Here is a 115,343-nt window from a genome sequence, read left to right as displayed (position 1 = left end):
GCTGATCAGCGACAAAATCAGCCTGGGCTTTGTCGCCGCCACCGAAGATCAGGTGGTCAAACACCTCGATGAACACCTGCAGCAGATCCCGCTGGAAGACCAGAAATCCCGCGCGATTCTTGAACAGATGCGCGCCGATGAAGAACAGCATGCCTGCAACGCTCTAGATGCCGGCGGCCTGCGCTTCCCAGCACCGGTGAAATTCGGTATGAGCCTGCTGGCCAAGGTAATGACCAGCACCACCTACCGCGTATAGAACTGAATCGCAGGCACAGAAAAGGGCACCGAGGTGCCCTTTTTCATGTCACGAGATCTGCAGCGCTTTACTCGCCCAGCTCGATAATCTCGTAATCGTGGGTAATTTCGACACCGCCACGGCCCAGCATGATGGAGGCGGAGCAGTACTTCTCGGCTGACAGCTCGACCGCACGTTTGACCTGCGCCTCCTTCAAACCGCGGCCCTTGACCACGAAATGCAGGTGAATCTTGGTAAATACCTTGGGCTCTTCCGTGGCGCGCTCAGCCTCCAGAAAGGCTTCACAGCTTTCTACCGCCTGGCGGGACTTTTTCAGAATGCTGACCACATCGAAGTTGCTGCAACCGCCCAGACCAATCAGCACCATCTCCATCGGGCGCACACCCAGGTTGCGTCCACCGCTCTCTGGCGGGCCATCCATCACCACCGCGTGGCCGCTGCCCGACTCCCCAATAAACAGGGCTTCGCCGGCCCACTGAATACGCGCTTTCATTACTCGGGCTCCGCTGTTAAAAAGGAAGGCAGCTTAGCACAGCACTTTTACTTGCCGACCCGTTGCTCAGTGAGTAAAAAGTTCCATGCTGAGTGTTAGCCAGGTCGCAAAACCGGACCTCGCCATGGAGGCCTGGTTAAGCTGATGCCGAATTACTGGCACACTTGTACGGATAACTATTATTAGAACTTCAGCCGCACAACGGCTTACCTTTATAAATTCGGGATTCAGGCATGGTAGCTATTACCCTCACACCTAAAATAAAAAATCTCGACAAGCTTCTCGCGCATTGCCACCGCCGCCGCTACACCGCCAAGAGCACCATTATCTATGCGGGCGATCGCTGCGAAACGCTGTTCTTCATCGTCAAAGGCTCGGTCACTATCCTGATCGAAGACGATGATGGTCGTGAAATGATCATTGCTTACCTCAACTCCGGCGACTTCTTCGGAGAAATGGGCCTGTTCGAAAAGGACGGCACCGAGAAAGAACGCAGCGCCTGGGTGCGCGCCAAGACCGAGTGCGAAGTGGCGGAGCTGAGCTATGCCAAGTTCCGCGAACTCACCCAACAGGACCCGGACATCCTCTACGCCCTGGGCAGCCAGATGGCCGAGCGTCTGCGCAACACCACGCGCAAAGTCGGCGACCTGGCCTTCCTCGATGTCACTGGCCGTGTTGCCCGCACTCTGCTCGACCTGTGCAAGCAACCCGACGCCATGACTCACCCGGACGGCATGCAGATCAAGATCACTCGCCAGGAAATCGGCCGCATCGTCGGTTGCTCGCGCGAGATGGTCGGTCGCGTGCTCAAGGCCTTGGAAGAACAAGGCCTGGTCAACGTCAAAGGCAAGACCATGGTGGTCTTCGGCACGCGCTAAACAGCATGCTTGAGACATAAAAAAGCCGACGCATGCGTCGGCTTTTTTATGTCTTGGTGGTTTCAGTCCACATCAGGCGAAGCGATCACCCGCTTACGCTCGGGGAAGAACAAGCGCTCCAACTCAGCCCCAGGATTGTCGGCGCGCATAAACGCCTCGCCGACCAGGAAGGCATACACCTCGCTGATTTCCATCAGTTCAACATCGGCACGGTTGAGGATGCCGCTCTCGGTCACCACCAGGCGATCACGCGGAATCCGTGGCAGCAGGTCGAGGGTGGTTTCCAGGCTGAGTTCAAAGGTATGCAGGTTGCGGTTGTTGATCCCAACCAGCGGTGTATCCAGGGTTTTCAGCGCACGCTCCAGCTCATCACCATCGTGCACTTCCACCAGCACGTCGAGACCGACCGCCTTGGCAGTTGCCGCCAATTCAGCCATCTGTCCATCATCCAGAGCCGAAACGATCAGCAGCACGCAGTCGGCACCCAGGGCACGGGCCTCAATGATCTGATAGGGGTCGATCATAAAATCCTTGCGGATCACCGGCAGCGAGCAGGCCGCACGGGCCTCCTGCAGGTAGCGATCCGCGCCCTGGAAGAAGTCGATATCGGTCAGTACCGATAGGCAAGTGGCCCCACCGTTCTGGTAGCTCAGGGCGATCTCGGCCGGCACAAAGTGATCGCGCAGCACGCCCTTGCTCGGCGAAGCCCTCTTGATCTCGGCGATTACCGCTGGCTGTTTGCGTTTGGCCTGGGCCAGCAGTGCCTGAGCGAAGCCGCGCGCTGGGTCGGCGCTGCGGGCTTGCTGTTCGACCTCAGCCAGACTGACGATGGCGCGACGGGCCGCCACTTCTTCAGCCTTACGTGCGAGGATTTTTTCCAGAACGGTTGGAATACTCACCCAGCATTCTCCTCTTTGAATACGGCGGTAAAGGACACCAACTCCTGCAACTTCTCCCATGCCAGCCCCGTGTGCAAGGCATCATGGGCCAGCTGCACACCCTCTTTGAGGCTAGCAGCCAAATCCGCCGCATACAGCGCAGCACCAGCATTCAGCACGATCATATCTGCAGCCTTTTGCCCGGCTTCGGTCTTGCGCTTGCTCAAGGCATCACGGATCAACGCGAGCGAGGCTTCTGGGCTTTCTACCGCCAGGCCAATCAGGCTCTGACTCTTCAGCCCGAGGTCTTCCGGCAGTACTTCGTACTCGGTGATCTGCCCATCCTTCAGCTCGGCCACATGGGTCGCAGCCGCCAGGCTGAACTCATCCAGGCCATCGCGCGAATGCACCACCAGAATGTGTTGGCTGCCGAGGCGCTTGAGTACCTCGGCCAGCGGCCGGCACAGTGCCTGGCTGAACACACCGACCACCTGATGCTTGACCCCGGCCGGGTTGGTCAGCGGGCCGAGCATATTGAAGATGGTGCGCAGACCCAGCTCACGACGTGGCACGGCGGCATACTTCATCGCCGAATGATGCACCTGGGCAAACATAAAGCCGACGCCGACGTTCTCAATGCAGCGCGCCACCTGCTCTGGCGTCAGGCTCAGGTAAATACCGGCAGCTTCAAGCAGATCGGCACTGCCGCTCTTGCCCGACACCGCGCGATTGCCATGCTTGGCCACCTTGCCGCCTGCGGCTGCGACAACAAAGCTTGCCGCCGTCGACACGTTGAAGATATTCGCGCCATCGCCGCCAGTGCCGACGACATCGACCACATGGGCGAGGGTCTGCAGATGTACGTGGCTAGCCAACTCACGCATCACCGAAACCGCGCCGACGATTTCGTCGATGGTCTCGCTTTTCATGCGCATGCCCATCAGGAAAGCGCCGATCTGCGCGTCCGTGCATTGGCCGGTCATGATTTCGCGCATCACGTCCTGCATTTCTTCGGTCGACAGATCGAGCTGGCTGACCACCCGATTGAGGGCTTCCTTGATATTCATCAGCGCAGGCCTCCTTGTTGTTTGAGGAAGTTGGCAAACAGCTCATGGCCCTGCTCGGTGAGGATCGACTCAGGGTGGAACTGCACGCCCTCGATATGCAGGGTCTTGTGGCGCAGGCCCATAATTTCGTCCACTTCGCCGTCCTCATGCTGAGTCCAGGCGGTGATTTCCAGGCAGTCTGGCAAGGTTTCACGCTTGACCACCAAAGAATGGTAGCGGGTTACGGTCAGCGGGTTGTTCAGGCCGGCAAATACGCCCAGGTCCTTGTGGAACACCGGGCTGGTTTTGCCATGCATCACCTGGCGCGCACGCACCACATCACCACCGAAGGCCTGACCGATGCTCTGGTGGCCCAGGCAGACGCCGAGAATCGGCAGCTTGCCGGCAAAATGCAGAATGGTCTCGATGGACACCCCGGCCTCGGTTGGCGTGCAGGGGCCGGGCGACACCACAATACGTTCGGGCTGCAACGCCTCAATCTCGGCAATCGACAGTTCGTCATTGCGGATCACGTGAACATCGGCACCCAGCTCGCCCAGGTACTGCACCACGTTGTAGGTAAAGGAGTCGTAATTATCGATCATCAAAAGCATGGCGCAACCCCTTATTCGGCAGTCTGTTCGGCGAGGGCGACGGCGCGGAACATGGCGCGACGCTTGTTCAGGGTTTCTTCCCACTCCAGGGCCGGCACCGAATCGGCGACGATGCCGGCACCGGCCTGCACATGCAGTTCGCCATCTTTGATCACCGCGGTACGGATGGCGATGGCGGTGTCCATATTGCCGTTCCAGGCCAGATAACCCACGGCGCCGCCGTAGACGCCACGCTTGACCGGCTCCAGCTCGTCGATAATTTCCATGGCGCGAATCTTCGGCGCACCAGACAGGGTGCCTGCCGGCAGAATGGCGCGCAGGGCGTCCATCGCCGTCAGGCCTTGCTTGAGCTGGCCGGTGACGTTGGAGACGATATGCATCACGTTGGAATAGCGCTCGATCACCATCTTCTCGGTGAGCTTGACGCTGCCGGTGCTGGCCACCCGGCCAACATCGTTGCGGCCCAGGTCGATCAGCATCAGGTGCTCAGCCACTTCCTTGGCATCCGACAGCAGGTCTTCTTCCAGGGCCAGGTCGGCCTCTTCGCTGGCGCCGCGCGGGCGGGTGCCGGCAATTGGCCGCACCGTGACCAGACCATCTTCCAGGCGCACCAGCACTTCTGGCGAACTGCCGACCACATGGAAGTCGCCGAAGTTGAAGAAGTACATATAGGGCGTCGGGTTGATGCAACGCAGCGCACGATACAGATCAATCGGCGCGGCCTTGAACGGGATCGACATGCGCTGGGAGATCACCACCTGCATGCAGTCGCCAGCGAGGATGTACTCCTTGATCGCCTTGACCGCATTTTCGTAGTCATCGCGTTTAAAGCTGGAAATGAAATCCGGCTCGGCACCCGCCGGCGCAGCCAGATCTACACCCAGGCGCGGGGTAATCGGCTGACGCAGCTTGTGCAGGATCTCCTGCAGGCGCGCCTGACCCTGTTCCAGCGCATCGGCCTGGGCCGGATCGGCAAGGACGATGGCGTGCATCTTGCCAGCCAGGTTGTCGAACACCACCACCGCATCGGAGACAATCAGCAGGATATCCGGCGTACCCAGGGCATCGGGGTTCACACCCTTGGCCAGCTTGGGCTCGACATAACGCACGCTGTCATAGCCGAAGTAGCCCACCAGGCCGCCGTTAAAGCGCGGCAGACCTGCCAGAGTCGGCACCTTGTAACGCGCCTGAAACTGCTCGACAAAAGCCAGCGGGTCTTCACACTGGTGGCGCTCGACCTCGACACCGTCGACGCTGATGATCACCTCATGGCCATAGGCACGCAGCACCGTGCGGGCCGGCAGACCGATGATGGAGTAACGCCCCCACTTCTCGCCGCCCTGGACGGATTCGAGCAGATAGGTATTGGCCTCGTCGGCCAGCTTCAGGTAGATCGACAACGGGGTGTCGAAATCCACCAGGGTTTCGCAGGCAACAGGAATGCGGTTATAGCCGGCAGCGGCTAAACGCAGGAATTCTTCGCGGGTCATGATCAGCCTCGTGGCTTGAGGTAATTCGGTCGAGTGCAAACGCGCCGCCTAGGCGGCCAAGATCAGATCAGGGGCGCCAGCGCCAACGGGCCAGGGCCTTGATGATTTTCATGTCGGTGCTTGCCGACCAGCGCGTGCAGGTAACCACCACGAAGCTCTCTTATTTCAGGCGGGATTGAAGTTCGGCCACACTAGCGCAGGGCCGAAAGCGAATCAACCCGCAAACCCCGGCAAAATCGGGGGCTCAGCCGGGCGTAGCAAGCCGCTCAGGCAATCCAGCACATGCGCAGGATTCTCCTCGGCAATCGGCCGACCGTGGTTATAGCCATAGCTCAGCGCCACACAGGGCACGCCGGCGGCCTTAGCGGCCAGTACGTCATTGCGCGAATCGCCAACAAACAGCGCGTGCGCAGCGTCTACTCGGGCCAGTTGCAGCACATGCAGCAGCGCTGCGGGGTCGGGTTTCTGCTGAGGCAGGGTGTCGCCGCCGACAATCCAGCGAAAATAGCCGCCCAGGCCCTTTTCATCCAATAAGGGCGCAACAAAGCGCTCGGGTTTGTTGGTGACAATCGCCAGCTCAACCCGCTGCTCACGCAGCCAATCCAGAGTGGCTTGCACGCCTGGGTAGACTTGGGTCAGCGCGTGGCTTTCGGCATAGTGCTGCATAAACAGCTCCAACGCCTGCTCGGTCCGGCCCTCATCTATATGCTCATGCTCCAGCCCGCCCGCCAACGCACGGCGCACCAGCACCCGCGCGCCATTGCCGACCCAATCGCGCACCTGCTCGATGCCCGTCGCCGGCAGGCCGAGCAGCAGCAAGGTCTTGTCGATGGCGGCGGCCAGATCTGGCACCGAATCCACCAGGGTGCCGTCCAGGTCAAACATCACCAGGCGCGGCAACTCGCCTTGGAACAACTCGCGTAGCAGACTCACCCGCGTGCCTGAGCCAGCTCGGCGCGCATGGCATCGATCACGCTCTTGTAATCCGGCTGATTAAAGATCGCCGAGCCGGCGACAAAGGTGTCAGCGCCCGCCGCAGCGATTTCGCGGATGTTCTGCACGTTTACTCCGCCATCGATTTCCAGACGTATTTCACGGCCGGACGCGTCGATCAGCGCGCGCGCCTCTTTGAGTTTTTCCAGGGTATGGGGGATAAACTTCTGCCCGCCGAAGCCCGGGTTAACGCTCATCAGCAAAATCATGTCGACCTTGTCCATGACGTGCTTGAGCACCTCAAGCGGAGTGGCCGGGTTGAACACCAGACCGGCCTTGCAGCCGCCATCGCGGATCAGCTGCAGGGAGCGATCGATATGCTCGCTGGCTTCCGGGTGGAAGGTGATATAGCTGGCGCCCGCTTCGATAAAGTCGCCGATGATGCGATCCACTGGCTTGACCATCAGGTGTGCATCAATCGGCGCGGTGATGCCGTACTTACGCAGCGCCGCACAGACCATCGGGCCAATCGTCAGGTTGGGCACATAGTGGTTGTCCATTACATCGAAGTGCACGATGTCAGCGCCGGCGGCGAGCACCTTGTCCACTTCCTCACCCAGGCGAGCGAAGTCAGCGGAAAGAATCGACGGAGCAATGGCGAAGGGTTGCATAGCGCACCTCGGTGGCATTCACGGAAGGCGCGCATTGTACCAGCCCGATCCAAGGCCTGGCGCGCGTGAGCGACACCTGACAAAGCCGAGCGGAAAAGGCTAGGCTGCTGAGACACGATGTTCGCTGGAGATCCCCATGTTTTCGCGCCCCGCCGCCCTTGCCCTGAGCCTGCTGCTATCGATCAGCCCACTGCAGGCGGAAGAACAAACACCCGCAGAAGAAGCCCCTGCCGCGACGGACAGCGCAACCGAACCCGAGGAAGAAGTCCGTGTGCCCTTAGCGGAGCGCAGCGAAGTGGAAGCCACTGCGCTGGAGCAGCGGCTGGAGCAAAAGGAACAGCAACAACTGCAGGCGGGCGATGAAAGCTTTCTTGCCCTCTGGCTGCCTGCCAATGTCGCCGAGCCCAGCGGCGCGGTGATCATTCTGCCGGGCGATGATGAAACTGCCGATTGGCCACAAAGCGTCGGGCCCTTGCGCAGCAAGCTGCCCAACGGCGGGTGGCACAGCCTCAGCCTGACCCTGCCCGACCCCAACAGTGACGCGCCGCCACTGCGCAGCGCCGAACCACCCACGACAGCCCCAACGGAAGAGGCTGCTGCCGACACCACGGCGGCACCGGCAGAGGAAAGCGCCGAGGATAGCCCAGCTACAGATGAAGCAGCGGCGGAAACCAGCAATAGCCCGCTCGACAGCGCCGAAACCGCAGCGAGCAAAGTGAAGAACATTGAGGAGCAGCAGAAAGCCCACGCCGAACGCGTATTGGCGCGCATCGAGTCGGCCATCGGTTTTGCCGAGCAACAGCAAGCCAAGACCATCGTGCTGCTCGGCCATGGCAGCGGCGCCTACTGGGCCGCGCGCTACCTAGCTGAACGCAAGCCGGCCAATATTCAGAATCTGCTACTGGTCGCCGCACAGTTGCCTGCTGGCTATACCCCGCCACTGGATGAGCTGATCCCGCAACTGCTGCTGGCCACCGGTGACTTTTATTACAAGGACCTCACCGCTGACCGGCAGGCCGCGCTTAAACGCTCGCAAGCCAGCAAACGGCAGAAGCACCCCAGCTATATACAGATCGCCATGAAGGCCCTGCCAGGTAACCGCGAAGCCGAACAGGAACAACTCTACCGCCGCATTCGTGGCTGGCTGACGCTGAAGCTAGAGGCCAAATAGCACATAGCAGGCCGTTGAAAAACGTTAGCGAGGCAGCCAGCGCAAGGCGCTACACCAGCAACAGCCTCCGGGTGGTCAAAACGGCGAGGAAGAGAACTGGGCTCGCACGCGAGTGTATGAGCTGTACATGAGCATTACTCGTTTCACTCGCCCTTCGGGTCGCGCTAAAGCGCGTTAGCCGCAAGCGGCTTCCGACCGGGCTGGCGCACCAGCCTGTTTTTAACGCCGCGATGGCCACGCAGATAGTTTTTCAACAGCCTGCTAGCGAAAGCCGTGGCGCTGACGAATCAGGTCATAAGCCTGATGCAACTCACGGGTGCGTTCAGTTGCCTCGCGCACCCGTTCTGGCGTGGCGCCACTGCCCGCCAACTTGTCCGGATGATGACGACTGAGCAAACGTCGGTAGGCCTGCTTGATCTGCGCCGGCTCGGCATCGGCATTTACCTTCAACAGATTCAGGGCACGCTGATAGGCATTGCTGGCCGTCGACACCAGCGGGCCCTGCTGCGGCGCGTAGGCGTCACTCAACTGGGCCTGAGTCGCCGAAGAGACCTGCAGCCATTTACCCCAGAGCATAATCAGCTCTCGCTCCGCCTGAGCGACCTGACCATCCGCCCAGGCCATGCGCCAGCATGCGCGCAGCAACGTTTCGCTGCGCTCACGCTGGCGGCGTAGCGGTGCGCGCAAACTGTCGCGCCCGACCTTTCCCTGGGCAAACGCGGCTATCGCCTGACGCTGCCCCTCAGCATCCAGCCCCAATCGCTGCATTTCCGCCTGCGCCTGCTGGATATGCGCCGGCAGCACGCGACCGCCGCTCTTGGCCAACCGTCCCAAAAGTACGAACAGAAGCCACTCATCACGCACCTCCACGCGACCGCCTAGGCGCTCACGCAAAGCAGCCCAGGACTGTATACGTAAGCGCCGGTCTAGCACCTGACCGAGCAAACCGCCAAGTATGGCACCCGGGATACTGGCCACGGCCAGCCCGATCACCGCCCCCAGCGCAGTCGCAGGCCAGATCATCCTAGCCGCGCGCCTCAAGCAAACGCTCGACCTGAGCAAGCCGCTCATGGGTGCCAACATCCACCCAGCAACCGTCGAAACGCTCACCCGTCACCTGCCCAGTCGCCATGGCCGCGCGCAACAACGGCGCAAGCGAGAAGACCCCAGCTTCACAGTCGGCGAACAGCGCAGGTGATAATATCGCCATCCCGCTGTAGGTCAGACTGTCCTGCCCCGCTTGTGCATCTGTGACCTGCCCACCGCGCAAACAGAAGTCGCCCTTAACGTGGTGGCCAGGATTCTCGATCAGCACCAGATGGGCCAGGCTGGATAGCGGACGACGCAGCTCGGCAAAGGGGTAGTCGGTGAAGATATCGCCATTGATCAGCACAAACGGCTGATCACCCAGCAAAGGCAGCGCCTGAAAAATCCCGCCGCCGGTTTCCAGCGGCTCACCTTCGGCGGAATAGGCAATGCTGACGCCGAAACGCAATCCATCACCCAGGTAATCCTCAATCTGCTGCCCCAGCCAGGCATGATTGATCACCAATTCGGTAAACCCGGCCGCCGCCAATGAGCGCACGTGGTATTCGATCAAGGGCACGCCGGCCGCACGCACCAATGGTTTGGGCGTATGCAGGGTCAGCGGCCGCAGCCGCTCACCTTTGCCGGCAGCCAAAATCATCGCTTTCATACAGGCTCCCGCTGCAGGCTGCCGAGTAATTCAGCCAGCTCGGCCAGCTCCGGCCGACGCGCCAGTACCGCTTCTATATAAGAGAAGAACCGCGGTACATCACCCAGGTACTTGGGCTTGCCATCGCGATGGCAAATGCGTGCGAAGATGCCAATTACCTTGAGGTGGCGTTGCACACCCATCAAGTCGCTGGCTCGCAGAAAATCATCCAGCACCGGCTGAACCGGCACACCCGCCTCACGCGCCTGCTGCCAATACTGCTCCAACCAACTGCGTACGCGCGCCTCAGGCCAACTGAGGAAAGCATCCTTAAACAGACTAGTAACGTCATAGGTAACCGGACCGTAGACCGCATCCTGAAAATCCAGCACGCCGGGGTTCGGCTCACTGAGCATCAGGTTGCGCGGCATAAAGTCGCGATGCACCAGCACCTTGGGCTGCGCCAGGGCACTGTCGATCAGCAGCTGACTCGCGCGCAGCCACATGCCCAGCTGCTGCTCACTGAACTCGACGCCCAGATGACGCTGTACATACCACTCAGGGAAAAGCTGCAGCTCGCGACGCAACAGCGCGTCATCGTAGCTGGGTAGAGGCGTAGTCATCGGCAGCTGCTGAAATGCCAGCAGGGCCTGCAAAGCATCTGCAAAAAGCTGATCGGCATTGCCTTCGTTAATCACATCCAGATAGGTCTGCCGCCCCAAATCGTTGAGCAGTAAAAAGCCTCGTTCAAGGTCAGCGGCAAGAATCTGCGGCACGTTGAGGCGCACCTCGGCCAGCAAATGCGCCATTTTGACAAATGGCGCGCAGTCTTCCTGCGGCGGCGGTGCATCCATCACGATCAGGCTGCGCCCAGCACCTTGCCAGCGGAAATACCGGCGAAAACTGGCATCACTACTGGCAGAGGTAAGCGTGGCAGCCGGTACGGCACCCCAACCCTGCTCGGCAAAAAGCCCTGACAGCAGCTGATCCAGCCAATTTTCGAGGAGTTTTAAGCGTACATCTTCATCAGGCATTACAAGGTCTCCGACGGCGCTAGCCGTTGCGCGGGTCATGCTTTATTATCCAGCATCTTTTCAAGCCCATCGAGAGGCGTGTGGCCTCAGGGCCAATGACGCGCAGGAAGCCCGGAAAAATAAGATGGCAGTAAAATACCCCGCGTTCCGTAGAAAATTTCCTTTATTGGTCACTGGCAGCCTTCTGGCACTACAGCCTTTAGCCGTTCCTTTTGCTATCGCTGCCGAGCAGTACGATTGCCAGGTTTCCGCCACGGGCGGCTGGGCTTGCGCCCCGAAAGCCAGCAGTGCTGCACTGCCAGCACGGCCAGTACAACGTGACTCGGTCGCCAGCACTGCTGACGGCAGCGTTGAGCCTGGGCAGAGCAAAGCAGCGCAAACGACCTTGGTTACCCAAAGTCGTGGCAAAGGCCTAACTTCGCGCAGCGCCGATTTCAGCCACCTAGACTGGGTGCCGCGAGAAAATCTCAGCGCCGCTCAGCTGGCTGAAGCCGGCCCTTACTGCACAGGCGCGTATATAGAGCCGACACGTCCAGGCATGGATGACCAGACGCCAATGTCTGAAGCGCCAATGTTTGTATCGGCCAAAGCTTCGCGCTATGAGCAGGAAGAGCAAGTCGCCACCCTCGCCGGTGATGTAGTCCTGCGCCAGGCCGGCATGCAGGTCGAAGCGGACGAAGCCAATCTGCGTCAGGCGGAAAACCGCGGCGAATTGATCGGCAATGTACGCCTGCGTGATCAGGGCATTCTGGTGGTGGGTGACCGTGCAGAGCTGCAACTGGACAATGGCGAGGCCAAAGTCGATAACGCTGAATATGTGCTGCACAAGAGCCATATTCGCGGTAACGCGCTCTACGCCAAACGTGAAGAGAGTGCGATTATTCGCCTGAAAGACGGCACCTATACCAGCTGCGAGCCAGGCAGCAACGCGTGGCACCTGAAGGGCAACAACATCACCCTGAACCCGGCCACCGGTTTCGGCACCGCAACCAACGTCACCCTGCGGGTGAAGAATATTCCGGTGTTTTACACCCCCTATATTTATTTCCCGATTGATGATCGTCGCCAGTCTGGCTTCCTGCCGCCAAGCCTCGGCAGCTCGGGTGATAACGGCTTGACCCTACAGACGCCGTATTACTTCAACCTGGCGCCGAATTACGACGCCACGTTGTATCCAACCTACATGAGCGATCGCGGCTTGCTGATGGAAGGTGAATTCCGCTATCTCACCAAGAACAGCGAAGGCCAGTTTGGCGCGGCGTACCTGGACGACAGCAATGACGACCGCAAACTGCAGTCGGAATATGAAGATCAGCGCTGGATGTACAGCTGGAAACACACAACGGGCCTGACCTCGCGCCTGATGGCTGAGGTCGACTACACCGACATCAGTGACCCGTACTACTTCCAAGATCTAACTACAGACCAAGGCCTTGGTTCCGACAGCTACATGGATCAGCGCGGCACCCTGACCTATCGTGGCGAAGGCTATACCGCACGCCTGAATGCGCACGCATACGAACTGGCCAATATCACCGACGTCACTCCATACAACCGTCTGCCGCAGCTGACCTTGGACGGCGTACTGCCGTTTGAGCCGGCAGGATTGAACTTCAGCTATGGCACAGAATATGTGCGCTTCGACCGGGACCTACGCAACGGCCAGTTCTCGGACGAAAATGGCTTACTGGAAGACTGGTATGACGAGCGCCTGCAAGGCCTGGCACGCGCCAACGGCGAGCGTATACATGTCGAACCTGCGGTGAGCTTGCCGTTGGATTGGAGCTGGGGTTATATCAAGCCGCAGGTCAAATATCTGCAGACTAATTACGATCTAAGTCTGGACCAGCAGGGCAAAGACTCTTTGCTGGACGAGCAGGAATACAAAAGCAGCCAAAGCCGCGGCATAGGGATGTTCAGCCTGGACAGCGGTCTGTATTTCGACCGTGACACCCAGTGGTTCGGCAAGAATTACCGCCAGACACTGGAGCCACGCCTGTTCTACCTCTATACAGCAGAGGAAGACCAGACCGACATCCCGATCTTCGATACGAGCGAAAGCGACTTTAGCTATTCCTCGCTGTGGCGTGAGAACCGCTTCTCCGGCAAAGACCGCATCGGCGATGAGAACAAGCTTTCGCTCGGTTTAACCAACCGGTGGGTAGAGTCAAATGGCTTCGAGCGTCAACGATTCAGCATTGGCCAAGCCTTCTACTTTGAAGACCGCAAAGTGCAGATGCCGGGCATCGACTATCGCACTCGCAGCGACTCGACGTCATCGACCTCACCTTATGCACTTGAATACCTGTATCGCTTTAATCGCGATTGGCGCTTCTCCTCGGACTTTAACTGGGATCCAGACTCCGGCAGCACCCGCTCCGGCAGCGCGATGTTCCACTACCAGCCTGAAGACAACCCGAACAAGGTGATCAACGCCGGCTACCGCTACCGCAATGACTCAGTGCGCTATGACGAAGCAAGCGGTGACTGGGTAGTAGGCGGTGGCGACTATGGCACCCCGGACTCCCCGGAGTACATCAAGGACTACTACAAGATCAGCCAACACGACTTCTCGGTTATCTGGCCGATAGTCCCGCAGTGGAGCGTAATCTCCCGCTGGCAGTACGACTACGGTCGTGACCGCACGCTGGAAGCCTTCGGCGGCTTCGAGTACGACAGCTGCTGCTGGAAGCTGCGCCTGATCAATCGCTATTGGATCGACTACGACGAAGTCAGCCTGAACCCGTCACGCAACGATCAGGCGGACCGCGGCATCTTCCTGCAGGTCGTATTCAAGGGCCTGGGCGGTGTAATCGGCAATACAGTTGAATCTTTCCTCGACCAAGGCATTCAAGGTTACCGTGAACGTGAAGATCAAGCTTTCTGATTGCGTGCGCCCCCTGCTGTTGGGCGCGCTGTTTCTGGGTACTGCGGCAAACGCTGAGGTACAACCACTCAACCGCGTTGTAGCGATTGTCGATAACGATGTCGTCATGCAAAGCCAGCTCGATTCGCGCTTGCGTGAAGTGCAGCAGACCATCGCCCAGCGCGGTGCTGCCCTTCCGCCTGAGCACGTGCTCAGCCAGCAGGTGTTGGAGCGCCTGATCATCGAGAACATCCAACTGCAGATTGGTGAGCGTTCGGGCATTCGGATTACCGACGAAGAACTGAACCAGGCCATTGGCACCATTGCCCAGCGCAACGGCATGAGCATCGAGCAATTCCGCGCTGCCCTAGCAGCGGACGGCCTGTCATACACCGACGCGCGCGACCAAGTACGCCGCGAGATGATCATCAGCCGCGTGCGCCAACGTCGTGTGGCAGAGCGTATTCAGGTGACCGATCAGGAAGTGCAGAACTTCCTCGCTTCGGACATGGGCAAGATGCAGCTTTCGGAAGAATTCCGCCTGGCCAACATCCTGATTCCAGTACCCGAAGGCGCTTCCCCAGAAGACATCCAGGCCGCTGACCGTCAGGCTCGCGACCTGTATCAGCAGTTGCAGCAAGGCGCTGACTTCGCCCAGCTGGCGATTGCCCGCTCGGCCAGTGAAACCGCACTGGAAGGCGGCGAAATGGGCTGGCGCAAAGCCGGGCAGCTGCCACCACCTTTCGACACCATGCTTAGCGCCTTGTCGGTTGGCCAGGTGACTGAGCCGATGCGTACTCCCGGCGGTTTTATCATGCTCAAGCTGCTGGAAAAGCGCGGCGGCGACAGCCAGGTACGTGACGAAGTGAATGTTCGCCACATCCTGATCAAGCCCAGCGAAATCCGCAGTGAAGCTGAAACCAAACGCTTGGTTGAACGTCTGCATCAGCGCATCCTGGCCGGGGAAGATTTCGCCGAGCTGGCGAAGAACTTCTCCGAAGACCCAGGTTCTGCGCTGAACGGCGGCACCCTGAGCTGGATCGACCCGAACGTGCTGGTTCCTGAGTTCCGTGAAGTAATGAACAGCACGCCGGCTGGCGAGCTGTCCAAACCGTTCAAGAGCCCTTACGGCTGGCATGTGCTGGAAGTCATGGGCCGTCGTGCCACTGATAGCAGCGCCCAGTTCCGCGAGCAGCAGGCCATGACTGTACTGCGCAACCGTAAGTACGACGAAGAGCTGCAAGCCTGGCTGCGCCAGATCCGCGACGAAGCCTACGTCGAGACCAAGCTCTGATAGGCACCTCGCACTAGGCGAGATAACAAAAAAGCCCGGTTTATGCACACGCAAAACCGGGCTTTTTTGTGGCCATCCCGCCTGGCGGCTGCTCGCTGGCCCGACGCATAATGGCCCTACCACTCTGTTCAACCGCCCTGTTGACGTATAGCGAGAGCCTACCGATGAGCAACGCCCGCCTTTTTGCCCTGACCCCAGGTGAACCCGCAGGCATAGGCCCCGACCTCTGCCTGCTGCTGGCCCGCGAAGCACAACCGCACGCCTTGATCGCTATTGCTAGCCGCGACTTGCTGGCCGAGCGCGCACGGTTGCTAGGGCTAAGCATTCAACTGGTCAGCGTCACTCCTGATTGCTGGCCAAGCCAGGCCGCACCTGCCGGCAGCCTGTATGTCTGGGACACGCAACTGGCCGCGCCTGTAAAACCTGGCCAACTGAACGCAAGCAACGCGCCCTATGTGCTGCAGACGTTGACCCGCGCCGGCCAGGGCTGCCTCGACGGGCATTTCGCCGGGATGATCACCGCCCCCGTGCACAAGGGCGTGATCAACGAAGGCGGGATTGCCTTCTCCGGGCACACCGAATTTCTCGCCGAGCTGACCCACACTGAGCAGGTGGTGATGATGCTCGCCACTCACGGCCTACGCGTGGCGCTGGTAACCACGCACCTGCCACTCAAGGAGGTGGCCGAAGCCATAACCACTGAGCGCCTCAGCCGGGTCACGCGCGTCCTCGACCATGACCTGCGCACGAAATTCGGCATCGCCCAACCGCGTATTCTGGTTTGCGGCCTCAACCCGCACGCTGGCGAAGGCGGCCATCTGGGCCGGGAAGAGATCGAAGTAATCGAACCCGCTCTGCAGCAGCTGCGCAGCGAAGGTATCGACCTGATCGGCCCGCTTCCGGCCGACACCCTGTTCACCCCCAAGCACCTTGAGCATTGCGATGCAGTGCTGGCGATGTACCACGACCAAGGTTTGCCAGTGCTCAAGTACAAAGGCTTCGGCGCGGCGGTAAACATCACCCTTGGCCTGCCAATCATCCGCACCTCGGTCGACCACGGCACCGCACTGGATTTGGCCGGCAGTGGCAAAATCGACAGCGGCAGCCTGCAAGTCGCGCTGCAAACGGCGTATGAAATGGCGACCAGCCAAGTGAAAAGCGCCTGACTGCCGCGCCCAGCACGGGGCGTACGCCGCCAATGCTGTTAAACTGCCGGGCTTTCTACCTGCGTTGAATTCGCTTCAAGCCGATGCTTTGAAGCCTGGAGCTGCTGCATGTCCGAATACCAACACCGCGCGCGCAAGCGTTTCGGCCAGAACTTCCTGCATGACGCCGGGGTGATTCACCGCATTCTGCGCGCCATCCACGCCCGCGAAGGCGAGCACATGCTGGAGATCGGCCCGGGCCAGGGCGCACTGACCGAAGGCCTGCTGAACAGCGGGGCGCAGCTCGACGTGATTGAACTCGACCGCGACTTGGTGCCAATCCTGCAACACCAGTTCGGCAGCAACCCGCGCTTTCGCCTGAACCAGGGCGACGCCCTCAAGTTCGATTTCAATCAGCTGCAAGCCGCACCACATAGCCTGCGCGTGGTTGGCAACCTGCCTTACAACATCTCCACGCCGCTGATCTTTCACCTGCTGAGCAACGCCGCGCTGATTCGCGACATGCACTTTATGCTGCAGAAGGAAGTGGTCGAGCGGCTTGCCGCCGAACCGGGTGGTGGTGACTGGGGCCGACTCTCGATCATGGTGCAGTACCACTGCCGTGTGGAACATCTGTTCAACGTCGGCCCCGGCGCGTTCAATCCGCCGCCCAAAGTCGACTCGGCGATCGTCCGCCTGGTGCCGCACGAAGTGCTGCCGCATCCGGCCAAAGACCATCACTTGCTTGAGCGCGTGGTGCGTGAAGCGTTCAATCAACGGCGCAAAACACTGCGCAACACCTTGAAAAACTTACTGCCCGCAGCGGCAATCGAAGCCGCCGGGGTCGATGGCAGCTTACGCCCCGAACAACTGGACCTGGCTGCATTTGTACGCCTGGCGGACAAACTGGCCGAACAGCCCAACGCCGACTGACAGCGGCTAGACTGGGTTTCTGCCTACTGAGTTAATTACGCATGAGCGATTCGCGCTACAACATCGACGTCAGTGTCGTCACCCGCTACCTGCCGGAGCAATCGCAGCCGGAGCAGGACCGCTTTGCCTTCGCCTACACCGTCACGGTGAGCAACAACGGTGAACTGCCGGCCAAACTGCTCTCGCGCCACTGGGTGATTACTGATGGTGATGGCCGCGTACAGGAAGTGCGCGGCGCTGGCGTGGTCGGCCAGCAACCACTGATTGAGGCCGGAGCCAGCCACACTTACAGCAGCGGTACAGTGATGACCACCCGCGTCGGCATCATGCAGGGCAGCTATCAGATGCTCGCGGAAGACGGCAAACGCTTTGACGCTCTGATCGCCCCCTTCCGTCTTGCGGTACCGGGCTCGCTGCACTGATGGCCACCTATGCCGTCGGCGATCTACAGGGTTGCCTGAAACCCCTGCAATGTCTGCTTGAGCGTGTGGCCTTTAACCCAGCACGGGACCAGCTGTGGTTGGTTGGTGACCTGGTCAATCGCGGCCCCGAGTCCCTGGCGACACTGCGCTTTCTCTACAGCATCCGTCATGCGCTGACCTGCGTGCTGGGTAACCACGACCTGCACCTGCTAGCCGTGGCACACAATATCGAGCGGCTGAAAAAGGGCGACACCCTGCGCGAGATTATCGAAGCGCCAGATGCCGCCGACCTGCTCGACTGGCTACGTCGGCAGAAACTCCTGCATTACGATGAAACCCGCGATACTGCCCTGGTGCACGCCGGCATCCCGCCGCAGTGGAGCATGGACAAAGCGCTAAAACGCGCCGCCGAAGTAGAAGCAGCCATGCGTGACGACGCACTTATGCCGCTGTTTCTCGACGGCATGTATGGCAACGAGCCGGCCAAGTGGGACGGCGATCTGCACGGCGTAACCCGCCTGCGGGTGATCACCAACTACTTCACCCGCATGCGTTTTTGCAAAGCCGACGGCACCCTTGACCTGAAAAGCAAGGAAGGCGTCGGCAGCGCACCAGCGGGCTACGCGCCCTGGTTCAGCTACAAGCAACGTAAAACCCGCGGCCAACGAATTATTTTTGGCCACTGGGCAGCACTCGAAGGGCTATCCCCAGAGCCAGACGTGGTAGCCCTGGATACCGGCTGCGTATGGGGCGCAAGCATGACTTTGATGAATATCGATAGCGGCGAGAAATACAGCTGCGACTGTAAGGAGCAAGCATGAGCGAATTCAAACGCATCCCCCCAGAGCAGGCCCAGACCTTACGCCAGCAAGGTGCTGTGGTGGTCGACATCCGCGATCCGCAGAGTTTCGCCGCCGGCCATATCAACGGTTCGCAACACCTCGACAACCACTCACTACACGCCTTTATCACCCAGGCCGATCTCGATGCGCCGTTGATCGTCACCTGCTATCACGGCAACTCCAGTCAGAGCGCGGCGGCCTACCTAGTCGGTCAGGGCTTCAGCGATGTCTACAGCCTTGATGGCGGTTTTGAGCTGTGGCGCGCCACCTACCCTGACGAAACTGCACACGCACCAGAAGAATAATTTTTTTCAGTACCCAGGCCGCACCAGCAGCGGCCTGCCGGCCCATCCCGACCAACGGTAATATCCAGTTATCGTTCCGCGCCCCTTGACCCCGCTGATTCCGAACTATCCTTTAGCTCAGGCCATCCAAAACAAGGTAGAGCCGGCCAAACGGCATCGGGCCATCGGTAAGAACCAGTTCAAGGTCTCGCGACGCGCAGCAGACGTTGGACAAGTTCTAAGATTATTAGGTGTTCTGGGGGTTTATCCCGGCTGCATCCGCACCGGAGCTACCAAGCACCTGACCGATCCCGCACCGACTCTGCGCAGAGCGAGGAGAAGTCATGAGCATTTTCAGCCACTTCCAACAACGTTTCGAAGCGACTCGCCAGGAGGAGTTTTCCCTGCAGGAGTACCTCGAATTGTGCAAACAGGATCGCAGCGCCTACGCCTCGGCAGCCGAGCGCCTGTTACTAGCGATTGGCGAGCCTGAACTGCTCGACACCTCAACCGACCCACGGCTGTCGCGGATCTTCTCCAATAAGGTGATCCGCCGTTATCCGGCCTTTGCCGACTTCCACGGCATGGAAGAGTGCATCGACCAGATCGTCTCCTACTTCCGTCATGCCGCTCAGGGCCTGGAAGAGAAGAAGCAGATCCTTTACCTGCTCGGCCCGGTAGGCGGCGGTAAATCGTCCCTGGCGGAAAAACTCAAGCACCTGATCGAGAAAGTGCCGTTCTACGCCATTAAGGGCTCGCCCGTATTCGAGTCACCACTGGGGCTGTTCAGCGATGCCGAGGACGGCGCCATCCTTGAGGAGGATTACGGTATTCCACGGCGTTACCTCAACAGCATCATGTCGCCCTGGGCGACCAAGCGCTTGCAGGAGTTCGGTGGCGACATCAGCCAGTTCCGCGTGGTCAAACTCTATCCTTCGATCCTCAACCAGATCGCCGTGGCCAAGACCGAGCCGGGCGACGAGAACAACCAGGACATCTCCGCACTGGTCGGTAAGGTGGATATCCGCAAGCTGGAGGAATATCCGCAGAACGATGCCGATGCCTACAGCTACTCCGGTGCCTTGTGCCGGGCCAACCAAGGCCTGATGGAGTTCGTCGAAATGTTCAAGGCACCCATCAAGGTGCTGCACCCACTGCTCACTGCCACCCAGGAGGGCAATTACAACAGCACCGAAGGCCTCGGCGCGATTCCCTACAGCGGCATTCTGCTGGCGCACTCCAACGAGTCTGAATGGCACAGCTTCCGCAACAACAAGAACAACGAGGCCTTCATCGACCGCATCTATATCGTCAAGGTGCCGTACTGCCTGCGCGTGACTGACGAGATCAAGATCTACGACAAACTGCTGTTCAACAGCTCCCTGGCCAAGGCCCACTGCGCGCCGGACACCCTGAAGATGCTCGCGCAGTTCTCCACGCTCAGCCGCCTGAAAGAGCCGGAGAACTCCAACGTCTACTCGAAGATGCGCGTCTACGACGGCGAAAACCTCAAAGACACCGACCCCAAGGCCAAGTCAATTCAGGAGTACCGCGACAGCGCTGGCGTGGATGAAGGCATGAACGGCCTATCGACCCGCTTTGCCTTCAAGATCCTCTCCAAGGTATTCAACTTCGACCCACACGAAGTCGCCGCCAACCCAGTGCACCTGCTCTATGTGCTGGAACAGCAGATCGAACAGGAGCAGTTCCCCGCCGAAGTACGCGAGCGCTACCTGCGCTTTATCAAGGAATACCTGGCGCCGCGCTACATCGAATTCATCGGCAAGGAAATCCAGACCGCCTACCTAGAGTCTTACAGCGAGTACGGGCAGAACATCTTCGACCGCTACGTGCTGTACGCCGATTTCTGGATTCAGGATCAGGAATACCGCGACCCGGAAACCGGCGAAATTCTCAACCGCGTGGCACTCAACGAGGAACTGGAGAAGATCGAAAAGCCGGCCGGCATCAGCAATCCGAAGGATTTCCGCAACGAGATCGTCAACTTCGTGCTGCGCGCCCGTGCCAATAATAATGGCAAAAACCCGACATGGCTCAGCTACGAAAAACTGCGCGTAGTGATCGAGAAAAAGATGTTCTCCAACACAGAAGACCTGCTGCCGGTCATCAGCTTCAACGCCAAAGCGAGCAAGGAGGATCAACAAAAACACAACGACTTCGTCACTCGCATGGTCGAGCGCGGATACACCGACAAGCAGGTGCGCCTGCTGTCCGAATGGTATCTACGGGTTCGTAAATCGCAATAAAGCGGCCTGACGCGACAGGCCGCAAGGCAGCGCAGAGCGCTTTGCCAGCTTTTGCGCCTGATGTCTGAGTGCACGGAGGGCAGTTATGAGCCATGTGATCGACCGACGCCTGAACGGCAAGAACAAGAGCACGGTAAACCGCCAGCGCTTCCTGCGGCGTTACCGCGACCACATCAAGAAGGCTGTGGAAGAGGCGGTCAGCCGCCGCTCCATCACCGACATGGAGCACGGTGAGCAGATCAGCATCCCCGGCCGCGATATCGACGAGCCGGTGCTGCACCACGGCCGTGGTGGTCGCCAGACCACCGTACACCCAGGCAACCGCGAGTTCACCACGGGCGAGAAGATTGCCCGCCCGCAAGGCGGTGGCAGCGGGCAAGGTGCCGGCAAAGCGAGCAACTCCGGGGAAGGCATGGATGAGTTCGTCTTTCAGATCACCCAGGAAGAGTTCCTCGACTTCATGTTCGAGGATCTCGAGCTACCCAACCTGATCAAACGCCACCTGACCGGCAGCGACACCTTCAAGAGCGTGCGCGCCGGCATCAGCAATGAAGGCAACCCGTCACGCATCAATATCGTCCGCACCCTGCGCTCGGCCCATGCCCGGCGCATTGCCCTGTCCGGCAGCAGCCGCAACAAGCTCAAAAGTGCCCAGGCAGAGCTAGAGCGCCTGAAGCTGGAACAGCCGGATAACCTCGGAGATATCCACGCATTGGAAGAGGAAGTGAGCAAGCTACGCGCGCGGATCAGGCGTGTACCCTTCCTCGACACCTTCGACCTCAAGTACAACCTGCTGGTCAAACAACCCAACCCCAGCTCCAAGGCAGTGATGTTCTGCCTGATGGACGTGTCCGGGTCGATGACTCAGTCGACCAAGGACATCGCCAAGCGTTTCTTTATTCTCTTGTACCTGTTCCTCAAACGGAACTACGACAAGATCGACGTGGTGTTTATCCGCCACCACACCAGCGCCAAAGAAGTCGACGAAGAGGAGTTTTTCTATTCGCGGGAAACGGGCGGCACCATCGTCTCCAGTGCACTCAAATTGATGCACGAGGTTATGACTGAGCGCTACCCGATCAACGAATGGAATATCTACGCCGCCCAGGCGTCGGATGGCGACAACTGGAATGACGACTCACCCGTATGCCGGGATCTGTTGATCAATCAGATCATGCCGTTCGTTCAGTACTTCACCTACGTCGAGATCACCCCGCGCGAGCACCAGGCGCTGTGGTTCGAATACGAGCAAGTGAGTGAGGCATTCGCCGACACCTTTGCCCAGCAGCAGCTGGTCTCGGCCGGCGACATCTACCCGGTATTCCGCGACCTGTTCCAGCGGAGGCTAGCCACATGAGCACGAGCAAAGACAAACGCCGCCAACCGATCTCCACCGGTTCGGAATGGACCTTCGAGTTGATTCGCCAGTACGACCGGGAAATCAGCCGTATCGCCGAACGCTATGCGCTGGACACCTATCCCAATCAGATCGAGGTGATCACCGCCGAGCAGATGATGGACGCCTACGCCTCGGTCGGCATGCCGCTGGGCTACCACCACTGGTCGTATGGCAAACACTTTCTCAGCACAGAGAAGGGCTATAAGCGTGGGCAGATGGGTCTTGCCTACGAGATCGTGATCAATTCAGACCCGTGCATCGCCTACCTGATGGAAGAAAACACCATCTGCATGCAGGCCCTGGTTATTGCCCATGCCTGCTACGGCCACAACAGTTTCTTCAAAGGTAACTACCTGTTCCGCACCTGGACCGACGCCAGCTCGATCATCGATTACCTGGTGTTCGCCAAGCAGTACATCATGCAGTGCGAGGAGCGCCACGGCATCGACGCGGTGGAGGACCTACTCGACTCCTGCCACGCGCTGATGAACTACGGCGTCGACCGCTACAAACGCCCCTACCCGATTTCCGCCGAGGAAGAACGGCGGCGCATGAAGGACCGCGAAGAGCACCTGCAGAAGCAGATCAACGACCTCTGGCGCACCATCCCGAAAAACGCCAGCAAAGGCGGCGACAAGGATAACAAGCGCTTCCCCGCCGAACCGCAGGAAAACATTCTGTACTTCCTGGAGAAACACGCCCCGCTGCTGGAACCCTGGCAGCGCGAGATCATTCGCATCGTGCGCAAGATCGCCCAGTACTTCTACCCGCAGCGCCAGACCCAAGTGATGAACGAAGGCTGGGCCACCTTCTGGCACTACACCCTGATGAATGACCTGTATGACGAAGGCCTGGTGACCGAAGGTTTTATGATGGAGTTCCTGCAGTCGCATACCAGCGTGGTTTATCAGCCGCCATTCGACAGCCCCTACTACAGCGGCATCAACCCCTATACCTTGGGCTTTGCCATGTACCGCGATATCCGCCGCATCTGCGAAGAGCCGACCGAGGAAGATCGCCGCTGGTTCCCGGAGATCGCCGGCAGTGACTGGCTGAGCACGCTGAAATTCGCCATGAACAGCTTCAAGGACGAGAGCTTTATCCTGCAGTACCTGTCGCCCAAGGTGATCCGCGACCTCAAACTATTCAGCATTCTCGATGACGACCAGAAAGACGAACTGTACGTTCCGGCGATCCACGACGAGCCCGGCTACCAGCAGATTCGTGAAACCCTGGCCGCGCAATACAACCTGGGCAATCGCGAGCCCAACGTGCAAATCTGGAGTATCGACCGCCGCGGCGACCGCTCGCTGACCCTGCGCCACCAGCAGCATGATCGCAAACCGCTGGGCAACTCCACCGAAGAAGTGCTGAAACACCTGCACCGCCTGTGGGGTTTCAATATCCACTTGGAGATGTACCAGGGCGAACAGCTGATCGGCACTCAACATGTGCCACCCAAGCATGAAACCGAACATGACAGCGACTACCCGCGCCTCGACCTGATGACCCCGCCCATTTGATCGGTTGCGCCCCATGATGCCAGGCACCAGCATGCGCAGCAGACCAACCGGAAATCTGCCGATGCGCCTGTTTATCGTATTACTGCTGTGCCTGGCACTGGCCACCTGCAGTAGCCAGCTGCCCCGCGTCCAGATACTGACCCCTGCCAGTGCCGAACTGACCGGCAAACACAGCTTCAGCCTGATCGCCGTTGAACAGGCTGTGGAAGGCGACGTGCCATTTGCCGAGCGCTATGCACAGCTTGAGCAATTGCTACGCGAAGGCTTGAGCACCCGTGGTTACCAAGCGAGCCCACAGGCGCAGATTGAGGTGTATTACTGGCTGGCGGTGCAGGACAGCCCCCTGGACTTCAAGGTCGACACCGCTCCGCCAACGCCACTCGGCCCCTATCAGGCGATTCACCGTTTGCGCGATGAGACCGGCACCCTGCGTATCCGCTTGACCACTCCGGAACAGAAAATCCTCTGGGAGGGTTTGATTCGCACTGGGCTGAGCCCGGCCAAGGACAGCGCCGAACTGCTCGAACGGGCAACTCAGGCGCTTTTGCAGCAAATTCCCATGGCTACTCCATAGCCTGGATGCACGCCGGTTCATGTTGAAAACTCTTTAGAGCTGCATCCGAGCTACCCCTCGCCAACGACCAGCCGCTATCCTCCGCACTTAGTGGAGGAACCATGATGCAGATTTACAAAGTCGGCGGCGCAGTACGCGATCGCCTATTGGGCCGCGAGGTCAGCGAGATCGATTGGGTAGTAGTTGGCGCCAGCGCCGAGCAGATGCTCGAACAGGGTTACCGCCCGGTGGGCGCGGACTTCCCGGTGTTCCTGCACCCACAGAGCGGCGAGGAATACGCCCTGGCCCGCACCGAGCGCAAAAGCGGGCGCGGCTATGGCGGTTTTACTTTCTTCGCCAGCCCGGACGTGACCCTGGAAGAAGACCTGATCCGCCGTGACCTGACCGTCAACGCCATGGCCGAAGACGATCATGGCACGCTCATCGATCCCTACGGCGGCCAGCGCGACCTCCAAGCCAAGCTGCTGCGCCATGTATCTCCAGCCTTCGCCGAAGACCCGTTGCGCGTGCTGCGCGTCGCCCGCTTTGCCGCCCGTTACGCGCCGCTGGGCTTCAGCGTCGCACCTGAAACCATGGCGCTGATGCGTGAGCTGAGTGAGTCTGGCGAGCTAAGCGCGTTAATGCCGGAACGCAGCTGGAAGGAAATCTCCCGTGCGCTGATGGAACCGCGCCCTGATGTGTTTATCCAGGTGCTGCGCGACTGTGGCGCCCTGCGCGAGTTGCTACCCGAGGTCGACGCACTGTTCGGCGTGCCGCAACCGGCCGCCCATCACCCGGAAATCGACACCGGCGAGCATGTGCTTAGCGTGCTGCGTCAATGCGCCGAACACCAGCAACCGCTAACCGTGCGCTGGGCTTGTCTGCTGCATGATGTTGGTAAAGGCCTGACGCCGGAGGCCGAATGGCCCCGGCATATCGCCCACGAGCACACCGGGCTGAAGCTGATCCGCGCAATCAACCAGCGTTGCAAGGTGCCCAAAGATTGCCAGGAGCTAGCCCTGCAGGTCGGCGAATTCCACACCCACGGCCATCGTGCCTTGGAGCTAAAGGCTTCGACCCTACTCAAACTGCTGCAAGGCTTCGACGTGTTCCGCCGTCCGCAGCGCTTCGAAGAATTTATCGCCGCCTGTGAAATGGACGCCCGCGGCCGCCTCGGCCTGGAACAGCGCGCCTACCCACAAGCCGACTATCTGCGAGGCGCCATGCACGTCGCCCGCGCAGTGGCCGTGCAACCGCTGCTGGCACAGGGTTTCCAAGGTGCGGAACTGGGTGAGGCGTTGAACCGTGAACGGCTACAAGCCCTCACGGCATACAAAGCAAGCGCGGCAGCGCAGTCGGACTAAGAAGCGGGATGCGCCTGAATCAACTCTGCTGGCGTCAGCTGCTGCTCGCGCCAACTAAACGCCACCGGCCATAGCTGCTGGTCAATCTGCGCCGCCTGCCAGAGCTCGGCAAAGCGGCGCTGCTCGCCCGGATGTATTGCGTCCGGCACCAGCAACGACAACGGCCAAAGCACAAAGGCGTTCTTGAGGATTTCTGCACGCGGCAGAATCAGGCCGTCGAAGTTGCCGACCAGATCGCCGTAAAGCAACACGTCGATATCCAGCGGCAGGCCCTTGCGCTCAGGCGCGTAGCGGCCGTTGTCGGCTTCGATAAATTTCAGCCGGCGATCCAGCTCCCCCAGCGGCAGCTCGCTGTGGCCGGCCACCACCAGATTGAAGAACGGCCCGCTCTTGATGCCCACGGCCTGGCTTTCGAACACCGGCGAGCAGCGCATTTGACTCAGCAGGCCGGCGAGCGCATCAAGGCCAGCGCACAGGTGCGCTTCGCGGCCGATATTGCTGCCCAGGCCAAGTAGAACGGGAGTTAGCGACATCCGCGCTCGATCTCCACGCCCACCCCACCGCTGGCCGCCGGCACCGCGCCGGGCTTGGTCAGCTTGAGCCGCACCCAGGGAACCTGGAACTCAGCCATGAGCAACTCGACCAGCCGCTCGGCAAAGGTTTCCACCAGAATAAACTGCGACTCGCTGGCGAAAGCCTGGATACGTTGCGAGACTTTGGCGTAATCCAGCGCCTTGTCCAGCTCATCGCCGGCGGCAGCCGGACGGTTATCCCAACCCAGGTACAAGTCCAGACGCAAACACTGGCGAATGGTGCGTTCCCAGTCGTAGGCACCGATCACCGTATCGACTTCCAGCCCCTCGATAAAAACTGTGTCCAAGCACGCTCTCCGTGGCACGACAAGGCTGCCGCACCTAGTTAGAATCAGGGCTCCCTTGCCCCGGAATGGATAACCATGTTTTGGCTGTTGGCGATCCTCGCCTACCTGCTCGGCTCGTTGTCCTTCGCCATTCTGCTCAGCCGCCTAAACGGCGGACCGGACCCGCGCGCCAGTGGCTCGGGCAATCCCGGGGCCACCAACATGTTCCGGGTCGCCGGCAAACGCCTGGCCATCCTCACATTGATCGGCGACCTACTCAAAGGCCTGCTGCCGGTACTGATAGCCAGCCTGCTCGACTTCAGCCTGCAGCAGCAAGCCTGGGTCGGTCTGGCAGCCGTTATCGGCCATCTGTATCCGCTGTACTTCAACTTCCGTGGCGGCAAAGGTGTCGCCACCGCCGCTGGCATGCTCCTGGGCCTGTACCCGCCCGCCGCATTACTGGCGGTTGCCGCCTGGTTACTGACGTTTATCCTGACTCGCACCAGCTCAACGGCCGCGTTGATTGCCACACCGCTAACCCTGCCACTGCTGGCCTGGCAACAACCCGACGCCCTGCTTCCCGTCTGCGTACTGACCGGGCTGATCGTCTGGCGCCATCGCGGCAATTTACGCGATCTATTCGCCGGTAGTGAGCGGCATTTCTAAATTGACCAGATGAATCCGGCTCATCCCGCAGCTATTTAAAGCGCTGGCAGTTGCTCCATCGGCCAGCGCGCCTGCACCTTGATGCTCAAATCCTCATGCTGCCCCGCCAGTAAGCGCTGGCAGCCAGCATAGGCAATCATCGCGCCGTTATCTGTGCAGAACGCCGGGCGGGCGTAGAACACCTCGCCCTTCAACTCAGCGAGCATCTTCTCCAGCGACTGGCGCAGTGCCTGGTTGGCACTCACTCCGCCAGCGATGACCAGGTTATTCAAGCCTGTTTGCTTAAGCGCACGCTTACATTTGATGGTGAGCGTATCGACTACGGCCTGCTGGAACGCAAGAGCGATGTCGCAACGCGTCTGCTCCGAGGTATCTCCAGCAGCCTGACACTGCTGCCAGGTGTTCAACGTGAAGGTCTTCAGGCCGCTGAAACTGAACTCCAGCCCAGGTCGATCCGTCATCGGCCGCGGGAACTTGAAGCGCCCAGGCGTGCCGCTCAGTGCCAGACGGGCGATCTCCGGCCCACCCGGGTATTGCAAACCCATCAACTTGGCGGTCTTGTCGAACGCCTCGCCTGCGGCATCATCCAGAGACTCGCCGAGCAGCTGGTACTGACCGATACCATCGACGCGAACCAACTGGGTATGCCCACCCGACACCAACAAAGCGACGAACGGAAAGGCCGGTGGTTGCTCCTCCAACATCGGTGCCAGCAAGTGGCCTTCCATATGGTGCACACCTAGCGCCGGAATATCCCAGGCAAAGGCCAGCGCCTGCGCACAGGACGCCCCCACCAACAGCGCGCCGACCAAGCCAGGCCCTGCTGTGTAAGCGATGGAGTCGATGTCAGTCGCAACGCAGCCCGCCTCGCTCAACACCTGGCGGATCAACGGCAGCATGCGTTTGACGTGATCGCGCGAGGCCAGCTCCGGCACTACACCGCCATACACACGGTGCAAATCAATCTGGCTGAACAGCGCATCGGCCAACAGGCCACGCTCGCTGTCGTAGAGCGCGACACCGGTTTCGTCGCAGGAGGTTTCCAATCCCAGAACCAGCATGGGCAGTGCCTTGTAGTAGTGTGTGCAACTTCGAAGGCGCGCATGATAATGGCCGCTGGCGCGAGCCGGCCAGCGCTTTTCGATCAGAGGCTTTGCATTCCTCGCGATGAGGCGGTAACATCCGCAACCCTTAAAAACCTACGTTCTCCAGCGCCATTTGCCAGGAGCAACGTTACCCCCCGGTAATAAAGAAGGTACGCCCTGGATGCCAGCCGTCAAAGTTAAAGAGAATGAACCCTTCGACGTAGCTCTGCGTCGTTTCAAGCGCTCCTGCGAAAAAGCCGGTGTTCTGGCTGAAGTTCGCAGCCGTGAATTCTACGAAAAGCCGACTTCCGAGCGTAAGCGTAAAGCAGCAGCCGCTGTTAAGCGTCACGCCAAGAAAGTGCAGCGCGAGCAGCGCCGCAGCGTTCGCCTATACTAAGCGTCGCGGCTTCTGCCCGCACGATTAGCTACAAGCAGCGCCTGATACCCGGCCTCGGCCGGGTTTCGCTTTTAGACTCCGCGCCACCTTCGGGTGACGATCGGAGTCTTTTAGTTTTTGCCCCGACCTGTTCTGCCCCAACGCATGACAGTATCCTGAGTGCCTATGGCCGGCCTGATCCCACAGTCTTTTATCGATGATCTGCTCAACCGCACCGACATCGTCGACGTGGTCGCCTCACGCATCCAGCTGAAAAAGGCCGGCAAAAACTACACCGCCTGCTGCCCCTTCCATAAAGAAAAAACCCCTTCATTCAGCGTCAGTCCAGACAAACAGTTCTATTACTGCTTTGGCTGCGGCGCCGGCGGCAACGCCTTGGGTTTTGTCATGGACCACGACCAACTGGATTTCCCCCAGGCAATCGAGGACCTGGCCAAGCGGGCCGGCATGGAAGTGCCGCGCGAGGAAGGCGGACGCAACAACAAGCCACGCCAGCCCACTGACTCACCGCTTTACCCACTGCTGACTGCCGCCGCCGAGTTCTACAAGCAGGCACTGAAAAGCCATCCGCAACGCAAAGCCGCCGTCGACTACCTTAAGGGCCGCGGCCTGTCTGGGGAGATCGCCCGCGACTTCGGCATGGGCTTCGCCCCGCCCGGCTGGGACAACCTGCACAAGCACCTGGCCAGCGACAGCCTGCAGCAAAAAGCCATGATCGACGCAGGCCTACTGATCGAAAACGCCGAAAGCGGCAAGCGCTACGACCGCTTTCGCGACCGCATCATGTTCCCGATCCGCGACAGCCGTGGCCGGGTGATAGCCTTCGGCGGCCGTGTACTGGGCGACGAGAAGCCTAAATACCTGAACTCCCCGGAAACCCCGGTGTTCCACAAAGGCCAGGAGCTTTACGGGCTGTTCGAGGCGCGCAAGCACAACCGCGATCTCGACGAGATCATGGTGGTCGAAGGCTATATGGATGTAATAGCGCTGGCCCAGCAAGGCCTGCGCAACGCCGTCGCCACCCTCGGCACCGCCACCAGCGAAGAACACCTAAAACGCCTGTTTCGCGTCGTGCCCAGCGTGCTGTTCTGCTTCGATGGCGACGCCGCCGGGCGTAACGCCGCCTGGCGCGCCCTGGAAGCCACGCTATCGAGCCTGCAGGATGGCCGCCGCGCGCGCTTTCTGTTCCTGCCCGACGGTGAAGACCCGGACACCCTGGTGCGCAGCGAAGGCACCGACGCCTTCCGCGCACGGATCAACCAGCACGCCCAGCCCCTGGCCGACTACTTCTTCCAGCAACTCAGCGAAGAAGCCGACCCGCGCTCCCTGGAAGGTAAGGCGCACCTGATGACTCTGGCCGCGCCGCTGATCGACAAGATACCCGGCAACAACCTACGCGCCCTGATGCGCCAGCGCCTCAGCGAAATCACCGGCCTATCCGGCGAAGCACTGCAGCAGATGGCACCAACCGCGCGCAGCAGCCAGCCAAGCCATAGCAGCCCACCGCCCAGCGACTATCCGGATTACCCCGAAATTCCCGACAGCGCTTATTACGATGTCGAACCGAACCGAAACGAATATGAAAACCCCAGCCCGGTGCCGGAATTTGAACGCAATAAAGGCAAAGGCAACTGGAAGAAAGACGGCGGCAAGTGGAACAAAAAGGGCCAGGGCGAGTTCGCCCCACGTGCACCACGCACCGCAGTCAGCGTCGAATCGCCGCACCTGAGCGCGCTGCGCACCCTACTGCACCACCCGCAACTGGCGCAGAAGGTCGAAGATGTCAGCCATTTCGCCGCCGAAGACGACACCTATGCCCAGCTGCTGGTCGCCTTGCTTGGCGCCCTGCAGAAGAGTCCCAACCTGCGCTCACTGCAACTGATCGCGCGCTGGCATGGCACCGAGCAGGGCCGTCTATTGCGCGCCTTGGCCGAAAAGGAATGGCTGATTTCAGCCGACAACCTTGAACAACAGTTTTTCGACACTATAACTAGTCTAGTAGCCCGCCAACGCGAGCGCAGCCTGGAACATTTGCTGCGCAAAGCCCGTCAAAGTGAGTTGAACGCAGAAGAGAAAGATCAGCTGCGCAGCTTGCTGAGTCGTAATGCATCACCGGTAATCCCGAGTCCAACTGGCGCTTAGGGGTGTTACTCGGGTATAATCCGCGGCTTGTTTTTTGCCCGCCAAGACCTTCAGTGGATAGGGTGTTATGTCCGGAAAAGCGCAACAGCAGTCTCGTATCAAAGAGTTGATCACCCTGGGTCGTGAGCAGAAGTATCTGACTTACGCAGAGGTCAACGACCACCTACCGGAAGATATTTCTGATCCGGAGCAGGTGGAAGACATCATCCGCATGATTAACGACATGGGGATCCCCGTACACGAGAGTGCTCCGGATGCGGACGCCCTTATGTTGGCCGACGCCGATACCGACGAGGCAGCCGCTGAAGAAGCAGCTGCAGCGCTGGCAGCGGTGGAGACCGATATCGGCCGCACGACGGACCCTGTGCGCATGTATATGCGTGAAATGGGCACCGTGGAATTGCTGACCCGCGAAGGCGAGATCGAAATCGCCAAACGCATCGAGGAAGGCATCCGTGAAGTCATGGGCGCTATCGCCCATTTCCCCGGCACTGTCGACAGCATTCTGGCCGAGTACACCCGTGTCACCACCGATGGTGGTCGCCTGGTTGAAGTCCTCAGCGGCTATATCGATCCGGATGACGGCATCGTTCCCGCCGAAGCAGCTGCGCCTGTTCCAGTTAAAGACGGCGATGCCGCCGAAGAAACTGACGACGACGACGCCGACTCCAGCGATGACGAGGAAGAAGAAGGCGACGGCGGTCCGGATCCTGAAGAGGCCCTGCGCCGCTTCACCGCGATTGGCGACGCTCTTGACCTCGCCAAGAAAGCCCTGAAAAAGCATGGCCGCGGCAGTAAGCAAGGCATTGCCGCGCTGAAAGAAATGGCCGAGCTGTTCATGCCGATCAAGCTCGTGCCTAAACAGTACGATGCCCTGGTTGTGCGTGTACGCAGCTCCCTAGAGCGCCTGCGCGCCCAGGAACGCGCCATCATGCAGCTCTGTGTACGTGATGCCCGCATGCCGCGCGCCGATTTCCTCAAGCTGTTCCCCGGCAATGAAATCGATGTCGAATGGTCCGCAGGCCTGGCCAAAGGCAAGGCTAAGTACGCCGAAGCCATCGGCAACCTGCAAGGCGATATTCAGCGCTGCCAGCAAAAGCTGTCTGCCCTGGAAGCCGAGTGCGAGCTGACTCTGGCTGAAATCAAGGACATCAACCGTCGCATGTCGATCGGCGAAGCCAAGGCTCGTCGCGCGAAGAAAGAGATGGTTGAAGCGAACTTGCGTCTGGTGATCTCGATTGCCAAGAAGTACACCAACCGCGGTCTGCAGTTCCTCGATCTGATTCAGGAAGGCAACATCGGCCTGATGAAGGCGGTGGACAAGTTCGAATACCGTCGCGGCTACAAGTTCTCGACCTACGCCACCTGGTGGATCCGTCAGGCGATCACTCGCTCGATCGCCGACCAGGCGCGTACCATCCGTATTCCGGTGCACATGATCGAGACCATCAACAAGCTCAACCGTATTTCCCGGCAGATGTTGCAGGAAATGGGTCGCGAACCGACCCCGGAAGAGCTGGGTGAACGCATGGAAATGCCTGAGGACAAGATCCGCAAGGTATTGAAGATCGCCAAAGAGCCGATCTCCATGGAAACCCCGATCGGTGATGACGAAGACTCTCATCTGGGTGACTTCATCGAAGACTCGACCATGCAGTCGCCAATCGATGTCGCCACCGTTGAGAGCCTCAAAGAAGCGACACGCGAAGTCCTCTCCGGTCTCACTGCCCGTGAAGCCAAGGTACTGCGCATGCGTTTCGGCATCGACATGAATACCGACCACACCCTTGAGGAAGTTGGTAAACAGTTTGATGTAACCCGCGAGCGGATTCGTCAGATCGAAGCCAAGGCGCTACGCAAGCTGCGCCACCCGACGAGAAGCGAGCATCTGCGCTCCTTCCTCGACGAGTAACACCAAAACCCCCGGCCCTGCCGGGGGTTTTGCATTCTGGGCAACTACCAAGGCCCGCCAGGCGGGTCTACACTTTTCCTAATTGCCCAGCGAACGAGCCACAGCCCATGCCGCGTTTTGCAGCCACCCTTCTGCTGTGTTTGGCGTGCTGGACCGTGCCCGCGCTCAGTCTCGAACTGACGCCCGCCGAACAGACCTGGCTGGCCGAACACCCGCAGCTTAGCCTGGGCGTTGACCGCGACTGGCACCCTTACGAATTTATTGATGACGACGGCCTCTATCAGGGCCTGGCCGCCGACTATGTACGGCTGATTGAGGAGCGCCTGTCGATCAGCCTGCGTCCGGCACCCGCACAAAACTGGAGCCGAGTGCTGGCCGACGCCAGAACCGGCAAGCTGCACCTGCTGCCCAGCCTGATGGCCACTCCTGAACGCGAGCAGTACCTGACGTTCACCCGCCCTTACCTCGATTTTCCGATTGTCATCCTGAGCCAGGAACAAGGCCCGCAACCGAGCAGATTGCGTGAGCTGCAAGGTCTGCGGGTCGCCGTGGTCGACAGTTACGCCACCCACGAATTGCTGCGCGACAAACATCCTGAGCTGCGCCTCTGGCCACGCCCTAGCGTGGCCGCGGCCTTGCAAGCACTGGCCTCCGGGCAAGCCGATGCAATGGTCGGCGATCTCGCGTCCAGCGTCTGGCACCTACGCCAGCTCAAGCTCGACGGCATCATCATCAGCGGCCAAACCCCATACCGCTACCAGCTGGCCATGGCCGTGCCCAAGGATCAAGCGATCCTGGCCGGCATTCTCGACAAGCTGCTGGGCGAACTCACCCCTAGCGAAATTGCCGACATCCAGCAACGCTGGGTGGGTGAGCCGATTGACCAGCGCTCGTTCTGGCGTAGCCTGCTACTGTTTGGCCTGCCCGGCCTGCTCGCGGCTCTGCTGATCATCGTCAGCATCCTGCGCATCAATCACCGCCTGCGCAGTGAAATGCACAACCGCGCCCTGCTGGAAGGTGAGCTGCGCAACAGCGAGCAGCATTATCGCGGCCTGGTGGAAAGCCTCAACGCCGTCGCCTGGCAGATGGACCCCAGCGATTTTCGCTACATCTACGTCGCACCCCAGGCAGAACGGCTGCTCGGCTATCCGGTTAAGGAATGGCTGCAGCCCGGTTTTCTCGAGCGCATCCTGCATCCCGACGACGCGTGCCGCACCCTCGACTACTGCCGCACTGAAACCCAGGCCGGTCGCGACCACAGCCTGGACTACCGCATGCTCGCCGCCGACGGCCGCGAAGTCTGGGTACGCGACATCGTCACGCTGTCACCGCAAAATGGCAGTCAGATGCTGCGCGGCCTGCTGATCGACATCACCGAAACCAAACGCACCGAACAAGCACTGGCCCTGTCGGAGCAGAAATTCGCCTCGGTGTTCCACAGCTGCCCAGACATCATCGCCCTGCTCAACCTGCACGATGGCCGCCTGTTGGCAGTCAACAACACTTTCGAGCAACAGTTCGGCATCAGCGCTGCCGAAGCCATCGGCCACACCAGCTCGGAGCTGGACCTGTGGATCGAACAAGGCATCGGCCCACGCATTCTGGAAATGCTGCGCAAAGGCAATGCGCACAACATCGAGGGCACCTTCCGCCGGCGCGACGGCAGCCAGTTCACTGCGCTGATTTCCGCGCAAAAGGTCACCCTGGATGACAGTAGCACCCTAGTCGTGGCAGTTCGCGACATCAGCGAACTGAAGGACACTCAACAGCGCCTCAAACTCTCCGAAGACAAATTCGCCAAGGCCTTCCATGCCTCCCCCGATGGTTTGCTGATCACCCGCCTGAGCGATGGCCAACTGCTGGACGTCAACGAAGGCTTCAGCCGTATAACCGGCTACAGCATCGACGAGGCAACCGACAGCTCGACCCTGCAACTGGGTATCTGGGCCGACCCGGACGACCGCATTCGCATGTTCGAGCACGTGCAACAGCACGGCTCAGTGCGCGACTTCCGCGCCCTGATTCGCACCCGCAGTGGCTCGTTGCGCACCTGCGAGATGTCGGTACAGCCGATCCCCATCGAAGGCGACACCTGCATGCTGACCATCGCGCGCGACATCACCGAGCGCGAACAGATGCAGGAAAACCTTAAGCAGGCCGCCACCGTTTTCGAGAGCACCGCAGAAGGCGTGATGATCACCGACCTGCAGCAGCGCATCACCGCGGTCAACCGCGCCTTCACCAGCATCACCGGTTACAGCGAGGCCGAAGCCCTCGGCCAGTCGCCGCGACTGCTCGCCTCCGGCAACCACGACAGCGCGTTCTACGCCGCCATGTGGCACAACCTCAGCGCCGCCGGACACTGGCAAGGCGAGATCTGGAACAAACGCAAAAACGGCGAGCTCTACCCGGAATGGCTGACCATCAGCGCCGTGCGCGACAGCGATCAGCAGATCACCCACTTTGTTGGCGTATTCGCCGATATCAGCTCGCTCAAACACGCCCAGGCCAGCCTGGATCACCAGGCCCATCACGACCCGCTCACCGGCCTGCCCAACCGCATGCTGTTCGAGGCTCGCCTGCGCGCCGCCCTCGAAGACGCGCACATCGACAAACGCATGGGCGCCGTACTGTTTATCGACCTGGACCGTTTCAAACACATCAACGACAGCCTCGGTCACCCGGTCGGCGACCAACTGCTGAAAAGCATTGCCGAACGCCTGAAGTCCAACCTGCGCGATATCGACACCGTGGCCCGTCTCGGCGGTGATGAATTCATCATCTTGCTACCCGGCCTGCAGCACGATGGCGATGCCGAACTGATCGCGCACAAATTGCTCGATTGCTTCAGCCTGCCCTTCCAATTCGACGAGCAAGAGCTGTTTATCAGCGCCAGTATCGGCATCAGCCGCTACCCGGATGATGGCGACGATGTTGCTACCCTGGTGAAAAATGCCGACGCCGCCATGTACCGCTCCAAGGCGCGTGGGCGCAATCGCGTTGAGCTGTACACCCGTGACCTGACCTTCCAGGCCACCGAACGCATGGCCCTTGAGCGCGAACTGCGCCGCGCCATCGAGCTGGAACAGCTGCAGCTCTACTACCAACCCAAACGCAGCCTGAGCAGCAACCGCCTGATCGGCGCCGAGGCCCTGGTGCGCTGGCATCACCCGGTGTTCGGCGAAATCCCGCCGGATCGTTTTATTCCCCTGGCTGAAGAAACCGGCCTGATCATCGCCCTTGGTGACTGGGTGCTGCGTCAGTCCTGTTGGCAAATGCAGCAATGGCAACAACAGCACGCCCCATTCGGTCCGCTGTCGGTCAACCTGACCGGCGTGCAACTGCGCCAGCCGCACTTGCTGGTACGCATCTCTAGCCTGCTGGAAGACCACAACCTGGCCCCAGAACTGCTGCAACTGGAGATTACCGAAAGCTTCATCATGAACCAGGCCGAAGAAGCGCTGAGCCTGCTGCATCAGCTGAAAGGCCTGGGTATTCAACTGGCCATCGACGACTTCGGCACCGGCTACTCCTCGCTCAGCTACCTCAAGCGCCTGCCGGTCGACACCCTGAAAATCGACCAATCCTTCGTCCGCGGCCTGCCCAACGACAGCAACGACGTCGCCATCGTGCGCGCCATCATCGCCCTGGGTCGCAGCATGCAACTGACCGTGATTGCTGAAGGCGTGGAAACCAAAGCCCAAGAACTGTTTCTCGCCGCCGAAGGGTGCGAGCAGATCCAGGGCTTCGTCATCAGCCGCGCCATTCATGCGGACGCCTTCGCACAAAACTTCCTCACCCCGCGCCATTCGGTTGGCGCTGCCGAGAAGGCACCGGTATAATCCGCCCGCCTCTGAGGGCCCATAGCTCAGTTGGTTAGAGCAGAGGACTCATAATCCTTTGGTCCACGGTTCGAGTCCGTGTGGGCCCACCAACTCCAAAGCCGCGCACTGCGCGGCTTTTTCATGCCTGCAGAAAAGCACAGCTGCTCAATCTTCGTGCGGCCCGGCCTTCGTTCTCTGCCGTTCAATGCCCGCGCATGGCTCGTTTACGCCCTTCATAAACTGTCGGTGGCCTCGCACTACGTGTGTGCCGCTTAAGTTCTTCACAAGTTCAGTCGCAGCTACGTCATTCATGTTCGGTCGGCACCTAGAACCGCTCCGCGAAGAGCATTCCGGTTCCGACGTCACGAGCAATCAAGGAATGATTATGACGAGGCTCATGGAGATCGACGCACGCGTGGCTCAGCGCGTAACCCAGGCTGCCATTTGGAGATTCTTGATGGCCAACGAAACGATCATGAAGCGGCGCTGCCAGCAGGTTATTCGCAGCCCGCATGACGCTGAAGATGCACTTAGCGAGCTAAGACTGCGCTTGTTTCACCTACTAGAGAAAGAGCCTGAGCGTCTCAGCAACATCCATAACGTACCGGCGTGGCTACGCCGAGTAACGCACAATCACTGCATCGATCGATTACGCCAAACCTTACCCACCTGCAACATCGACTGGATCGACAACGCCCTGTTTGACGAAACCCAACTGCACCCTGCGCAGGACGGCCCAGAACATACTGCTTGTCTGCACGAAGCTCTGGAAGCGCTAAGCGCGGCCATACAGCGGCTGCCCGTGCCACTGAGCGAAGCACTGGAGCAGCGCTGCATCGGCGGAGTTGAGTATGGCGACATGGCGGTGGTACTCGAGATCAGCGAACCCAACGCCCGTAAGCGTGTACAGCTCGCACGACAACAGTTGCGTGGCTGGCTGTGCTCGTTCGATATGCATGGAGGTGACCTATGACATCCCAGACAACCACCATGCTGAAGCACTGCGAGGTCGGCCTACTCGAGGTTTCTTGGCGCTGGCTGCGTAGCGATGACGGGCCCCGTCTAGAAGGCTACGTCAACGCCGAGGACGATGGTTTAGGCTTTAGTCTTAGCCAAAGCAATGCACAAGCAGGCTTTCTATTAAAGGTACCGAGCGGCACTCAGTCGCTGGCCTTAAGTCTGCTGCAACAAGGTTCTAAGGAGTGGCTGTTCAGTGCGAGCTATGTCGCGGCTGATGCTTTTATACAAAGCGGCTGGGGGCCACTACTAACCTTGTCGGGCAACCAAATGGTGCCTCCGCGTAGCGGCGAGTTGCAAGTACCCACACCGTGGCAAGGTAAGTGGTCTCTCTGGCGGCACGGTAGCGCCTCGCCTGTCATTGACATCGCACTGACAGCGCCGGGCATGCGGTTGGATACGGCCAGTTTAGGCGGAAGCAGCACCGAATGGGCGACGAATCTTCCCGCCCCTTTCAGCCGTTCTGAGTGTGCTTACCGGCTCGATATCGGCCGCGACGGCGCTTACCATTGCTCGGCCAATCTGCCGCTCTTACCCGGCAGTTTTATCACACAGCAGCTGGACAGCTGGCCACCGACCACACCCCCAACGCCCACACCCACGCCGCCTGCAGAGGCAATGCAGCAGCCTGTTGAAAGTCAGGTGAGTGGCTTAGCACCATTTCGGCAGCTGGGCTTTCTCACGCTATTGGTACCGCCTGCGGCTGACACTCGAGCCCCCGCACTACGGCGATTACTCGCGCTGGCCAACACCTCGAGCTTTTATCAACAGCTACTCAGTACCGCCGATGAACATTCACTGGAACCCTTACAACAATTAGCCAATGCCTTTTTCACCAACCAGGCGCCGTGGGAAGGCCAGTTCGTCGCAGATTTAGACACCTTGCCAACACCTTTCACATGCCTGTCCAGCCCTGAAGCCGATGCCGTACTGGCGCAACCACTGAGCAATCGTGATGCGCTGATCGCCGCCTTGACCCAGCTGTTCGGCATGCCGCCAGACGATGTGCTCAACCAACCCGCTTTCGCCATACAGTGGCAGCGCTTGGCCAACAGTTATCTGAGCCTGCTGGTACTGGACTACAGCCAGTCCCCCGCACTCAATGACCTGCTACGCGGTTTGCGTGTATTGGCACTGGTGCAAGGCTTAACCACAGCACCGCAGGCCTTGCTTACTGGTGCGCAGATTAGCGCGGCCCAACACGCGCAAGCCCAACTGCCCACACCTGTGTTCCCACTCCCCCAAGGCCAAACAATGCAAGCCCCACCAGGATTGCTGCTGGGGGCAGGGCAGCTGTACCAATTCGCCGAACGCGTCTGCGGCTATGCCTTGGGCTCCATTGCCGAGGCGATCAACCTGTTGCCGGGGGAGCAGCTCGGTAAACGCGTCAGCCGCCAAACCAGCCTGAGCGAACGGCAGCACGACGCCACGCAAGTGCACACCGAACAACAGCAGCACAGCACTACCCAGCAACAGCTCTTGGATCAGCCGCAACTGGTCACCCGCACTCAATTTAATGACCTAGCCGAGCAATACGGTGCTGATGGGCTCAGCGTAACCGTCAACGGTAACTATCTGGTCGCTCCCGGCACACTCGATGGCGCTGATTTTCAACCGGTACAGCAGGCGCGTACTGAGGTTCAGCAGCTGTTCGAGCGCGCGCTCAGCCAAACCCAACACACGCTGCGCACGCGGCGCGAACTGCTGTTACGCAGCGCGTGGAAAAGTAGCAGCTGGCAGCGACTAAATAATCTAGGCGAGCAGGCCCGACGGGGCTTTTATCATTGGCTTGTAGAACAGCGTGACGCGCGCTTGCGCGATCTTGGGCCACGCCTGCTGTTCCACTGGACACTAGATAACCCAGGCCAAGTATTGCTCACGGCCCTCAACGCCCAGTACGGGCAGCGCCAAACCATTCCTGTACCGCCCTGGGTGACAACAGATACTGTGCCGGGCGTGAGCAGCCCCGCCGAGCTGAACCAGCAGAACTACCTGGCGCTGGCGCAGCGCTACAATTTGCAGCGCCTACTCACCGCCCCTCAGAAAACCCTGCGCATCAGCCAGGACTTGAGCAGCACACCACCGAAGACCTGCGGCACCTTAACTATTCCACCGGGCTATCAGTCCAACAGCCTGCAGTTTGCCGCCGCCAGCGGTAGCAGTGGCAGCCTATTGATTGCCGGCAAGGCGCTGACGCTGGACACACCCCAGCCGGTCGAGCTAATCGGTTTGAGTGGCGAGGTTCCCTTCACCCTGGTCACAGCCAGCGACGCGCTAGCCATCAGCCTGCAACTCACCTGCAGCGCGCAGCATTACGCGGTACAACGGGCGGACTGGCAAACGCAGGCCTATAACCAACTACTCGAAGCCTACCAAGAGGCGCTGGTCGAACTGGCCACCACCTTGCAACGCTTCTGCGCCGAGCAACCCGGCGGCGTTGCTGGCTGCCTGGTTAACCGGCTACAAGGGACGATTCTGCAGGCAGTACAGAGCCATTACCCGAACAGCCACGACCTGAACCTGCGCCGCGCGCAACAACTGCAGCCTTGGCTGTGCCGCGCCCTGCCGTGGCAGCAGGCCATATTGGCTTACGCCAGCGCGACACAACCGGCGGACTGGCTGCCATTGCACAGCGAGCTGAATCGTCCGCAGGCCAGTATTGCGCTGCTGCAGGCGGCGCAATTGCGCATGACCTTAGCGCTCGACAACACCAGCGCCGCACGGTTGTTCTACCTACTGCGCAGCGGCGGCCGGCTATGGCTGGGCGACGACACGCAGGTGCCGGTGTTTGCCGAGGACGCTGCCCTCTACAACCTCTGGCAAGACCTGCACACGCAGCTACCGGCGCAAGATCAATGCTGGCGCTTCAACGTGGAAACCTGTCATCGCTATCTCGCCGAACAGTTGGAGCTGCAATCATCATGCTCAGCACCTTAACGCCCGGCCCCGCCTCGTGGGTGCCACCCAGCACACTGCCGGTCGGCAGCGTGATCAGTTATGCCGCACCAACGGGCTTAGACCAGCCCACCAATGCCACTTATCCGCCACCCGCACTGGCGGCATACGCATTGCACCTAGCCCGACTCGGTTGGCTGCTCTGCGACGGCAGGCGTGTTGCGGTGGCGCGTTACCCACGACTATTTCGCGCAATTGGTTATCTCTACGGCCAGGCGCTGGACCAACAAGGGCAGGTGCAAGCCGGCTTCTTTCTGCTACCGGACTACCGTGGCCGAGTGCTACGTGGTGTCAACGGCGCAGCCACCGACCCCATTGGCCCGAACGGTGACGAACAACAGCGTGACCCCGATGCTGACAAGCGCTCCGCGCAAGAAGCCGGCGGCTGGGCAGGCAACGCGGTAGGTTCAGTGCAATACGACGCCCTGCAAACGCACGTACACACCTATCAAAAGGCCGGTTCGGCGCTGCAAGTTGCCCAGCAAGGCGGCCAAGGCTCAAGCCAAAACCAAACACAGGACAGTTCAGCGCCACAGAGCCCCACCGGCGAGCCCGCGCTTGTGCGCCTAAGCGAGGAAAGTCGTGGCAAAAATCAATACGTGCACTTTCTCATCCGCGCAATTTAAGCGCCGTCACTGTCCGCATTCAGCCTTTCACTCGCCGCCTATTACGCCCCCGCCCTTAAGCCGTACACACCTGGTGCTCACCGCCCTCTACCGAGGGCCCCTCATTACGCCCTCGCCACACACGACACCCACAAATAAGGGCGCACTACACCGCCAAGTAACATCTTGTGGCAGAAGTGCGCCCTACAAAGCCTTCTACAACTCAATAAAGGCCACTAAAACATCGCAATCGGGTAAGCCGAGTTAACCACCCACTGACCGCCGATGAGATTCAAGTAACCACCCACCGTAAAAGGCTGCCCGCCCGCCCCCGTGCAATAGCCTGGCGCGCCTAGGCTGGGTGCTGAAGGACCGCTAAACGGATTATTCGGCCCCGCAGGGGCAGCGCTATACGGGTGCATATAGGCATAGCGAATCGACGCCACTACCTCCCGCTGGCTACAGCTGTCCGGGTAGAAGGTCGAGGGACCTGCTTTAAGCACCCAAGCATTAGTGGCCACATTGAATACCCGCACGCCATTGCCAACATAACGATACGGTGCGGGATGATTGTTGCCCGGTGGCACGATAAAACGCTGCCCCGCGGTAATTTGCGCAGCGGCTGGCGAGCCTGGTCGTGTGCCCAACAGAGCATCGTGGCCGTTTGGCCGGGAGTGGTAGCCAACGGCATTGCCGCCAGCATTGATCTCGCCACAAAAGATGTGTCGTTGATTCAGTTGTGGGTTGATCCGGCTGTTGGCTATCGGCGCGTTGCCGACTTGGATCGGCACAGGGTTAACCCCAGGCGCACCAGCGGAGCAATTAATTTGCGCCGCAGCTGACACGCTGAACATTACTGCGGCCACGCCGAGGGGGAAGGTAGGAAACATGTGCATGGTTAGACTCCTTTCTGATGTAAGGGACGGCTGTCCCTTTCTCCAGACGGAGTACCGCAAGCTTTGTGAATGCCCCTGCAAAGCACCAAGCACCAAGCACCAAGCACCAAGCACCAAGCACCAAACGTATGGTTCACCAGCAACATGCGATATGCGTGCATTGCCTAGGGGCTCCGGCCCCTTAAGCGTAAAAACGCTACACAAGAATCAAACGGTCAAAACCGTGCAGGGCGGCTTAGCGCCTACCCTGCACACTATCTCTACATTTGCGGATAAGCGGTGTTCACAATCCAGTTGCCGTCAATCAAATTGAGATAACCCTGCACCTGCAATAGAGAACCGTCGCTACCGGTGCAGTAAAGCGGCGAGCCCGCATTGGGCGCAGAGGGCCCATGAAACGGCGCGCTAGCGACTTGCGAGTCTTGGCTGTAGGCATAACCGATCGAGGCCACCACCTGCGCCTGGGTGCAATGATCGGGAAAAAACGTCGAGACATCCGGCTGTTTGTCAACCCAAGGGCCGTCCACCTGACGCACCTGAATGCCTACGCCTTGATACACATCAGGATAGTCAGTGGATTGCGTAACGGCTCCGGTCACTCGCGCAGCGAGCACCGCCGGAGCCAATATTGGGTCATGACCATCAGGCCGTGAGTGATACCCCATTGCGGTGTCGTCGTCCCTCAGCCCTCCACAAAATACGTGACGCTGGTTGATGTAGGGGTTGAGATTAGTGTTAGCGGCACCGGGGTTGAGCAGCACATTGGGCACAGCAGCAGAACCACCGGCACAGTCGATCTGCGCAAACGCAGACACACTGAACAGCAACGCCAGCAGACCGGCAGGGAATAGCTTGAGCTTGCGATTGTTCATGATGAGCATCCTTTCTGGTAAGCGGGGATTAGCCCCCGCAGGCCAGACGGCACTCATCACCTTCCTGTGAAGTGCATGGCGTTTTTCACAAGCGCCGCTCTACCTCGTCAATGCAGCAAGCCACGGCAGTTCAGCTGTGGCTGCAATCGGAACAAAAGGAGATTGACCATGACCGTATTCAACGTGAACTTCGCTGTCGACGATATGGAAGGTAAGACTGTATTGGTCTTCCTCAAGCCTCAGCGGCCACAGCGGGATTACCAAATTCATGCATGGCAGGTATTAACGGGTTCGGCCGGTGCAACCGAGTCGTTCGACTATCAAGCAGTGATTGAAACCGATGTCACCACGCTCGGGGACAAACCCGGCAATACCATTGTCTCGGGGCGCCGCGGTATTTCTCCCGGGGAGTTAATCCAGGCAGTTAGCCCAAGCGGCTTGTCGCCGTTTCTCGAAGCTGCGCCAACCTCACTGGCGCAGGACAAACTAACCCCGCAGCAATGCGGGGTGATCAACAAGACCAATCCGTTCATCCAGCTCGACAGCAATTGGTATGTTAATGGCCGGCCCGTAGTCACCATGCCCAAGGTAGATGCACGCATGACGGTCAGCTTCGAGTACCTGCCTCACTTCTACTTCATGGTCGCAACACCGCCCATGGTCGGAGAGACCTACATCGTGCAGAACTTCTCTGACATGACGCAGTACATCGCGCCCATCACCGCCACCGAAGTGGATGTAACCCTGACCCGCAACAACGGCCTGTGGAACTTCGACTTCCTCGCCAGCTAAACCCAAGCACGCGACGGCACTGACACTGCCGTCGCGTGTGCTGATTATTCCTCGCATCAATAGGCGCTCGCGCGAGCGCTGCTGACCAGCCCCTTCATGTTTTCCCCCGCCGCTGAACTCAAGTAATGCACCGCAACAGTGGCGCTTAACGCCCCTAGAGAACGCGCAAGGCGTCACCTTTAAGGTTGCAGGGCTTATATGCAGAAGACCCGCGCACACTGGCGGCGTGTTTAATCAACCGCCCATACTGGAGCCGTGACACCACGCTCAGTTCAAGGCACGCAGCATGAGCACAGCAGGAGAAACGCGTAGGATCTACACCTACGAAAACAAGGAGGTTTCACATGAGCGGAAAACCGGCGGCTCGCCAAACTGATCCAACCTCTTGCCCATTACCTGGCCATGGCACCAACCCCATCGCCAAGGGCTCACCCAACGTCCTTTTTGACAACTTACCAGCCGCGCGGCTGACCGATACGTCGGTGTGTGGCAGCCCCATCGTGGGTGCAGTTGTTAACACAGTGCTGATCAATGGCCTACCAGCGGCGACATTGGGCAGTACGGGTGGCCACGGCAGCGTGGTCGTTGGCGGCTCAGGCAGCGTGATCATCGGTAACTCCGCAGTCGCTGCACCCTTTACCGCGCCAACGCCATTATCCATAGCTGCTGTCGCAGCGCCGGCAGCAGCAAAAGCGTCCGAGAACCAACCGCCGGCCACGGCTCCCGCTGCGCAACCTGCCCAGCAAGCGGCAGCCACAACCGCAGCCGCGTCAGCTATAGCGCAACCGGCTCAGACGACGGATCGAGTTGCAGCGGCCAAGGAGATCGTGGACACCTTTGAGTGCTCGGCTTCTCAAAGTCGTGTTTTCAACGACCGCGATCATCCAATGGGCACGGCAAGTGATCCATTTGAGAAAAGCAAAGTCATAGAACAGCTGCGAGTACGCGTCGCAAGGTCCCAAGGCCAGCACGTTTCGACCAAGGAAAGAATCACTCCATTTCCCAACCAACAAGAGACAAGCCTTTGCGGGCCAGCTGTTTTCTTCTACGCACTGCTGGTGGATCGCCCCGACCTGTACACCCAGGCGATCATCGACCTGTGGGAAACAGGTGAAACGACCATAGGCCAGCTGCATATCAAGCCAAGTTACGATTGCCGCAACCCAAAGAAATTCAGCCATACGGCGGCAGGTGATCGTATATCGGCGATTGACTGGATTTCCTTGGCCAGCCTGCGTGACAGCGAGAACGACCTCTTCGATTACGACTCGCCCGGTGATCAGATCCCCGGAATTACCCTGCCTGGGAAAGTGAAAGCCTGGTTCACCAGAGCCGGCGCCACCGTGGTGTTCGACAACATCCAGTTCCTCGGGCATATCAATCAGGAGGAACTCGTGGAGCTGTTGAGCTATGCGGGCAGCCAGCATCATGTCACTTCGCTGATCTCCGCCTCGATGGTGGAAGGCGGCGCAGGGGTCGGGAAAAATCATTGGATCGCCTGGGAAAAGTCCCCGCACACTCAAGGCGGCCCAGTCGACCAAACCACCTTGCCGGTAGAAGTTATCGTCGACTCCAAACTGTTCTCCTGGGGCCAATCCATGCATCAGGTAACGCGGGGCTACACACTCAAACAGCTTCTCAAGGATGTATTCGGCGGCATCGTATTCAGTCGAATCCCATGACCAGGAAGGAACCTCATATGCTGAAAAAACTACTTTTTGCCCTCTGCTTAACGCTACCGCTTGCTGGCTGCGAAGCAGGCATCTTTGGCAATGCGCTGGCGGGCTGTGCCATGCAGCCCCAACCCACGCTACTCCCCGAAAGCCTACCCGCAGCTGTAGTGGGCAAGCCCTATAGCGTGCGGCTCGAAGTGACCAACACCTCGACGCCCGTTCATGGCATCTATGTGAATGATGCCTACCCCCTACCTGAAGGGCTTTGGCTCGAGCACCAAGATCGCGACTCGCACGGACTCATCACCGGTACGCCGCTTAAAGCGGGCACTTATGAAGTACACATGTCCGCAGGTACGTATGGCACGCAATGCACGGGGCGTAGAGCAAGCCGCGTCTACAGCCTTGAGGTCACCGAGTAACAGGCGACACGCCGATTAGTGAGCAGACAGGCTCGCTAATCGCCTTTTCATAAAATTCCCCGCTGGAGCAGATACCCGCCACCAACTAGCACCCAATCAGCGGGATGCCCAATAGCCACCCGCACGCTTAAACAGCAAATTCTCTGAACCTTTTCTACCCTCGGCCGGTCGGCTTAATGACAGGTCGCGCCTTCCCTGCGACGCCAGTAGAGAATGCGTGACATGCCGAACCGTGCCCCCAGCAACGACACGTCTCTGGTAAACCTCGAACACCTTCGCCAACGCTATCACCGCGTACGCCACGCCACCGAGCGCCTGTGCGAGCCGCTGGAGCGTGAGGACTATGTGATCCAGAGCATGCCGGACGTCAGCCCGCCGAAGTGGCACCTGGCCCACGTGACCTGGTTCTTCGAGGCCTTCATCCTGCAGCCTTTCCTGCGCGGCTACCGCCCGCTGGAAGCGCGATACGACCACCTGTTCAACTCCTATTACCAGACCCACGGCACGCCCTTCGAGCGTTCGCGCCGGGGTTTGCTGTCGCGGCCGACCGTGGCCGAGGTGTATGCCTACCGCAGCTATGTCGACCTGGCCATGGAGCAATTGCTCAGCCACCTAGACAGCGATATCGCCGCCGAAGTGCTGCCGCGTGTCGAGCTGGGCCTGGAGCATGAGCAGCAGCACCAGGAGCTGCTGCTGATGGACATCAAACACATCCTCGCGCAAAACCCGCTGCGCCCGGCCTATCGCCAGGACCTCAAGCCCGGCGACAGCAAGGCGGCCCCTTTGCATTGGCAAACCTATCCCGCCGGCTTACGGCATGTTGGCCATGCCGGCGAGGACTTTGCCTTCGACTGCGAGCGCCCACGGCATCGGGTTTTCATCGACGAATTCCAGCTGGCCAGCCGGCCAGTGACCAATGCCGAATACCTCGACTTTATCCATGACGGCGGCTACCGCAGCAGCGCCTTGTGGCTAGCTGATGGCTGGGACCATATCCGCCGCGCCAACTGGCAAGCGCCGCTGTACTGGGAACGGGATGGCGACGACTGGCTGGAGCTGACCCTGGGCGGCCCGCGCGAACTGGACCGCGAGGCGCCGGTCTGCCACCTCAGTTACTTCGAGGCCGATGCCTTTGCCACCTGGGCGCAAGCACGGCTGCCCCGCGAAGAAGAATGGGAAGTCGCCGCCCAGGACCAATCGCCCTGGGGCAACTTCGTCGAAAACGACCACCTGCACCCGGTGGCCGCCAGCGCCGGCGAAGGTCCGCAGCAGCTCTACGGCGATGTATGGGAGTGGACCGCCAGCGCCTTTCGCCCCTACCCGCGCTTCCAACCACTGACCGGCAGCCTTGGTGAATACAACGGCAAATTTATGTCCGGGCAGATGGTGCTGCGCGGCGGCAGCTGCGTAACCCCCGAAGACCACATACGCCCGACCTATCGCAACTTCTTCTACCCCACCATGCGCTGGCAGTTCTCCGGCCTGCGCCTGGCCAAGGAGCTCTGACCATGGCATTGGCAAACCGCGTTCAGCAACAGGCCCTAGACCCCGAGCAAGCAGCACTGCGTGAAGAGGCCCTGGCGGGCTTCGCCGCCAATCCCAAAAGCATATCGCCCAAGTTCTTTTACGATCACCCAGGCTCGCAACTGTTCGAGCTGATCTGCCGGCAACCCGAGTACTACCCCACCCGCACCGAGGAAACCATCCTGCGCCTGGCCGCGCATGACATTGCCGCGCTGGCCGGGCGCAACGCCAGCCTGGTGGAACTGGGCAGCGGCGCCAGCCGCAAGGTTCGCCTGCTGCTCGAAGCCCTGCGCCCAGCGCGCTACCTGGGCGTGGATATCTCCCGCGAGTTCCTCCACGCCAGCACCCGGCGCCTGGCAACCGACTACCGCTGGCTGGACGTACACGCCCTGTGCGCCGACTTCAGCCAACCGATGAAGCTACCGGCCGAAGCGCTGGGCGAGCGCCCGCTGGCTTTCTTCCCCGGTTCCAGCATCGGCAACTTCGACCCCCAGCAGGCCCGCGCCTTTTTGCGCAACCTGCATCAAGCCTTGCCGAGCGGCAGCGGCCTGCTTATCGGGGTAGATCTGGTCAAGCCGCGTGAGGTGCTCGAACGGGCCTACAACGACGAGGCCGGGGTAACCGCCCTGTTCAACCTCAACCTGCTGGAGCGCATCCGCCGCGAACTGGACAGCGACATTGATTCACGCCGCTTCCAGCACCGGGCCTTCTATAACGAAGCCGAATCGCGCATCGAGATGCACCTGGTCAGCCCGCAGGCGCAGCAGGTGCGCATCGAGGATCACGTGTTCGACTTCGCCGCCGGCGAAACCCTGCACACGGAAAACTCCTACAAATACACCCCGGCCAGCTTTCGTCAGCTGGCCGCCGACTGCGGCTTTGCCTCGGTGGCGATGTGGCGCGACCCGGCGGAGCTGTTTAGCGTGCACTTCCTGCGCAGCGAGTAACCGCCCCGCCGTCACCGGGCAGACGCTCGGTGGCGATATAAGCCGAATCGCCAGCAGCAGCGGCTTATGCCGTGAGCCGAATAAGCGCGCTAATCGGCTCACGGATCCACCAGCCCATCCCTGCGCGCTGCTCTGCCCTCTAGCCCAGCGCAAACACCCTCGGCACCCGCCCCGCCGCAGAGCCGCTGCGAGCCGCCATTCCCAGCGCGCATTGCGCTAAGCCAGGCACGCCAAGCGATCAATTGTTGGACATTAGTCGCTAGCCCCTTGAGCCTTTGAAAGCAATTGGCCATTATCCGGTGCAGTGTCATGCATCTGGAGTTCCGACACGCCTGCTCGCTCGGCTTACGGGCGCCACTCAAGCGGCATTGCTCAAGGAAGAAGGCATGGACCCCAGCGTTATCCTGCGGCCACTTATCGATGCGCTGGCCTGGTTGATTCCCGCCCTGCTGCTGATAAGCCTGCTCAAATCGCCCTGGGCCAAGGGCCATATTGGCGAACTGCTGGTGCGCTTATTCGCCCATTGGCAGCTGGACAAGCAAACCTACCGCCGCCTGCATAACGTCACCCTCAACACGCCCGACGGCACCACGCAGATCGACCACGTATTCCTCTCGCCCTACGGCATCTTTGTGCTGGAAACGAAGAATATGAGCGGCTGGATTTTCGGCAGCGAAAACCAAGCGCAGTGGACGCAAAAGCTCTACAAACGCACCTTCAAATTCCAGAACCCACTGCGGCAGAACTACAAACACCTCAAAGCCCTGGAAGCCACCCTTGGCGTAAACAGGCCGCTGGAAAGCGTAGGCGAGGCAGGCAAAGCAAGGCAAAAACAGGCGAGGAAGCGGAGTTTACGTGCTGTAAATGAGCATTCCGAGCCTGTTTTTAACGCAGTTTTGCCAACGCAGGTAGCTTTGCAGCGGCCTGTTGACCCGGAGCACCTGCACTCGGTCATCACCTTTGTCGGCGGCAGCACCTTTAAAACCGCAGTGCCGGCCAACGTTACCCAGGGCATCGGCTTTATCCGCTATATCCAATCATTCCAGCAGCCGGTGTTTAGCACAGCTGAAGTTGACGCCATGCTCCACGCCCTGCAAACCGGCCGCCGCGCGCCGACCCGCGCCACCCAGCGCGAGCATGTGCAAAACCTTAAACGTAGAAGTGATCCGACAGCTGAGCGGCAATGCCCGAAATGTGGCAGCGCTCTGGTTATTCGTACCGTAAAATCAGGCCCTAAAGCAGGACAGCAATTTTGGGGCTGCTCGACCTTCCCCAAATGCCAAATCATGCAGAGCATCTTTGGGGCTAGATAAAACTGGAAATCGCTACCTGGCTATTACCTGACAAAAAAATGATAAGTTTCAAAAACTCAAAATTAATCGCAAGCACCAGTAGTAATTAAAATGAAAAACAACAAGCCAACGGCAATAGATTTATTCTGCGGAGCTGGTGGGCTCACGACAGGACTCAAGAAGGCTGGCTTCTCCGTTCTTGCCGGATTCGAAATAGATGAAACAGCAGCAGAAAGCTATAAATTAAACCATCGCAGATCAAAGCTTTTCTTAGGCGACATATCTAAGTTAAACCCAAATACTATCATGACAGAACTTGGGCTTGAGACAGGCGAACTTGATTTATTAGCGGGCTGCCCACCTTGCCAAGGATTCTCCTCACACAAAACACGCAACCGTGCAGCATCTGTAGATGACAGTAGGAATGATTTAATTTTCAGCGTATTAGATTTTATAAAAGTAATGCTCCCCAAGACAATAATGATCGAGAATGTCCCCGGCCTTGCCAAAGACAATCGTATTGAAATATTCAAAGAAAGCATAAAACTGCTTGGGTACATTATTAATGACGACACAGTAAAAGTCTTAGACGCAGCAGATTACGGAGTTCCACAGAGAAGAAAAAGAATGATTCTTCAGGCATCTCGCTTTGGAATAATCACTCTGCCACAAAAGCTGAAATATAGAAAAACTGTAAAAGAAACAATAAATTTTCTCCCGCCCCCTGGTGACTCTGGAGACATCCTGCACGACTTACCAGTTACGCGCAGCGAAAAAGTGAACAGAATAATAAGAAGCATTCCAAAAGATGGAGGCTCCCGCGCAGACTTACCTTTAGAACTATGGCTACCATGTCATATAAAGCGCCCAGGTTCTTATACAGACGTGTATGGCCGGATGGCGTGGAACGATGTATCACCAACAATAACTGGTGGCTGTTCAAGTCCATCAAAGGGCAGATTTATTCATCCAGAGCAAGATCGAGCAATTACCCTTCGCGAAGCTGCTTTATTACAAACCTTCCCGCCAAAATATAAATTTTCATTGCGCAAGGGAAAGGACTTTACAGCTTTAATGATTGGAAACGCTCTCCCCCCTCAACTCATCAGCATACATGCGAAGCAATACAAGCAACATTTAGAGCAGATCAACGCAGGGAGTGCAGCATGTCAAAATTAGTTATGAAATTTGACCCAAGAACAATTGAGCATCTTGGCGTAAGAATGTATTCCACACTTCCTCCCGCTCTAGCAGAGCTTGTTTCCAATGCATATGATGCGGACGCAGAACAAGTAAAAGTAAAACTATCAGAAAGCCCTACAGGCCCAATATCAATTAGCGTCAGTGATGATGGGCATGGAATGAGCAGCGGAGACATCCAGACTAAGTTTCTCGTTATCGGTCGAAATAGGCGCAAACAGGAAGGCGACAAACCAACAACACGATTTCAAAGGTTAGCCACAGGAAAAAAAGGTCTGGGCAAGCTCGCTCTTTTTGGACTGTCAAAGCACATCACTATAGACACTATAAAAGACGGCTTACGAAATCGTTTCAGTTTGAACTGGGACAGCCTAATGACCTCCGAGGGTGAATACTCACCAAACATAGAAATAGACAACGAACACACCGATAAGCCCAACGGCACCACCATCAAACTTTCTAAACTAAAACGACAATCTGCTTTCGACATTGAAGGCCTTACAGACAGCCTATCAAAAATATTTATTGTCGACGAAACTTTTAAGATATCGATTCAAAATGGCGATCAGCAGACCGTAATAGACAAGGAAAGAAGATATAAAAACTTCAACAAAGAATTCGAATGGGACATACGCGACTTTATCCCTGCGGATTCAATTTACAAAGATATAGCAGGAAATTTATACACAGCTGAAACACCTATCAGACCAAACTCTGGGCTTCGCGGGATATCCATTTTCTCAAGAGGGAAACTTGTGAACGCCCCGGAGTTTTTCTCAAGCAGTACATCTAGCCATTTCTATCAGTACCTTACTGGTTGGATAAAAGCTGATTTTATTGACACGCTTGAAGAGGACGTAATCTCCACTAATCGCCAATCGATTAATTGGGATAACGAGGAAATGGCCGAATTTCGAAACTTTCTATCCGAAATAATCTCAAAAGTTAATACAAGCTGGCGCGACAAGAGAAAGGAGAAAAAAGGAACAACATTAAAAATAGAAACCGGCATAGACACCGACAAATGGATGTCAACCATGCCGGCAGATGTAAAGTCTCAAACAGAGAGGATTCTTGAAGCCCTATCCAATGAGGACTCAATAACAAAATACACCCCCATCATCGAAGCACTTCACGAGTTAATACCAGAGTACCCACACTTACACTGGCGCCACCTTAATGAAGCACTCCGGGAGCGAATTCGCATATATTATGAAAATCAGCAGTATGGAGAGGCAGCAGATCAGGGCATAAAAATATATTGTGAATCCATTAGAAAAGCGGCCAATTTGACACTTGATGGAACAGATTTAACGGGAAAAGCATTTGGTGGGTCCACCCCGGTAATCATGGTTGCTGATACCAGCACAGATACGGGGAAAAATTTACAACTTGGGCAAGACCAGCTTTCCAGAGGTCTAATTGCAGGATTTAGAAACCCAATTAATCATGCACCCATAGACTCTGTAATCCCAAAAATCTTTAGCGAGAAAGACTGCTTAGACATATTGAGCTTGACTTCGTACCTCTTAAATAGGGTGCAGAAGCATAGAATCACATAAGACGTGCTACTTAGTAATAGAGGACAGGCCACGATTTTCACCGAGAATTGATCGTGGCTGTTCAAGCCTGCTCTACTAATTGAATTCTGATAAGTCCCAAAAAGGGACCTATCGTTCCCTTTTTGGGGCTGATTGCGCGACAACATCTTGCATAACCAATCACTCCGACCGGCTTATCCGCCATACCGTATTAGCCAAATCATCAGCAACAATCAGCGCGCCGCGCGGGTCGACGGTTACGCCTACTGGTCGACCGCGGGTTTTGCCTGCTTCGGTGCGAAAGCCGGTGGCGAAGTCGACCGGTGGCCCTGAGGGTTGGCCGTCGCGGAAGGGTACAAAGATCACTTTGTAGCCGACCGGTGTTTTGCGGTTCCAGCTGCCGTGCTCGCCGATAAATACGCCTTCGCTAAAGTTGTCGCCCATGGCGGGGATGGAGAAGTCCAGGCCGAGGGCGGCGACGTGTGAGCCCAGGGCGTAATCCGGGGTTATCGCGCTGGCGACCTTTTCCGGCTTTTGCGGGCGCACGCGCGAGTCAACGTTTTGCCCCCAGTAGCTGTAGGGCCAGCCGTAGAAGCCACCTTCGCGTACCGAGGTGAGGTAGTCCGGCACCAGGTCTGCGCCCAGTTCGTCGCGCTCATTGACCACTGTCCACAACTGCCCGGTGTCTGGCTGAATCGCCAGCGCCGTGGGGTTGCGCAGGCCGGTTGCGTAGGGTTTGTAGGCGCCTGTTTCGGCATTGATCTGCCAGATCATGGCGCGGTCGACTTCGGCTTCCATGCCGCGCTCGGTGATATTGCTGTTGGAGCCGATGCCGACATACAGAAAGCGCCCGTCGGGACTGATCGTCAGCGCCTTGGTCCAGTGGTGGTTGATCTCGGACGGCAGGTCGGTGACCTTGGTTGGCGGGCCGCTGGCCTCGGTCTGGCCGTCCTGATAATCGAAACGCACCAATGCATCCTGATTGGCGACGTACAGATTGCCCTCGTAAAAGGCCAGGCCGTAAGGCGCGTTGAGGTTGTCGGCGAACACCTGCTGCAATTCATAACGGCCGTCGCCATCGGCGTCGCGCAACAGGGTCAGGCGATCGCCGCCTTTGACCGGGGTGTTGCCCTTGGCTTTGATGTAGCCGGCAATCACATCTTTGGGTTTGAGCTTCGCGGCATTGCCGCCTCGGCCTTCCGCCACCAGGATGTCGCCGTTGGGCAGCACGAGGGTTTGCCGGGGGATTTTCAGGTCGGTGGCGATGGCCGTGACGCTGAAGTTTGCCGGCACGCTTGGCACCTGATCACCCCACTTCTGCGGTTCGGCGATCTTCATGCTGGGTAGCAGGCCCCGCTGCGGTTCGGGCAGTTTGGGCTCGGCTCCGTAGTGTTGCGCGGTGTTCTGCTGCTCGCTATCACATGCGCTGAGGAACAACGCCAGCGTCAGCGTTAAGGCTGTGCGGGTGCGGTTCATGCGGCATCTCCTGTACGCAGGTTGCTGAGGCCGATCCAGGTCGCCACGCAGGCCAGCAACGTGACGATCACCGATAGCACCAGGCCGGCCGGCATGGTGGCCCAGGCGTCTTTGGCATGCTCAAGGGCATTGATAAACCCCAGTATCCAGGTCGCCAGCAGCAGCAAAAAGTACACCAGCGGCCGCCCGGAGCGAGGCCGCGCGCGCAGCAGATTGACGAGGGCGAACAGCAGCGCGAAACCGCAAAACACCAGCGCACCGGCTATTAGCCAGGAGGAGAAGTTGCTCCACTGGATCTGATAGCTGCGGAAGTAGGCGATATCACTCAGCAGGGCGCCGAGAAACAGCGGAACGGTCCCGGCCAGCAGGGTGGCGTGCAGCGGGCCTGGCCTGCTTCGGTAGGTAGGGTGCGTGGTTGCATTCACGGTCGGTCCTCATCGCTGGGCGTACCTGGCCGGTGATTGCTGCGGGCGGCAGACCCGCCAGGCTCGCGTTGGCTGTGTATAAAAGGTGAGCGCAGCACGGCCGGATAGTTCAGGTTTACGGGCAAACGGTACGCGCGCTGACAGGTCAATTGCGCGGGTATGTAACGCGCAGCGCCAGCGCCGCCGCACTGCGCAACCCTCGTGCTTATCGCGTTGGCGCTTGCCCAACCCGCGCGGTTGAGCAGCACTGACACCTGCATTTCAGCCTAGGTGTGGATAAAGCTGCTGACGGCATCCGCGCTGATGTGCGGCGATTCGATGGCGTGAATAAGGCCGGACAAGATGGCCTGCTCCGGGTCGACAATACGGGGCGCGGCGGTCAGGTACTTTTCCGTTTCCAGTAGTTCGCTGGCATGCGCCGTTCGCTCGGCGACGATGCGCGCGTAGAGCTGCAAGTCGTAATCCAGGCTCATGGCGTATTCCGACATGCGCGAATGATCGACTGCGCCCTGCAAGTGCCAGTGGAAGGGATGGAAGAGAAATTTGCTGTGCGGGCAGGCCGTTCGTTGCTCGCCGGCCAAGAACACGATATTGCCCATGGATTCGACCGTACCTAAATTGTGCGTGTGCACCGGGATCGGTAAGGCCATCAGGTAGTTGTACATGGTGAAGCCATAACTGCACTCGCCGCCCATAGTCGCGATATTCAGAACCAAGCCTGTCGCCTCGCGCTGAACAGCCACCGAGGCTTTTTCTATCAGCTGGCTGCAGGTGGACGCATTGATCGGGCCAGTGAAGGTGATGACGTGTAAGGACATAAGGCACCTCGGCAAACACTCAAGGTGGGCGCGACCCGCCATGACGTTAACAGCGTTACCACCGTCCTTGGGCATAGCTTTTAGTGGCCGGGCTTAGCCTAAGTAGCTTTGAATTACTTAATAGCCAATTATTTAATAAGTAATGATGGCGAGGCTGCCGACGGTAAATGAAGTAGTAACCCATTAAAGCACCACTTTTACCGTCACAGCCTCTCACAACATCACTCTACGTCCAGACGTTGGAAGCATGGCCAGCTCGCTACAACTAACCGGCTTTCTCACAGATTGCCGGCATGTGCGGCGCGCTGGCTTTACCTTCAGCATATTCGGCGCCCTCTTTATGTTCGCAACAGCCCTGAACATAAACACGGGGATCGCTAGCAGCTGTTTTCCGGTTCGTCATCAACATCGCTTCAGGTTGTATCTCTACAACACTGACGTGTTGTATTTCGCCTCGGTTGAACTCAGGTGCCGCACGCATTGGGGCTTCCTCATTCTGGATTTAAGCGCGTCGGTAATGCTGCAGAAATGGGGCTTAAGTCTGGCGTCCGCCACCCTGATTCTGCTGCCCGCCTTTGCGCCCTGACTCCGGGGCTTTTTGCCGGTCATTGGCAACGTTACCACCTGATGATTGGCCGCCTTTTTTGCCCGCTTCAGAGGCTTTCTGGCGATCGTTGGCGAAGTTACCTGGGTTGTTATTACCTTTAGTCATGACAGTTCTCCTGTATGTGTATAACTACCGTTTCGCTAGTTTTCCCATGCTTATTGCACTGGGTATTTATTCCGATAACGGCAACCAGGGAAACGTTTGAAGAATTTTTTCAACGGCCGATGAACGGTTACATAGCAATATGAGATTGTACAAACCAAGACTATTTAACGCCGCTTCGTATAACTGCCTAATTGCCAGTTAAATGCCAGTAAGTTGATGGCACATAAACCGCTTCGCTTAATGTCGCTTTATACCCAGGCCGCTTGTATAGGGTGGATGAGTGGCGCGGGGCGGGTTATGGGCAGCAGCGCGCAATTCGGGCGCCGGTGATCGCGGGCATGGCCCGCTCCTACAAAGCAGCGCGAGCGACAGGCAAGCGGTTTATGCATCGATCAGCGACTAGAGCGCGTGCAACCGCCTAGCCATTCTGCCGTTCGACAAACGCCGTAAAGCCGGCCAGCGGCAGTGGTTTGCTGAACAAGTAGCCCTGAAACTGCTTACAGCCGTTGCTCAGTAAAAACGCTTGCTGCGCCTGGGTTTCCACCCCTTCGGCAATTACCGTCATGCCCATGCTTTGCGCCATGGCGATAACGGTGCGCACGATGGCCTGGCTGCTGGCATCGGTGAGCACATCGCTGACAAACGAGCGGTCAATTTTCAGGGTGTTGAGGGGCAAGCGTTTGAGGTGGCTGAGGGAGGAGAAGCCGGTGCCGAAATCATCCAGGGAGAAGCGCACGCCACGCTCGATCAGCACAGCCATCTTGGCCATCAGGTCGTCGATGTCGTGAACGATCAGGGTCTCGGTCAGCTCCAGTTCAAGCCGCCGCGCGTCGATGGCGTAGGTCTCGATCAGCCCGAGCATGTCCGCAACAAAGCTGGCCTGGCGAAACTGCTTCTGGCTGATGTTTACCGCCAGGCTGATGTCGCGGTAGAGCGGGTCGTCCTTCCAGGCGTGGAGCTGGGTAAAGGCTTGCTCCAGCACCCACTGGCCCATGGGGATAATCAGCCCGGTTTTTTCGGCATGGTCGATAAACTCGGCGGGCGGCAGCAGCCCGCGTTGTGGGTGTTGCCAGCGGATCAGCACTTCGGCGCCGGTCACCTTGCCGATGCTGTTCAACTGCGGCTGGTAGTGCAGCACAAACTGTTGCTCATGCAGCGCCGCGTGCAGGTCGCGGTCAAGCACCGAGCGCTCGGCGGCATCGCTCTGCAGGATATGCAGCAGGGCGAACAGCATCAGCATGGCCGCCACGCCCTGCACCCAGGAGCCCGTGACCCGCACATCATCCGGCAGGTGGTAGGTGCTGACGGGGCTCCAGGATGAGGACGCCAGCACGGTAAACAAACCGAGGCACAGTGCGGCAACGCCGTAGCGCAGCCATAGGCGCTCATCGCGAAACGCCATTAGCGCGGCAACCGCAATTGGCAGCAGGTACAGGTGAGTGGCCCGTGGGGCCGCTGCAGTGTGAGGGTCCATCAGCAAGGTGGTGCCGAGGATGATCAGGATGATCACGCCGAACAGCAGCAGATTGGCCAAACGGACGTGGTTGCGCAGGGTCAGAATAAAAATCCCAAGACCGCAGAGAATCATCAGCAGATCCATGACGACGATGCCCCACGCGCCGCGCAGGCTAAAGAAGATGCCCCATAGGCTGCCGACCAGCAGCAGTACCAGGCTGGCGAGCATGCGCATGCGCCGCTCGCGGCGCTGGCTGATCAGGGCCAGGTCGGGGGAATGCCAAAGCTTGAGAACCTGCTTGAGAAAGGCGGTAAGTACGGTCATGGAAAGTCCCTGTGTGACCAATAACTTCGCCAAGGTGGTCGCCCGAGGGCACGCCAACGCAGCGCTTTATCGATAAGCCGAGTTGAGTGTAGACGGCGCGACAGGGGCGTTACGGGCGGCGCAGGCAGTGCTTAGCCGCCGTTGGGTTTATCGATTGAACGGTCACGACCCACCAGGCGGTTGCGGCCCAGTTCCTTGCCGCGATACAGGCGCTGATCGGCGCAGCGGTAAAGCTGATCGGCAGTGCGGCCATCGACGGGCCATTCGGCCAGGCCGAAGGTGGCGGAGAGCGCAATGTCCTGCTCGCCGTAGCGCATCGGCTGGCTGCAGAGCTGCTCGCGCAGGGTTTCCACCAGCGGCTCGGCGCCCTGGCCATCGGTATTGCGCAGCAGCAGGCCGAACTCCTCGCCACCCAGCCGGCCGAGGGTGTCGGTGGCGCGCAGGCGTTGGTTGAGGCTGTTGCAGATATGCCGCAGGGCCTGGTCGCCGGCATCGTGGCCGTACTGGTCATTCACCGCTTTAAAGTGATCGATATCCAGCACCACCAGCACCAGTTTGGCCTGGCTGCGCTGCGCCTCGAGGATGCTCTGCTCCAGGCTCTGCTGAAAACTGCCCCGACTGGCCGCGCCGGTCAGCGCATCGGTGCGCGCCATATGCTGCAACTGCTGGTAGGCAGCGGCGCGGCGGGCTTCGTAGAGGTAGACGAAGACCAGAATCATCACCCCGCAGAACACCGCATTGCCGAGATCGATCAGGCTTTCGGCATCCATCTGCACCGGGTAGTTGTACAGGTACAGCAGGCAGGCACCGATGACGAAGGGCAGCGCCAGCACGCTGCCGCGTGTACGCCCGAGCAGCAAATAGGACAGCACCGGAATGCTATAGACCCAGACGAAGGCGGTTTTCGAGGCGTTGGGGATGACGATGATGTACAGCAGAAAGCTGAAGGTCGGCAGCAGGTAGAGGTAGATCCAGGGCAGCAGGTTGCGCACCCTGACGATGCGCCAGGCGCCCCACAGCAAAACCCCGGTGGCCACCAGCTCGAAGCTGGCAAACAGGTAATTGCCGGCCATAAATTGCAGCGCGCAGAACACCCCAAGGGTCAGCCCGGTGGTGGCAAAGATCATGCGGATCAACGAGCGCTGGCCGACGTACTGTAGGTCGTCGACAGCGGCGCTGCTGTCACTGCCCGTTTTGGTTCGCGGTCGAAAAAACATGGCCGGCGCTGCATAGGTGGCGGTTTGATGGCTCACTGTGCCTCAACTCTCACACCTTGGCCAGACGGGCAATACAACTAAAGTCTGACCACCTGGCGCAATCATCCCGGTTCTATCGAGGCAGGGCAGCATCTGCTTACCTGCGCCATGCCAATGGCCTTTGCCGGGCAAGCCGAGACGACTGAGTGCGATGTAACGATCCAGATAGGCGGCGCAGCGGCGAATCGGAACCGGCCACAACAACCGCGGTCAACTTATCGGTGGTGCACCGTGCCTACCACCCTGTCTGCGGAAGCAGCGCTGTGTCCGCGCCATAACGATTCGGCCCACGCCGAAAAGGAACCGATATGCGCCCAGCCTGCCCCGCCCCGAGCCGCCTGTATGGCCCACTGTTCGCCGCGTCCCTGTGCATCGTGCCCGTTGCGGCAAACGCCAGCGACTTTCGCGTTACCACCACCAGCGATCAGTACGACGGCACGTGTGACGCCCTCTGCTCATTGCGCGACGCGGTGGCGGCCGCCAACCGCCAAGGCGGTTCGAACCGCATCCTGCTGCCCGCCGGGACCTATTTCCTGACCTTACCGCCACAGACCGGCGAGGACGGCGAAATCCTCGATGAGGACGAAAACCGTAATGGCGATCTGGATATACAGGGCAACCTGACAGTACTTGGCGCAGCAACGGAGCAGACCATCATTAACGCCTCGGGGCTGGATCGGCACTTTGAAACCCTGCCTGGCGCGCAGCTGCAGCTCGACCGCCTGACCTTGCGCAACGGCAGGGCCAGCTTTTTCGGCGGCGCCATCGAGAATCACGGCACCACCACCGTGCGCCGTGCGCGTATCGAGAACAATCGCTCCGCCGGCATGTTCCAACCGGGTACGGGCGGCGCCATCGCCAACTTCGGGGTTTTCAACCTGCATTACTCAGTCGTGCACGCCAATCTCTCGAATGCCGGCGAGGCCTTTCTGGGTAAGGGCGGCGGCATCTTCAACGCTGGCACCCTGTTGATCCGGGACAGCACGATAAGCGGCAATAGCGCCAGCGACGACGATGATTCCGGCATGGGCGGCGGCCTGTATAACCAAGGTATCGCCGACGTTGCCCGCAGCACCTTCACCGGCAATCTGGCCAGCGGCAGCGGTTCGGCCATCAGCAACCTCGGCTCGATCAAACTGAGCAACAGCACCCTAAGCGGCAACGACGACTTCCACTCCCGGATGGGCGGTGTCTTCAGTAACGGCCAATCCTACCCCCCCTTCAGCGGCACGCCGCAGGCGACGCTGATCCATGTGACCATCGCCGATAATCTGGGGCCGGGCCTGTACAACTTCGCCAAACTGCGGCTGCGCAACAGCCTGATCGCCGGCAATATCGCGGTGATGGACGATAGCCAGTGGAGCAATTGCAACAACCAGGGCGACAGAGCCAGTTACCACGCCAGCGGCATGCTGCTGGGCACTGGCCCGGGCAACTGCACGGCCGAGCGCTATATCGAGAACCAGCAAACCCTCACCACCCTGCTCGAACCGCTGGCCGACAACGGCGGCGCCACCCGCACTCACGCTCTGCGCCCGGCCAGCCCAGCACTGGATGGGGGAATCGGCTCCTGCAGCAGCCATGACCAACGCAGCCAAGCGCGCCCGCAAGATGGCGATGGTGACGGCGTCGCTGTGTGTGACCTGGGCGCTTATGAGCGCAGCGCCCCTTGATCCGCAAGACGCTCACACGTCGGGGCAAAAGCGCAGCTAGCGCTTGGACAGGAGCAACGATTTAACCTTGGCCGCGCGACTGTGGATGCACGCTGCGTAGGCCTGGAGAGCGCGGCAGCTCAACGCTTGGCGATGATATACACCGCATGCACGATGCCGGGGATGTAGCCAAGCAGAGTCAGCAGAATGTTGAGCCAGAAGGCGCCGGCAAAGCCGACTTGCAGAAACACGCCGAGCGGCGGCAAGAGGATGGCGATCAGAACACGAACTAGGTCCACGGGGGTTCTCCTTTGAGATGGGTATAGAAGATCGACCGTGCATACGCACCAGCGGTTCCTTGCCGCTTTCGCGCGGGGCCACCCATAATCGGCCGCACCTGATTCTGGATGTACTGCGCACATGGCCATTGCCCGCGACGACCTCGACCAACACGGCCTGATCATCGGTGTTTCGCCCGAGCGTTTTCGCGCCGTGGCCATGCCGCTGCTGTTCGACCATCTGAATGCGCAATGCGAGGGCACCATCGCGGTCAATCGCCAGGCACGCATCGTCTGGATCAACGACAAGTACGCCGAGAAGGTCGGCATCAGCGACCCACGCAGCGTGCTCGGTAAAGAAATCGAAGAAGTGCTGCCGGCCAGCCGCCTGCGCGAGGTGGTGGAAAGCGGCCAGCCGAGCATGCTCGACCTGATGGCCTTCGGCAGCGAGCATTTTGTAGTCACGCGCATTCCGCTGCGCGATGAGGACGGCACCCTGGTCGGCGCGCTGGGCTTTGTATTGTTCGACCGCGCTCGCCATCTCAAGCCGCTGATGGCCAAGTTCAACGTACTGCAAAGCCAACTGGTCGCCACCCAACACGAACTGGCCAAAGCGCGCCGCGCGCGTTACACCATCGCCGGGTTTATCGGCGCCAGCACGGCGGCCAGCGAGGTCAAACGCCAGGCCCGCCGCGCCGCGCAACTAGACGCCACGGTGCTGCTGCGCGGCGAAACCGGCACCGGCAAGGAGCTGCTGGCCCAGGGCATCCACAACCTGTCGCCACGGGCCAACGGGCCATTTGTCGCGGTCAACGTTGCGGCCATTCCGGAAACCCTGGTCGAGGCCGAGCTGTTCGGCACCGCGCCCGGCGCTTTTACCGGCGCGGATCGCAAGGCGCGTATCGGCAAGTTCGAGGTGGCTAACGGCGGCACGCTGTTTCTCGATGAAATCGGCGACCTGCCGCTACCGCTGCAAGCCAAGCTGCTGCGCGTATTGCAGGAGCAGGAGGTCGAGCCGCTCGGCTCCAACCAGGTCAAACCGCTGAATGTGCGGGTGATTGCCGCCACGCATATCGACCTGGAAGCCAAGGTCGCTGCCGGGCAGTTCCGTGACGATCTCTACTACCGCCTCAACGTCCTGGCCCTGCGCGTGCCGCCGCTACGCGAGCGCCGTGAAGATATTCCGGCGCTGCTGGAGCACCTGCTCGACGACATCGCCAATCGCTCCGCTCAGGCCCCGCTCGAAGTGAGCGACGACGCCCTCGTCCTGCTGAGCGCACAGCCCTGGCGCGGCAACGTGCGCGAACTGCGCAACCTGCTGGAACGCGCGCAACTGGATGTCGACGGTCGCCTGGATGCGCAGACGGTGCGGGCGTTGCTGGTTGATCCGGTGACACCCGCAGTGCACAACCTTGTATCGCAACCAGCCGCCAACGTGACGCAAACCCTGACCGAACAGCTGGCGCAGGCCGAACGCCAGGCACTGATCGAAGCCCTGCACGCCACTGCAGGCAACCGCCAACAGGCGGCACAACGCTTAGGCATTTCCCGCGCCGGGCTGTATGCCAAGTTGGCCCTGCATGGGTTGGGTAAGCACGACTAAGCCAGGCTCACTGTCGCCGAAAGCAAACGCAATTCCCTGTAGGAGCGGGCCATGCCCGCGATGCTTTTGAACCCGCCAGAGATCGCGGGCATGGTCCGCTCCTACAAAAGCTAGGCCAACCACACACAACCTGTGGCCGTAGGGTGGATCACGCTTTATTGATCCACCATAGGTTGTCCCAGTGAATGCAACGGTGGAAATTAACAGCGATTTCCACCCTACGGCGCTGTTATCACGGCTAAAGCGGAATGCCGCCCAACCCTCCCACGGATGTAGCTACCTGTAGGAGCGGCGGGGGTGCCTAACCCATGCCCGCGGTGTTAGTAAGTCCACCAGATCGCGGGCATGGCCCGCTCCTACGAGAACCACCAATCCAGATTTCTGGAATTACGCGACCCTGCACATCCAGATTTCTGGATTAATTCCAAAAATAAAGACACATCACCTTCCGCGAACAAACCTGCAAAATCGCCTGAAAACCCACGCAACCCTTCAATCACAAGCCTTTCACCCACCTAGACCAAAGTCGTAGCCCCGTCTGGCACAGCTTTCGCTCTAGTCTGCTTAACCCTTGCTCTCGGCTGCCTAGTTAAACGAGCACGCTTATCAGCGTCGCCAGAGAGCGGTGCTTAAAACAACAACAAAAGGAACCAGCCATGGGTACCCTCGGTATTCTGATTTCCCTCGCATTGTTGATGTACCTCGCCTACCGCGGTATCAACGTGTTGATCCTCGCCCCACTGCTCGCGCTGCTGGCGCTGCTGTTTGCCGGCGATATCGGCCTGCTGCTGCCCACCTACACCCAGGTATTTATGAAGGCCATGGGTGGCTATGTGATGCAGTTTTTTCCGCTGTTTCTACTCGGCGCACTATTCGGCAAGTTGATGGATGACTCGGGCTCAGCCCGCGCCATCGCCCACGGCATCGTTGCCAAGGTCGGCAGCGAGCGGGCGATTCTGGCCATCGTGCTGGCGTGCGGCATCCTCACCTACGGTGGCGTGTCGCTGTTTGTGGTGGCCTTTGCGGTGTACCCGATTGGCGCGGCGCTGTTCCGCGAGGCGGGCATTCCAAAACGGCTGATTCCCGGCGCCATCGCCCTCGGCTCGTTCACCTTCACCATGACTGCCCTGCCCGGCACGCCGGCGATTCAGAACGCCATCCCCAACCCGTTTTTCGGCACCGACGCCTTTGCCGCGCCGGGCCTTGGGGTGATCGCCGGGCTGATCATGTTCGGCCTCGGTACCTGGTGGCTTACCGCGCAGTCGCGCAAGCTGATGGCTGCCGGTGAAGGCTACGGCGAGCACCGCGATGACCCAATCGTCGAGGACAGCCGCACTACTCCCGGCTTCTGGCTGGCGCTGCTGCCGATCTTTGTAGTGATCGGCTTGAACTTCCTGATGGCCAAGCAGATTCTGCCGAACCTCGACACCAGCTACCTGGCCAAGCCGGAGTTCGGTGGCCTGCAGGACGCCAAGTCGCTGATCGGTATCTGGGCGATTATCGTCGCCCTCAGTGCGGCCATCCTGCTGCTGATTGCCATGCACTGGAAGCGCTGGATGGACCTGAAGAAGAGCGTCAACGACGGTGCCTTCGGCTCCATGCTGCCGATCCTCAACACCGCTGCCGAAGTGGGTTACGGCACGGTGATCGCCTCCCTGGCGGGCTTTGTGATCATTCGCGACCTGGTGCTCGGCGTCTCCGATAACCCGCTGATCTCCGAAGCGGTGGCGGTGAATATCCTCGCCGGCATCACCGGTTCGGCCTCCGGCGGTATGTCGATTGCGCTGAAAACCCTCGGCGAGCAGTACCTGACCCTGGCCAACGCCGCCGGCATCAGCCCTGAGCTACTGCACCGCGTCGCCGCGATGGCCTCCGGCTGCATGGACACCCTGCCGCACAACGGCGCGGTGATCTCGCTGCTAGCGATCTGCAAACTGACCCACCGCGAGTCGTACAAATTTATCTTCGTCAACACCGTGGCCTTCCCGATGGTGGCGCTGGTAGTGGTGATTACCCTCGGCACCATGTTCGGCAGCTTCTGATCCGATGCATCCGTAGGAGCGGCGGGGACGCCTAGTTCCATGCCCGCGAACCGCTATCGCGGGCATGGCCCGCTCCTACAGGGTCACGCCGTTTCCCCATCCCGTTTTTCGAGTAAGCACCATGAGCAAGATCATGACCGCCGCCGCCGCTGTGGCGCGCATCCCGGACAACGCCAACCTGGCCACCGGCGGCTTTGTCGGCATCGGTTTCGCCGAGGAAATCGCCATTGCCCTAGAGCAGCGCTTTCTCGCTGAACAAGCGCCGCGCGGCCTGACCCTGGTGTATGCCGCCGGCCAAGGCGATGGCAAGGGTCGCGGCCTCAACCACCTGGCTCATGAAGGCCTGGTGCGACGGGTGATCGGCGGTCATTGGGGCTTGGTGCCAGGGCTGCAGAAGCTGGCGGTAGACAACCGCATCGAGGCCTACAACCTACCGCAAGGGGTGATTTCCCAGCTGTTTCGCGATATCGCCGCCGGCAAGCCGGGGCAGCTGTCGCGCGTTGGTTTGGGCACCTATGTCGACCCGCGCCACGGCGGCGGCAAGCTCAATGCGTGCACCACCACCGAGCTGGTGCGACTGATGCCGATCGACGGTGAGGACTACCTGTTCTACCCGACCTTCCCGATCCACGTGGCGGTGGTGCGTGCCACCAGCGCTGATCCGGATGGCAACCTGAGTTTCGAGCGCGAGGCGCTGACCATCGAGAGCCTGGCCATCGCCATGGCCGCGCGCAACTCGGGCGGGCTGGTAATCGCTCAGGTCGAGCGCATCGTCGAACGCGGTTCGCTGAATGCCCGCGAGGTGAAGATTCCCGGAATTCTGGTGGACTGCGTGGTGCTGGCCGAGCCGGCCAACCACCAGCAAACCTTTGCCACCGCCTACAACCCGGCCTTCGCCGGGGAAACCCGCGTGCCGATGGACAGCCTGAAAGCCATGCCACTGGATGTGCGCAAACTGATAGCTCGACGCGCGGCGCTGGAGCTGCAAGCCGGTGCGGTAGTCAACCTCGGCATCGGCATGCCAGAAGGCGTGGCCGGGGTTGCGGCCGAGGAAGGGGTGATCGAGCGTCTGACCCTGACCGCCGAACCTGGCGTAATCGGCGGCATTCCCGCCTCGGGGCTGGATTTTGGCGCGGCGAGCAATCACAGCGCACTGCTCGACCAGCCTTATCAATTCGACTTCTACGACGGCGGCGGCCTGGATATCGCCTTTCTCGGCCTGGCTCAGGCCGATGCGGCGGGCAACCTCAACGTGTCCAAATTCGGCTCACGCTTGGCCGGTGCTGGCGGTTTTATCAATATCAGCCAGAACGCCAAGCAGGTGGTGTTCCTCGGCACCTTCAGCGCCGGGCCGCAGGACATCCGCATCGAGGACGGCCAGCTGCGCATCATCAAGGACGGCGAGCTGCGCAAGTTTGTCGCCGAGGTGGAACACCGCACCTTCGCCGGCCACCAGGCTGCCGAGCGCGGCCAGCCGGTGCTCTACGTCACCGAACGCTGCGTACTGCGCCTGACCCTGGACGGCCTGGAACTGATCGAGGTAGCACCGGGCGTGGATATCCAGCGCGACATCCTCGAGCGCATGGACTTCAGCCCCATCGTGCACCAACCGAAGTTGATGGATGCGCGGCTGTTTCTGCCGCCACCGATTGGCCTGTGCAAGCAGCTGAATGCTGACTAGACGTAGGGTGGACCACGCTTCACCGGCCCACCATGGGCAGCCGCGCCGACACCAATGATGGAAATAAACAGCGACTTCCACCCTAGGTATTTCCCCCTCAACGCTCGCCCAACTTATGCCGCGCCGCATACAAACACACCAGCTCCATCGCCACGGCGGCGCCGGCCAGGGCGGTGACTTCTGCGTGGTCGTAGGGCGGCGAGACTTCCACCACATCCATACCAACCAGGTTGATCCCACGCAGGCCGCGCAGAATCTCCAGTGCCTGATGGCTACTCAGGCCGCCGCACACCGGCGTACCGGTGCCCGGCGCGAACGCTGGGTCCAGACAATCGATATCGAAGGTCAGGTACACCGGGTTATCGCCGACCCGCGCGCGGATTTGCGCGGCGATCTGCTCCGGCGTGCTGCGGTGCACCTGCCGCGCATCCAGCACCTGAAAGCCCATCACGTCGTCATTGGTGGTGCGTAGGCCGATCTGCACCGAACGCGACGGATCGACCAGGCCGTGCTTGGCCGCGTAATAGAACATGGTGCCGTGGTTGATGCCCTGCTCCGTCTCATCGGTATCCGGCCAGGTATCGCTGTGCGCATCGAAATGCACCAGCGACAACGCGCCATATTTCTGCGCATGGGCCTTGAGTAACGGGTAACTGATGAAGTGATCGCCGCCCAGGGTAAGCATGCCGCAGCCAGCCTGAACGATATGCGCGGCATGCGCCTCGATCACCGCAGGGGTGTTCTGCGGCTGGCTGTGGTCGAAGTTGCAGTCGCCGTAATCGATCACCGCCAGGTGGTCGAAGGGGTCGAACTCCCAGGGGTAATGCCGCTCCCAGGCGCTGGTGATCGATGCCGCGCGAATCGCTCGCGGGCCGAAGCGGGTGCCGGGGCGGTTGGTGGTGGCGGTGTCAAAGGGCACGCCGCTGACCACCAAGTCCACGCCCTGCAAATCGCGGCTGTAACGTCGGCGCATAAAGCTGGTAACGCCGGCATAGGTCGGCTCGGAGAAGGTGCCGTATAGGCTGTCGCGGGTAAAGGCCAGGTCGTTGCCGTTAAATGCTTCCATTGCCTTGTCCTCAATACTGACTGCGGAAAGTGGTCCAGATGCGCGTGCGCTCACGCTGTTGGCGCAGCGGCATCAATTGCTCGGCAAACAGCCGCGCGCGCACCGCTTCACCGGGATAAATATCGGCATCGCCGCTGATCGCCGGGTCGACCAGGGCTGTGGCGGCGCTGTTGGCGTTGGCAAAGAACACGCTGTTGGTCAGCTCGGCGATGGCCTCGGGGCGCAGCATGTAATCGATAAAGGCGTGGGCGGCCTTGGGGTGCGGCGCATCGGCGGGAATCGCCATGGTGTCGAACCACAGCAGCGTGCCCTCACGCGGTATGCGGTACTGCACCTCGAACGGCTGCTTGGCCTCAGCCGCGTTAGCCGCGGCCATATAGGCGTCGCCGTTGTAGGTCAGCGCCAGGCAGATTTCGCCCTTGGCCAGGTCATTGATATGCCGCCCGGCCCCGACGTAACGCAGGTTCGGTTGCAGCTGGGTGAGCAGCTGCGCCACCGCATCGAGGTCGGTGCGCTCGCTGCTGTAGGGGTCTTTGCCGAGGTAGTTGAGAACGATGCTGATCACTTCCTGCGGCGAGTCGATCACCGCGATGCCGCAGTCCTTGAGCTTGCTGGCGTACTCGGGCTTGAACAGCAGATCCAGGCTATTCAGTGGCACGCCGGGCAGACGCTGCTCCAGCGCCTGGCGGTTGAACCCAACCCCAACCGTGCCCCAGGTGTACGGCAGGCCGTACTGATTGCCCGGGTCGGCACTGGCGAGTTTGCTCAGCAGCGCCGGGTCGAGATTCTCTAGATGCGGCAGCTGATTGCGGTCCAACGGCTGCACAGCCTTGGCCTGAATCGCCCGGGCCAGGCCGCTGGAGGCAGGGAAGACGACGTCATAGCCGCTGGCGCCGGTGAGCAATTTGCTGTCCAGGGCTTCGGCGCTGTCGAAGATGTCGTATTTGACCGTGATCCCGGTTTCGTCCTTGAAGCGCTGCAGGGCCTGCTCCGGCAGGTAGGCGGACCAGCTGTAAAGGTTGAGGGCTTTCTCTTCAGCCTGGGTGGCAAAGGCGCAACACAGCAGTAGCGGAACAAGGGCCTGACGCATGGGGATGACCTCGATGACGGGATGAGCTGGGCACATCCTGCCTGCCGGTTTGCTTAGCTTAAATATGAAGTGTTCTACTCTGGCATCGATGCTGATCAATGTTAGGAGCCACCATGCTCAGCCAGTTACGCGACCTCGATCTGCAGTTGCTGCGTCTGTTTGTCACCGTGGTGGAGTGCGGTGGCTTTAGCGCCGCCCAAGGCGAGTTGGGGATTGGCCAGTCGACCATCAGCACGCAGATGGCCAAGCTGGAAACCCGCTTGGGCTTTCGCCTGTGCGAGCGCGGCAAAGGCGGTTTTCGTCTGACGCCCAAGGGTGAGCAGGTGCTGAGCGCCACGCGCAAACTGTTCAGCGCCATCGAAACCTTCAAGGGCGAAGCGCAGGGCATGGCCGACAAGCTGCTGGGTGAGCTGCGCATTGGTTTGTCAGAAGGTCTGGCAGCCAGCGTGCTGGAACAGGTCGCCGAGGCCATTGGCCGCTTTCGCGGGCGTAACCAGGCGGTGCAGATCGAGCTGCTGACCGCCATGCCGGCCGAGCTGGAACGCCGCCTGCTGCAAGGCCAGCTGCACCTGGCCATCGGCTATTTCTCTGGCAACCAGAGCGCGCTGGATTATCAGCCGCTGTTTCGTGAGCGCCAGGTGCTGTTTTGCGCAAAGGGCCATGCGCTGTTCAAGCGCCGGCAGATCAGCCGGGAAGACCTGCAGCAGGCCGACCGGGTGCAGCACCCTTACCGTTTTGTGCAGGTGCACGAACCGTTTCAAAGCTCACCCAGCTCGGCGCAGACCGAACAGCTCGACGGCGCGCTGGCGTTTATTCTCTCCGGCCGGCATATCGGTTACCTGCCCGAACATATCGCCGCGCCCTGGCTGGCCAACGGTCGCCTGCGCGCACTGCTGGCCGAAGAGCTGGGTTTTGCGGTGCAGTTTCACCTGGCCAGCCATCGCGGCCAGCACCCCAGTGATGCCCAGCGCGCGTTTGCCGAGGATTTGCTCGCGGCCTTCGTCATTTGACGCAGAACGGCACTGGGCTGGTGGCGGTCTATAGTTTCCAGTCTCGTCGCCCACCCCTAAAAGGAGTCGTCATGAGTAAGACCTACAGCGTCGCCGTGCTGGTCGGTAGCCTGCGCAAGGCTTCGATCAACCGCAAACTGGCACTGGCCCTGAGCGAACTCGCGCCACCCTTGCTGCAACTGAAGATCATCGAAATCGGCGAGCTGCCGCTGTACAACGAAGACATTGACCAGGACAACCCGCCCGCCGCCTATAACGATTTCCGCAGCCAGGTGCAGGCTGCCGATGCCCTGTTGTTTGTCACCCCGGAGTACAACCGCTCGGTGCCCGCACCGATGAAGAATGCCATCGATGTCGGCTCGCGGCCCTACGGCAAAAGTGCCTTCAGCGGTAAACCCGGCGCCGTGCTGAGCGCCTCGCCAGGCGCCATCGGTGGCTTCGCGGCAAACCATCACCTGCGCCAGTCCATGGTGTTTCTCGACGTCCATATGATGCAGCAGCCGGAGGCCTATCTCGGCGGTGCCGGCAGCTTCTTCAATGAAGCCGGCAAGCTCGAAGATGGCATCAAGCCGTTTCTGCAGAAATTTATCGACGCCTATGCCGCCTGGGTAGCGCGACATCTGTAGCAGGCCGTGAGCTACGGGGCCGGCGGCTGGCGCAACTGCCCAGCCAGCCGGTCAATAGCGGCAATGGTCTGGACAATCTCAGCATGGATATCCGGCGTTCCCAGGCAGATGCTGCCAGGGTACGCCCGGTATTCACGGGTTTCCGCTTCCAGCTGCAGGCGTGGATCGAACAGCCCTTGGGTAAGGGGTTGGAAAATAGTCACAGGATGCTCCTTGCCGGGTACGCGCCGGCGTGACGATTGAGGTCAGGAGGCAGTAGCAAGGGGCACAAGGCCGTACAGCATTTCTTATGGCTAGACGCGTCTCAGATTGCACAGGCCGGATGGGCAAACGCGGCCCGCCGACGCGCTTAACAGTCCGCCGATTGCCGCGACGGGTCAAGCCATCGGCCGCCGAACGGTTAGCCCTGGCTCAGCAATGGCGGCATCGGGCAGTCGAGAATATCCGCCACCGCACGCATCAACTCGGCCTCCTCGGCGCTGATCCGACCGTCATGCTCGATGCAACGCGCCATGGCTTTAAGCAGCTGCGGTTTCTGCAACGGCCAGAGCAGACTCAGGCGCCGCAGTGCTGGTTCAAGCGCCGCTAAATTACTGGCGCTGGCCGGCAGCAATTGTTCGAGCGGAAACGCCAGCTCGCTACCGGCATGCTCGAAGGCTGACTGCGCGGCAGGCTCATCCACCCCGCCGGCGCGGGCCAGCAGCGATAGCACCACGCGGGTTTCAGCGGCCAGTTCCCGCAGCTGATAGCGACTGGTTTGCGCCCGCACGCCTTCGACATTGCGCTCGACGATGCGTAGCAGCGTCCATTCCAGCAGCGCGACCCGGCCATCGGCGCGAATCAGCAGAGCCAAATTGGCCTTGAGCGCGGCAAACTGATCGGTCGCCAATTGCTTGAGGGCCGGCATGGCCAGATCCAAAAGAGACAAGCGCATCCCAGGCGCCAACTGGCGCAGCGGCTCGCGCAACAGTGCGAGCTGCGCGGCAACCTCGGCAGCGATACGTGGTTGCAGCAGCTGTAATTGCTGCGCGGCCTGCGTCTCGACGGGGTCAAGCAACAAGCCGTAGAGCAGCGCCTGAGCGCCACTGCAGCAGTGCGCCGCCTCGCTCAGGGCAATATCCAGATGCGCCAGAGTGCTGCGTGCGGCCAGCAAATGTGGCGCCTGCGGATCGCCAATGGCGTCAATTGCCTCACTCGCTGAGGCGGGGCTCAAGCCTGGGACAAACGCGCTCAGGTCATACAGGTTAACGGCCGAATCGCTGGCTGCTGCAGCAGGCGTTGCCACGCTAAGCTCCGCCACATTCGGGTAACTGCCATCCCAGCTTGGGGTGATGCGGCGAATGCGTTGGTCCAATGGCGGGTGGGTAGCCAGCATGCCGTCCAGCGCCTGACGGACGCCGGCAGCAAAGTACATATGGCTGAACTCGGCGGCATGCCCGGCCTGCAGTTGTGAGCCATACAGGTTGCCGCCGATCTTCTTCAAGGCGCCAGCAATGCTCTCCGGATTACGCGTGTACTGCACCGCCGAAGCGTCGGCGAGAAACTCGCGCTGTCGGCTTACGGCAGCCTTGATCAGGTTGCCGAAAAAAGTCCCGGCATAGCCCAGCACCCACAGCGTAACGCCGATGGCGAGCACAATCGCCACCGAGTTGTCGCGACTGGAACGGCTACCGCGCCCGCTGCTGCGCAGCAAAAAGCCGCCAATCAGCCCCAGCAGCAGAATGCCGTGCAGCACCGAGACCAGGCGCGTATTGAGGCGCATATCGCCGTGGAAGATATGGCTGAACTCATGGGCGATCACGCCCTGCAACTCATCGCGGCTGAGCTGGCAGATCGCCCCACGGGTAATCCCGATCACCGCATCCTGTGGCGTCAGGCCGGCGGCAAAGGCGTTGATCCCGGCATCATCGAGCACATACACCGGCGGCACCGAGGTGCCCGAGGCCAAAGCCATTTCCTCCACCACATTGAGCAGCCGGCGCTCTTCGAGGTTCTGTGGCGACAGGTTGATCAAGCGCCCACCCAAACGCTCGGCAATCGCCTGACCACCACGGCTCAGCTGCAGCTGTTTGTACAGGCTGCCCAACAGCACCACGCCGATCACCGCCAGCGCCACACAACCTACCAGTGGCCAACTGGGCAATACGCTGTTCGGCGCCTCACTGGCCACCCACATCGACGCGTGGCTCTGGCCAAAGAGCTGCCAGACCAACCCCAGCACCAGACTGGTCAGGGTGATCAGACTAAACACCGCCAGCACCATCAGAATCAGCAAACGCCCGCTATTACGCCGGGCGCGATCCTGTTGCTCGAAGAAATTCATCGTGCCGAGCCCTTAACTTAGAACGACACCTTCGGCGCTTCCTGAATCGCTGCGCTGTCGGCGAACTCCAGCAGGCTGGCATTCTGAGCGTGGCCGAAACTAGCGGCCAGCAATACTGGCGGGAACGCCTGTTTGTAGGTGTTGTAGGCCATCACCGCATCGTTGAAGGCCTGACGAGCAAACGCCACCTTATTCTCGGTGCTGCTTAACTCTTCACTGACCTGCTGCATATTCGCCGAGGCCTTGAGGTCCGGGTAGGCCTCAAGCGTGACGTTCAGACGACCCAATGCGCTGTTCAGCAACCCTTCCGCCCCACCCAACTGCGCCATGCTCTGGGCATTGCCAGGCTGCGCCGCAGCGGCTTTGAGCCCAGTGACCGCGTTGTTACGCGCGGCAATCACCGCCTCCAGGGTTTCGCGCTCATGAGCCATATAGCCCTTGGCGGTTTCCACCAGATTGGGGATCAGGTCATAGCGGCGTTTGAGCTGCACCTCGATCTGCGCAAAGGCGTTCTGAAAGCGGTTACGCAGGGTGACCAGCTGGTTGTAGATACTAATCACGTAAAAGATCAGCGCGGCGACAACCGCCAGGAAAATCAGCGTGGAGATGGACATGGGGAAATCCTTATCGCATGCGAAAGAGAAGCAGATGGTAGCGGAAAAGCGTGCGGCAAGAATTACCCCGCCGTCACAAGCCCTGTAACAGCGTCAGAATGGCCTGCGGCCGCTGGTTGGCCTGCGCCAGCATAGCCGTTGCGGCCTGCTGCAGAATTTGTCTGCGCACCAACTCCGAAACCTCAGCGGCGTAGTCGGTATCTCTGATACGGCTTCGTGCTGCACTGAGGTTCTCAGCGCTATTCTCCAGGCTAGCGATGGTGTATTCGAGACGATTCTGTATTGCCCCCAGCTCAGCGCGAGCACCATCGATCAGGCTCAGCGCTCCGTCGATCACACCTATTGCCAGCTGTGCATCGATATCGCTGAGCAAGTCGATATCATTCACGCTCTCCAGAAGGCTGAAGTTTCGCGCCGTACTACCATCGACAGTGACGCCGTCCACCTCGGTACTGAACGCGTTATTGCTGCTCATGCGCACCACGCCAATGGCCCTGGCGGATGAATCATCATCAAGCGTCGCCACAGCACTCGTCAGCTCATCCTCACCGCTGTAATCGAACGCCTGGATCACTGCGGTGCCATTTTCCTCCGACAGAAAATCCTCAAGAACAATGTCGTCGCCCGCCTCACTGACCAACCACAACTTGCCATCTTCAATGCGCGCACTGATGCCTGTTGTGCCTTTTTCAGCATTGATGGCTTCAGCGAGTAAACCCAGATCGCCGTTTTCCAGCTTGCCGCGAATACTTACAGCCTCGGTGTTAGAACCGTATAGTTCAAAACTGTAGGTGTCGTCCTCACTGAAACTCAACTGCACAAGCGTGCGGGCGTCCGCTGTAACGCCGGTGGTTTCGGAACGTTTGTTGATACTGCTGGCTACCGACTTGGCCGACCCCTCGACCGCAAAGCGGGTTGTGGCACGACCATAAACAGTTAATTCGCCACTCACGTCGTTATCAGGAATCGCGCCGTTTTGCGCCAGCAGCCCACCCAACTGATCAGCCGCCAGCACGCCGGTGGTGCCATTGACCAGATCGCGCGAGTTAACCCCAATACGCTTGACTCCAAAATTGCCGAGGCTGACAGCAATCGTTTCAAACGCATTGGCCCCGACCTGTAATGCGCTTGAGCCATAGCTGCCATCCAGCAACTTGCGCCCGGCAAAGCTCGTAGTTTCGGCAATCCGACCCAGCTCCTGCTGCAACTGCAAAACTTCCTGCTGCAGCGCACTGCGCTCATTAATCGAGTTGGAGCCGTTGGCGGCCTGCAGTGCCAAATCGCGCATGCGCTGCAGAATAAGAGTGGATTGTTGCAAAGCCCCCTCGGCGGTCTGGGCCAGGGAGATACCATCATTAGCGTTGCGAACAGCGATCCGCATTCCGCTGATCTCGCTACTCATGCGATTGGCAATCTGCATACCAGCAGCATCATCCTTGGCACTGTTGATGCGATAGCCGGTGGAGAGGCGCTGCATCGACGTTTCCAACGCACGCGTAGTCTCATTCAGGCTGCGCTGAATGCTAAGCGATGAAACGTTGGTGTTAAGCGTCAGCGCCATTTATGGACCCTTTGGCGAATGCAACTCCCTTACCGCCCCCTGCTGGGATTGACGGCCATCTCAACTTAGCGGCGGCGCTGGCGCTTTCTTGAGAGGAGCAACCAAAGTTTTTGTCCGCTTATCGATAATCCTTCATCAACAATTCGAATAGCGGCACAAACTGCTTGGCAAAATAGACCGACCGGTCTATATATTTGCTCATGAAAAAGATCTCGACCCGCGACAAACTGATTCACGCCATGGCCGATGCCTTGCAACGCAAGGGGCTGCATGGCGTTGGCCTGAGTGAGCTGCTGGAAATTGCCGGCGCGCCCAAGGGCAGCCTCTATCACCACTTCCCTGGCGGTAAGAGCGAGCTAGCGGTGGCAGCTATCGACCATATCAGCCAGCATATCGACAGCCTGTTCAGCCAGCTTTTTGCCCAGCAGTCGGACCCGCTCAAGGCGCTGCACAACTGGTTGCAAGGCGCACTGCAACAGTTGGAGAACAGTCAGTTCGAACGTGGCTGCCCGCTAGCCACCGTCGCCTTGGAAAGTGGCCCGGAAGATCTGGAAATTCGCGCCGCCTTGCAGCGCAGTTTTACTGCCGTGCGCCAGGCGCTAAGCGCACAACTGCATGCCTACGGTTACCCCAGCGAGCAGGCGGATAACCTCGCCGCACTGTTTGTCGCGCTGTATGAAGGCGGGCTGCTGCAAGCCCGCGTGGCCGGCAGCAGCGAGCCGCTCAAGCGCGCAGCCACTGCCCTGTTCAACCTGACCCGCGAACAGTTTCCGGGAGGAGTCCGCCCATGAACACCCCAGCCATCCTTAGCGAAAGCGTGCAGCTGCCGGCACTCGACGGTTATCCGCTCACCGCCACGCTGTACCACGCGCCGGAGCCGATCGCGCAGCTAGTGATTGCCGGCGCCACCGGCGTGCCGCAGGGCTTCTATCGACGTTTTGCCGAATACGCCGCGCAACGCGGCTACAGCACCCTGACCCTGGACTACCGCGGTATCGGCCAATCGAAACCCGCCAGCCTGCGCGGCTTTGCCATGGACTATCTGGACTGGGCACACCTCGACCTGGCGGCTGCCGTCGACCAGCACCGTCACCCGCAGCGGCCGCTGTATATGGTCGGCCATTCCTTTGGCGGGCATGCCTTCGGTCTGCTGCCAAACCATGATCAGGTCCAGGGTTTTTACACATTCGGCACTGGTGCCGGCTGGCACGGCTGGATGCCCAAGGCCGAGCAACTGCGCGTGCTGACCATGTGGCGGTTGATCGGCCCACTGCTGACCCGCTACAAGGGCTACCTGGCATGGAGCAAGCTGGGCATGGGCGAGGACCTGCCACTGGGCGTGTACAAACAGTGGAAGCGCTGGTGCAGCTACCCGCGCTACTTCTTCGAAGACCCGCAAATGCCGGAATTGGCGGAGCGCTTTGCTCAGGTCAGCACGCCGATTATCGCCGCCAACGCCCTTGACGATCTGTGGGCCCCGCCTGCCTCGCGCGATGCCTTTATGGCCGCCTACAGCGCCGCGCCTTATCAAGCGCGCACCATTGACTCAACCGCCAGCATCGGCGCCATCGGTCATATGGGCTACTTCCGCCCGGCTGCGCAGTCGCTTTGGGATGAAACGCTGAACTGGTTTGCTGAATTACAGGCGCAGCGCCAGGCCGCCTGAACATCCGATAACAAAGGAGGCTTTGCTGATGAGCATGATTCCCGCAGGCTTTACCCCGCTGTTTAGAAGCAGCCCCTTTCTTGATCTGCTGGGGCCGATCTACAACCAGCGCACAGAGACGGGCCTGGTGATTGGCCTACGTGCCGAGGAAAAACACTGCAATGCCCGCGGCCTGGTGCATGGCGGCGTACTGAGCAGCCTGGCCGACGTCGCCCTGGGTTATAACAGTGCCTTCGCCCACGAGCCGCCCACGCCAATAGTCACCAGCAGCCTGACCATCGACTACGCGGGCACCGCCAAACTCGGCGACTGGATCAGCATTGAAAGCGATGTACAAAAGGTCGGCAAAAGCCTGGCGTTTGCCAATTGCTACTTCATGGTCGAATCCGTACGCATCGCCCGTGCCAGCGCGGTATTTAGCGTAATCACGCGATAGCGTTCGGCACGTCGAGATGGTTGAGCGGTTTGGCGAACGCAAGCCAGAAAAGGTCAGAAGCGCTTTTGCCTGAAAGCCCCAGAGGGGTAAAGCGCATGGAGGCGCTGAGCATAAAAAATCATCTGGAATGATTTTCAACATCGCGCAGCGATGGCCGAAGGGTGGCGGCCATGGATGGCAGCCCACAAAAACGTCGGGAACGTTTTTGCGCGCAAGCCCCAAGGGGTAAAGCGCATGGAGGCGCTGAGCATAAAAAAGAAAACCCCGCGATTGCGGGGTTTTTGCAGACTATTTGCTGACATCCTTGATCTGCTTGCCATCCTGGCAGCTGTCCCACGTATCCTTGTTGCTAAAGTGCGCTTCCTGCGCGACGTCCACGGGCAGCAGATTAGCCATCGCCCGCTAACCGGCATAGTGGCAATCTGCATCACACCGTGTAAGCCATCGCCTACACAACGTCTTTTCGGGTAAAACCGAGCAACCGCTCGGCTTTATTTTGTGACGTAGGTCTTGTTAGACTCGATCCTGTCTTACAAAAACAACAAGCGCCGACAACGGCGGTCATTGGGGCTACGCATGCGCTCACTGCTTTTCGCCATCGGCTGTCTGACAGCTAGCATCAGCCTACCCACATTGGCCAACGGACAGAACCAACTTTCCGATCCCAAAGCCGCCGTCCAATTGTTCTGGAGCCAGCTTTACGGCCAGGGCGGCAGCACGCTGTATTGCGGCAAAGACTTCACCGAAGAGAGCGGCCAGCTCAAAGCCAGCGCGATCTACAGCACTAGACAGCTGAAAAGCGCCCTGCGCTGCGTCACCGACCGTCAGTGCGGAATCATGAACCCGCGTTATGTCTACATGACCTCCGACCTGCACAACCTCTACCCGGCAATGACCCGCGTCGAGCTAGTGCGGCGTAATGCGCAGTTCGGCGAGCTGGACGACAGCGTGCCAAGCAAATTCGCTGACATCGACTGCGAGATGAAAACCAGCTTCCAATTGGTCGAGCCGCGCGACGAGGCCAAAGGCAACGTGGCCCGGGCGATTTTCTATATGCATGTTGAGTACGACCTGCCCATTGTCGGCCAGGTGCAGATGTACAAAACATGGCACCAGATGGACCCGCCGGATGCCGAGGAAAAGGCGCGCAACGACAAGATTGCCAGCCTGCAAGGCACCCGCAACCGCTTTATCGACAACCCCGAACTGGTCGAGCAGCAGATCAACAACTGATTGGCTTTAACGGCGTGGTTTGTGCGATGAGCGAAGCTTATAGCGATCGCCCGGATGGATCAGTCGGGCGTAGCTGATCAGATGCTCATCCGACCAGGTCCGGCGAATCACACTCAGGCACGGCGCGGCCACTTCGATAGCCAGCCAGTCGGCCACCTGCTGATCCACCAACACCGCCTCGACCACATGCTCGACATCGGAGATCGGGCAGCTGCTGACCAGCACCTCGTTGGGCGTCTGCCGGGAAAAATCACTGTCCAGGTAATGCGGCACCCAGCGCGGGTTGACGAAGCGGTCTTCCAGCTGGATCGGCACGCCATCCTCGCGGTGCACCAGAATGCTGTGAAACACCTCCGCGCCCAGACGCAGGCCAAGGCGCAGCGCCACCTCATCATCGGCCGCCAGCGCTTCACAGCGAATGATGTCGTTACTGTAGGCGTGCCCACGACCGCGCACTTCATTGGCAATATTCAGCACTTCATGCAGCGATGATTCGGCCTTGCGGTCGGTGACAAAGGTACCCAGGCCAGCCTGGCGCAGCAGATAGCCCTTCTGCACCAGATCGCGAATGGCCTTGTTGGCGGTCATCCGGCTGACTCCGAAATCCCGCGCCAGCTGCTCTTCCGGCGGAATCTGATGATTGACCGGGTAAGCGCCGCTATGGATGCGCTCCAGCAGAAACGCTTCAATCGCTTTGTAGCGCGGGGTTGTACTGCTCACAGCGGCTCCTTGGGGTGTCCCGATGCGCGGATAATAACGCGTCAACAAGCCGCAACGTAGGGTGGGCAACGCTTTGCTTGCCCACCGTTGCAACACGCTAAGCCCAGTGGGCAAGCCTCGTGTTGTCCACCCTACCCACGGGCCCGACTACGTTAGTGACGGCAGCATCCCGGTCGGCAACAGTGGGGTCAGCACGCGCTCGGCGAGCAGGGCATTGGCTGCCTCGATATCCGGGGCGAAGAAGCGGTCTTCAACGTAGTACGGCACCTGCGCGCGCAGCGCCTGACGCGCCTGTTCCAGCAGCGGCGAGCTTTTCAGCCCTTCGCGAAAATCCAGGCCCTGGCACGCGCCCAGCCATTCGATGGCCAGTACGCCACGGGTATTGGCGGCCATTTCCCACAGGCGTTTGCCAGCAGCAGGGGCCATGGACACGTGGTCTTCCTGGTTGGCCGAGGTCGGCAGGCTGTCGACGCTGTGCGGATGAGCCAGCGCCTTGTTCTCGCTGGCCAATGCGGCAGCGGTAACCTGGGCGATCATAAAGCCGGAGTTGACCCCGCCATTGGCCACCAGAAACGGCGGCAGTTGCGACATATGCTTGTCCATCATCAGCGAGGTGCGCCGCTCGCTCAGGGCGCCGATCTCGGCGATGGCCAGGGCCAGGTTGTCGGCGGCCATGGCCACGGGTTCGGCGTGGAAGTTGCCACCGGAAATCACATCGCCCTCGGCGGCGAACACCAGTGGGTTATCCGATACCGCATTGGCTTCCACCGCCAACACCTCGGCGGCCTGGCGCAGCTGGGTCAGGCAGGCGCCCATAACCTGGGGCTGGCAGCGCAGCGAATAGGGGTCCTGCACCTTGTCGCAAGCCTCATGAGAGCGGCCGACTTCACTGCTGTCGCCGAGCAGATGGCGATAGACAGTTGCGGCATCAATCTGCCCACGCTGGCCGCGGGCGGCGTGGATGCGCGCATCGAAAGGTGCCCGCGAGCCCAGCGCCGCCTCGACGGTCAGGCCGCCGCAGACGGTCGCCGCGGCGAACAGATCCTCGGCCTCGAACAGACCGCGCAGCGCATAGGCGGTGGACACCTGGGTGCCGTTGAGCAAAGCCAGACCTTCCTTGGCCGCCAGGGTCATGGGTTCGAGGCCGGCAATCGCCAGGGCTTCGCTCGCCGGCAGCCACTGGCCTTTATGGCGCGCCTGACTTTCGCCGAGCAGCACCAGCGACATATGCGCCAGGGGCGCCAGGTCGCCGGATGCACCCACTGAGCCTTTCAATGGAATGTGCGGATAGACCTCGGCGTTGATCAAGGCGATCAGCGCCTCGATAACTTTCAGGCGGATGCCCGAGAAACCACGCGCCAAGCTGTTGACCTTGAGCAGCATGATCAGCCGCACCATGGCGTCTTCCAGCGGCTCGCCGATGCCGGCAGCATGCGACAGCACCAGCGAGCGCTGGAGTTTTTCCAGGTCCTCGTTGGCGATGCGGGTCGAGGCCAACAGACCGAAACCGGTGTTGATGCCGTAAGCGGTACGGCCTTCGGCAATGATGCCGTTGACGCAGGCAACACTGGCTTCGATGGCCGGATAGGCCGACTCTGCCAACGTCAGATGCAGCGGTGCCTGGAAGGCGGCGCGCAGCTGGGCCAGGGTCAGTTGGCCAGGGGTGAGGGTGTACAGGCTCATGCTTGGGTTCCTTGGGTCGCGGCGATCATCGGCAGGTCGAGACCCTGCTCTTCGGCGCAGTCGATGGCAATTTCATAACCGGCATCGGCGTGGCGCATCACTCCGGTGCCCGGATCGTTGCGCAGCACGCGGCCGAGTCGGGCGCGGGCTTCCGGCGTGCCGTCGGCCACTATGACCACCCCGGAATGCTGCGAATAGCCCATACCGACGCCGCCACCGTGGTGCAGCGACACCCAGGTCGCGCCGCCTGCGGTATTGAGCAGCGCGTTGAGCAGCGGCCAGTCGGAGACGGCATCGGAGCCGTCCTGCATGGCCTCGGTCTCACGGTTGGGGCTGGCTACCGAACCCGAGTCGAGGTGGTCGCGACCGATAACGATCGGCGCTTTCAGCTCGCCACTGGCGACCATGTCGTTGAAGGCCTGAGCCAGGCGCGCGCGGTCCTTCAGACCGACCCAGCAGATCCGCGCGGGCAGGCCCTGGAAGCTGATGCGCTCGCGGGCCATGTCCAGCCAGTTGTGCAGGTGAGCGTCGTCCGGGATCAGCTCCTTGACCTTGGCGTCGGTCTTGTAGATGTCCTCGGGGTCGCCGGACAGCGCCACCCAGCGGAACGGGCCGATGCCTTGGCAGAACAGCGGACGGATATAAGCAGGGACGAAACCAGGGAAATCGAAGGCGTTATCGACGCCCTCCTGCAGGGCCATCTGGCGGATATTGTTGCCGTAATCGAAGGTCGGCACGCCCATCTGCTGGAAGGCCAGCATGGCGCGCACATGCACGGCCATGGACTGCTTGGCGGCCTTGACCACCACGGCCTCCTCGGTTTTGCCGCGGGCCACGTATTCGTCCCAGCTCCAGCCGGCCGGCAGGTAGCCGTGGCGCGGGTCGTGGGCGCTGGTCTGGTCGGTGACCATGTCCGGGCGCACGCCACGCTTGACCAGCTCCGGGAGGATCTCCGCTGCGTTGCCGCAAAGGGCGATGGACACTGCCTTGCCTTCGCTGCAGTAGTTGTCGATACGCGCCAGGGCGTCATCGAGATCGCTGGCCTGCTCGTCGACATAACGGGTCTTCAGGCGGAAATCGATACGGCTCTGCTGACACTCGATATTCAGCGAGCAGGCGCCGGCCAGGGTCGCTGCCAGTGGCTGCGCGCCGCCCATGCCGCCCAGGCCTGCGGTGAGTACCCAGCGGCCCTTGAGGTTGCCGCCGTAGTGCTGGCGACCGGCTTCGACGAAGGTTTCATAGGTGCCCTGGACGATGCCCTGACTGCCAATATAGATCCAGCTGCCAGCGGTCATCTGGCCGTACATGGCCAGCCCCTTGGCATCCAGTTCGTTGAAGTGCTCCCAGGTGGCCCAGTGCGGCACCAGGTTGGAGTTGGCCAGCAGCACGCGCGGCGCGTCTTTGTGCGTCTCGAACACGCCAACCGGCTTGCCGGATTGAATCAGCAGAGTCTGGTTGTCTTCCAAGCGGGTCAGCACTTCGACGATCTTGTCGTAGCACTCCCAGTTGCGCGCGGCGCGGCCGATGCCGCCATACACCACCAGCTCCTTGGGGTTCTCGGCCACTTCCGGGTCGAGGTTGTTCATCAGCATGCGCAGCGGCGCTTCGGTCAGCCAGCTCTTGGCGGTCAGCGTGGTGCCACGGGCGGCGCGGATTTCGGTGTCACGGAAAAGGCTCATAGCAAGCTCCTTATCAACAAATCGTCAGGTGCGGGCGGCTTACAGCCAGCCCATGTAGAGCGCCAGGTAGCCCAGCGGAATGCTGAACAATAGGCTTAAGAACGTGCGCTGCAGCCAGACCAGCAACAGGTCGCGCAGACGCAGGGGAATACGGGTGGCCAGCACACAGGGAATCGAGGCAGAGAGAAACAGCACGCTGCTCACCGAAACGATGGCGGTGACGAACTTGACCAGCACGTCGGCGTCTTTCAGCAACATGGCCGGCAGGAACATCTCCGCCAGACCTGAGGAAATGGCGCGGGCCACCTGCATCGGCTCATTCAGGCCAAACAGCCAGGTCAGCGGGTAGAACAGCACGCCGAGGGCATCGAACAGCGGCGTGTATTTGGCGGCGAGCAAGCCGAGCAGGCCGACAGCAAGAATGCTCGGCAGGATCGCGGCGGTCATGCGCAGGCCATCGACAAAGGTCTCGCGCAACGCGCTAAGCAGCGAAGGCGCACTGGCAGCCTGGCTGAGCCCGGCACGCCAGGCGCTGCCGATACGGCTTTCGCCCGCTTGCAGCTGCGGCTCGGGACGGCTTTCAGTAGGTAAACGTGACAGCGGGTAGATACGTGCGCTGACCGCAGTGACGCTGAAGGTCACCAGCATCGCGCTCCAGAAATACAGGTTCCAGATTTCCATCAGGCCAAGGGTCTTGGCGATGATCACCATAAAAGGCGCGGATACCGTGGAGAAGCCGGTGGCGATAATCGCCGCCTCGCGCACGCTGTAATAGCCCTGCTGGTACATGCGGTCGGTGATCAGCAGGCCCACCGAGTAGCTGCCGACGAACGAGGCCACGGCATCAATTGCCGACTTGCCCGGCGTGCGCCAGATCGGCCGCATCACTGGCTGCATCAGCACGCCGACCAGCTCGAGCAGACCGAAGCCGATCAGAAACACCAGGGCCAGCGCACCCAGCGGCACGATCAGCGCCAGGCTGAGCACCAGCTTGTCGAACAGAAACGGCAGCATGCCCGGCTGGTACAGCGCTTCAGGCCCGACACGCAGCAGATAGGCTACGCCGATCAGCAGACCGAACACCTTGAGCACGCTGAACACGGTACGGGTCAGGTCGCCGCGCCAGCTGCCGCTGAGCCAGGGCTGCAGCGCGCCGTAGAGCATAAACAGCATGGCAATAGTGATCACCAGCGGCCGTGCATGGGTTTGCAGAGCCGTGGCGGCATGGTCGAGGAGGATGGTTGAACGGCCGCCGATTTCGAAGGGTACGAAAAACAGCAGCAGGCCGATCAGGCTATAACCGAGCAACCGGGCCAGGGCGCGACCCTTGGACACGCTGGCGAGCGCCGTAAGTTGTTCAGACATGACGGCTCTCCGCGCGCAACAAACCGGGTGCCGGGCTGCCGCCGTGGCGGTGCTGGGTGAAGGGTGTCATCTGTGCATTCCTCTGTATTTATTGTTGTCAGGGAAGTGGCCAAGTAGCGCTTAGCCGGTCAGGGTCAACAGGTGGATCAGCCGCGCCGCGACCTTGGCGGTGCGGCTGTCGATATCGTGTTCGGGGTTGAGTTCGGCCAGATCCATCAGGCGCAACTTGCCGCTGTCGCGCACGGTTTCCAGCAGCGGTTCAAGCAGCGCCAGCGGCACGCCACGCGCTGCCGGGGCGCTGACGCCCGGGGCCTCGCAGGCTGGCAGCACGTCGATATCGATGGTCAGGTAGATGGCGTCGCAGCCGGCGATAAAGGTCGACAGTTCGGCGCTGATGGCCGCCAGGCTGGCCTCGCGAATCTCGCGATCCTCGCGTACCAGCACCTCCAGTTCGGCGGCACGCTGGAACAAGGCGCGGGTGTTGCTGGCGCGGCTAACACCCAGGCAGGCATAGGCGAACGGCCAGCCGCGTGCGGCGCACTGCTCGGCAATCTGCGCGAAAGGCGTGCCGGAGGAGCGGGCGTGAGCCGGGTCGCGCAGATCAAAATGCGCGTCGAAATTGATAATGCCTATGCGAGGCGCAGCAGCACCGTCCATATGCTCGGCGATGCCCTGCCAGCTGCCGAAAGCCACCTCATGGCCGCCGCCTAGAACGATGGGCAGATGCCCAGCATCCAGCAGCGCGCAGACGTTGTGAGCGAGGCGCGCCTGAGCGCTTTCCAGATCGCCATCGGCGCATAGCACATCACCGGCGTCATAGGCCGCGCCTTGGCGATGCCAGGCCAGGTTGGCCAACGCCTTGCGCATCGCCAGCGGACCATTTACCGCGCCAACGCGGCCATGATTGCGGCGCACGCCTTCGTCGCTGGCGAAACCGAGCAGGGCGACGCCAGGCTGGCTGTCCGCGCTCAGTTCCTGAATGCGCTGATGCCAGCGCGGGCTGTCGGCTTCCGGGTCGACACGGCCCTGCCAGAGGTCCATGGAGTTGCGATCAGCGTGCATGGGTGTTGACCTCTTTGCTGTAGCTAATGGCGCCGTTGAAGATGCGCTGACGCAGCCGGCCCGGCTGGACCGCATAGGCCAGCTCGGCAGGTTGCTGCACATCCCACAGGCACAGATCGGCGGGGGCCCCAACCTCGATCCGCCCGAGATCTGGGCGGCCGAGGGCGCGTGCGGCATGGGCGGTCATACCGGCCAGGGCTTCGCGCGGGGTCAAACGGAACAGGGTGCAGGCCTGGTTAAGGCACAGGGTCGGGAAGCAGATCGGCGAGGTGCCGGGGTTAGCATCGCTGGCCAGGGCCATTGGCACACCGTACTGGCGCAGCAACTCGATGGGCGGCAGCTGGGTTTCGCGCAGGGTATAAAAAGCCCCTGGCAACAGGGTGGCCACGGTGCCGGCGGCGGCCATGGCCTGCACCCCGGCCTCGTCGAGAAACTCGATATGGTCAGCCGAGAGGCCCCGATAACGTGCGGTCAGGGCACTGCCGCCCTGATTGGACAATTGCTCAGCGTGCATCTTGATCGGTAGGCCATGGCGCTGCGCCGCCTGGAACACCAATTCGCACTGCGCTGGCGTGAAGCCGATGTTTTCGCAGAACACGTCCACCGCATCGGCCAGGCCTTCGGCAACGGCCGCCGGGATCATCTCGTTGCACACCAGGGCGATATAGCCGTCGCTGTCGTCGGCGAATTCCGGCGGCAAGGCATGGGCACCAAGCAAGGTGGTGGTGATGCGCAGCGGCAGCAGCTCGCCCAGGCGGCGGGCGACGCGCAGCATCTTCAATTCATCAGCGGTGCTCAGGCCGTAGCCGGATTTGATTTCCAGGGTGGTCACACCGTCGTCCAGCAGCGCCTGCAAGCGCGGCAGGCTCTGCGCCAGCAGTTCGTCCTCGCTGGCAGCACGGGTGGCACGCACGGTACTGAGAATGCCGCCGCCGGCCTTGGCGATCTCGGCGTAGCTGGCACCCTCAAGGCGCTGCTCGAATTCACCGGCGCGGTTGCCGGCGTACACCAGATGCGTGTGGCAATCCACCAGCCCCGGAGTCATCACCCCGCCACGCCCGGCTTCGACCGCGCCTTCAGCCATAGCGTCAGGAAACGCGCCGGTAGGCCACAGCCCCGCGACCTTGCCATCCGCCACCAGCACGTTGATCGGCTCGGCCAGCGTGGTCAGGCCATCAAAGATGCAGAGCTCGCGCCAAAGCAGACGCGGGGCGGACGGGGACATGGGACTCTCCTTGAGCTAACTTGTATATACAATAGAATTCGACCATGCAGTCGTCAACCCCGTTGGTCACCGAAAAATCAGTGCTGCGCTACACCCGTCATATGTCCGCGCTAAGGCACAACCAAAGAAATCACCGAGATAGAAGGCGCATGCTGTTCAACAGCAACGCCCAGCGGCAGACGAACGGCAGCGCTCGACTGGCCCAGCCTCTGTGCAGCCGCAAAACGTTAATGTATATACATATACAAATAGCCTGTATGAGCAACCGCCGTGAGCATCCGTATTATCGACAGCAACACCGCCCGCCAACTGCCGTGGAAGAATGGCAAGGGTGTAACCCTGGAACTGGCCATCGCACCGCCTGACGCGGATCTAAGCAACTTTGAGTGGCGTATCAGCAGCGCGCGGGTGGAGAGCGCCGGCCCCTTCTCTCATTACCCCGGCATCGACCGCAGCCTGGGCCTGCTCAGCGGCGCGGGCCTGCGCCTGAATCTGCCCGAGCAAATCAGCCTTGAGCTGGACAGTCACACCCCGGTGGTGGCCTTTCCCGGCGAGCTGGATGTGCAGGCCGAACTGCTTGATTGCCCGGTGCAGGACTTCAATCTGATGAGCCGTCGCAGCCGCTGGCAACAACGCCTGCACTACCAAGAGCTGCAGGGCCAGCAGTGGCTCGACAGCAGTGCCGTGCTGTTTATCTACTGCTGCAGCGGCGCAGGCCTGACGTGCGCCAGCGCCGACACCGCGCCCATCAGCCTGAACGCCGGGCAAGGTTTGCTACTGGAAGACGAAGCCGGCCCCTGGCGGCTGACCAGCCAAAGCCGCAGCGGCCTCTACCTGGCACGACTGGAGCCCAATGATGCGTAGGGTGGGTTAGGCGCGAACTGGGGGTCGGCAAACAACGCCAATCCCCTGCGCGCCGTAACCCACCATGACGGTCTGCCGATAAACCGCAATGGTGGGTTACGCGGCGCCCAGTTTGCGTGGCGCAAACCATGTCTCCCAGTGCCGCTAACCCACCCTACATACTGGGGTTAGCGCCAGATAAATCCGGGGCCCTTAAACGCAAAAGCCCCGGCACTGGGCCGGGGCTTTGCTTTACAACAAACGCCGTTAGAACTGTGCGGCGTCGAGCAGATACAGACTCTCGCTACCGGCTTTGACCGAAGCAGTCAGCGAGTGGATACGCGGCAGCAGACGGGCGAAGAAGAAACGCGCGGTACCCAGCTTGCTTACGTAGAACTCGTCCTGATCCTGCTTGGCCAGTGCGGTGCGTGCCATCAGGGCCCACATGTAGGCGTAGGCGGTGTAGCCGAACACCTGCAGGTACTCGACCGAGGCGGCGCCGACTTCGTTCGGGTTGGCCTTGGCGCGTTCCAACAGATCAGCGGTCATCAGCTCCAGATTGGCGATGGCCTCTTTCAGCGGATTAACGAACTCAGCCAGCGAAGCGTCGGCGGAATCGGTGAAGGCTTTGATCTCTTCGGCGAAGTGCTTGTAGAACGCACCGCCGCTGCCGACCACTTTACGGCCGACCAGATCGAGCGCCTGGATACCGTTGGTGCCTTCGTAGATCTGAGTGATGCGGCAGTCGCGGATCAGCTGCTCCTGGCCCCACTCACGGATATAACCGTGGCCACCGAAAATCTGCTGGCCGTGGGTGGTGGTTTCCAGCGCCATATCGGTGAGGAAGGCTTTGGCTACCGGCGTCAGCAAAGCCACCAGCTCTTCCGCGCGCTTGCGGGTAGCGGCGTCTTCGCTGTACTTGGCGGTGTCGAGCTGCATGGCCACGTAGCTGGAGAAGGCACGGCCGCCTTCGTTCAGCGCTTTCATGGTCAGCAGCATGCGACGCACGTCCGGGTGCACGATGATCGGATCGGCAGCTTTGTCTTTAGCCACCGGGCCAGTCGGCGCGCGGCTCTGGATACGGTCGCGGGCGTATTCCACGGCGTTCTGGTAGCTGCGCTCGCCTAGGGACAGACCCTGGATACCAACGCCCAGACGCTCGTAGTTCATCATGGTGAACATGGCGGCGAGGCCCTTGTTCGGCGCATCGACGATCCAGCCGGTGGCACCGTCGAAGTTCATCACGCAAGTGGCCGAGGCCTTGATGCCCATCTTGTGTTCGATCGAGCCGCAGGACAGGCTGTTCTGCTCGCCCAGGGAACCGTCGGCGCCCACCATAAACTTCGGCACCAGGAACAGCGAGATGCCTTTCGGGCCCGCCGGGGCGTCCGGCAGCTTGGCCAGTACCAAGTGAATGATGTTCTCGGTCAGGTCGTGCTCACCGCCGGTGATAAAGATCTTGGTACCGGACACCTTGAAGCTGCCATCGGCCTGCGGCTCGGCCTTGGTGCGGATAATGCCCAGGTCGGTGCCGGCGTGCGGCTCGGTCAGGCACATGGAACCCGCCCACTGACCCGAATACATGTTCGGCAGGTATTTCTCTTTCAACTCTTCGCTGGCGTGGGCGTTGATCGACAGGCAGGCACCGGCGGTCAGCATCGGGTACAGGCCGAACGACAGGTTGGCCGAGTTGACCATTTCCTCGACCTGGGCCGAGATAGCCTTGGGCATGCCCATGCCGCCGAATACCGGATCACCACCGACGCCAACCCAGCCGCCTTCGGCGTAAGTTTTGTAGGCATCCGGGAAGCCGGCTGGGGTTTTCACCGCGCCATTGCTCCAGGAGCAGCCTTCTTCGTCGCCGCTGCGGTTCAGCGGGGCGATCACGCCGCCGGTAACCTTGCCGGCTTCTTCGAGAATCGCCGCCGCAGTGTCTTCATCGACCACTTCAGCCAGGGCCGGTAACTGGGCCCACAGCTTGGAAACTTCAAACACTTCATTGAGCACGAAGCGCATATCGCGCAGGGGAGCTTTGTAGTCAGCCATGGGGTAATTCCTCGGACGAGCAGCAGCTGTAAAGATGTTCATGGAGTCTAACCGAACAACTTTTTAGACACATAGCGTCGCGTAGTGACCAATCGGTCACCACCCGTTTGTTAGGCCAACCACCATCCGTATAACGACAAAGCCCGCCGGGTGGCGGGCTTTGCGTGGATTACAACCGCCTGTCAGAGAGCGAAGTGTTCCGCCGGCAAACGCATCAGGCACTCGCTGCCCGCCTCGGCACCGGCCAGGTGGGTAGCGGTACGCGGCAACAGGCGTTTGAAGTAGAACTCGCAGGTCGCCAGCTTGGCCTGGTAGAACGCAGCCTCGCCCTCGCCCGCCGTTAGTTTTTCCTGAGCCACCAGCGCCATGCGTAGCCAGAAGTAAGCCAGGGTGATGTAGCCGGAGTACATCAGATAATCCACCGAGGCGGCGCCGACTTCGTCCGGGTTCTTTATCGCCGCCATGCCGATCTTCTGGGTCAGCGTGCCCCACTGCTGGTTGAGCGTCGCCAGCTGGGCGACATAGCCCTTGAGCTGCGGATGCTCGGCCTGGGCTTCGCAGAACTTGTGGACGATCTTGGTAAAGCCGCGCAGCAGCTTGCCCTGGCTGCCGAGCACCTTGCGCCCGAGCAGGTCGAGGGCCTGGATACCGTTGGTGCCTTCATAGATAGGCGCGATGCGGCAATCGCGGACCAGCTGCTCCATGCCCCATTCGCGGATAAAGCCATGACCGCCGAATACCTGCATGCCGTGGTTGGTCACCTCCAGGCCGGTCTCGGTCATAAAGGCTTTGCAGATCGGCGTGAGGAAGGCCAACAGGTTCTCCGCCTCTTCACGCTGCTCGGCGCTGTTGCCGCGATGCGCCTGATCGATCAGCTGCGCGGTGAAGTAGGCCAGCGCGCGGTTGCCTTCGTTGAACGCCTTCATGGTCAACAACATGCGCCGCACATCAGGGTGCACGATGATCGGATCGGCGGCTTTATCCGGGGCTTTCGGCCCGGTCAGCGCGCGCATCTGCAGGCGCTCAGTGGCGTACTTGATCGCACCCTGGAAACTGGTTTCACCCAGACACAAACCCTGCATGCCGGTGCCCAGGCGTGCATGGTTCATCATGGTGAACATGCAGTTGAGGCCCTTGTTGGCTTCGCCGATCAGGTAGCCGGTGGCGCTGTCGAAGTTGATCACGCAGGTGGCCGAAGCCTTGATGCCCATCTTGTGTTCGATCGAGCCGCAGCTGACGCCATTGCGCTCGCCTGCCTGACCTTCAGCGTTGGGCAGGAACTTGGGCACGATAAACAGCGAGATACCCTTGGTGCCAGCCGGCGCGTCGGGCAGCTTGGCCAGCACCAGGTGCACGATGTTCTCGCTCATATCGTGCTCGCCGGCGGAGATAAAGATCTTGCTGCCACTAACTGCATAGCTGCCGTCAGCCTGGGGCACGGCGCGGGTCTTGATCAGGCCCAGGTCGGTGCCGCAGTGGGCTTCGGTCAGGCACATGGTGCCGGTCCAGCTGCCTTCGGTGAGTTTGCTCAGGTAGGTCTGCTTCTGCGCTTCGGTGCCGTGGGCGTGGATCGCCGACATCGCGCCGTGGGTCAGGCCGGGGTACATGCCCCAGGAGGTGTTGCTGGCGCCAACCATTTCGCCGATCAGCAAACCGAGGGAATGCGGCAGGCCCTGACCGCCGTAGGCCGGGTCAGCCGCCAGGCCATTCCAGCCGCCCTCAACGTACTGGGCAAAGGCTTCCTTGAAGCCCTTGGGCGTGGTCACCACACCGTCGTTGATCTGGCATTCCTCTTCATCGCCAGAGCGATTCAGCGGGGCCAGCACCTGCTCGCAGAACTTCGCGCCCTCGGCAAGGATCGCGCTGACCATATCCGGGGTGGCGTCGCTGGCACCCATCGCGGCGTAGTCGGCATGAAAGTCGAAGACCTCGTCGATCAGAAAGTGCATATCGCGCAGCGGGGCTTTGTACTCGGGCATGCTGGCTTCTCCGTCAGCTAGAGCGTGGATTAGTGCTCTACGCTACGGCCCATAATGCGCCGCAACAATCACAGTGCGGATGCTGAATACACCGCCATTAGCCGGCAGCCTTAGAGGCGCGTGCGTCCAGCCTGACCGCCCCGCGCCGCTGACCATAACTGCGCACACAGTTACGCCCGGCACCCTTGGCGTTATACAGCGCCTGATCGGCGGCCTTGAGTACCTCTTCCGGGCTGCGCTGCTCCAGCCCGCGTTCGGCCACGCCCATGCTGACGGTCACCGACACCTGATTGGCCGCGCTGCCGGCTCGTCGCGCACGGCCCTGTTTGTCGTCCTGCGGTCGCTGTTGTTTGTCGCGCAGCTGAATGCGGTAGGTCTCGATGGCCTGACGCACCACTTCAAGGTGCGGCAGGCATTCCTCCAGCGTCTTGCAAGGAAACACCAGGGTGAATTCCTCGCCGCCATAGCGGTAGGCCTTGCCACCGCCGCCGATCTTGCGCAGCTGGGCCGCGACCAGACGCAGCACCTGATCGCCAACGTCGTGGCCGTGGCTGTCGTTGAATTTCTTGAAGTGGTCGACGTCGGCCATGGCGATCACATAGCTGCGGCCCAGGCGCTGCAGGCGTTCATTCAAGGCGCGTCGCCCCGGCAGGCCGGTGAGTTCGTCACGGAAGGCCATCTGATAGGCCTCATGCGCCACTGCGGCGACCAGAATCAGCATGATCTGGCTGCTCATCACATTCAGCGCATTGGGCAGGATAAAAGTATTCGGCAGCATCCACAGCAGGCCGCACAACCCCAGCAGCTGGGCTGCATGCAGCGGCCGTGGCGCACGCAAGTACTGCACCACCAGCAGAATCAGACCGAGGAAAAATACCGGATAAGCCAGCTGCACCAGCGCCAGCCACTCGACCTGTAGCGCCGGCCAGCGGACCAGCGATAGCCAGTGCAGCAACGCCTCGGGAAAGCGCTGCGCCAGGCCCACCGCTACCGCACTGACTGCAAGCAAAACTGCAGCCCGAGCGATCAGGTCTTGCAGCAGATGAGTACGTTCCTGCCAGGCGGCATACAGGCTGTAGAGCAGCAGCAACAACAGGCTGCACAGATGAAAGATCAGCGCCGCATCGCTGCGCACCTGCCCCGTAGCGCGAAAATGATCGACCTGACTATCGAGCAGGAAGTAGCCGAGGTACAGCGTCAGCAGCAGAAACACCTCGCGCTGACGGCCATACACCAGACAGAACGCGCCACCGAGCAGCAGCAGCAGGGTTGGCAGCACATTGAACAGCGAGGTGAAAAACTCGCTCAGCACCGCCAGCCGCGCCAATAGCAAGCCGCCGAGCAGAAGCAGCAGTGAAGGCAGAAAATGGCTGAAGCGCACAGCTGCAAGACGCGACAAGATCGGCTCCACACAACAATAAAAAGTGGATAACGCCGCGCAGTTTGCCTGTAACGAGAGTGTTTCGCACGGAACCTGACAGGCAAATCGACAAGCTGCCTCGGACTTTTATCCGCCCCAAATAAAAAAACCGCCACCCCAAGGGGCAGCGGTTTTCGACCTGCGGTGGAGCGTTGAGGCTTAGTAGCCCAGAGCGAAGTGCTCTTCGTCCATGTCCATCAGGTTGTTGGCGCCGGACAGCATGGCCTCTACGTGGCTACGGGTACGCGGCAGGATGCGCGCGAAGTAGAAACGAGCGGTCTGCAGCTTGGCCTTGTAGAAGGCTTCGTCTTCAGTGCCGGCAGCGATCTTCTCGGCAGCCAGGCGCGCCATATCAGCCCAGAAGTAGGCCAGGCAGACGTAGCCGGAGTACATCAGGTAGTCCACCGAAGCGGCACCGACTTCTTCGCGGTCTTTCATCGCGGCCATGCCCACTTTCATGGTCAGGTCGCCCCACTCCTTGTTCAGCTTGGCCAGAGGCTCGACGAACGCTTTAACGGCGTCGTTGGCTTCGTTAGCCTGGCAGAACTTGTGCACGATCTTGGTGAAGCCTTTCAGCGCTTCACCTTGAGTCTGCAGCACTTTACGGCCCAGCAGGTCGAGCGCCTGGATACCGGTGGTGCCTTCGTACAGCATGGAGATACGGCTGTCGCGAACGTTCTGCTCCATGCCCCACTCGGCGATAAAGCCGTGGCCACCATAGATCTGTACGCCGTGGTTGGCTGCTTCGAAGCCGACTTCGGTCATGAATGCTTTGGCGATTGGAGTGAGGAAAGCCAGCAGTGCGTCGGCTTGCTTCTTCTCGGCTTCGTCTTTGCTGTACTTGACGATATCAACCTGCTTGGCGGTGAAGTACACCATCGCGCGGTTGCCTTCGGCGAAGGCTTTCATGGTCAGCAGCATGCGACGCACGTCCGGGTGGACGATGATCGGGTCAGCGGCTTTTTCCGGCGCTTTCGGGCCAGTCAGGGAACGCATCTGCAGACGCTCACGAGCGTACTTCAGGCCACCCTGGAAACCGATCTCAGCGTGAGCCAGACCTTGCAGAGCAGTACCCAGGCGAGCCGTGTTCATAAAGGTGAACATGCAGTTCAGGCCTTTGTTGGCTGGGCCGATCAGGTAGCCGGTAGCGCCGTCGAAGTTCATTACGCAGGTGGCGTTACCGTGGATGCCCATCTTGTGCTCGAGCGAGCCACAGGAAACGGCGTTACGTGCGCCAACAGTGCCATCAGCGTTAACCGAGAACTTCGGCACGATAAACAGCGAGATGCCTTTGGTGCCTTGCGGCGCGTCGGGCAGGCGGGCCAGCACGATGTGGACGATGTTATCGGCCATGTCGTGTTCGCCAGCGGAGATGAAGATCTTGGTACCGGAAACCTTGTACGAACCGTCAGCCTGAGGCTCGGCCTTGGTGCGCAGCATGCCCAGGTCGGTGCCGCAATGCGGCTCGGTCAGGCACATGGTGCCGGTCCACTCGCCGGATACCAGCTTGGTCAGGTAGGTGTGCTTCTGCTCGTCGGTACCGTGCTCGGAGATGGTGTTCATCGCGCCGTGCGACAGGCCTGGGTACATACCCCACGACCAGTTCGAGGTGCCAACCATTTCGCTAACAACCAGACCCAGGGATTCCGGCAGGCCTTGGCCGCCATGGTCAACGTCGTGAGCGAGGCTCGGCCAGCCGCCTTCTACGTACTGCTTGTAGGCAGCTTTGAAGCCGGTAGGGGTTTTCACGCCTTCAGCGGACCAGGTGCAACCTTCGGTGTCACCTACACGATTCAGCGGCGACAGCACTTGCTCACAGAACTTAGCGCCTTCTTCAAGGATGGCGTCGACCATGTCCGGAGTAGCGTCCTGGCAGCCAGGCAGGCTCTGATAATGCGCTTCGTAGCCGAGCAGTTCGTCGCGTACGAAACGGATATCACGCAAGGGGGCCTTGTAATCAGGCATAGCGGTTAACCTCTGCGGTGGATTCTTAGGTGTGTAGGTGACCGGATATTCGGTCGTTTTCGGGAGCAATCCCGACGCTCGACTGCCCCTTGGCAATCGGGCTAATCAAACAAGCGTTTGAAACATACGTTTATGCCTATTTAATGTCAAGCACCCGAAGCAGCACTCAGGCCACCAGATCGACAACCGGTGTTGGCGTCTGCAAACCGCTGAGTTGTCGATACAGATCAAGACTAGGTGGTGGCGGCAGATCCTGCTGGGCAGGGGCGGCGGACTCTTTTTCCTCAGCCTGCGGCTCTTCGTCCGCTTTTTCCCGCCGCTCAGCACGCGCCTCACTGGCGGCGCTTGCCTCACTGCGTTGCTGTTGCGCTAACTGGGCGCGTGCTTCGGCCATTTGCGCCTGGGCTTGTGCGGCTACCTGACGGTCCTGCGCCGACGGCTCGGCGGGCGCCAGGGCCGCGCGAATCACCACTTCCATCTTGCGCAGGGTGGCTTCTGGGTCGTTGGGGATCGGGCTGGTGTCGATACCCACCTCACCGCCCACCGCATAGCGCTTGCCATCCGGGCCGCGCTCGTAGGTGTAACTCGGCGCGCCGGCATAGCGCCCACCTACAGCAGCGTGCGCCTGCTCGTGGGTGCGCACCTCCTGGTCACGGCTGACCAGCTTGGTGATTTCCAGTTGCTCAAGACGTTGTTGCTGCGGGCTGGGCTCGCCTTCGCGGCTTTTGGCTTTATTGGGACTGGCCGAGGTGTCGGTAGATTTATCAGCTTCTTCACGAGCCGAAGCCGATTGCTCATCGGCCAGCGGCTGGGCAGCGGTTATCGGCGCCTGAGCGGCGCGGGTGATATCGGGAGATACATCAGGGGAAATATTGGACGCAAGAGGCCGAGCCGGCAGTAGCGTTGCTGCAGGCGCAGGATAAGACGTTGCGCCGCCAATCTGCATGCGATAACTCCTCGCCCCTGACTGCTAACACTCCATAACAGAGCCGGACTACATCTGAGGCGGGCGACTCAGGCCGTAGTGTCGATCAGGGTGCCAAGGACTTCATCGGCGGTTTTCACCAGCTTGGCGCCGGCCTCAGCTTCATTCTGGCCTTGGCGCAAGGCGACCAGGCTCTCCGCCAGATCGGGACGAGTCTGCTCAGCCGAGCTCGGTGCAGGATTGACCTGATTAGCCGGCGGTGTGGAGGTCGACTGTTGTTGCTGGGTAACCGCGTTGCTGGCGATATCCGCCGCAGCCTGATCAATCCGGCGCTGGCCCGATTGAATGGTGCTGATACCCGAGTTGAAGGCGCTTCCAGAAATTTCCATGCCCAAGCTCCCGCTATGGCAAACCACTAACGTTTCAATTGAAGCAGAAATTGCTCGAAAAACGTACAAGCAAAAGGCTATGGGACTTGGCCTGCTTATAGCGCGCGGCGCAATAATTCCAAATCAAGATAGGCAGAAACCGCAACCGGCGTGGCTTCGGCCAGGCGCGGCACATAGCCCAAGCAAGGCGCAGGCAGGCGCTCGGCCAGGGCCGCCAGGTTATCGTGCAGACGCGAGATGTTTGGATCTACCAGATTGGCTACCCAGCCGGCCAGCGGCAGGCCGTCGCGCAGGATTGCCTCAGCGGTAAGCAGCGCCTGGTTGATGCAGCCCAGACGCACGCCAACCACCAGAATCACCGGCAACTGCAGGGCAATCGCCAGATCCGACAGCGCCGCATGCCCAGCCAGTGGCACCCGCCAACCACCTGCGCCTTCGACCAGGGTAAAGTCCGCACGTTTATCCAGAACCGCCTGCACCGGCCCCTGCAACGCGGCAACATCCAGCAACACACCCGCTTCGCGCGCTGCCAGATGCGGGGCAATTGCCGGCTCGAATGCCAACGGATTGACCTCGTCGTAACGCAGCGCCAAGGTGCATTCGCCAAGCAGCGCGAGAGCGTCGTCGTTGCGCAGGCCTTCCGCCGTGCGTATACAACCGGAAGCTACCGGTTTGGCTGCAGCCGTGGACAGCCCAGCCAGCCGCGCCGCATGCAGCAAGCCGGCGGCGATAGTGGTTTTACCGATTTCGGTATCGGTGCCGGTAACGAAGAAAGCCGCGCTCATCTAGGAAATGTCCTTACGCAATACGCCATATACCACCTGATAGGTCGCCGGCAGGCCTTGCGGCTGGCGGAACCGTTCATAGGCATTGAGCAGCGCCAACATGCGCGCGCGCCCGGTCAAACCGCCTGGCCGTCCGGGGTTGAGGTTATGCGCGCCGAGGGCTTTCAGCTCATGGGTGAGGCTGCGCACATCCGGGTAATAAAGCGTCTCAGGAGCGGTTTTCAGGCTGAGCAACGCCAGCCCGCAGGCGTCACACAGGCGCTGATAATCCTCAAAACGGCGAAAGCGATTGACGTGAACAAAGCCATCCACCGTCTGCCAGCTGTCACGCAGCTCCTGCAGGGTGCCGACGCACAGGCTGCTAAACGCCAGCACGCCGCCAGGGCGCAACACGCGCGAGGCTTCGCTCAGCACGGCGGCAAAGTCCGCGCACCACTGCAGCGCCAGGCTGGAGAACAGCAGATCGCAAGAGGCATCACGCAACGGCAAACGCTCGGCATCGCCGGCAATAAACTGCTGCGCGCCGCCCAGCCGCCGGGCGTGTTGCAGCATACCTTCGGCGATATCCAGGGCCGCGCCCTCACTAGCAGGAAAACGCTCAGCCAGAGCGCGACTGAAATAGCCGGTGCCGCAGCCCAGATCAAGCCAGCGAGCCGGGCCGATGGCAGTCGGCAAGTGCGCCAGCAACTGCTGGCCAACATTGCGCTGCAAGGCAGCGACGCTGTCGTAGCTTTCCGCCGCGCGGGAGAACGAGGCCGCAACCTGACGCTTATCCGGCAGGCCGCCGAGCGGGTCATGGGCCAGATCAGTCATCACCGGCCTCATGCAGGAACGCCTGAATAGCCGCGGCAATTTCATGCGGACGCTCCAGGGCAAAGGCGTGGCTGGCGTTATCAATCAGGCCGATCTCGACATCTGGCAACAGCGCCAGCAAGGCCTGCGCCGCACTTGCCGGAACCAGGGCATCCTGGCCGGCGAACAGGTGCAGCTGCGGGCCGACAAAGGCTTGCAGCGCCGCCCGCGTATCCAGGTTGGCGAGCAGATCCAGCCCGGCCAACAGAGTGGCGGACTGCGGTTGCGGAGCCGCACCGAGCAACTGCCGCGACAGGCCACGGGCATCCGCAGCACCTTGGGCGCAAAGCAGGGCAAAACGCTTCAGCGTAGCGGACGTATCGACAGCGCAGCCCTGACGGAAAGCATTGAACGTCTTGGCCGGCATAGCCGTAGGCCAGCTTGGCTCGGCAACAAAACGCAGATTGCTGGCCAGGCACAGCAGGCCGCTGCAACGTTCGCCACGGCGCGCCGCCAATTCTGCGGCAAGCATGCCGCCAAGGGACCAGCCGCCGAGCCAGGCATCCTGCGCCAGGTTGGCGTCAAGTTCATCCAACCAGTCGGCCGGGTCGCTGGAATCCAATGGAGGCAGCGGTTCGACCTCGACATGCAGACGCGGGTCGAGGCCACGCAAGGCATCGGCCAATGGCTGCAACGGCGCAGTGCCGAGGCCCCAGCCGGACAATAGAATCAGCCGATCACGCATGCGCGGCGGCCTCGCCTGCCAACAGCGGCCAGCATTCGGCCAGGGCTTCGAGCAGCAGCTCCAGCTGCGCCAAGCTATGAGCAGCAGACAGGGTTACGCGCAAGCGGGCACTGCCAGCCGGCACGGTGGGTGGACGAATCGCGGTGACCAGCAGACCGCGCTCGCGCAGCAACTGCGACAGCTGCAGGGCGCGGCCGCTGTCGCCGACCAGGATCGGCTGAATCGGCGTGGCGCTGTCCATCAGCTCCAGGCCAATCGCCTGAGCACCTTCGCGGAAGCGTTTGATCAAGGCATTCAAATGCTCGCGACGCCAGTGCTCGCTGCGCAGCAACTCCAGGCTTTTCAGGGTGGCACAGGCCAGGGCCGGCGGCTGACTGGTGGTGTAGATATAAGGGCGGGCGAATTGCACCAGGGTTTCGATCAACTCCTCGCTGCCGGCGACAAAGGCACCGGCGGTGCCGAAGGCCTTGCCGAGGGTGCCGACCAACACCTGCACGTCATCCGCGCCCAGGCCGAAATGCTCGACTATGCCGCCGCCAGTGGCGCCCAATGGGCCGAAACCATGGGCATCGTCGACCATTACCCAGGCGCCGGCTCTGCGCGCCTCGGCGCACAGCGCCGGCAAGTCGGCCAGGTCGCCGTCCATGCTGAACACGCCGTCAGTCACCACTAGGGTATTGCCGCTGGCCTTACCCAGACGGCTGGCCAGGCTGGCCGCGTCGTTGTGCAAATAACGAGAAAAGCGCGCCCCGGAAAGCAGGCCGGCATCCAGCAGCGAAGCGTGGTTGAGGCGATCTTCCAACACGCTATCGCCCTGCCCGACCAGTGCAGCGACCGCACCGAGGTTGGCCATATAACCGGTGGAAAACAGCAGTGCGCGGGGCCTACCGGTGAACTCGGCGAGCGCTTCTTCTAGCTCATGGTGCGGCGTGCTATGGCCAATCACCAAATGCGATGCGCCACCGCCAACCCCCCATTTTTCCGCCCCGGCGCGCCAGGCTTCGATTACTTGCGGGTGATTGGCCAAACCGAGGTAGTCGTTGGAACAGAAGGCCAGCAACTGCCGGCCATCAACCGTAACCAACGGCCCTTGCGGCGATTCCAGCAGAGGGCGCTGGCGGTAGAGGTTGGCGGTGCGACGCTCGGCTAGGCGAGCGGACAGATCGAAGGGCATGCAAGCCTCGGCAAGGAGCTTGGAAGTAGGAGCGGGCCATGCCCGCGGAATGCTCGCAGCCTTCGCGGGCATGGCCCGCTCCTACCGGTTCGAAGGGATTAGACCGCGGCGTTATAAAACAGCTTGGAATCGCGCTGCTCGACCAATGCCTGCTCGATGGCCGCTTGGTGCACTTCGTCAGCGTGTTCTTCACGCTCTTCCGGCTTGATGCCAAGGCGAGCGAATAACTCCATATCTTTGTTGGCCTGCGGGTTGGCGGTGGTCAGGAGTTTTTCGCCGTAGAAAATCGAGTTGGCACCGGCAAAGAACGCCAGGGCCTGCATCTGCTCGTTCATTGCCTCGCGACCCGCGGACAGGCGCACATGCGACTGCGGCATCATGATCCGCGCCACGGCGAGCATACGGATAAAGTCGAACGGGTCGACGTCCTGCTCATCGGCCAGCGGTGTGCCTTTGACCTTTACCAGCATATTGATCGGCACCGACTCTGGATGCTCTGGCAGGTTGGCCAGCTGGATCAACAGGCCGGCGCGGTCGTCCAGCGACTCGCCCATGCCGAGGATGCCGCCGGAGCAAATCTTCATCCCCGAATCACGTACATAGGCCAGGGTCTCCAGACGCTCGCCGTAGGTGCGGGTGGTGATGATATTGCCGTAGAACTCCGGCGAGGTATCGAGGTTGTGGTTGTAGTAATCGAGCCCCGCGTCAGCCAGGGCCTGGGTCTGTTCTTTATCCAGCTTGCCCAGGGTCATGCAGGTTTCCAGGCCGAGCTTCTTCACGCCCTCGACCATCTGCAGCACGTAAGGCATGTCCTTGGCCGACGGGTGCTTCCACGCCGCGCCCATGCAGAAACGGGTGGAACCGATGGCTTTGGCCTCGGCGGCGGCCTCCAGAACCTTCTGCACTTCCAACAACTTTTCTTTTTCCAGACCGGTGTTGTAGTGGCCGGACTGCGGACAGTACTTGCAGTCTTCCGGGCAAGCGCCAGTTTTGATCGACAGCAACGTCGAGACCTGCACGCGGTTCGCATCGAAGTGCGCGCGGTGCACGGTTTGCGCGGCGAACAGCAGGTCGTTGAACGGTTGCTCGAAGAGCGCCTTGACCTCAGCGAGGATCCAGTCGTGACGCAGGTTGGCGGCGGTGGTGGCGCTCATCGGTTATTCCTTGTTATTGACAGTGGCTTGCTACGCTGAGCAAGCACGACACGGATGTTCGGCATAGTTATGGAAGGCTTATGCGCTGTCAACCCAACTCGCCACGCATGGTTTACAACTGGTTAAAAAACAAACAAACCTGCTTGCTCTGTGATGAGAGTGCAGATGGCACGCTAGCCATCTGCACCAATTGCGAAGCAGAGCTGCCCTGGCTCGGCGGGCATTGCCAGGTGTGCGCCCTGCCACTGCCCAGCCACGGACTGGTGTGCGGGGCCTGCCTGAAAAAACCACCCAGTTTTACCAAGGTCGAAATTCCCTGGCGTTACGCCTTCCCTATCGACAGCCTGATTACCCGGTTCAAGCATCAGGCCAAGTGGCCATTGGGACGTCTGCTCGGTGAGCTTTTGTCACACCATCTGCAACATGCCTTTGATGAAGGGCTGCCGCGTCCAGATTTGCTGCTACCCGTGCCCCTGGCCGACAAACGCCAGCGCCAGCGCGGTTTTAACCAGGCCGGCCTGCTTGCGCAATGGCTGAGCGCCAGCCTACAGCTGCCACTGCAGGCACATTGGCTGAAGCGGGTTATCGACACCCCGGCGCAACAGCAGCTGGACGCCGCCACGCGCAAACGCAACCTGCGCAAAGCCTTTGCCCTGGCGCCGGGCAGCGCAGTCAGCGGCCTGCATCTGGCGCTGGTCGATGATGTGCTGACCACTGGCGCCACCGCCGAAAGCCTGGCGCGGCTATTAAAGAAAGCCGGTGCAGCGCGGGTTGATGTGTATTGCCTGGCGCGCACGCCAAAGCCGGGTGACTGAGCAGATAGATGTGAGAAAGAGCCTGTTCAAAGGCTCGCGAGCTAGAGCCATGCATGGCAAAAGCAGGCGAGGACGCGGAGTTTACTGCTGTAAATGAGCATCCGAGCCTGCTTTTAACGCAGCAGGGCCGACGCGCAGCAGGCTTTGAATAGGCTCTAAGCGGTACACTCTGCGGCCAAATATCCCGGAGTTGCCCATGTCCCATCCATTTGCCGCACTCACACCCGACCTGGTGCTGGATGCCGTGGAGAGCATCGGCTACCTCAGCGACGCCCGCGTACTGGCGCTCAATAGCTACGAAAACCGCGTCTACCAGGTGGGCATCGAGGACGAGACGCCGCTGATTGCCAAGTTCTATCGCCCGGATCGCTGGACCGATGAAGCGATTCGTGAAGAGCACAGTTTCACCTTCGAGCTGGCCGAGTGCGATGTGCCAGTGGTCGCGCCATTGGCACGCGATGGCGAAACCCTATTCGAATACTCCGGCTTTCGCTTTGCGCTATTTCCACGCCGCGGCGGCCGCGCGCCGGAGCCTGGCAACCTCGACCAACTGTATCGCCTCGGCCAACTGCTAGGCCGCCTGCACGCGGTCGGCTCACTCAAGCCGTTTGCCCACCGTGAAGCCTTGCAGGTGAGCAACTTCGGTCATGCCTCGCTGGCCACCCTGCTCGATGGCAACTTTATTCCGCGCAGCCTGCTGCCGGCCTACGAGTCGGTAGCGCGCGACCTGCTCAAGCGTCTGGACGTGCTGTTTACCGCCAACCCGGTACAGGCGATCCGTCTGCATGGCGACTGCCACCCGGGCAATCTGCTGTGCCGCGACGAGACCTTCCATATGGTCGACCTCGACGACTGCCGCATGGGCCCGGCCGTGCAGGACCTGTGGATGATGCTGGCTGGCGAACGCCATGAGCGCCTTGGCCAGCTGTCAGAGCTGATGGACGGCTATCAGGAGTTTCACGACTTCAACCCGCGCGAACTGCCGCTGATCGAAGGCCTGCGCGCCCTGCGTCTGATGCATTACAGCGCCTGGCTGGCGCGCCGCTGGGATGACCCGGCTTTCCCCATGAGCTTCCCCTGGTTCGGCAGCGAGCGTTACTGGGGCGATCAGATTCTGATCCTGCGCGAGCAAATGGCAGCCCTGGATGAAGAGCCGCTCAAGCTTTTTTAAAGTGCGACTACAGGGCTGACCACTACAGTTGGCCCCTTGCCCGTAACGTCTTTGTTACAGCAAAGCGACCTACACCACCGAAGAAAATCCTGCCCATCCAGACAAGCCCGTGCCACGCCGACTAGAATCGCAAGCCTCTAGTTAGTAGCCTAAGCAAGGACCCTGCATGGCCACCGCCAACCCGCGCCGCGGGTATATTCTCGGCCTGACCGCCTACATCATCTGGGGTCTGTTCCCGCTGTATTTCAAAGCCATCCAGAGCGTACCGGCGCTGGAAATCATCGTCCATCGCGCACTCTGGTCCGCGCTGTTCGGCGCGCTATTGCTGCTGGTGTGGAAACATCCTGGCTGGCTGCGCGAGCTGCTGAATAACCCCAAACGCTTTGCCGTGCTAGCACTGAGTGGCGTGCTTATCGCCAGCAACTGGCTGGTGTATGTGTGGGCGGTGAATAACGAGCGCATGCTCGAAGCCAGCCTGGGCTATTACATCAACCCGCTGGTCAACGTGCTGCTGGGCATGCTGATCCTCGGCGAACGCTTGCGCCGCCTGCAGTGGCTAGCTGTGGCCCTGGCCGCGCTGGGCGTGCTGCAACAGCTGTGGCAGGTTGGCAGTATCCCTTGGGTATCGCTGGTGCTGGCACTGACCTTTGGGTTCTACGGACTAATCCGCAAGCAGGCACCGGTGGCTGCATTGCCCGGTCTGGTGGTGGAAACCTGGCTGCTGCTGCCGCTGGCGCTTGGCTGGTTAATCCTGCACCCGGTTGCGATGAGCACCCAGGCTGATTTCTGGAGCACCCCGGAAGCGCTGTGGCTGATCGCCGCCGGCCCGATCACCCTGGTGCCGCTGGTGTGTTTCAACGCCGCAGCTCGCCATCTGCCCTACACCACCCTAGGTTTTCTGCAGTACCTGGCGCCGACCCTGGTGCTGTTGCAGGCGATCTTCCTGTTTGATGAGCATTTCGACCCAAGCAAACTGCTGGCCTTTATCTGCATCTGGGCGGGTTTGGCGATCTACAGCGTTGATGCCTGGCTCAGCCTGCGCAAACGCCAGGCTGCATAGCCTGCCACTGAAAACTACCTACGTTGGCAATACGGCGTTAAAAACAGGCCCGGAAAGTCGCTTGCGGCTAACGCGCTTCAGAGCGGCCCGGAGGGCGAGCGGAGCGAGTAATGCTCATTTACACCAGTAAACTCCGCTTCCTCGCCGTTTTGACCAGCCGGAGGCTGTTACTGGCGTAGCGCCTTGTCTTGCCTGCCTTGCCAACGTTTTCAGCAGCAGGCTATAAAACAACCAGCAGCCTGTAATACCCGATGCCGCTGGTCTGCAGCGAGTTGCCCCCGGTTTATCCACAAAAGCATCCCCAGCCTTTGTGCACAACCAGTTACTAAGTGCTTAAAAAATAAGCACTTAGCAAAAAGCCCCGGGACACTAGGCAGTGCTCCGGGGCTCCTCATGCTACGCACAGAGTTATCCACATGGATCGTGGATAAACCTCGGCGCTACTCTTCGGCCTGCAGCTTTAACTCCACCATCAGATCATCGGCCAGGGTTTCCAGGTGCTTCTGCAACTGCTCCAGGCTCAAGCTCTGCGGTACGCCCAGCACAGCCTGGGCCTGGAACAGCAACTCGCCGCTCATAGGCGCGGGAACCACTTCGGTGTTCAGGCTTTCCAGATTGACCCCATGACTGCTGAGCAAACGGGTGATGTCACGCACGATGCCCGGCCGATCATTACCCACTAACTCCAGGCGGATGGATTGCCAGACGCTGGCCGACTCGGTGCCGCCTGCGGCAACTTGCACGCGAATGCCATGGGCCTGCAATTCCTCCAGCGCGATAACCAGGCCAGAGTGCGCATCCAGCGGCACATCGACGCGCAGAATTCCGGCGAACTGTCCGGCCATGCGCGACATGCGGCTTTCCAGCCAGTTACCGCCGTGCTCGCTGATGCACAGGGCGATACGCTCGACCAGCCCTGGTTGATCCTGAGCAATAACCGTCAATACCAGATGGTCCATAAACAACTCCTTATACGAGACTTATTTGAGCGCCAGCCAATAGGTATAAAACACCTCATCACGCACATAACCCAGGCGTTCGTAGAGGGCTTGTCCTGGCAGATTGCTCTTTGCCGTCTCCAACTGCAAACCGCAGGCACCTGTGGCCTCGGCATGGGCGCGAGCGGCATTCATCAGCGCCTCGCCGACGCCCTGACGGCGCGCCGCTTCGCTGACATACAGGTCGCTCAGCAACCAGGCTGGCTGCAGCGCCAGCGAGGAGAAAAAGGCATAGAGCTGAACAAAGCCCTGCGCCGCACCCTGCGCATCACGGGCCAGCAAAATGGTCGAATCGTTGTTGCGCAGGCGCGCGGCGAGAAAAACCCGCACCTGCGCCTGAGGTTTGGCCAACTCATAGAAGCGCAGATACGCGCCAAACAATTCGGCCAATTCATCCAAATCCGCAGCAGTGGCTGCTTGTATATGCATGATGATCACGCTCCATAACGGTGAGCGCAGTATAGGCAGGCGCGCCTATAGCAGCAGATCGAGAAACACGCGCAATAAACTGTGTACTGTTTTTTGTCTTTTATGAAACAATATTCAACGTTAACCGCGACAAATCGCCACACACAGTGACTGCAAAGCACTTCTTGGTCGCAGAGCGACGCGCACCCACTGATTTTCCCAGGATCTTGATGTAGTATGCCGCGCCTCGGACTACATGACGTATTCCCATGTCCGACGCGGCTATTGAGTAGAGCTGAGCAGAGTGAGGCAAGTGATGACTGAACGCGTTCAAGTAGGCAGCCTGCAGGTTGCCAAAGTGCTGTTCGACTTCGTGAATAACGAAGCCATCCCCGGTACCGGCATTGCTGCCGATACGTTCTGGGCGGGTGCCGAAGCGGTCATCAATGACCTGGCCCCGAAAAACCGTGCGCTGCTCGCCAAACGCGATGCGATTCAGGCGCAGATCGACGGCTGGCACCAGGCCCGCGCAGGCCAGGCCCATGACGCCGCTGCCTACAAAGCCTTCCTCCAAGAAATCGGTTACCTGCTGCCAGAGCCGGCTGACTTCCAGGCCACCACGCAGAAAGTCGACGAAGAAATCGCCCGCCTGGCCGGCCCGCAGCTGGTAGTACCGGTGATGAACGCACGCTTCGCACTGAATGCCTCCAACGCCCGCTGGGGCTCGCTGTACGACGCGCTGTACGGCACCGACGTGATCAGCGAAGAAGGCGGCGCGGAGAAAGGCCGTGGCTACAACAAGGTTCGCGGCGACAAGGTTATCGCCTTCGCCCGCGCCTTCCTCGACGAAGCCGCGCCGCTGGCTGCTGGCTCGCATGTCGACTCCACTGGCTACAAGATCGTTGATGGCAAGCTGGTTGTCAGCCTCAAAGGCGGCAGCAACAGCGGCCTGCGTGACGACGCCCAACTGGTTGGTTTCCAGGGCGCGACCGACGCGCCGATCGCGGTGCTGCTCAAGCACAACGGCCTGCATTTCGAAATTCAGATCGACGCCAGTACCCCAGTCGGCCAGACCGACGCTGCGGGCGTTAAAGACGTGCTGATGGAAGCTGCGCTGACCACCATCATGGACTGTGAAGACTCCGTTGCCGCCGTCGACGCCGACGACAAAGTGGTGATCTACAAGAACTGGCTCGGCCTGATGAAGGGCGACCTGGCCGAAGAAGTAGTCAAAGGCGGCCAGACCTTCACCCGTACCATGAATCCGGACCGCGTCTACACCAAGACCGACGGTAGTGAGTTGACCCTGCACGGTCGCAGCCTGCTATTCGTGCGTAACGTCGGCCACTTGATGACCAACCCGGCGATTCTCGATGCCCAAGGCAACGAAGTTCCGGAAGGCATCCAGGACGCGCTGTTCACCAGCCTTATCGCCATCCACAACCTGAATGGCAACACCACCCGCAAGAACACCCGTACCGGCTCGGTGTACATCGTTAAGCCGAAGATGCACGGCCCGGAAGAAGTGGCCTTCACCACTGAAATTTTCGGTCGCGTTGAAGACGTGCTGGGCATGACGCGCAACACCCTGAAAGTCGGCATCATGGACGAAGAGCGCCGCACCACCGTTAACCTCAAGGCGTGCATCAAAGCCGCCAGCGAGCGCGTGGTGTTTATCAACACCGGCTTCCTCGATCGCACTGGTGATGAAATCCACACCTCCATGGAAGCCGGCGCCGTTGTGCGTAAAGCCGCCATGAAGAGCGAGAAGTGGATCAGCGCCTACGAAAACTGGAACGTTGATATCGGCCTGGCCACCGGCCTGCAAGGCCGCGCGCAGATCGGTAAAGGCATGTGGGCCATGCCCGACCTGATGGCCGGCATGCTTGAGCAGAAAATTGCTCACCCACTGGCCGGCGCCAACACCGCCTGGGTGCCGTCGCCGACCGCCGCCGCACTGCACGCGCTGCACTACCACAAGGTTGACGTGTTCGCCCGTCAGGCCGAACTGGCCAAGCGTGAGCGCGCCTCGATCGATGACATCCTGAGCATTCCGTTGGCGCAGAACACCAACTGGACGCCTGAAGAAGTTCAGAATGAGTTGGACAACAACTCGCAAGGCATCCTCGGTTATGTGGTGCGCTGGATCGACCAGGGCGTCGGCTGCTCCAAGGTGCCAGACATCAATGACGTCGGCCTGATGGAAGACCGCGCCACCCTGCGTATCTCCAGCCAGCTGCTGGCCAACTGGCTGCGTCATGGCATCGCCACTGAAGAGCAGATCGTCGCCAGCCTCAAGCGTATGGCACCGGTGGTTGACCGTCAGAACGCCAGCGACCCGCTGTACCGTCCGCTGGCACCGAACTTCGACAGCAACATCGCCTTCCAGGCTGCCCTGGAACTGGTGGTCGAAGGCGCCAAGCAGCCGAACGGCTACACCGAGCCAGTTCTGCACCGCCGCCGCCGCGAGTTCAAAGCCGCCAACGGCCTGTAACCCGCAGCTGTAGCACCAAAAAACCGCCCTTCGGGGCGGTTTTTTTATCGCTGCGATTTAAGCGCGACGCGCTACTTAACCTTAAAGCGATTCATCAACTGCAGCAGCCGGTTGTTCGAGCCGAGCAGCGCTTCGGTGCTCTTGTCGGCCTGCAGACCACTACTGACCAACTCGTCGACCATATGGCGGATCGCAGCCATATTGCGGTTGATTTCCTCGGTCACGGCGCTCTGCTGTTCGGCGGCAGTGGCAATCTGCGCACTGAGATCATGGATGCGCCCGACCGCCGAAGCCATGTCGTCCAGGCTGACGTTGACCCGCGAGGTGGTGTTTGCGGTGGCCTCGCAACTGGCTTTGGTCTGCTCCATGGCCAGCACCGCGGAGCTGACACCCTGCTGCAGCTTGCTAAGCATCTCGTTGATCTCCGAGGTGCTCTGCTGAGTACGCCCGGCCAGCGCGCGCACCTCATCGGCCACCACGGCAAAGCCGCGGCCCTGCTCACCAGCACGGGCGGCCTCGATGGCAGCGTTGAGCGCGAGCAAGTTGGTCTGCCCGGCGATGGCACCGATCACCCCGAGCACGTCATTGATGCGCTGCGCATCCTGCTGCATCTCCTGGACCCGCCCGGTGGCCCGCTGCACTTCTTCGACCAGGGCCAGCACGCTGGCCGACGCTTCGGCCACCACCAGTTTGGACTTCTCGGCATTGTCGTTGGCGGTGCGGGTGAAACTGGCCGTCTCGCTGGCGCTCTGCGCCACGCTATCGGCGGTGGCGCCCATCTCGGTGATAGCGGTAACGGTCTGGTCGGTTTCGTTGGCGTGACGCGCCAGCACCTCGTTGCTGTGCCGCGACTGCTGTTGCAGCTGCTTGAGCTCGTCGGCGATCACCGCGCTGGCCTGACTGATATCGACAATCATGGCCTGCAGGTAGGCGATAAATTTATTCACCGAACTGCCCACCGCATCCATCTCATCCTCGCCCTTGAGGGTAATGCGCCGGGTCAGGTCGGCGTCGCCGGCCGACAGCGAATCGATGCTGCCGCGCAGCACATGCAGGCGCTGCATCAACTGGCGGATGGCAAATAAGGTCACGGCCAGCAGCAGGATCACCATGGGAATCTGGATCATGGCCAGGGTTTGCAGCACTTCACTGCTGTTCTCGGTCAACAGCCGGCTGGGCAAGGCCGCGGCGAGCAGCCAGGGCGTGCCTTCGATAGGCTGCAGAAAGAAGGTCCAGTCACTGCCGTCACTGCCCTGGTATTCGTGCTTGAGCAATGTAGTGCTGCCAATCTTGCCCAGGCCGCTCTGGATCTCGGCAACGAACGGCGACTGGCCGGCCAGCTCGGAAACATTCTTCAGCACGATCTCGCCGCTGATACGCCCCTGATTGCTCAGCACCTTGCCGTCGGGCTCGACAATCATCACCTCGCCCTGGATTTCCTTCTCCTTCTCGGCCACCAGGCTGTTGAAGAAGCCCAGGGTCACATCGATGGTCGACACGCCGAATGGCGCACCATCCTTGCTGATAGCCATGGCGCAGTTGGTGCGCGGCTGGGCGCTGGCGTCATCCTTGTAGGCGGCGGCCCATGTGCACTGACCACGCGGTGCCTGCATGCCGGCACGGTGCCAGGGCTGCTCGTAGTACTTGAGCGACTCCTCGGAGTTCCAGTAAGTGTTGACCGTCATCTTGCCGCTGCCGTCGCGGTGGAAGAAGGTGCTGTGCTTGTCGCGCTCCGAGCGCTGCTGCGGCAGCGGCCAGATACCGCCGCCGAATACCTTGGCATCGCCGTACTGATCGACCAGGCCGGGCACCACAAGATCGATGCTGTCGCTATCAAGCAGCGGAATGGTCTGGGTGATGCTGCGCGACTGCGCCTCGACCTTGGCCAGCTCGAAGAGGATGGTTTCGGCAATCTTGTTGACCTTGCCGAGCACCAACTGCTCTTCCGCCGTCTTCAGTTGCGGGGCGATGAAATGACGGATGCCTTCCTCGGTCAGCAGGAATATCACTGCGAGAAAGGCGATAAAAATCAGGGTATAGCGCGACTGGATGGTCTTAAGCGAAACCATGTTGCACCTCGGTTTACACAGCAAAATAGTCCGCCAGCGGGTCGCCCGCTAACGCTTACCCCTCACTCACTCCCTTGAGTCCATCGCCAAAAGCGGCGACTAATAAAGACTGACGTCGTAGCGCTGGTACAGCGCCTGCACCCAGCCGTCGCGGTACATCTGCAACAACTCCGCCTGTAGGCGCTGCAAGAGCGCCGGGTCGAACTGCGGGTGGCAGGCGATATCTTCCATCAGGGTCAGAAAAGGCAGCACCTCGCGCAGCGGCGGGTTGACCGCTCGCGCCCGCGCCACTGCCGCACTGGTAGCCCACAGACGGGCGCGCTGGCGCTGCAGCATGCTCAGGTTGAGCGCCTCGTTATTCGAATAGAGCACCTGCAGGCCGCTCAGCTGCAGGTACTCGCCGGCGCCCGAGCCCTGGTGGCTGAGGATACTCAAGCCACGGGCCTGCTCCAGGCTGAGCAACTGCACGTCGTCCTCAGCCCGAGCATACAACCCGAGGCGGGAAATCAGCATCGGTCCAACCCACACATAACCCGGTTCGCGCTCCTGCTGGCGCTCCACCAGCAGCGCACAGCTATTGGGCTGCGCCTGCACCTGGCGCAAGGCCCGCTGCAAGGGCATAAAACGCAGCTGGTAGGCGCTTTCCGCCCGGCGAAACAGCTCGGCGGTCAGCTCCGGCACCAGCCCACTGCCACGCCCATCGGCGCCTTGCTGCACCAGCGGCGGACGCTCCCAGGCGAACAGCTGCACCTCAGCCTGCAGCGGCGGGCTAAGCAACAGCAGAACCAGCAGGCCAACAGATCGTTTAAAAATGCAGCGCGCGAGGGCTAGGCCGCTTTCAACGCCGCATAGGCGAGCGCAGTAATTTTTCAACGACCTGTTAATCCCAAGCACGCAACGCCTCCTGATAGGGCAACGTGCGCCCCGCTGGGCGCTCATCGGCCAGGGCCGGCCAAGGCGCCCCCGGCTTTTGCAGCCAATGCTCGGGCTTGCGCGCCAGGTTCATCACCGGCCCGCAGGCGTGCAACTGGCGCGGAGTCAGCAGCTGCAAATGCTGGTCAAAGGCGGTCGCCAGGTTACTCATGGCCTGGCTGGCGCTGAGCTGGCCATTGACCGCCGGATACAGGTGGCGCCACCACAGGTTGGCCATACCGCTGTAGTCCGGCACATTGGCGCCAGTGGGCGTCCAGCGCTGCGCCGCCGGGCTGCGGTAAAACTCGATCAGGCCGCCGAGCTTGGGCGCTGCGGCGAGCAGCGCCGGGGAGTCCAAATCGGAACGGCGTATCGGCGTGAGGCCGACCAGGCTCTTGCGCAGCGATACCGATTTGGCCACCACGAACTGCGCATAAAGCCAGGCCGCCTGGCGCTGTTTCAGCGGAGTAGCGCGCAACAGGGTCCAGGCACCGACATCCTGATAGCCGGACTTCATCCCTTCGCGCCAATAAGCGCCGCGCGGCGAAGGTGCTACTCGCCACTTCGGCATGCCCTGCTCATCGAGCATCGCGCTACCCGGCTGGGTGTAGTCAGAGGTGAAGGCGGTGTACCAGAATATTTGCTGGGCGATCTGCCCCTGGGCAGCGACATTGCCGGCCTGATTAAAACTCATGCGCTGCGCCTCGGGTGGCGCATAACGTTTCAACCAGTCGATATAACGCTGCAGCGCGTAAACCGCCGCCGGGCTGTCCAGGGCGCCACCACGGCTCATGCTGGCGCCCGCCGGACGACAGCCCTCGACCCGAATGCCCCAGTCGTCTACCGGCAGACCACTGGGCAGGCCCAGATCGGCCACCCCAGCCATACCCATCCAGGCATCGGAAATGCGCCAACCAAGTGAGGGGTCGAAGGCGCCGTAATCCATATGGCCGTAAACCCGCTGGCCGTCAATTTCCTGCACCTGTTCGCTGAAGAAGGCGGCGATGTCCTCGTAGGCTGACCAGTTCTGCGGCACATCCAGCTCATAGCCATAGCGCTCGCGGAAGGCCTTGCGCAGTTCGGGGCGGGCAAACCAGTCCTGGCGGTACCAATAGAGGTTGGCGAACTGCTGGTCAGGCAACTGGTAGAGTTTGCCGTCCGGTGCGGTTACGAAGGGCAGGCCGATAAAGTCCTCCAGATCGAGGCTGGGCAAGGTCACCGCCGCACCCTCACCGCGTATAAAGTCGGACAGTACCAGCACCTGAGAATCGCGAAAGTGCTGGCCGATCAGGTCGCTGTCGCTGACATAGGCGTCGTACAGCGGCAGACCCGTCTGCTGCTGGGCGCGCAACTTGTTGACCACGTCATCTTCGCCGCTGATTTCGTGGATCACGTGGATGCCGGTGAGCTGGCTGAACAGCGGCGCCAGCACATTAGCCTCATACCAGTGGGTGGCTATACGTTCGGCGATTACCCGTATCTGCACATTCTGGTAGGGCTTGGCTGCATCGACAAACCACTGCAATTCGGCCTGTTGAGCGCTGCGGCTCAGCGAGCTGGGCTGCAACTCAGCCAGAGCTGCCTGCATCGATTCGGAGGCCAGGGCGCTGCCACTCAAACACCAGACCAGGGCGATTACCGCGCGCATGCGTGCCTCCCGTTGCCATGTGCACTTCACTTTAGTGCATGCCCTGGCTTTAGTCGCACCCATCTAGGGCAACTGCGGAGAAAAGCGTGATTTGACGGTAGATCCTTGCATATCCGCGGCTTTAACCGACCAAAGCCGGCCATATCCTGGTGCACCAGGCCGTCTGTCTAGACTTATGTCCAATGGCCGACTCGACAAGTGCGGCCGACGATGGCCATACAGATAATTCCCGAGGCGGCCCATGAGCACAGCGGACGCAATCGCCCAAGCAGGCAAGACGGCGGTGCTGCAGAACATCCATGGCACCATGGCCTTTCTGCAGAAATTCCCGCCGTTCAACCAGATGGACACGGCTCACCTGGCGTATCTGGTGGAGAACTGTCAGCTGCGTTTCTATGGCGCGGGCGAAACCATCATCAAACCGGATGACGGGCCGGTTGAGCATTTCTTTATCGTTAAACAGGGCCGCGTGCATGGCGAGCGCCCGCATTCGGCGCGACGCGGCACGGAGACCACCTTCGAGATAACCACCGGTGAGTGCTTCCCCCTGGCCGCGCTGATTGGCGAGCGCGCCACCCGCACCGAACATCTGGCCGGCGAAGACACTTTTTGCCTGCTGCTGAATAAACCCGCTTTTATCAAGCTGTTTGCCCTGTCCAACCCGCTGCGCGACTTTTCCTTGCGCGGTATTAGCAGCCTGCTCGACCAGGTCAACCAACAGGTGCAAATGCGCGCGGTGGAGGCCCTCGGCGCGCAGTATTCCCTGGATACGCGCCTCGGCCAGCTGGCCATGCGCAACCCGGTAAGTTGCGCCCCTGCAATGCCGTTGCGTGATGCAGTCAAGCTGATGCATGAACAGCAAGTCGGCAGCATTGTGATTGTCGATCCGGCACTTAAGCCCCTGGGAATTTTCACTCTGCGCGACCTACGCCGCGTAGTAGCGGACGGCGTTGATTTGGCCCAGCCCATCGACCGCCTAATGACCCAATCGCCCTTTCACTTGCCGCCGGACGCCAGCGCCTTCGACGCGGCCATTGCCATGACCGAGCGCCATATCGCCCACGTCTGCCTGGTGGAACGTGAGCAACTCTGCGGGGTGATTTCCGAGCGCGACCTATTCAGCCTACAGCGTGTCGACCTGGTCCACCTGGCGCGCACTATTCGCCATGCCGGCCGGGTAGAAACATTGGCGGCGCTGCGCAGTGACGTGCGTCAGCTGGTGGACAGCATGCTCGCCCACGGCGCCAGCTCCACCCAGATCACCCAACTGATCACCCTGCTCAACGACCACACCGTGTGCCGCGTTATTGAACTGACCCTGGAAGACCTCGGCGACCCTGGCATACCGTTCACCTGGCTGGTGTTCGGCAGCGAAGGACGCAGTGAGCAAACCCTGCACACCGACCAGGACAACGGCATTCTGTTCGAGGCCGCCGATGCCGTCGAAGCGGCGGCTATCCGTGGCCGCTTGTTACCCCTGGCCCAGGAAATCAACCGGCGCCTGGATCAATGCGGCTTCACCCTGTGCAAGGGCAACATCATGGCCGGCAACCCCGAGCTGTGCCTCTCGCGCCAGGAGTGGGCTAGGCGCTTTGACAGCTTTATCCAGGCCACCACCCCTGAGAATCTTCTCGCTTCCAGCATCTATTTCGACTTACGCACCGTCTGGGGCGACCCGCAGGGCTGCGAGCAACTGCGCCACAACCTGCTAAAACAGGTGGCGAGCAACACGGTATTCCAACGCATGATGGTTGAGAACGCCTTGCGCCAGCGCCCGCCGGTAGGGACATTCCGCGACTTCGTGGTCTCGCGCAAGGGCGCCGAAAAGCACACCCTGGACCTCAAAGTACAAGGCCTTACGCCCTTCGTTGACGGTGCACGGCTATTGGCCCTGGCCCACGGTGTAAGCGCCTGCAACACGCTGGAACGCCTGCGTGTGCTGATCAACCAGGGCGTCATCGAAGCCCAGGATGGCGCGGCTTATGAGGAGGCCTACCATTACATTCAGCAAGAGCGCATGCAGCAACACCAGCTGCAGGCGCGTAAGGGGCTGCCCTACTCAAACCGCGTTGACCCCGACCACCTCAATCACTTGGATCGACGCATCCTGCGCGAATCTTTCCGCCAGGCGCAGCGTCTGCAAAGCAGCCTGTCTGTGAGGTATCAGCTGTGAGCACGTTTACTTGGCTGACCGGTCACAAACCGGCTCTCACTCAAGCGCAACTGCAGCGCCGGGATAAACTGACCACGGCCACCCTATTCGATGACCGCACGCTGCAGCAGCAACGCTTCGTCGTGCTTGATCTGGAAACCAGCGGGCTGAACATGCGCCGTGATCTGGTGCTATCGATCGGCGCCGTGGTGATCGAAAACGCGGCCATCGACCTCAGCCAGCAATTCGAATGCACCTTGCAACGCGAAGGGCACCAGGCCAGCGCCAGCACCTTGATCCACGGCATTGCACCCAGCGAGATCGCTAACGGCGAAGCACCTGCTGAGGCCCTACTGGCGTTTATGGAATTTGTCGGCGACAGCCCGCTGTTGGCCTTCCACGCCGAATTCGACCAACGCATGCTGGCACGCGCACTCAAACAGAGCCTGGGTTTGCGCTTGCAGCATACGTTCGTTGATGTCGCCGAAATTGCCCCACTGCTGTGCCCCAAAGCCACTGTGAGCAATGCTGGTCTCGACGGCTGGACTCAGCACTTTGGCCTGCAGGTGCAGCAGCGCCATCACGCCAGCGCCGACGCACTGGTCACCGCCGAACTGGCGTTAATACTGCTTAGCAAGGCGCGCCAGCAGGGCCTTGATAGCCTGCCGACGTTGCTGCATCAGCTCAATAGCCGACGCCGCCAACTGGCACATTCGATGTAATGGCCCAACAAGTCCAACATCAATAGATCAACGCTCAGCGCCCTTTCGGCGCCACTGACAAGCACATCACTCACCGTCGCGCGCTCGTACGGCCAACGGGTATCTATTTCGCCACCCAGTCCAACCGCCCATCGTGGCGTCGTAGCGATGGATTGCGGGGAATGAGGCCAGCTGCCATCATATGCGAATAATTCTCGATTCCTTTTCTATCCAGTCAAATGAGGTTCGCGTGTCGGCCGGCGATTCTACCCACCAGCAACTTGTCGGCCTGTTCTATCGCGACCACCGCGATTGGCTGCTCGGCTGGCTGCGCAAGAGCCTGTACAGCCCGGAGCGCGCCGAAGACCTCAGCCAGGACACCTTCGTCCGCCTGCTCGGGCGCAGCGACCTAGACCAGGCTCGCGAGCCGCGCGCGCTGCTGACCACCATCGCCAAGGGCCTGCTGATCGACCACTTCCGCCGCAGCGCGCTGGAACGTGCCTACCTCGAAGAACTCGGCCAGCAACCGCAGGATGTGCAGCCCAGCGCCGAAGAACAGACGCTGGCCCTGGATGCGCTGCGCGAGATCGACCGGCTACTTGGCCAGCTGTCGAGCAACGCCCGCGCGGCCTTTCTGCATAACCGCCTGGACGGCATGGGCCATGCGGAAATCGCCGAGCGCCTGGGGGTGTCGGTATCGCGCGTGCGCCAGTACCTGGCCCAGGGCCTGCGCCAGTGCTACATCGCCCTGTATGGAGCACCGCAATGAGCGCGGTATCGGCCCAAGTGCTGGACGCGGCCATCGAGTGGCAGCTGTGCCTGGACTCCGGCACGGTTAGCGCTGAACAACAGCACGCCTTCGCCGCATGGCTGGCGGCGCATCCCGAGCATGCGCGGGTTTGGCAGCAACTGAATGGCCTGGATATTCGCCTTGCCTCGGCCGCCGCCGCACCAGCGCGCCAGG

General features: G+C 60.5%; 99 protein-coding genes, 1 tRNA gene and 2 pseudogenes (2 of these 102 only partly in view). 51 read left to right on the top strand and 51 right to left on the bottom strand.

All coding sequences use genetic code 11. The features are described 5' to 3' along the window. On the top strand, positions 1 to 256 hold the 3' portion of the coding sequence (gene coq7 / locus AACY25_RS15325) for a 2-polyprenyl-3-methyl-6-methoxy-1,4-benzoquinone monooxygenase (protein ID WP_339525675.1). The gene continues 392 nt to the left of window position 1, outside the view; the window shows 256 of its 648 coding nt (coding positions 393-648); the start codon falls outside the window, past its left edge; it ends in the stop codon at positions 254 to 256. Between the two features lie 67 nt (positions 257 to 323). Here coq7 and AACY25_RS15320 read toward each other — a convergent pair whose 3' ends face one another. Then, positions 324 to 749 (bottom strand): OsmC family protein, encoded by a 426-nt coding sequence (locus tag AACY25_RS15320; RefSeq protein WP_160089400.1) that lies wholly within the window; start codon positions 747 to 749, stop codon positions 324 to 326. 233 nt (positions 750 to 982) lie between these two features. On the opposite strand from AACY25_RS15320, the gene crp reads away from it, so the two are divergent. Further along, positions 983 to 1,627, top strand: a complete 645-nt coding sequence (gene crp, locus AACY25_RS15315) for a cAMP-activated global transcriptional regulator CRP (RefSeq protein ID WP_136664372.1) — start codon at positions 983 to 985, stop codon at positions 1,625 to 1,627. Between the two features lie 62 nt (positions 1,628 to 1,689). Here the strand turns inward: crp and trpC are convergent, their stop codons facing one another. The 6 genes and pseudogenes from trpC to rpe form a co-directional block, all read right to left on the bottom strand. Beyond that, on the bottom strand, positions 1,690 to 2,526 hold the full coding sequence (gene trpC, locus AACY25_RS15310; protein ID WP_339525672.1) for an indole-3-glycerol phosphate synthase TrpC: 837 nt from the start codon (positions 2,524 to 2,526) through the stop codon (positions 1,690 to 1,692). Further along, complete coding sequence (gene trpD, locus AACY25_RS15305; RefSeq protein ID WP_339525670.1) at positions 2,523 to 3,572, bottom strand: anthranilate phosphoribosyltransferase; 1,050 nt, start codon at positions 3,570 to 3,572, stop codon at positions 2,523 to 2,525. Before trpD ends, trpC begins: the two co-directional genes overlap by 4 nt. Continuing rightward, positions 3,572 to 4,165, bottom strand: coding sequence for an aminodeoxychorismate/anthranilate synthase component II (locus AACY25_RS15300; RefSeq protein WP_339525669.1), 594 nt, complete (start codon positions 4,163 to 4,165; stop codon positions 3,572 to 3,574). The genes trpD and AACY25_RS15300 overlap by 1 nt, the downstream gene beginning before the upstream one ends. A gap of 11 nt (positions 4,166 to 4,176) precedes the next feature. Next, complete coding sequence (trpE, locus tag AACY25_RS15295) at positions 4,177 to 5,655, bottom strand: anthranilate synthase component I (RefSeq protein ID WP_339525667.1); 1,479 nt, start codon at positions 5,653 to 5,655, stop codon at positions 4,177 to 4,179. A 67-nt stretch (positions 5,656 to 5,722) separates the two neighbouring features. Further along, positions 5,723 to 6,588 (bottom strand): annotated as a pseudogene (locus AACY25_RS15290) (phosphoglycolate phosphatase). Further along, complete coding sequence (gene rpe / locus AACY25_RS15285) at positions 6,585 to 7,259, bottom strand: ribulose-phosphate 3-epimerase (protein ID WP_339525663.1); 675 nt, start codon at positions 7,257 to 7,259, stop codon at positions 6,585 to 6,587. The pseudogene AACY25_RS15290 and the gene rpe overlap by 4 nt, the downstream one beginning before the upstream one ends. A 130-nt stretch (positions 7,260 to 7,389) precedes the next feature. Between rpe and AACY25_RS15280 the strand changes: the two genes are divergently transcribed. Next, positions 7,390 to 8,430, top strand: coding sequence for an alpha/beta hydrolase family protein (locus AACY25_RS15280; RefSeq protein WP_339525716.1), 1,041 nt, complete (start codon positions 7,390 to 7,392; stop codon positions 8,428 to 8,430). A gap of 261 nt (positions 8,431 to 8,691) precedes the next feature. Here AACY25_RS15280 and AACY25_RS15275 read toward each other — a convergent pair whose 3' ends face one another. Genes AACY25_RS15275 through AACY25_RS15265 form a run of 3 tightly spaced genes read right to left on the bottom strand, consistent with a single transcriptional unit; the run spans position 8,692 to position 11,139 of the window. Further along, positions 8,692 to 9,453: a DnaJ domain-containing protein gene (locus tag AACY25_RS15275; RefSeq protein ID WP_339525661.1), complete on the bottom strand. Its 762-nt coding sequence runs from the start codon at positions 9,451 to 9,453 to the stop codon at positions 8,692 to 8,694. A gap of 1 nt (position 9,454) precedes the next feature. Further along, positions 9,455 to 10,126 carry an N-acetylmuramate alpha-1-phosphate uridylyltransferase MurU gene (gene murU, locus AACY25_RS15270; RefSeq protein ID WP_339525659.1) on the bottom strand — a complete coding sequence of 224 codons (672 nt, stop codon included), beginning with the start codon at positions 10,124 to 10,126 and terminating at the stop codon, positions 9,455 to 9,457. Continuing rightward, a complete protein-coding gene (locus AACY25_RS15265) occupies positions 10,123 to 11,139 on the bottom strand; it encodes an aminoglycoside phosphotransferase family protein (RefSeq protein ID WP_339525657.1) in 1,017 nt (338 codons plus the stop codon). The genes murU and AACY25_RS15265 overlap by 4 nt, the downstream gene beginning before the upstream one ends. A 124-nt stretch (positions 11,140 to 11,263) precedes the next feature. Between AACY25_RS15265 and AACY25_RS15260 the strand changes: the two genes are divergently transcribed. The 12 genes from AACY25_RS15260 to AACY25_RS15205 all read left to right on the top strand — a co-directional run bounded on the left by AACY25_RS15260 (position 11,264) and on the right by AACY25_RS15205 (position 26,031). Beyond that, positions 11,264 to 14,026 carry an LPS-assembly protein LptD gene (locus tag AACY25_RS15260; RefSeq protein WP_339525655.1) on the top strand — a complete coding sequence of 921 codons (2,763 nt, stop codon included), beginning with the start codon at positions 11,264 to 11,266 and terminating at the stop codon, positions 14,024 to 14,026. Next, on the top strand, positions 14,007 to 15,299 hold the full coding sequence (locus AACY25_RS15255; protein ID WP_339525653.1) for a peptidylprolyl isomerase: 1,293 nt from the start codon (positions 14,007 to 14,009) through the stop codon (positions 15,297 to 15,299). The genes AACY25_RS15260 and AACY25_RS15255 overlap by 20 nt, the downstream gene beginning before the upstream one ends. A gap of 164 nt (positions 15,300 to 15,463) precedes the next feature. Beyond that, positions 15,464 to 16,465 (top strand): 4-hydroxythreonine-4-phosphate dehydrogenase PdxA, encoded by a 1,002-nt coding sequence (gene pdxA / locus AACY25_RS15250; protein ID WP_339525652.1) that lies wholly within the window; start codon positions 15,464 to 15,466, stop codon positions 16,463 to 16,465. Between the two features lie 108 nt (positions 16,466 to 16,573). Continuing rightward, positions 16,574 to 17,377, top strand: a complete 804-nt coding sequence (rsmA, locus tag AACY25_RS15245; RefSeq protein WP_339525651.1) for a 16S rRNA (adenine(1518)-N(6)/adenine(1519)-N(6))-dimethyltransferase RsmA — start codon at positions 16,574 to 16,576, stop codon at positions 17,375 to 17,377. 41 nt (positions 17,378 to 17,418) lie between these two features. Beyond that, positions 17,419 to 17,799, top strand: a complete 381-nt coding sequence (gene apaG, locus AACY25_RS15240; protein ID WP_339525650.1) for a Co2+/Mg2+ efflux protein ApaG — start codon at positions 17,419 to 17,421, stop codon at positions 17,797 to 17,799. Next, positions 17,799 to 18,620, top strand: coding sequence for a symmetrical bis(5'-nucleosyl)-tetraphosphatase (locus AACY25_RS15235; RefSeq protein ID WP_339525648.1), 822 nt, complete (start codon positions 17,799 to 17,801; stop codon positions 18,618 to 18,620). Before apaG ends, AACY25_RS15235 begins: the two co-directional genes overlap by 1 nt. Beyond that, positions 18,617 to 18,946 (top strand): thiosulfate sulfurtransferase GlpE, encoded by a 330-nt coding sequence (gene glpE / locus AACY25_RS15230; protein WP_339412886.1) that lies wholly within the window; start codon positions 18,617 to 18,619, stop codon positions 18,944 to 18,946. Before AACY25_RS15235 ends, glpE begins: the two co-directional genes overlap by 4 nt. Positions 18,947 to 19,269: 323 nt before the next feature. Continuing rightward, complete coding sequence (locus tag AACY25_RS15225) at positions 19,270 to 21,192, top strand: PrkA family serine protein kinase (RefSeq protein WP_339525647.1); 1,923 nt, start codon at positions 19,270 to 19,272, stop codon at positions 21,190 to 21,192. Positions 21,193 to 21,277: 85 nt separating this feature from the next. Next, positions 21,278 to 22,549: a YeaH/YhbH family protein gene (locus tag AACY25_RS15220; RefSeq protein ID WP_339525644.1), complete on the top strand. Its 1,272-nt coding sequence runs from the start codon at positions 21,278 to 21,280 to the stop codon at positions 22,547 to 22,549. Further along, a complete protein-coding gene (locus AACY25_RS15215) occupies positions 22,546 to 24,114 on the top strand; it encodes a SpoVR family protein (protein WP_339412889.1) in 1,569 nt (522 codons plus the stop codon). Before AACY25_RS15220 ends, AACY25_RS15215 begins: the two co-directional genes overlap by 4 nt. 61 nt (positions 24,115 to 24,175) lie before the next feature. Beyond that, positions 24,176 to 24,688: a hypothetical protein gene (locus tag AACY25_RS15210; protein ID WP_339525715.1), complete on the top strand. Its 513-nt coding sequence runs from the start codon at positions 24,176 to 24,178 to the stop codon at positions 24,686 to 24,688. A gap of 104 nt (positions 24,689 to 24,792) precedes the next feature. Further along, entirely contained in the window at positions 24,793 to 26,031 is a 1,239-nt protein-coding gene (locus AACY25_RS15205; RefSeq protein ID WP_339525713.1) for a multifunctional CCA addition/repair protein, read from the top strand. On the opposite strand, the gene folK is transcribed toward AACY25_RS15205, so the two are convergent. After that, positions 26,028 to 26,564 carry a 2-amino-4-hydroxy-6-hydroxymethyldihydropteridine diphosphokinase gene (gene folK, locus AACY25_RS15200; protein WP_339525642.1) on the bottom strand — a complete coding sequence of 179 codons (537 nt, stop codon included), beginning with the start codon at positions 26,562 to 26,564 and terminating at the stop codon, positions 26,028 to 26,030. The genes AACY25_RS15205 and folK overlap by 4 nt on opposite strands. Continuing rightward, complete coding sequence (gene folB, locus AACY25_RS15195; protein ID WP_304867581.1) at positions 26,555 to 26,911, bottom strand: dihydroneopterin aldolase; 357 nt, start codon at positions 26,909 to 26,911, stop codon at positions 26,555 to 26,557. The genes folK and folB overlap by 10 nt, the downstream gene beginning before the upstream one ends. A gap of 75 nt (positions 26,912 to 26,986) precedes the next feature. Here folB and plsY point away from each other — a divergent pair, with 75 nt between their 5' ends. Further along, positions 26,987 to 27,556, top strand: a complete 570-nt coding sequence (gene plsY, locus AACY25_RS15190) for a glycerol-3-phosphate 1-O-acyltransferase PlsY (RefSeq protein ID WP_339525641.1) — start codon at positions 26,987 to 26,989, stop codon at positions 27,554 to 27,556. Between the two features lie 35 nt (positions 27,557 to 27,591). Here plsY and tsaD read toward each other — a convergent pair whose 3' ends face one another. Then, positions 27,592 to 28,617 (bottom strand): tRNA (adenosine(37)-N6)-threonylcarbamoyltransferase complex transferase subunit TsaD, encoded by a 1,026-nt coding sequence (gene tsaD, locus AACY25_RS15185; protein ID WP_339525639.1) that lies wholly within the window; start codon positions 28,615 to 28,617, stop codon positions 27,592 to 27,594. A 205-nt stretch (positions 28,618 to 28,822) separates the two neighbouring features. Between tsaD and rpsU the strand changes: the two genes are divergently transcribed. The 8 genes from rpsU to AACY25_RS15145 all read left to right on the top strand — a co-directional run bounded on the left by rpsU (position 28,823) and on the right by AACY25_RS15145 (position 41,514). Next, on the top strand, positions 28,823 to 29,038 hold the full coding sequence (gene rpsU, locus AACY25_RS15180; protein WP_003296736.1) for a 30S ribosomal protein S21: 216 nt from the start codon (positions 28,823 to 28,825) through the stop codon (positions 29,036 to 29,038). Between the two features lie 165 nt (positions 29,039 to 29,203). Next, a complete protein-coding gene (dnaG, locus tag AACY25_RS15175; protein ID WP_339525638.1) occupies positions 29,204 to 31,180 on the top strand; it encodes a DNA primase in 1,977 nt (658 codons plus the stop codon). 67 nt (positions 31,181 to 31,247) lie between these two features. Continuing rightward, positions 31,248 to 33,092: an RNA polymerase sigma factor RpoD gene (gene rpoD, locus AACY25_RS15170; protein WP_339525636.1), complete on the top strand. Its 1,845-nt coding sequence runs from the start codon at positions 31,248 to 31,250 to the stop codon at positions 33,090 to 33,092. Positions 33,093 to 33,199: 107 nt separating this feature from the next. After that, a complete protein-coding gene (locus AACY25_RS15165) occupies positions 33,200 to 36,934 on the top strand; it encodes a bifunctional diguanylate cyclase/phosphodiesterase (RefSeq protein WP_339525635.1) in 3,735 nt (1,244 codons plus the stop codon). Between the two features lie 15 nt (positions 36,935 to 36,949). Further along, positions 36,950 to 37,026 (top strand) — tRNA-Ile (locus tag AACY25_RS15160). Positions 37,027 to 37,373: 347 nt separating this feature from the next. Then, entirely contained in the window at positions 37,374 to 37,889 is a 516-nt protein-coding gene (locus AACY25_RS15155; protein ID WP_339525634.1) for an RNA polymerase sigma factor, read from the top strand. A gap of 662 nt (positions 37,890 to 38,551) precedes the next feature. Continuing rightward, positions 38,552 to 40,870 (top strand): hypothetical protein, encoded by a 2,319-nt coding sequence (locus AACY25_RS15150; protein ID WP_339525632.1) that lies wholly within the window; start codon positions 38,552 to 38,554, stop codon positions 40,868 to 40,870. Next, positions 40,855 to 41,514, top strand: coding sequence for a phage tail protein (locus tag AACY25_RS15145; protein ID WP_339525630.1), 660 nt, complete (start codon positions 40,855 to 40,857; stop codon positions 41,512 to 41,514). The genes AACY25_RS15150 and AACY25_RS15145 overlap by 16 nt, the downstream gene beginning before the upstream one ends. Positions 41,515 to 41,729: 215 nt before the next feature. Here the strand turns inward: AACY25_RS15145 and AACY25_RS15140 are convergent, their stop codons facing one another. Together AACY25_RS15140 and AACY25_RS15135 are read right to left on the bottom strand one after the other, a co-directional pair. After that, on the bottom strand, positions 41,730 to 42,389 hold the full coding sequence (locus tag AACY25_RS15140) for an EndoU domain-containing protein (RefSeq protein WP_339525628.1): 660 nt from the start codon (positions 42,387 to 42,389) through the stop codon (positions 41,730 to 41,732). A gap of 260 nt (positions 42,390 to 42,649) precedes the next feature. Then, entirely contained in the window at positions 42,650 to 43,261 is a 612-nt protein-coding gene (locus tag AACY25_RS15135; protein ID WP_339525626.1) for an EndoU domain-containing protein, read from the bottom strand. Positions 43,262 to 43,429: 168 nt separating this feature from the next. Between AACY25_RS15135 and AACY25_RS15130 the strand changes: the two genes are divergently transcribed. The 8 genes and pseudogenes from AACY25_RS15130 (at position 43,430) to AACY25_RS15095 (ending at position 52,673) form a co-directional block, all read left to right on the top strand. Continuing rightward, positions 43,430 to 44,053, top strand: a complete 624-nt coding sequence (locus AACY25_RS15130) for a hypothetical protein (protein WP_339412991.1) — start codon at positions 43,430 to 43,432, stop codon at positions 44,051 to 44,053. A 344-nt stretch (positions 44,054 to 44,397) separates the two neighbouring features. Further along, positions 44,398 to 44,715, top strand: a pseudogene (locus AACY25_RS15125) (PAAR domain-containing protein); the annotation flags it as partial. A gap of 1,037 nt (positions 44,716 to 45,752) precedes the next feature. Further along, a complete protein-coding gene (locus AACY25_RS15120) occupies positions 45,753 to 46,148 on the top strand; it encodes a putative Ig domain-containing protein (RefSeq protein ID WP_339525624.1) in 396 nt (131 codons plus the stop codon). Between the two features lie 222 nt (positions 46,149 to 46,370). Further along, on the top strand, positions 46,371 to 47,654 hold the full coding sequence (gene egtB, locus AACY25_RS15115) for an ergothioneine biosynthesis protein EgtB (protein ID WP_339525623.1): 1,284 nt from the start codon (positions 46,371 to 46,373) through the stop codon (positions 47,652 to 47,654). 2 nt (positions 47,655 to 47,656) lie between these two features. Then, the gene (gene egtD / locus AACY25_RS15110; protein ID WP_339412997.1) at positions 47,657 to 48,619 is read left to right on the top strand and encodes an L-histidine N(alpha)-methyltransferase; all 963 of its coding nucleotides are present in this window, start codon (positions 47,657 to 47,659) and stop codon (positions 48,617 to 48,619) included. A gap of 386 nt (positions 48,620 to 49,005) precedes the next feature. After that, entirely contained in the window at positions 49,006 to 49,932 is a 927-nt protein-coding gene (locus AACY25_RS15105; RefSeq protein ID WP_339525621.1) for a nuclease-related domain-containing protein, read from the top strand. A 90-nt stretch (positions 49,933 to 50,022) separates the two neighbouring features. Further along, positions 50,023 to 51,090 carry a DNA cytosine methyltransferase gene (locus AACY25_RS15100; RefSeq protein WP_339525619.1) on the top strand — a complete coding sequence of 356 codons (1,068 nt, stop codon included), beginning with the start codon at positions 50,023 to 50,025 and terminating at the stop codon, positions 51,088 to 51,090. After that, positions 51,078 to 52,673 (top strand): TIGR02391 family protein, encoded by a 1,596-nt coding sequence (locus AACY25_RS15095; protein ID WP_339525617.1) that lies wholly within the window; start codon positions 51,078 to 51,080, stop codon positions 52,671 to 52,673. Before AACY25_RS15100 ends, AACY25_RS15095 begins: the two co-directional genes overlap by 13 nt. 159 nt (positions 52,674 to 52,832) lie before the next feature. On the opposite strand, the gene AACY25_RS15090 is transcribed toward AACY25_RS15095, so the two are convergent. From AACY25_RS15090 to AACY25_RS15060, 7 genes are all read right to left on the bottom strand, one after another. Further along, positions 52,833 to 54,128 carry a PQQ-dependent sugar dehydrogenase gene (locus AACY25_RS15090; protein ID WP_339525615.1) on the bottom strand — a complete coding sequence of 432 codons (1,296 nt, stop codon included), beginning with the start codon at positions 54,126 to 54,128 and terminating at the stop codon, positions 52,833 to 52,835. Then, positions 54,125 to 54,553 (bottom strand): DUF2231 domain-containing protein, encoded by a 429-nt coding sequence (locus tag AACY25_RS15085; protein ID WP_339525613.1) that lies wholly within the window; start codon positions 54,551 to 54,553, stop codon positions 54,125 to 54,127. The genes AACY25_RS15090 and AACY25_RS15085 overlap by 4 nt, the downstream gene beginning before the upstream one ends. A gap of 266 nt (positions 54,554 to 54,819) precedes the next feature. After that, a complete protein-coding gene (locus AACY25_RS15080; protein WP_339413005.1) occupies positions 54,820 to 55,371 on the bottom strand; it encodes an ATP-dependent Clp protease proteolytic subunit in 552 nt (183 codons plus the stop codon). Positions 55,372 to 55,636: 265 nt separating this feature from the next. Further along, positions 55,637 to 55,852, bottom strand: coding sequence for a hypothetical protein (locus AACY25_RS15075; RefSeq protein WP_339413006.1), 216 nt, complete (start codon positions 55,850 to 55,852; stop codon positions 55,637 to 55,639). A gap of 54 nt (positions 55,853 to 55,906) precedes the next feature. Continuing rightward, positions 55,907 to 56,083 carry a general stress protein gene (locus AACY25_RS15070; protein WP_339413007.1) on the bottom strand — a complete coding sequence of 59 codons (177 nt, stop codon included), beginning with the start codon at positions 56,081 to 56,083 and terminating at the stop codon, positions 55,907 to 55,909. A gap of 418 nt (positions 56,084 to 56,501) precedes the next feature. Next, complete coding sequence (locus tag AACY25_RS15065; RefSeq protein WP_339413008.1) at positions 56,502 to 57,863, bottom strand: putative bifunctional diguanylate cyclase/phosphodiesterase; 1,362 nt, start codon at positions 57,861 to 57,863, stop codon at positions 56,502 to 56,504. Positions 57,864 to 57,994: 131 nt separating this feature from the next. After that, on the bottom strand, positions 57,995 to 59,116 hold the full coding sequence (locus AACY25_RS15060) for a GGDEF domain-containing protein (protein WP_339525611.1): 1,122 nt from the start codon (positions 59,114 to 59,116) through the stop codon (positions 57,995 to 57,997). A gap of 311 nt (positions 59,117 to 59,427) precedes the next feature. Here AACY25_RS15060 and AACY25_RS15055 point away from each other — a divergent pair, with 311 nt between their 5' ends. Beyond that, on the top strand, positions 59,428 to 60,792 hold the full coding sequence (locus tag AACY25_RS15055) for a CSLREA domain-containing protein (RefSeq protein ID WP_339525609.1): 1,365 nt from the start codon (positions 59,428 to 59,430) through the stop codon (positions 60,790 to 60,792). Between the two features lie 119 nt (positions 60,793 to 60,911). On the opposite strand, the gene AACY25_RS15050 is transcribed toward AACY25_RS15055, so the two are convergent. Continuing rightward, positions 60,912 to 61,070, bottom strand: coding sequence for a YqaE/Pmp3 family membrane protein (locus AACY25_RS15050; RefSeq protein ID WP_339525608.1), 159 nt, complete (start codon positions 61,068 to 61,070; stop codon positions 60,912 to 60,914). A gap of 121 nt (positions 61,071 to 61,191) precedes the next feature. Here AACY25_RS15050 and AACY25_RS15045 point away from each other — a divergent pair, with 121 nt between their 5' ends. The 3 genes from AACY25_RS15045 to AACY25_RS15035 all read left to right on the top strand — a co-directional run bounded on the left by AACY25_RS15045 (position 61,192) and on the right by AACY25_RS15035 (position 66,375). Then, on the top strand, positions 61,192 to 62,652 hold the full coding sequence (locus AACY25_RS15045; RefSeq protein WP_339525606.1) for a sigma-54 interaction domain-containing protein: 1,461 nt from the start codon (positions 61,192 to 61,194) through the stop codon (positions 62,650 to 62,652). Positions 62,653 to 63,308: 656 nt separating this feature from the next. Continuing rightward, a complete protein-coding gene (locus tag AACY25_RS15040; RefSeq protein ID WP_339525605.1) occupies positions 63,309 to 64,694 on the top strand; it encodes a GntP family permease in 1,386 nt (461 codons plus the stop codon). Positions 64,695 to 64,815: 121 nt separating this feature from the next. Next, a complete protein-coding gene (locus AACY25_RS15035; protein WP_339525603.1) occupies positions 64,816 to 66,375 on the top strand; it encodes an acyl CoA:acetate/3-ketoacid CoA transferase in 1,560 nt (519 codons plus the stop codon). Positions 66,376 to 66,472: 97 nt separating this feature from the next. Here AACY25_RS15035 and speB read toward each other — a convergent pair whose 3' ends face one another. Together speB and AACY25_RS15025 are read right to left on the bottom strand one after the other, a co-directional pair. Continuing rightward, positions 66,473 to 67,441 (bottom strand): agmatinase, encoded by a 969-nt coding sequence (gene speB, locus AACY25_RS15030; RefSeq protein WP_339525601.1) that lies wholly within the window; start codon positions 67,439 to 67,441, stop codon positions 66,473 to 66,475. A 10-nt stretch (positions 67,442 to 67,451) separates the two neighbouring features. After that, a complete protein-coding gene (locus AACY25_RS15025; RefSeq protein ID WP_339525600.1) occupies positions 67,452 to 68,531 on the bottom strand; it encodes a polyamine ABC transporter substrate-binding protein in 1,080 nt (359 codons plus the stop codon). A gap of 113 nt (positions 68,532 to 68,644) precedes the next feature. On the opposite strand from AACY25_RS15025, the gene AACY25_RS15020 reads away from it, so the two are divergent. Continuing rightward, a complete protein-coding gene (locus AACY25_RS15020; protein WP_339525599.1) occupies positions 68,645 to 69,541 on the top strand; it encodes a LysR family transcriptional regulator in 897 nt (298 codons plus the stop codon). A 71-nt stretch (positions 69,542 to 69,612) separates the two neighbouring features. Next, on the top strand, positions 69,613 to 70,167 hold the full coding sequence (locus AACY25_RS15015) for an NADPH-dependent FMN reductase (protein WP_339525598.1): 555 nt from the start codon (positions 69,613 to 69,615) through the stop codon (positions 70,165 to 70,167). Between the two features lie 11 nt (positions 70,168 to 70,178). Here the strand turns inward: AACY25_RS15015 and AACY25_RS15010 are convergent, their stop codons facing one another. The 4 genes from AACY25_RS15010 to AACY25_RS14995 all read right to left on the bottom strand — a co-directional run bounded on the left by AACY25_RS15010 (position 70,179) and on the right by AACY25_RS14995 (position 74,665). Continuing rightward, on the bottom strand, positions 70,179 to 70,370 hold the full coding sequence (locus tag AACY25_RS15010; protein ID WP_339525597.1) for a hypothetical protein: 192 nt from the start codon (positions 70,368 to 70,370) through the stop codon (positions 70,179 to 70,181). Positions 70,371 to 70,567: 197 nt separating this feature from the next. Beyond that, positions 70,568 to 72,490, bottom strand: a complete 1,923-nt coding sequence (locus AACY25_RS15005) for a M48 family metallopeptidase (RefSeq protein ID WP_339525595.1) — start codon at positions 72,488 to 72,490, stop codon at positions 70,568 to 70,570. 17 nt (positions 72,491 to 72,507) lie between these two features. Further along, entirely contained in the window at positions 72,508 to 73,104 is a 597-nt protein-coding gene (locus AACY25_RS15000; RefSeq protein WP_339525593.1) for a LemA family protein, read from the bottom strand. A 73-nt stretch (positions 73,105 to 73,177) separates the two neighbouring features. Continuing rightward, positions 73,178 to 74,665, bottom strand: coding sequence for a flagellin N-terminal helical domain-containing protein (locus AACY25_RS14995; protein WP_339525591.1), 1,488 nt, complete (start codon positions 74,663 to 74,665; stop codon positions 73,178 to 73,180). Positions 74,666 to 74,865: 200 nt separating this feature from the next. On the opposite strand from AACY25_RS14995, the gene AACY25_RS14990 reads away from it, so the two are divergent. The 4 genes from AACY25_RS14990 to AACY25_RS14975 all read left to right on the top strand — a co-directional run bounded on the left by AACY25_RS14990 (position 74,866) and on the right by AACY25_RS14975 (position 78,000). Then, on the top strand, positions 74,866 to 75,456 hold the full coding sequence (locus tag AACY25_RS14990) for a TetR/AcrR family transcriptional regulator (protein ID WP_339525589.1): 591 nt from the start codon (positions 74,866 to 74,868) through the stop codon (positions 75,454 to 75,456). After that, positions 75,453 to 76,331, top strand: a complete 879-nt coding sequence (locus AACY25_RS14985; RefSeq protein WP_339525587.1) for an alpha/beta hydrolase family protein — start codon at positions 75,453 to 75,455, stop codon at positions 76,329 to 76,331. The genes AACY25_RS14990 and AACY25_RS14985 overlap by 4 nt, the downstream gene beginning before the upstream one ends. 28 nt (positions 76,332 to 76,359) lie before the next feature. After that, positions 76,360 to 76,767 (top strand): PaaI family thioesterase, encoded by a 408-nt coding sequence (locus AACY25_RS14980; RefSeq protein WP_339413041.1) that lies wholly within the window; start codon positions 76,360 to 76,362, stop codon positions 76,765 to 76,767. A gap of 576 nt (positions 76,768 to 77,343) precedes the next feature. Next, complete coding sequence (locus AACY25_RS14975; protein WP_339525586.1) at positions 77,344 to 78,000, top strand: endonuclease I family protein; 657 nt, start codon at positions 77,344 to 77,346, stop codon at positions 77,998 to 78,000. A gap of 6 nt (positions 78,001 to 78,006) precedes the next feature. Here AACY25_RS14975 and hutC read toward each other — a convergent pair whose 3' ends face one another. From hutC to hutI, 6 genes are all read right to left on the bottom strand, one after another. Continuing rightward, positions 78,007 to 78,720, bottom strand: a complete 714-nt coding sequence (hutC, locus tag AACY25_RS14970) for a histidine utilization repressor (RefSeq protein ID WP_304871128.1) — start codon at positions 78,718 to 78,720, stop codon at positions 78,007 to 78,009. 147 nt (positions 78,721 to 78,867) lie between these two features. After that, on the bottom strand, positions 78,868 to 80,403 hold the full coding sequence (gene hutH / locus AACY25_RS14965) for a histidine ammonia-lyase (RefSeq protein WP_339525582.1): 1,536 nt from the start codon (positions 80,401 to 80,403) through the stop codon (positions 78,868 to 78,870). After that, positions 80,400 to 82,082 carry a urocanate hydratase gene (gene hutU, locus AACY25_RS14960; protein ID WP_339525580.1) on the bottom strand — a complete coding sequence of 561 codons (1,683 nt, stop codon included), beginning with the start codon at positions 82,080 to 82,082 and terminating at the stop codon, positions 80,400 to 80,402. The genes hutH and hutU overlap by 4 nt, the downstream gene beginning before the upstream one ends. A gap of 39 nt (positions 82,083 to 82,121) precedes the next feature. Beyond that, complete coding sequence (locus tag AACY25_RS14955) at positions 82,122 to 83,447, bottom strand: YjiH family protein (protein WP_339525578.1); 1,326 nt, start codon at positions 83,445 to 83,447, stop codon at positions 82,122 to 82,124. A gap of 120 nt (positions 83,448 to 83,567) precedes the next feature. After that, the gene (hutG, locus tag AACY25_RS14950) at positions 83,568 to 84,509 is read right to left on the bottom strand and encodes a formimidoylglutamase (RefSeq protein ID WP_339525576.1); all 942 of its coding nucleotides are present in this window, start codon (positions 84,507 to 84,509) and stop codon (positions 83,568 to 83,570) included. Next, complete coding sequence (hutI, locus tag AACY25_RS14945) at positions 84,499 to 85,734, bottom strand: imidazolonepropionase (RefSeq protein ID WP_339525575.1); 1,236 nt, start codon at positions 85,732 to 85,734, stop codon at positions 84,499 to 84,501. The genes hutG and hutI overlap by 11 nt, the downstream gene beginning before the upstream one ends. Positions 85,735 to 86,004: 270 nt before the next feature. On the opposite strand from hutI, the gene AACY25_RS14940 reads away from it, so the two are divergent. After that, on the top strand, positions 86,005 to 86,598 hold the full coding sequence (locus AACY25_RS14940) for a HutD/Ves family protein (RefSeq protein WP_339525574.1): 594 nt from the start codon (positions 86,005 to 86,007) through the stop codon (positions 86,596 to 86,598). A 246-nt stretch (positions 86,599 to 86,844) separates the two neighbouring features. On the opposite strand, the gene AACY25_RS14935 is transcribed toward AACY25_RS14940, so the two are convergent. The 11 genes from AACY25_RS14935 to bioB form a co-directional block, all read right to left on the bottom strand. Further along, positions 86,845 to 88,623, bottom strand: a complete 1,779-nt coding sequence (locus AACY25_RS14935; protein ID WP_339525573.1) for an acyl-CoA dehydrogenase C-terminal domain-containing protein — start codon at positions 88,621 to 88,623, stop codon at positions 86,845 to 86,847. Between the two features lie 182 nt (positions 88,624 to 88,805). Next, positions 88,806 to 90,602, bottom strand: a complete 1,797-nt coding sequence (locus AACY25_RS14930) for an acyl-CoA dehydrogenase C-terminal domain-containing protein (RefSeq protein ID WP_339525572.1) — start codon at positions 90,600 to 90,602, stop codon at positions 88,806 to 88,808. Positions 90,603 to 90,699: 97 nt separating this feature from the next. After that, positions 90,700 to 92,001 (bottom strand): GGDEF domain-containing protein, encoded by a 1,302-nt coding sequence (locus AACY25_RS14925; protein ID WP_339525571.1) that lies wholly within the window; start codon positions 91,999 to 92,001, stop codon positions 90,700 to 90,702. Positions 92,002 to 92,181: 180 nt separating this feature from the next. Further along, positions 92,182 to 93,987, bottom strand: coding sequence for a phenylacyl-CoA dehydrogenase (locus tag AACY25_RS14920; protein WP_275962337.1), 1,806 nt, complete (start codon positions 93,985 to 93,987; stop codon positions 92,182 to 92,184). A 166-nt stretch (positions 93,988 to 94,153) separates the two neighbouring features. After that, on the bottom strand, positions 94,154 to 94,933 hold the full coding sequence (locus AACY25_RS14915) for a putative metalloprotease CJM1_0395 family protein (protein WP_339525568.1): 780 nt from the start codon (positions 94,931 to 94,933) through the stop codon (positions 94,154 to 94,156). A 68-nt stretch (positions 94,934 to 95,001) separates the two neighbouring features. Continuing rightward, on the bottom strand, positions 95,002 to 95,301 hold the full coding sequence (locus AACY25_RS14910) for a hypothetical protein (RefSeq protein ID WP_339525566.1): 300 nt from the start codon (positions 95,299 to 95,301) through the stop codon (positions 95,002 to 95,004). Between the two features lie 95 nt (positions 95,302 to 95,396). Then, positions 95,397 to 96,086 carry a dethiobiotin synthase gene (gene bioD, locus AACY25_RS14905; RefSeq protein ID WP_339525564.1) on the bottom strand — a complete coding sequence of 230 codons (690 nt, stop codon included), beginning with the start codon at positions 96,084 to 96,086 and terminating at the stop codon, positions 95,397 to 95,399. Beyond that, positions 96,087 to 96,899 carry a malonyl-ACP O-methyltransferase BioC gene (bioC, locus tag AACY25_RS14900; RefSeq protein ID WP_339525562.1) on the bottom strand — a complete coding sequence of 271 codons (813 nt, stop codon included), beginning with the start codon at positions 96,897 to 96,899 and terminating at the stop codon, positions 96,087 to 96,089. Next, a complete protein-coding gene (locus tag AACY25_RS14895) occupies positions 96,892 to 97,623 on the bottom strand; it encodes an alpha/beta fold hydrolase (protein ID WP_339525560.1) in 732 nt (243 codons plus the stop codon). The genes bioC and AACY25_RS14895 overlap by 8 nt, the downstream gene beginning before the upstream one ends. Further along, entirely contained in the window at positions 97,616 to 98,797 is a 1,182-nt protein-coding gene (gene bioF / locus AACY25_RS14890; protein WP_339525558.1) for an 8-amino-7-oxononanoate synthase, read from the bottom strand. The genes AACY25_RS14895 and bioF overlap by 8 nt, the downstream gene beginning before the upstream one ends. Positions 98,798 to 98,895: 98 nt before the next feature. Beyond that, complete coding sequence (gene bioB / locus AACY25_RS14885; protein WP_339525556.1) at positions 98,896 to 99,951, bottom strand: biotin synthase BioB; 1,056 nt, start codon at positions 99,949 to 99,951, stop codon at positions 98,896 to 98,898. A gap of 107 nt (positions 99,952 to 100,058) precedes the next feature. Here bioB and AACY25_RS14880 point away from each other — a divergent pair, with 107 nt between their 5' ends. From AACY25_RS14880 to rarD, 3 genes are all read left to right on the top strand, one after another. Next, the gene (locus AACY25_RS14880) at positions 100,059 to 100,766 is read left to right on the top strand and encodes a ComF family protein (RefSeq protein WP_339525711.1); all 708 of its coding nucleotides are present in this window, start codon (positions 100,059 to 100,061) and stop codon (positions 100,764 to 100,766) included. A gap of 196 nt (positions 100,767 to 100,962) precedes the next feature. Continuing rightward, positions 100,963 to 101,937: a serine/threonine protein kinase gene (locus AACY25_RS14875; protein ID WP_339525554.1), complete on the top strand. Its 975-nt coding sequence runs from the start codon at positions 100,963 to 100,965 to the stop codon at positions 101,935 to 101,937. A 166-nt stretch (positions 101,938 to 102,103) separates the two neighbouring features. After that, on the top strand, positions 102,104 to 102,997 hold the full coding sequence (rarD, locus tag AACY25_RS14870; RefSeq protein WP_339525552.1) for an EamA family transporter RarD: 894 nt from the start codon (positions 102,104 to 102,106) through the stop codon (positions 102,995 to 102,997). A gap of 440 nt (positions 102,998 to 103,437) precedes the next feature. On the opposite strand, the gene AACY25_RS14865 is transcribed toward rarD, so the two are convergent. Both AACY25_RS14865 and AACY25_RS14860 read right to left on the bottom strand, forming a co-directional pair. Continuing rightward, positions 103,438 to 103,956 (bottom strand): glycine cleavage system protein R, encoded by a 519-nt coding sequence (locus AACY25_RS14865; RefSeq protein WP_339525550.1) that lies wholly within the window; start codon positions 103,954 to 103,956, stop codon positions 103,438 to 103,440. 21 nt (positions 103,957 to 103,977) lie between these two features. After that, positions 103,978 to 104,424, bottom strand: a complete 447-nt coding sequence (locus AACY25_RS14860) for a GNAT family N-acetyltransferase (RefSeq protein ID WP_339525549.1) — start codon at positions 104,422 to 104,424, stop codon at positions 103,978 to 103,980. Between the two features lie 295 nt (positions 104,425 to 104,719). On the opposite strand from AACY25_RS14860, the gene AACY25_RS14855 reads away from it, so the two are divergent. Continuing rightward, positions 104,720 to 106,897 carry a malate synthase G gene (locus AACY25_RS14855; protein WP_339525547.1) on the top strand — a complete coding sequence of 726 codons (2,178 nt, stop codon included), beginning with the start codon at positions 104,720 to 104,722 and terminating at the stop codon, positions 106,895 to 106,897. Positions 106,898 to 106,968: 71 nt separating this feature from the next. On the opposite strand, the gene AACY25_RS14850 is transcribed toward AACY25_RS14855, so the two are convergent. From AACY25_RS14850 to AACY25_RS14840, 3 genes are all read right to left on the bottom strand, one after another. Then, the gene (locus tag AACY25_RS14850) at positions 106,969 to 108,966 is read right to left on the bottom strand and encodes a methyl-accepting chemotaxis protein (RefSeq protein WP_339525545.1); all 1,998 of its coding nucleotides are present in this window, start codon (positions 108,964 to 108,966) and stop codon (positions 106,969 to 106,971) included. 99 nt (positions 108,967 to 109,065) lie between these two features. Further along, complete coding sequence (locus AACY25_RS14845) at positions 109,066 to 109,743, bottom strand: substrate-binding periplasmic protein (protein WP_339525543.1); 678 nt, start codon at positions 109,741 to 109,743, stop codon at positions 109,066 to 109,068. A gap of 103 nt (positions 109,744 to 109,846) precedes the next feature. Further along, positions 109,847 to 111,526, bottom strand: coding sequence for an ABC transporter substrate-binding protein (locus AACY25_RS14840; RefSeq protein WP_339525541.1), 1,680 nt, complete (start codon positions 111,524 to 111,526; stop codon positions 109,847 to 109,849). A 241-nt stretch (positions 111,527 to 111,767) separates the two neighbouring features. Between AACY25_RS14840 and AACY25_RS14835 the strand changes: the two genes are divergently transcribed. From AACY25_RS14835 to AACY25_RS14820, 4 genes are all read left to right on the top strand, one after another. Continuing rightward, positions 111,768 to 113,699 (top strand): putative nucleotidyltransferase substrate binding domain-containing protein, encoded by a 1,932-nt coding sequence (locus tag AACY25_RS14835; protein ID WP_339525539.1) that lies wholly within the window; start codon positions 111,768 to 111,770, stop codon positions 113,697 to 113,699. After that, positions 113,696 to 114,400: a 3'-5' exonuclease gene (locus AACY25_RS14830; protein WP_339525537.1), complete on the top strand. Its 705-nt coding sequence runs from the start codon at positions 113,696 to 113,698 to the stop codon at positions 114,398 to 114,400. Before AACY25_RS14835 ends, AACY25_RS14830 begins: the two co-directional genes overlap by 4 nt. Positions 114,401 to 114,629: 229 nt before the next feature. Further along, complete coding sequence (locus tag AACY25_RS14825; RefSeq protein ID WP_339525535.1) at positions 114,630 to 115,148, top strand: RNA polymerase sigma factor; 519 nt, start codon at positions 114,630 to 114,632, stop codon at positions 115,146 to 115,148. Further along, a protein-coding gene (locus AACY25_RS14820; RefSeq protein WP_339525533.1) for a FecR family protein crosses the window boundary here: on the top strand, positions 115,145 to 115,343 show its beginning. The gene runs 755 nt beyond the window's last position; 199 of the gene's 954 nt are visible here — the first part of the coding sequence; its start codon is at positions 115,145 to 115,147; its stop codon lies off the right edge, out of view. The genes AACY25_RS14825 and AACY25_RS14820 overlap by 4 nt, the downstream gene beginning before the upstream one ends.

This window comes from Pseudomonas sp. EA_35y_Pfl2_R111, from assembly GCF_963970955.1.
Classification (GTDB): Bacteria; Pseudomonadota; Gammaproteobacteria; order Pseudomonadales; family Pseudomonadaceae; genus Aquipseudomonas.
Note: the sequence above shows the minus strand (reverse complement) of the source record. Positions and strands in the feature narration are given on the sequence as shown.

Excerpts from the sequence above, each read along its gene's own strand:
- rpe (WP_339525663.1), bottom strand. The coding sequence starts at position 7,259 with ATGCAACCCTTCGCCATTGCTCCGTCGATTCTTTCCGCTGACTTCGCT.
- AACY25_RS15265 (WP_339525657.1), bottom strand. The coding sequence starts at position 11,139 with ATGCCTGATGAAGATGTACGCTTAAAACTCCTCGAAAATTGGCTGGAT.
- AACY25_RS14855 (WP_339525547.1), top strand. The coding sequence starts at position 104,720 with ATGACTGAACGCGTTCAAGTAGGCAGCCTGCAGGTTGCCAAAGTGCTG.
- AACY25_RS15260 (WP_339525655.1), top strand. The coding sequence starts at position 11,264 with ATGGCAGTAAAATACCCCGCGTTCCGTAGAAAATTTCCTTTATTGGTC.
- rpoD (WP_339525636.1), top strand. The coding sequence starts at position 31,248 with ATGTCCGGAAAAGCGCAACAGCAGTCTCGTATCAAAGAGTTGATCACC.
- AACY25_RS15205 (WP_339525713.1), top strand. The coding sequence starts at position 24,793 with ATGCAGATTTACAAAGTCGGCGGCGCAGTACGCGATCGCCTATTGGGC.
- AACY25_RS15235 (WP_339525648.1), top strand. The coding sequence starts at position 17,799 with ATGGCCACCTATGCCGTCGGCGATCTACAGGGTTGCCTGAAACCCCTG.
- hutU (WP_339525580.1), bottom strand. The coding sequence starts at position 82,082 with ATGAGCCTTTTCCGTGACACCGAAATCCGCGCCGCCCGTGGCACCACG.
- AACY25_RS14975 (WP_339525586.1), top strand. The coding sequence starts at position 77,344 with ATGCGCTCACTGCTTTTCGCCATCGGCTGTCTGACAGCTAGCATCAGC.
- egtB (WP_339525623.1), top strand. The coding sequence starts at position 46,371 with ATGCCGAACCGTGCCCCCAGCAACGACACGTCTCTGGTAAACCTCGAA.
- AACY25_RS15275 (WP_339525661.1), bottom strand. The coding sequence starts at position 9,453 with ATGATCTGGCCTGCGACTGCGCTGGGGGCGGTGATCGGGCTGGCCGTG.
- AACY25_RS14955 (WP_339525578.1), bottom strand. The coding sequence starts at position 83,447 with ATGTCTGAACAACTTACGGCGCTCGCCAGCGTGTCCAAGGGTCGCGCC.
- AACY25_RS15155 (WP_339525634.1), top strand. The coding sequence starts at position 37,374 with ATGGCCAACGAAACGATCATGAAGCGGCGCTGCCAGCAGGTTATTCGC.
- pdxA (WP_339525652.1), top strand. The coding sequence starts at position 15,464 with ATGAGCAACGCCCGCCTTTTTGCCCTGACCCCAGGTGAACCCGCAGGC.
- AACY25_RS15145 (WP_339525630.1), top strand. The coding sequence starts at position 40,855 with ATGCTCAGCACCTTAACGCCCGGCCCCGCCTCGTGGGTGCCACCCAGC.
- speB (WP_339525601.1), bottom strand. The coding sequence starts at position 67,441 with ATGGAAGCATTTAACGGCAACGACCTGGCCTTTACCCGCGACAGCCTA.
- AACY25_RS15215 (WP_339412889.1), top strand. The coding sequence starts at position 22,546 with ATGAGCACGAGCAAAGACAAACGCCGCCAACCGATCTCCACCGGTTCG.
- AACY25_RS15020 (WP_339525599.1), top strand. The coding sequence starts at position 68,645 with ATGCTCAGCCAGTTACGCGACCTCGATCTGCAGTTGCTGCGTCTGTTT.
- hutI (WP_339525575.1), bottom strand. The coding sequence starts at position 85,734 with ATGTCCCCGTCCGCCCCGCGTCTGCTTTGGCGCGAGCTCTGCATCTTT.
- AACY25_RS14985 (WP_339525587.1), top strand. The coding sequence starts at position 75,453 with ATGAACACCCCAGCCATCCTTAGCGAAAGCGTGCAGCTGCCGGCACTC.
- tsaD (WP_339525639.1), bottom strand. The coding sequence starts at position 28,617 with ATGCTGGTTCTGGGATTGGAAACCTCCTGCGACGAAACCGGTGTCGCG.
- AACY25_RS15080 (WP_339413005.1), bottom strand. The coding sequence starts at position 55,371 with ATGTCCTTACACGTCATCACCTTCACTGGCCCGATCAATGCGTCCACC.
- AACY25_RS15025 (WP_339525600.1), bottom strand. The coding sequence starts at position 68,531 with ATGCGTCAGGCCCTTGTTCCGCTACTGCTGTGTTGCGCCTTTGCCACC.
- trpE (WP_339525667.1), bottom strand. The coding sequence starts at position 5,655 with ATGACCCGCGAAGAATTCCTGCGTTTAGCCGCTGCCGGCTATAACCGC.
- AACY25_RS14835 (WP_339525539.1), top strand. The coding sequence starts at position 111,768 with ATGAGCACAGCGGACGCAATCGCCCAAGCAGGCAAGACGGCGGTGCTG.
- AACY25_RS15225 (WP_339525647.1), top strand. The coding sequence starts at position 19,270 with ATGAGCATTTTCAGCCACTTCCAACAACGTTTCGAAGCGACTCGCCAG.
- AACY25_RS14995 (WP_339525591.1), bottom strand. The coding sequence starts at position 74,665 with ATGGCGCTGACGCTTAACACCAACGTTTCATCGCTTAGCATTCAGCGC.
- AACY25_RS15040 (WP_339525605.1), top strand. The coding sequence starts at position 63,309 with ATGGGTACCCTCGGTATTCTGATTTCCCTCGCATTGTTGATGTACCTC.
- AACY25_RS15090 (WP_339525615.1), bottom strand. The coding sequence starts at position 54,128 with ATGAACCGCACCCGCACAGCCTTAACGCTGACGCTGGCGTTGTTCCTC.
- rsmA (WP_339525651.1), top strand. The coding sequence starts at position 16,574 with ATGTCCGAATACCAACACCGCGCGCGCAAGCGTTTCGGCCAGAACTTC.
- plsY (WP_339525641.1), top strand. The coding sequence starts at position 26,987 with ATGTTTTGGCTGTTGGCGATCCTCGCCTACCTGCTCGGCTCGTTGTCC.
- AACY25_RS15055 (WP_339525609.1), top strand. The coding sequence starts at position 59,428 with ATGCGCCCAGCCTGCCCCGCCCCGAGCCGCCTGTATGGCCCACTGTTC.
- bioC (WP_339525562.1), bottom strand. The coding sequence starts at position 96,899 with ATGACTGATCTGGCCCATGACCCGCTCGGCGGCCTGCCGGATAAGCGT.
- apaG (WP_339525650.1), top strand. The coding sequence starts at position 17,419 with ATGAGCGATTCGCGCTACAACATCGACGTCAGTGTCGTCACCCGCTAC.
- dnaG (WP_339525638.1), top strand. The coding sequence starts at position 29,204 with ATGGCCGGCCTGATCCCACAGTCTTTTATCGATGATCTGCTCAACCGC.
- AACY25_RS15150 (WP_339525632.1), top strand. The coding sequence starts at position 38,552 with ATGCAGCAGCCTGTTGAAAGTCAGGTGAGTGGCTTAGCACCATTTCGG.
- AACY25_RS15320 (WP_160089400.1), bottom strand. The coding sequence starts at position 749 with ATGAAAGCGCGTATTCAGTGGGCCGGCGAAGCCCTGTTTATTGGGGAG.
- bioF (WP_339525558.1), bottom strand. The coding sequence starts at position 98,797 with ATGCCCTTCGATCTGTCCGCTCGCCTAGCCGAGCGTCGCACCGCCAAC.
- AACY25_RS15035 (WP_339525603.1), top strand. The coding sequence starts at position 64,816 with ATGAGCAAGATCATGACCGCCGCCGCCGCTGTGGCGCGCATCCCGGAC.
- folK (WP_339525642.1), bottom strand. The coding sequence starts at position 26,564 with ATGTCGCTAACTCCCGTTCTACTTGGCCTGGGCAGCAATATCGGCCGC.
- murU (WP_339525659.1), bottom strand. The coding sequence starts at position 10,126 with ATGAAAGCGATGATTTTGGCTGCCGGCAAAGGTGAGCGGCTGCGGCCG.
- AACY25_RS15165 (WP_339525635.1), top strand. The coding sequence starts at position 33,200 with ATGCCGCGTTTTGCAGCCACCCTTCTGCTGTGTTTGGCGTGCTGGACC.
- AACY25_RS14930 (WP_339525572.1), bottom strand. The coding sequence starts at position 90,602 with ATGCCCGAGTACAAAGCCCCGCTGCGCGATATGCACTTTCTGATCGAC.
- AACY25_RS15135 (WP_339525626.1), bottom strand. The coding sequence starts at position 43,261 with ATGAACAATCGCAAGCTCAAGCTATTCCCTGCCGGTCTGCTGGCGTTG.
- egtD (WP_339412997.1), top strand. The coding sequence starts at position 47,657 with ATGGCATTGGCAAACCGCGTTCAGCAACAGGCCCTAGACCCCGAGCAA.
- AACY25_RS15100 (WP_339525619.1), top strand. The coding sequence starts at position 50,023 with ATGAAAAACAACAAGCCAACGGCAATAGATTTATTCTGCGGAGCTGGT.
- rarD (WP_339525552.1), top strand. The coding sequence starts at position 102,104 with ATGGCCACCGCCAACCCGCGCCGCGGGTATATTCTCGGCCTGACCGCC.
- AACY25_RS15045 (WP_339525606.1), top strand. The coding sequence starts at position 61,192 with ATGGCCATTGCCCGCGACGACCTCGACCAACACGGCCTGATCATCGGT.
- hutG (WP_339525576.1), bottom strand. The coding sequence starts at position 84,509 with ATGCACGCTGATCGCAACTCCATGGACCTCTGGCAGGGCCGTGTCGAC.
- AACY25_RS15070 (WP_339413007.1), bottom strand. The coding sequence starts at position 56,083 with ATGACTAAAGGTAATAACAACCCAGGTAACTTCGCCAACGATCGCCAG.
- AACY25_RS14935 (WP_339525573.1), bottom strand. The coding sequence starts at position 88,623 with ATGGCTGACTACAAAGCTCCCCTGCGCGATATGCGCTTCGTGCTCAAT.
- AACY25_RS14860 (WP_339525549.1), bottom strand. The coding sequence starts at position 104,424 with ATGCATATACAAGCAGCCACTGCTGCGGATTTGGATGAATTGGCCGAA.
- AACY25_RS14850 (WP_339525545.1), bottom strand. The coding sequence starts at position 108,966 with ATGGTTTCGCTTAAGACCATCCAGTCGCGCTATACCCTGATTTTTATC.
- AACY25_RS14840 (WP_339525541.1), bottom strand. The coding sequence starts at position 111,526 with ATGCGCGCGGTAATCGCCCTGGTCTGGTGTTTGAGTGGCAGCGCCCTG.
- AACY25_RS15105 (WP_339525621.1), top strand. The coding sequence starts at position 49,006 with ATGGACCCCAGCGTTATCCTGCGGCCACTTATCGATGCGCTGGCCTGG.
- AACY25_RS15300 (WP_339525669.1), bottom strand. The coding sequence starts at position 4,165 with ATGCTTTTGATGATCGATAATTACGACTCCTTTACCTACAACGTGGTG.
- AACY25_RS15095 (WP_339525617.1), top strand. The coding sequence starts at position 51,078 with ATGTCAAAATTAGTTATGAAATTTGACCCAAGAACAATTGAGCATCTT.
- AACY25_RS14915 (WP_339525568.1), bottom strand. The coding sequence starts at position 94,933 with ATGCAGATTGGCGGCGCAACGTCTTATCCTGCGCCTGCAGCAACGCTA.
- hutH (WP_339525582.1), bottom strand. The coding sequence starts at position 80,403 with ATGAGCCTGTACACCCTCACCCCTGGCCAACTGACCCTGGCCCAGCTG.
- AACY25_RS14980 (WP_339413041.1), top strand. The coding sequence starts at position 76,360 with ATGAGCATGATTCCCGCAGGCTTTACCCCGCTGTTTAGAAGCAGCCCC.
- AACY25_RS14920 (WP_275962337.1), bottom strand. The coding sequence starts at position 93,987 with ATGCCTGATTACAAGGCCCCCTTGCGTGATATCCGTTTCGTACGCGAC.
- AACY25_RS15005 (WP_339525595.1), bottom strand. The coding sequence starts at position 72,490 with ATGAATTTCTTCGAGCAACAGGATCGCGCCCGGCGTAATAGCGGGCGT.
- AACY25_RS15075 (WP_339413006.1), bottom strand. The coding sequence starts at position 55,852 with ATGCGTGCGGCACCTGAGTTCAACCGAGGCGAAATACAACACGTCAGT.
- bioD (WP_339525564.1), bottom strand. The coding sequence starts at position 96,086 with ATGAGCGCGGCTTTCTTCGTTACCGGCACCGATACCGAAATCGGTAAA.
- AACY25_RS14910 (WP_339525566.1), bottom strand. The coding sequence starts at position 95,301 with ATGGAAATTTCTGGAAGCGCCTTCAACTCGGGTATCAGCACCATTCAA.
- trpD (WP_339525670.1), bottom strand. The coding sequence starts at position 3,572 with ATGAATATCAAGGAAGCCCTCAATCGGGTGGTCAGCCAGCTCGATCTG.
- AACY25_RS15140 (WP_339525628.1), bottom strand. The coding sequence starts at position 42,389 with ATGCACATGTTTCCTACCTTCCCCCTCGGCGTGGCCGCAGTAATGTTC.
- AACY25_RS15130 (WP_339412991.1), top strand. The coding sequence starts at position 43,430 with ATGACCGTATTCAACGTGAACTTCGCTGTCGACGATATGGAAGGTAAG.
- AACY25_RS15015 (WP_339525598.1), top strand. The coding sequence starts at position 69,613 with ATGAGTAAGACCTACAGCGTCGCCGTGCTGGTCGGTAGCCTGCGCAAG.
- AACY25_RS15065 (WP_339413008.1), bottom strand. The coding sequence starts at position 57,863 with ATGACCGTACTTACCGCCTTTCTCAAGCAGGTTCTCAAGCTTTGGCAT.
- rpsU (WP_003296736.1), top strand. The coding sequence starts at position 28,823 with ATGCCAGCCGTCAAAGTTAAAGAGAATGAACCCTTCGACGTAGCTCTG.
- AACY25_RS14875 (WP_339525554.1), top strand. The coding sequence starts at position 100,963 with ATGTCCCATCCATTTGCCGCACTCACACCCGACCTGGTGCTGGATGCC.
- crp (WP_136664372.1), top strand. The coding sequence starts at position 983 with ATGGTAGCTATTACCCTCACACCTAAAATAAAAAATCTCGACAAGCTT.
- bioB (WP_339525556.1), bottom strand. The coding sequence starts at position 99,951 with ATGAGCGCCACCACCGCCGCCAACCTGCGTCACGACTGGATCCTCGCT.
- glpE (WP_339412886.1), top strand. The coding sequence starts at position 18,617 with ATGAGCGAATTCAAACGCATCCCCCCAGAGCAGGCCCAGACCTTACGC.
- AACY25_RS15210 (WP_339525715.1), top strand. The coding sequence starts at position 24,176 with ATGCGCCTGTTTATCGTATTACTGCTGTGCCTGGCACTGGCCACCTGC.
- AACY25_RS15000 (WP_339525593.1), bottom strand. The coding sequence starts at position 73,104 with ATGTCCATCTCCACGCTGATTTTCCTGGCGGTTGTCGCCGCGCTGATC.
- AACY25_RS15220 (WP_339525644.1), top strand. The coding sequence starts at position 21,278 with ATGAGCCATGTGATCGACCGACGCCTGAACGGCAAGAACAAGAGCACG.
- AACY25_RS14895 (WP_339525560.1), bottom strand. The coding sequence starts at position 97,623 with ATGCGTGATCGGCTGATTCTATTGTCCGGCTGGGGCCTCGGCACTGCG.
- AACY25_RS15120 (WP_339525624.1), top strand. The coding sequence starts at position 45,753 with ATGCTGAAAAAACTACTTTTTGCCCTCTGCTTAACGCTACCGCTTGCT.
- AACY25_RS14865 (WP_339525550.1), bottom strand. The coding sequence starts at position 103,956 with ATGGACCATCTGGTATTGACGGTTATTGCTCAGGATCAACCAGGGCTG.
- AACY25_RS14880 (WP_339525711.1), top strand. The coding sequence starts at position 100,059 with ATGGTTTACAACTGGTTAAAAAACAAACAAACCTGCTTGCTCTGTGAT.
- AACY25_RS14990 (WP_339525589.1), top strand. The coding sequence starts at position 74,866 with ATGAAAAAGATCTCGACCCGCGACAAACTGATTCACGCCATGGCCGAT.